General features: G+C 50.4%; 106 protein-coding genes, 4 tRNA genes and 1 riboswitch (1 of these 111 running past the window's edge). Of the genes, 51 read left to right on the top strand and 59 right to left on the bottom strand.

What is annotated here, in order from left to right; genetic code table 11:
• Positions 1 to 413, bottom strand: the 5' portion of a protein-coding gene (gene hpnD, locus GQ52_RS13580) for a presqualene diphosphate synthase HpnD (protein WP_047518398.1). It extends 430 nt beyond the left edge of the window; the window shows 413 of its 843 coding nt (coding positions 1-413); its start codon is at positions 411 to 413; its stop codon lies off the left edge, out of view.
• Positions 410 to 1,279, bottom strand: coding sequence for a squalene synthase HpnC (gene hpnC, locus GQ52_RS13575; RefSeq protein WP_047518396.1), 870 nt, complete (start codon positions 1,277 to 1,279; stop codon positions 410 to 412). Before hpnC ends, hpnD begins: the two co-directional genes overlap by 4 nt.
• An 85-nt stretch (positions 1,280 to 1,364) precedes the next feature.
• On the opposite strand from hpnC, the gene GQ52_RS13570 reads away from it, so the two are divergent.
• From GQ52_RS13570 to pnuC, 7 genes are all read left to right on the top strand, one after another.
• Positions 1,365 to 2,120 carry an S-methyl-5'-thioinosine phosphorylase gene (locus GQ52_RS13570; protein ID WP_019881929.1) on the top strand — a complete coding sequence of 252 codons (756 nt, stop codon included), beginning with the start codon at positions 1,365 to 1,367 and terminating at the stop codon, positions 2,118 to 2,120.
• A 14-nt stretch (positions 2,121 to 2,134) separates the two neighbouring features.
• A complete protein-coding gene (def, locus tag GQ52_RS13565; protein WP_047518394.1) occupies positions 2,135 to 2,668 on the top strand; it encodes a peptide deformylase in 534 nt (177 codons plus the stop codon).
• Between the two features lie 25 nt (positions 2,669 to 2,693).
• Positions 2,694 to 2,783: transfer RNA gene (locus tag GQ52_RS13560), tRNA-Ser, on the top strand.
• Positions 2,784 to 2,853: 70 nt separating this feature from the next.
• On the top strand, positions 2,854 to 3,129 hold the full coding sequence (locus tag GQ52_RS13555; RefSeq protein ID WP_019881932.1) for a cupin domain-containing protein: 276 nt from the start codon (positions 2,854 to 2,856) through the stop codon (positions 3,127 to 3,129).
• Positions 3,130 to 3,316: 187 nt separating this feature from the next.
• Positions 3,317 to 3,420: riboswitch (TPP riboswitch) on the top strand.
• A 98-nt stretch (positions 3,421 to 3,518) separates the two neighbouring features.
• On the top strand, positions 3,519 to 5,609 hold the full coding sequence (locus GQ52_RS13550) for a TonB-dependent receptor (RefSeq protein ID WP_047518391.1): 2,091 nt from the start codon (positions 3,519 to 3,521) through the stop codon (positions 5,607 to 5,609).
• Positions 5,610 to 5,652: 43 nt separating this feature from the next.
• Positions 5,653 to 5,913 (top strand): YkoF family thiamine/hydroxymethylpyrimidine-binding protein, encoded by a 261-nt coding sequence (locus GQ52_RS13545; protein WP_047518390.1) that lies wholly within the window; start codon positions 5,653 to 5,655, stop codon positions 5,911 to 5,913.
• A gap of 34 nt (positions 5,914 to 5,947) precedes the next feature.
• Entirely contained in the window at positions 5,948 to 6,559 is a 612-nt protein-coding gene (gene pnuC / locus GQ52_RS13540) for a nicotinamide riboside transporter PnuC (RefSeq protein ID WP_047518389.1), read from the top strand.
• Between the two features lie 33 nt (positions 6,560 to 6,592).
• Here the strand turns inward: pnuC and GQ52_RS13535 are convergent, their stop codons facing one another.
• A complete protein-coding gene (locus GQ52_RS13535; RefSeq protein WP_047518387.1) occupies positions 6,593 to 7,465 on the bottom strand; it encodes a phosphotransferase in 873 nt (290 codons plus the stop codon).
• 105 nt (positions 7,466 to 7,570) lie between these two features.
• The gene (locus GQ52_RS13530) at positions 7,571 to 10,159 is read right to left on the bottom strand and encodes a bifunctional diguanylate cyclase/phosphodiesterase (RefSeq protein WP_047518384.1); all 2,589 of its coding nucleotides are present in this window, start codon (positions 10,157 to 10,159) and stop codon (positions 7,571 to 7,573) included.
• A gap of 343 nt (positions 10,160 to 10,502) precedes the next feature.
• Between GQ52_RS13530 and GQ52_RS13525 the strand changes: the two genes are divergently transcribed.
• A complete protein-coding gene (locus tag GQ52_RS13525; RefSeq protein WP_047518382.1) occupies positions 10,503 to 10,775 on the top strand; it encodes a cupin domain-containing protein in 273 nt (90 codons plus the stop codon).
• A 9-nt stretch (positions 10,776 to 10,784) separates the two neighbouring features.
• On the opposite strand, the gene GQ52_RS13520 is transcribed toward GQ52_RS13525, so the two are convergent.
• Positions 10,785 to 13,364, bottom strand: coding sequence for a [protein-PII] uridylyltransferase (locus GQ52_RS13520; protein WP_047518380.1), 2,580 nt, complete (start codon positions 13,362 to 13,364; stop codon positions 10,785 to 10,787).
• A 27-nt stretch (positions 13,365 to 13,391) separates the two neighbouring features.
• Complete coding sequence (gene map / locus GQ52_RS13515; protein WP_047518378.1) at positions 13,392 to 14,186, bottom strand: type I methionyl aminopeptidase; 795 nt, start codon at positions 14,184 to 14,186, stop codon at positions 13,392 to 13,394.
• Between the two features lie 252 nt (positions 14,187 to 14,438).
• On the opposite strand from map, the gene GQ52_RS13510 reads away from it, so the two are divergent.
• The gene (locus GQ52_RS13510; RefSeq protein WP_047518377.1) at positions 14,439 to 15,269 is read left to right on the top strand and encodes an HDOD domain-containing protein; all 831 of its coding nucleotides are present in this window, start codon (positions 14,439 to 14,441) and stop codon (positions 15,267 to 15,269) included.
• A 39-nt stretch (positions 15,270 to 15,308) separates the two neighbouring features.
• On the opposite strand, the gene GQ52_RS13505 is transcribed toward GQ52_RS13510, so the two are convergent.
• Complete coding sequence (locus GQ52_RS13505) at positions 15,309 to 17,144, bottom strand: tetratricopeptide repeat protein (RefSeq protein WP_047518375.1); 1,836 nt, start codon at positions 17,142 to 17,144, stop codon at positions 15,309 to 15,311.
• A gap of 149 nt (positions 17,145 to 17,293) precedes the next feature.
• On the opposite strand from GQ52_RS13505, the gene GQ52_RS13500 reads away from it, so the two are divergent.
• Complete coding sequence (locus GQ52_RS13500) at positions 17,294 to 17,833, top strand: peroxiredoxin (protein WP_024929855.1); 540 nt, start codon at positions 17,294 to 17,296, stop codon at positions 17,831 to 17,833.
• 9 nt (positions 17,834 to 17,842) lie between these two features.
• Positions 17,843 to 18,325, top strand: a complete 483-nt coding sequence (locus GQ52_RS13495) for a dihydrofolate reductase (protein ID WP_024929856.1) — start codon at positions 17,843 to 17,845, stop codon at positions 18,323 to 18,325.
• An 807-nt stretch (positions 18,326 to 19,132) separates the two neighbouring features.
• Here GQ52_RS13495 and GQ52_RS13485 read toward each other — a convergent pair.
• From GQ52_RS13485 to gnd, 4 genes are all read right to left on the bottom strand, one after another.
• Positions 19,133 to 21,379, bottom strand: coding sequence for an arginine/lysine/ornithine decarboxylase (locus GQ52_RS13485; protein WP_019881947.1), 2,247 nt, complete (start codon positions 21,377 to 21,379; stop codon positions 19,133 to 19,135).
• Positions 21,380 to 21,499: 120 nt separating this feature from the next.
• Positions 21,500 to 22,069 carry a dCTP deaminase gene (gene dcd / locus GQ52_RS13480; RefSeq protein WP_019881948.1) on the bottom strand — a complete coding sequence of 190 codons (570 nt, stop codon included), beginning with the start codon at positions 22,067 to 22,069 and terminating at the stop codon, positions 21,500 to 21,502.
• A 182-nt stretch (positions 22,070 to 22,251) separates the two neighbouring features.
• Positions 22,252 to 23,727, bottom strand: a complete 1,476-nt coding sequence (gene zwf / locus GQ52_RS13475) for a glucose-6-phosphate dehydrogenase (RefSeq protein WP_019881950.1) — start codon at positions 23,725 to 23,727, stop codon at positions 22,252 to 22,254.
• Between the two features lie 142 nt (positions 23,728 to 23,869).
• Positions 23,870 to 24,778: a phosphogluconate dehydrogenase (NAD(+)-dependent, decarboxylating) gene (gene gnd / locus GQ52_RS13470; RefSeq protein WP_019881951.1), complete on the bottom strand. Its 909-nt coding sequence runs from the start codon at positions 24,776 to 24,778 to the stop codon at positions 23,870 to 23,872.
• A 184-nt stretch (positions 24,779 to 24,962) separates the two neighbouring features.
• Between gnd and pgl the strand changes: the two genes are divergently transcribed.
• Positions 24,963 to 25,649 carry a 6-phosphogluconolactonase gene (gene pgl / locus GQ52_RS13465; protein ID WP_047518371.1) on the top strand — a complete coding sequence of 229 codons (687 nt, stop codon included), beginning with the start codon at positions 24,963 to 24,965 and terminating at the stop codon, positions 25,647 to 25,649.
• 94 nt (positions 25,650 to 25,743) lie between these two features.
• On the opposite strand, the gene GQ52_RS13460 is transcribed toward pgl, so the two are convergent.
• Complete coding sequence (locus GQ52_RS13460; RefSeq protein ID WP_047518366.1) at positions 25,744 to 26,298, bottom strand: DUF1003 domain-containing protein; 555 nt, start codon at positions 26,296 to 26,298, stop codon at positions 25,744 to 25,746.
• Between the two features lie 37 nt (positions 26,299 to 26,335).
• The gene (gene apbC, locus GQ52_RS13455; RefSeq protein WP_047518364.1) at positions 26,336 to 27,424 is read right to left on the bottom strand and encodes an iron-sulfur cluster carrier protein ApbC; all 1,089 of its coding nucleotides are present in this window, start codon (positions 27,422 to 27,424) and stop codon (positions 26,336 to 26,338) included.
• A 247-nt stretch (positions 27,425 to 27,671) separates the two neighbouring features.
• Here apbC and GQ52_RS13450 point away from each other — a divergent pair, with 247 nt between their 5' ends.
• The 10 genes from GQ52_RS13450 to GQ52_RS13405 all read left to right on the top strand — a co-directional run bounded on the left by GQ52_RS13450 (position 27,672) and on the right by GQ52_RS13405 (position 38,113).
• Positions 27,672 to 28,130: a fasciclin domain-containing protein gene (locus GQ52_RS13450; RefSeq protein WP_047518362.1), complete on the top strand. Its 459-nt coding sequence runs from the start codon at positions 27,672 to 27,674 to the stop codon at positions 28,128 to 28,130.
• Between the two features lie 162 nt (positions 28,131 to 28,292).
• Complete coding sequence (gene metG / locus GQ52_RS13445) at positions 28,293 to 30,365, top strand: methionine--tRNA ligase (protein ID WP_047518360.1); 2,073 nt, start codon at positions 28,293 to 28,295, stop codon at positions 30,363 to 30,365.
• Between the two features lie 243 nt (positions 30,366 to 30,608).
• Complete coding sequence (locus GQ52_RS13440) at positions 30,609 to 32,903, top strand: cation-translocating P-type ATPase (RefSeq protein WP_047518359.1); 2,295 nt, start codon at positions 30,609 to 30,611, stop codon at positions 32,901 to 32,903.
• A 4-nt stretch (positions 32,904 to 32,907) separates the two neighbouring features.
• Positions 32,908 to 33,045 carry a cbb3-type cytochrome oxidase assembly protein CcoS gene (gene ccoS / locus GQ52_RS13435; RefSeq protein WP_019881964.1) on the top strand — a complete coding sequence of 46 codons (138 nt, stop codon included), beginning with the start codon at positions 32,908 to 32,910 and terminating at the stop codon, positions 33,043 to 33,045.
• Positions 33,046 to 33,174: 129 nt separating this feature from the next.
• Positions 33,175 to 34,611 carry a cytochrome-c oxidase, cbb3-type subunit I gene (ccoN, locus tag GQ52_RS13430; RefSeq protein WP_019881965.1) on the top strand — a complete coding sequence of 479 codons (1,437 nt, stop codon included), beginning with the start codon at positions 33,175 to 33,177 and terminating at the stop codon, positions 34,609 to 34,611.
• 10 nt (positions 34,612 to 34,621) lie between these two features.
• Positions 34,622 to 35,248 carry a cytochrome-c oxidase, cbb3-type subunit II gene (gene ccoO / locus GQ52_RS13425; RefSeq protein WP_019881967.1) on the top strand — a complete coding sequence of 209 codons (627 nt, stop codon included), beginning with the start codon at positions 34,622 to 34,624 and terminating at the stop codon, positions 35,246 to 35,248.
• Between the two features lie 11 nt (positions 35,249 to 35,259).
• Entirely contained in the window at positions 35,260 to 35,400 is a 141-nt protein-coding gene (locus tag GQ52_RS13420; RefSeq protein ID WP_019881968.1) for a cbb3-type cytochrome c oxidase subunit 3, read from the top strand.
• Positions 35,401 to 35,430: 30 nt separating this feature from the next.
• On the top strand, positions 35,431 to 36,327 hold the full coding sequence (gene ccoP / locus GQ52_RS13415) for a cytochrome-c oxidase, cbb3-type subunit III (protein ID WP_019881969.1): 897 nt from the start codon (positions 35,431 to 35,433) through the stop codon (positions 36,325 to 36,327).
• A gap of 18 nt (positions 36,328 to 36,345) precedes the next feature.
• Entirely contained in the window at positions 36,346 to 37,791 is a 1,446-nt protein-coding gene (gene ccoG / locus GQ52_RS13410) for a cytochrome c oxidase accessory protein CcoG (RefSeq protein WP_047518358.1), read from the top strand.
• A 58-nt stretch (positions 37,792 to 37,849) separates the two neighbouring features.
• Entirely contained in the window at positions 37,850 to 38,113 is a 264-nt protein-coding gene (locus GQ52_RS13405) for a FixH family protein (RefSeq protein ID WP_019881971.1), read from the top strand.
• Between the two features lie 17 nt (positions 38,114 to 38,130).
• Here the strand turns inward: GQ52_RS13405 and GQ52_RS13400 are convergent, their stop codons facing one another.
• The gene (locus GQ52_RS13400; RefSeq protein ID WP_047518356.1) at positions 38,131 to 38,982 is read right to left on the bottom strand and encodes a hypothetical protein; all 852 of its coding nucleotides are present in this window, start codon (positions 38,980 to 38,982) and stop codon (positions 38,131 to 38,133) included.
• 39 nt (positions 38,983 to 39,021) lie between these two features.
• Positions 39,022 to 39,858: a fumarate/nitrate reduction transcriptional regulator Fnr gene (gene fnr / locus GQ52_RS13395; protein WP_047518354.1), complete on the bottom strand. Its 837-nt coding sequence runs from the start codon at positions 39,856 to 39,858 to the stop codon at positions 39,022 to 39,024.
• Between the two features lie 170 nt (positions 39,859 to 40,028).
• On the opposite strand from fnr, the gene hemN reads away from it, so the two are divergent.
• From hemN to GQ52_RS13350, 9 genes are all read left to right on the top strand, one after another.
• Positions 40,029 to 41,414: an oxygen-independent coproporphyrinogen III oxidase gene (gene hemN, locus GQ52_RS13390; RefSeq protein ID WP_047518352.1), complete on the top strand. Its 1,386-nt coding sequence runs from the start codon at positions 40,029 to 40,031 to the stop codon at positions 41,412 to 41,414.
• Between the two features lie 9 nt (positions 41,415 to 41,423).
• The gene (locus tag GQ52_RS13385; RefSeq protein WP_047518350.1) at positions 41,424 to 42,140 is read left to right on the top strand and encodes a sulfite exporter TauE/SafE family protein; all 717 of its coding nucleotides are present in this window, start codon (positions 41,424 to 41,426) and stop codon (positions 42,138 to 42,140) included.
• 67 nt (positions 42,141 to 42,207) lie between these two features.
• Complete coding sequence (locus tag GQ52_RS13380; RefSeq protein ID WP_047518348.1) at positions 42,208 to 43,047, top strand: DNA ligase; 840 nt, start codon at positions 42,208 to 42,210, stop codon at positions 43,045 to 43,047.
• A 14-nt stretch (positions 43,048 to 43,061) separates the two neighbouring features.
• Positions 43,062 to 43,481 carry a hypothetical protein gene (locus GQ52_RS13375; protein WP_047518347.1) on the top strand — a complete coding sequence of 140 codons (420 nt, stop codon included), beginning with the start codon at positions 43,062 to 43,064 and terminating at the stop codon, positions 43,479 to 43,481.
• A gap of 845 nt (positions 43,482 to 44,326) precedes the next feature.
• Positions 44,327 to 48,337 carry an ATP-dependent RNA helicase HrpA gene (hrpA, locus tag GQ52_RS13370; RefSeq protein WP_047518761.1) on the top strand — a complete coding sequence of 1,337 codons (4,011 nt, stop codon included), beginning with the start codon at positions 44,327 to 44,329 and terminating at the stop codon, positions 48,335 to 48,337.
• Positions 48,338 to 48,372: 35 nt separating this feature from the next.
• Positions 48,373 to 49,281, top strand: a complete 909-nt coding sequence (locus GQ52_RS13365) for a hypothetical protein (protein ID WP_047518345.1) — start codon at positions 48,373 to 48,375, stop codon at positions 49,279 to 49,281.
• A gap of 15 nt (positions 49,282 to 49,296) precedes the next feature.
• Entirely contained in the window at positions 49,297 to 50,811 is a 1,515-nt protein-coding gene (locus GQ52_RS13360; protein ID WP_047518342.1) for a DUF4118 domain-containing protein, read from the top strand.
• Positions 50,808 to 51,482, top strand: coding sequence for a winged helix-turn-helix domain-containing protein (locus GQ52_RS13355; protein ID WP_024929877.1), 675 nt, complete (start codon positions 50,808 to 50,810; stop codon positions 51,480 to 51,482). The genes GQ52_RS13360 and GQ52_RS13355 overlap by 4 nt, the downstream gene beginning before the upstream one ends.
• 77 nt (positions 51,483 to 51,559) lie before the next feature.
• Complete coding sequence (locus GQ52_RS13350) at positions 51,560 to 53,440, top strand: potassium transporter Kup (RefSeq protein WP_047518340.1); 1,881 nt, start codon at positions 51,560 to 51,562, stop codon at positions 53,438 to 53,440.
• Positions 53,441 to 53,519: 79 nt separating this feature from the next.
• On the opposite strand, the gene GQ52_RS13345 is transcribed toward GQ52_RS13350, so the two are convergent.
• The 6 genes from GQ52_RS13345 to GQ52_RS13320 all read right to left on the bottom strand — a co-directional run bounded on the left by GQ52_RS13345 (position 53,520) and on the right by GQ52_RS13320 (position 60,091).
• On the bottom strand, positions 53,520 to 56,030 hold the full coding sequence (locus GQ52_RS13345) for a methyl-accepting chemotaxis protein (RefSeq protein WP_047518760.1): 2,511 nt from the start codon (positions 56,028 to 56,030) through the stop codon (positions 53,520 to 53,522).
• Between the two features lie 229 nt (positions 56,031 to 56,259).
• A complete protein-coding gene (locus GQ52_RS13340; RefSeq protein ID WP_024929880.1) occupies positions 56,260 to 56,787 on the bottom strand; it encodes a TIGR00645 family protein in 528 nt (175 codons plus the stop codon).
• A 126-nt stretch (positions 56,788 to 56,913) separates the two neighbouring features.
• Positions 56,914 to 57,951 (bottom strand): GTP-binding protein, encoded by a 1,038-nt coding sequence (locus GQ52_RS13335; RefSeq protein ID WP_047518338.1) that lies wholly within the window; start codon positions 57,949 to 57,951, stop codon positions 56,914 to 56,916.
• Between the two features lie 187 nt (positions 57,952 to 58,138).
• A complete protein-coding gene (locus tag GQ52_RS13330; protein ID WP_047518336.1) occupies positions 58,139 to 59,182 on the bottom strand; it encodes a hypothetical protein in 1,044 nt (347 codons plus the stop codon).
• 112 nt (positions 59,183 to 59,294) lie between these two features.
• The gene (locus GQ52_RS14265; RefSeq protein ID WP_235273474.1) at positions 59,295 to 59,462 is read right to left on the bottom strand and encodes a manganese efflux pump; all 168 of its coding nucleotides are present in this window, start codon (positions 59,460 to 59,462) and stop codon (positions 59,295 to 59,297) included.
• Positions 59,463 to 59,572: 110 nt separating this feature from the next.
• Entirely contained in the window at positions 59,573 to 60,091 is a 519-nt protein-coding gene (locus tag GQ52_RS13320) for a MarR family winged helix-turn-helix transcriptional regulator (protein WP_047518334.1), read from the bottom strand.
• A 106-nt stretch (positions 60,092 to 60,197) separates the two neighbouring features.
• Between GQ52_RS13320 and GQ52_RS13315 the strand changes: the two genes are divergently transcribed.
• The 3 genes from GQ52_RS13315 to GQ52_RS13305 all read left to right on the top strand — a co-directional run bounded on the left by GQ52_RS13315 (position 60,198) and on the right by GQ52_RS13305 (position 62,044).
• Entirely contained in the window at positions 60,198 to 61,367 is a 1,170-nt protein-coding gene (locus GQ52_RS13315) for an MFS transporter (protein WP_235273466.1), read from the top strand.
• A 120-nt stretch (positions 61,368 to 61,487) separates the two neighbouring features.
• Positions 61,488 to 61,748, top strand: coding sequence for a YlcI/YnfO family protein (locus GQ52_RS13310; RefSeq protein ID WP_024929887.1), 261 nt, complete (start codon positions 61,488 to 61,490; stop codon positions 61,746 to 61,748).
• The gene (locus tag GQ52_RS13305) at positions 61,748 to 62,044 is read left to right on the top strand and encodes a type II toxin-antitoxin system RelE/ParE family toxin (RefSeq protein ID WP_242402202.1); all 297 of its coding nucleotides are present in this window, start codon (positions 61,748 to 61,750) and stop codon (positions 62,042 to 62,044) included. The genes GQ52_RS13310 and GQ52_RS13305 overlap by 1 nt, the downstream gene beginning before the upstream one ends.
• On the opposite strand, the gene GQ52_RS13300 is transcribed toward GQ52_RS13305, so the two are convergent.
• From GQ52_RS13300 to GQ52_RS13265, 8 genes are all read right to left on the bottom strand, one after another.
• On the bottom strand, positions 62,041 to 64,290 hold the full coding sequence (locus GQ52_RS13300) for an EAL domain-containing protein (RefSeq protein ID WP_235273385.1): 2,250 nt from the start codon (positions 64,288 to 64,290) through the stop codon (positions 62,041 to 62,043). The genes GQ52_RS13305 and GQ52_RS13300 overlap by 4 nt on opposite strands.
• A gap of 81 nt (positions 64,291 to 64,371) precedes the next feature.
• Positions 64,372 to 65,577: a cation:proton antiporter gene (locus GQ52_RS13295; protein ID WP_019881993.1), complete on the bottom strand. Its 1,206-nt coding sequence runs from the start codon at positions 65,575 to 65,577 to the stop codon at positions 64,372 to 64,374.
• A gap of 196 nt (positions 65,578 to 65,773) precedes the next feature.
• Positions 65,774 to 67,342: a diguanylate cyclase gene (locus GQ52_RS13290; RefSeq protein WP_235273377.1), complete on the bottom strand. Its 1,569-nt coding sequence runs from the start codon at positions 67,340 to 67,342 to the stop codon at positions 65,774 to 65,776.
• Positions 67,343 to 67,507: 165 nt separating this feature from the next.
• Positions 67,508 to 67,756, bottom strand: a complete 249-nt coding sequence (locus GQ52_RS13285; protein ID WP_019881995.1) for a hypothetical protein — start codon at positions 67,754 to 67,756, stop codon at positions 67,508 to 67,510.
• Between the two features lie 49 nt (positions 67,757 to 67,805).
• Positions 67,806 to 68,303, bottom strand: coding sequence for a peptidoglycan-binding protein LysM (gene lysM / locus GQ52_RS13280; protein WP_024929892.1), 498 nt, complete (start codon positions 68,301 to 68,303; stop codon positions 67,806 to 67,808).
• Positions 68,304 to 68,396: 93 nt separating this feature from the next.
• Positions 68,397 to 68,990 carry a membrane integrity-associated transporter subunit PqiC gene (locus GQ52_RS13275; protein WP_047518329.1) on the bottom strand — a complete coding sequence of 198 codons (594 nt, stop codon included), beginning with the start codon at positions 68,988 to 68,990 and terminating at the stop codon, positions 68,397 to 68,399.
• Positions 68,991 to 69,002: 12 nt separating this feature from the next.
• The gene (gene pqiB / locus GQ52_RS13270; RefSeq protein WP_047518328.1) at positions 69,003 to 70,664 is read right to left on the bottom strand and encodes an intermembrane transport protein PqiB; all 1,662 of its coding nucleotides are present in this window, start codon (positions 70,662 to 70,664) and stop codon (positions 69,003 to 69,005) included.
• Positions 70,651 to 72,009: a paraquat-inducible protein A gene (locus GQ52_RS13265; RefSeq protein WP_235273369.1), complete on the bottom strand. Its 1,359-nt coding sequence runs from the start codon at positions 72,007 to 72,009 to the stop codon at positions 70,651 to 70,653. Before GQ52_RS13265 ends, pqiB begins: the two co-directional genes overlap by 14 nt.
• A gap of 192 nt (positions 72,010 to 72,201) precedes the next feature.
• On the opposite strand from GQ52_RS13265, the gene GQ52_RS13260 reads away from it, so the two are divergent.
• Positions 72,202 to 72,786: a hemerythrin domain-containing protein gene (locus GQ52_RS13260; RefSeq protein ID WP_047518326.1), complete on the top strand. Its 585-nt coding sequence runs from the start codon at positions 72,202 to 72,204 to the stop codon at positions 72,784 to 72,786.
• A gap of 51 nt (positions 72,787 to 72,837) precedes the next feature.
• Here the strand turns inward: GQ52_RS13260 and GQ52_RS14045 are convergent, their stop codons facing one another.
• The 3 genes from GQ52_RS14045 to GQ52_RS13250 are packed head-to-tail and all read right to left on the bottom strand — an operon-like array spanning position 72,838 to position 75,416.
• A complete protein-coding gene (locus GQ52_RS14045) occupies positions 72,838 to 72,972 on the bottom strand; it encodes a DUF2474 domain-containing protein (RefSeq protein ID WP_081979362.1) in 135 nt (44 codons plus the stop codon).
• The gene (gene cydB / locus GQ52_RS13255) at positions 72,972 to 73,973 is read right to left on the bottom strand and encodes a cytochrome d ubiquinol oxidase subunit II (RefSeq protein ID WP_047518324.1); all 1,002 of its coding nucleotides are present in this window, start codon (positions 73,971 to 73,973) and stop codon (positions 72,972 to 72,974) included. The genes GQ52_RS14045 and cydB overlap by 1 nt, the downstream gene beginning before the upstream one ends.
• Positions 73,974 to 73,985: 12 nt before the next feature.
• Positions 73,986 to 75,416: a cytochrome ubiquinol oxidase subunit I gene (locus tag GQ52_RS13250; RefSeq protein WP_047518322.1), complete on the bottom strand. Its 1,431-nt coding sequence runs from the start codon at positions 75,414 to 75,416 to the stop codon at positions 73,986 to 73,988.
• Positions 75,417 to 75,687: 271 nt separating this feature from the next.
• Between GQ52_RS13250 and GQ52_RS13245 the strand changes: the two genes are divergently transcribed.
• Positions 75,688 to 76,032, top strand: a complete 345-nt coding sequence (locus tag GQ52_RS13245) for a helix-turn-helix domain-containing protein (RefSeq protein WP_024929897.1) — start codon at positions 75,688 to 75,690, stop codon at positions 76,030 to 76,032.
• Entirely contained in the window at positions 76,022 to 77,263 is a 1,242-nt protein-coding gene (locus GQ52_RS13240) for a type II toxin-antitoxin system HipA family toxin (protein ID WP_047518320.1), read from the top strand. The genes GQ52_RS13245 and GQ52_RS13240 overlap by 11 nt, the downstream gene beginning before the upstream one ends.
• Before the next feature lie 100 nt (positions 77,264 to 77,363).
• Here the strand turns inward: GQ52_RS13240 and GQ52_RS14140 are convergent.
• The 3 genes from GQ52_RS14140 to GQ52_RS13230 form a co-directional block, all read right to left on the bottom strand.
• Positions 77,364 to 77,438 (bottom strand) — tRNA-OTHER (locus GQ52_RS14140).
• 106 nt (positions 77,439 to 77,544) lie between these two features.
• On the bottom strand, positions 77,545 to 78,936 hold the full coding sequence (locus GQ52_RS13235; protein ID WP_161792012.1) for a pentapeptide repeat-containing protein: 1,392 nt from the start codon (positions 78,934 to 78,936) through the stop codon (positions 77,545 to 77,547).
• Between the two features lie 242 nt (positions 78,937 to 79,178).
• Positions 79,179 to 79,254 (bottom strand) — tRNA-Asn (locus tag GQ52_RS13230).
• A 221-nt stretch (positions 79,255 to 79,475) separates the two neighbouring features.
• On the opposite strand from GQ52_RS13230, the gene GQ52_RS13225 reads away from it, so the two are divergent.
• Positions 79,476 to 80,021 (top strand): hypothetical protein, encoded by a 546-nt coding sequence (locus tag GQ52_RS13225; RefSeq protein ID WP_235273361.1) that lies wholly within the window; start codon positions 79,476 to 79,478, stop codon positions 80,019 to 80,021.
• A 60-nt stretch (positions 80,022 to 80,081) separates the two neighbouring features.
• On the opposite strand, the gene GQ52_RS13220 is transcribed toward GQ52_RS13225, so the two are convergent.
• Together GQ52_RS13220 and GQ52_RS13215 are read right to left on the bottom strand one after the other, a co-directional pair.
• Entirely contained in the window at positions 80,082 to 81,293 is a 1,212-nt protein-coding gene (locus tag GQ52_RS13220) for a pyridoxal phosphate-dependent aminotransferase (RefSeq protein WP_047518315.1), read from the bottom strand.
• A 140-nt stretch (positions 81,294 to 81,433) separates the two neighbouring features.
• Positions 81,434 to 82,450 (bottom strand): trypsin-like peptidase domain-containing protein, encoded by a 1,017-nt coding sequence (locus tag GQ52_RS13215; RefSeq protein ID WP_047518310.1) that lies wholly within the window; start codon positions 82,448 to 82,450, stop codon positions 81,434 to 81,436.
• Positions 82,451 to 82,608: 158 nt separating this feature from the next.
• Here GQ52_RS13215 and uvrB point away from each other — a divergent pair, with 158 nt between their 5' ends.
• From uvrB to GQ52_RS13195, 4 genes are read left to right on the top strand one after another with little or no spacing between them, the layout of a single operon-like run.
• A complete protein-coding gene (gene uvrB / locus GQ52_RS13210) occupies positions 82,609 to 84,642 on the top strand; it encodes an excinuclease ABC subunit UvrB (RefSeq protein WP_024929902.1) in 2,034 nt (677 codons plus the stop codon).
• A complete protein-coding gene (locus tag GQ52_RS13205) occupies positions 84,639 to 84,905 on the top strand; it encodes a SemiSWEET transporter (protein ID WP_019882013.1) in 267 nt (88 codons plus the stop codon). Before uvrB ends, GQ52_RS13205 begins: the two co-directional genes overlap by 4 nt.
• 52 nt (positions 84,906 to 84,957) lie before the next feature.
• A complete protein-coding gene (gene galU / locus GQ52_RS13200; protein WP_019882014.1) occupies positions 84,958 to 85,827 on the top strand; it encodes a UTP--glucose-1-phosphate uridylyltransferase GalU in 870 nt (289 codons plus the stop codon).
• A gap of 6 nt (positions 85,828 to 85,833) precedes the next feature.
• Positions 85,834 to 86,382, top strand: coding sequence for a hypoxanthine-guanine phosphoribosyltransferase (locus GQ52_RS13195; protein ID WP_047518308.1), 549 nt, complete (start codon positions 85,834 to 85,836; stop codon positions 86,380 to 86,382).
• A gap of 41 nt (positions 86,383 to 86,423) precedes the next feature.
• Here GQ52_RS13195 and GQ52_RS13190 read toward each other — a convergent pair whose 3' ends face one another.
• From GQ52_RS13190 to guaB, 12 genes are all read right to left on the bottom strand, one after another.
• The gene (locus tag GQ52_RS13190; RefSeq protein ID WP_047518306.1) at positions 86,424 to 88,655 is read right to left on the bottom strand and encodes a TonB-dependent receptor; all 2,232 of its coding nucleotides are present in this window, start codon (positions 88,653 to 88,655) and stop codon (positions 86,424 to 86,426) included.
• Positions 88,656 to 88,751: 96 nt separating this feature from the next.
• The gene (locus GQ52_RS13185) at positions 88,752 to 89,336 is read right to left on the bottom strand and encodes a hypothetical protein (RefSeq protein ID WP_047518304.1); all 585 of its coding nucleotides are present in this window, start codon (positions 89,334 to 89,336) and stop codon (positions 88,752 to 88,754) included.
• Between the two features lie 15 nt (positions 89,337 to 89,351).
• A tRNA-Ser gene (locus GQ52_RS13180) sits at positions 89,352 to 89,442 on the bottom strand.
• Positions 89,443 to 89,547: 105 nt separating this feature from the next.
• Complete coding sequence (locus tag GQ52_RS13175; RefSeq protein WP_047518302.1) at positions 89,548 to 90,927, bottom strand: ATP-binding protein; 1,380 nt, start codon at positions 90,925 to 90,927, stop codon at positions 89,548 to 89,550.
• Positions 90,928 to 90,959: 32 nt separating this feature from the next.
• Positions 90,960 to 91,727, bottom strand: a complete 768-nt coding sequence (locus GQ52_RS13170) for a response regulator (RefSeq protein WP_024929912.1) — start codon at positions 91,725 to 91,727, stop codon at positions 90,960 to 90,962.
• An 87-nt stretch (positions 91,728 to 91,814) separates the two neighbouring features.
• Entirely contained in the window at positions 91,815 to 92,273 is a 459-nt protein-coding gene (locus GQ52_RS13165) for a Spy/CpxP family protein refolding chaperone (protein ID WP_047518300.1), read from the bottom strand.
• Between the two features lie 107 nt (positions 92,274 to 92,380).
• Complete coding sequence (locus GQ52_RS13160; protein WP_019882028.1) at positions 92,381 to 93,976, bottom strand: ABC-F family ATPase; 1,596 nt, start codon at positions 93,974 to 93,976, stop codon at positions 92,381 to 92,383.
• A 91-nt stretch (positions 93,977 to 94,067) separates the two neighbouring features.
• Positions 94,068 to 94,670, bottom strand: a complete 603-nt coding sequence (locus GQ52_RS13155; RefSeq protein WP_047518299.1) for a nitroreductase family protein — start codon at positions 94,668 to 94,670, stop codon at positions 94,068 to 94,070.
• Between the two features lie 9 nt (positions 94,671 to 94,679).
• Complete coding sequence (locus tag GQ52_RS13150; RefSeq protein ID WP_047518298.1) at positions 94,680 to 95,180, bottom strand: GreA/GreB family elongation factor; 501 nt, start codon at positions 95,178 to 95,180, stop codon at positions 94,680 to 94,682.
• Between the two features lie 33 nt (positions 95,181 to 95,213).
• A complete protein-coding gene (trpS, locus tag GQ52_RS13145; RefSeq protein WP_024929915.1) occupies positions 95,214 to 96,233 on the bottom strand; it encodes a tryptophan--tRNA ligase in 1,020 nt (339 codons plus the stop codon).
• A 44-nt stretch (positions 96,234 to 96,277) separates the two neighbouring features.
• A complete protein-coding gene (guaA, locus tag GQ52_RS13140; RefSeq protein WP_047518296.1) occupies positions 96,278 to 97,885 on the bottom strand; it encodes a glutamine-hydrolyzing GMP synthase in 1,608 nt (535 codons plus the stop codon).
• A gap of 100 nt (positions 97,886 to 97,985) precedes the next feature.
• Positions 97,986 to 99,446: an IMP dehydrogenase gene (gene guaB / locus GQ52_RS13135; protein ID WP_047518294.1), complete on the bottom strand. Its 1,461-nt coding sequence runs from the start codon at positions 99,444 to 99,446 to the stop codon at positions 97,986 to 97,988.
• Positions 99,447 to 99,587: 141 nt separating this feature from the next.
• On the opposite strand from guaB, the gene GQ52_RS13130 reads away from it, so the two are divergent.
• Complete coding sequence (locus GQ52_RS13130) at positions 99,588 to 100,070, top strand: DUF4124 domain-containing protein (protein WP_047518293.1); 483 nt, start codon at positions 99,588 to 99,590, stop codon at positions 100,068 to 100,070.
• A gap of 35 nt (positions 100,071 to 100,105) precedes the next feature.
• On the opposite strand, the gene GQ52_RS13125 is transcribed toward GQ52_RS13130, so the two are convergent.
• Both GQ52_RS13125 and GQ52_RS13120 read right to left on the bottom strand, forming a co-directional pair.
• Positions 100,106 to 100,408 (bottom strand): RnfH family protein, encoded by a 303-nt coding sequence (locus tag GQ52_RS13125; protein ID WP_047518291.1) that lies wholly within the window; start codon positions 100,406 to 100,408, stop codon positions 100,106 to 100,108.
• Between the two features lie 5 nt (positions 100,409 to 100,413).
• The gene (locus GQ52_RS13120) at positions 100,414 to 100,848 is read right to left on the bottom strand and encodes a type II toxin-antitoxin system RatA family toxin (RefSeq protein ID WP_019882036.1); all 435 of its coding nucleotides are present in this window, start codon (positions 100,846 to 100,848) and stop codon (positions 100,414 to 100,416) included.
• A 92-nt stretch (positions 100,849 to 100,940) separates the two neighbouring features.
• Between GQ52_RS13120 and smpB the strand changes: the two genes are divergently transcribed.
• The 3 genes from smpB (at position 100,941) to GQ52_RS13105 (ending at position 102,709) form a co-directional block, all read left to right on the top strand.
• Positions 100,941 to 101,396 (top strand): SsrA-binding protein SmpB, encoded by a 456-nt coding sequence (smpB, locus tag GQ52_RS13115; RefSeq protein WP_047518289.1) that lies wholly within the window; start codon positions 100,941 to 100,943, stop codon positions 101,394 to 101,396.
• 313 nt (positions 101,397 to 101,709) lie between these two features.
• On the top strand, positions 101,710 to 101,910 hold the full coding sequence (locus GQ52_RS13110) for a hypothetical protein (protein WP_019882038.1): 201 nt from the start codon (positions 101,710 to 101,712) through the stop codon (positions 101,908 to 101,910).
• Between the two features lie 232 nt (positions 101,911 to 102,142).
• The gene (locus GQ52_RS13105; RefSeq protein ID WP_047518287.1) at positions 102,143 to 102,709 is read left to right on the top strand and encodes a PEP-CTERM sorting domain-containing protein; all 567 of its coding nucleotides are present in this window, start codon (positions 102,143 to 102,145) and stop codon (positions 102,707 to 102,709) included.
• Between the two features lie 67 nt (positions 102,710 to 102,776).
• On the opposite strand, the gene GQ52_RS13100 is transcribed toward GQ52_RS13105, so the two are convergent.
• On the bottom strand, positions 102,777 to 103,631 hold the full coding sequence (locus tag GQ52_RS13100) for an NAD(P)H-hydrate dehydratase (RefSeq protein ID WP_047518285.1): 855 nt from the start codon (positions 103,629 to 103,631) through the stop codon (positions 102,777 to 102,779).
• A gap of 131 nt (positions 103,632 to 103,762) precedes the next feature.
• Here GQ52_RS13100 and GQ52_RS13095 point away from each other — a divergent pair, with 131 nt between their 5' ends.
• Genes GQ52_RS13095 through ftsB form a run of 4 tightly spaced genes read left to right on the top strand, consistent with a single transcriptional unit; the run spans position 103,763 to position 107,988 of the window.
• Positions 103,763 to 105,397 (top strand): CTP synthase, encoded by a 1,635-nt coding sequence (locus GQ52_RS13095; RefSeq protein ID WP_047518284.1) that lies wholly within the window; start codon positions 103,763 to 103,765, stop codon positions 105,395 to 105,397.
• Positions 105,398 to 105,406: 9 nt separating this feature from the next.
• A complete protein-coding gene (gene kdsA, locus GQ52_RS13090; RefSeq protein ID WP_019882042.1) occupies positions 105,407 to 106,246 on the top strand; it encodes a 3-deoxy-8-phosphooctulonate synthase in 840 nt (279 codons plus the stop codon).
• Positions 106,247 to 106,276: 30 nt separating this feature from the next.
• Entirely contained in the window at positions 106,277 to 107,563 is a 1,287-nt protein-coding gene (eno, locus tag GQ52_RS13085) for a phosphopyruvate hydratase (RefSeq protein ID WP_019882043.1), read from the top strand.
• 32 nt (positions 107,564 to 107,595) lie between these two features.
• Positions 107,596 to 107,988 (top strand): cell division protein FtsB, encoded by a 393-nt coding sequence (gene ftsB, locus GQ52_RS13080; RefSeq protein ID WP_047518282.1) that lies wholly within the window; start codon positions 107,596 to 107,598, stop codon positions 107,986 to 107,988.
• Between the two features lie 39 nt (positions 107,989 to 108,027).
• Here ftsB and GQ52_RS13075 read toward each other — a convergent pair whose 3' ends face one another.
• Positions 108,028 to 109,029 (bottom strand): folate-binding protein YgfZ, encoded by a 1,002-nt coding sequence (locus GQ52_RS13075; protein ID WP_047518280.1) that lies wholly within the window; start codon positions 109,027 to 109,029, stop codon positions 108,028 to 108,030.
• Between the two features lie 141 nt (positions 109,030 to 109,170).
• On the opposite strand from GQ52_RS13075, the gene GQ52_RS13070 reads away from it, so the two are divergent.
• Positions 109,171 to 109,584, top strand: a complete 414-nt coding sequence (locus tag GQ52_RS13070; RefSeq protein WP_047518278.1) for a hypothetical protein — start codon at positions 109,171 to 109,173, stop codon at positions 109,582 to 109,584.
• Positions 109,585 to 109,605: 21 nt separating this feature from the next.
• Here the strand turns inward: GQ52_RS13070 and GQ52_RS13065 are convergent, their stop codons facing one another.
• From GQ52_RS13065 to GQ52_RS13040, 6 genes are read right to left on the bottom strand one after another with little or no spacing between them, the layout of a single operon-like run.
• Positions 109,606 to 110,637, bottom strand: a complete 1,032-nt coding sequence (locus tag GQ52_RS13065) for a VWA domain-containing protein (RefSeq protein WP_047518276.1) — start codon at positions 110,635 to 110,637, stop codon at positions 109,606 to 109,608.
• 53 nt (positions 110,638 to 110,690) lie between these two features.
• Positions 110,691 to 111,230 (bottom strand): hypothetical protein, encoded by a 540-nt coding sequence (locus GQ52_RS13060; RefSeq protein WP_047518274.1) that lies wholly within the window; start codon positions 111,228 to 111,230, stop codon positions 110,691 to 110,693.
• Positions 111,215 to 112,201 carry a VWA domain-containing protein gene (locus GQ52_RS13055; RefSeq protein WP_019882053.1) on the bottom strand — a complete coding sequence of 329 codons (987 nt, stop codon included), beginning with the start codon at positions 112,199 to 112,201 and terminating at the stop codon, positions 111,215 to 111,217. The genes GQ52_RS13060 and GQ52_RS13055 overlap by 16 nt, the downstream gene beginning before the upstream one ends.
• A complete protein-coding gene (locus GQ52_RS13050) occupies positions 112,201 to 113,181 on the bottom strand; it encodes a hypothetical protein (protein WP_047518272.1) in 981 nt (326 codons plus the stop codon). Before GQ52_RS13050 ends, GQ52_RS13055 begins: the two co-directional genes overlap by 1 nt.
• 12 nt (positions 113,182 to 113,193) lie before the next feature.
• Positions 113,194 to 114,051, bottom strand: a complete 858-nt coding sequence (locus GQ52_RS13045) for a DUF58 domain-containing protein (protein ID WP_019882056.1) — start codon at positions 114,049 to 114,051, stop codon at positions 113,194 to 113,196.
• Positions 114,052 to 114,071: 20 nt separating this feature from the next.
• Positions 114,072 to 115,088, bottom strand: a complete 1,017-nt coding sequence (locus GQ52_RS13040; RefSeq protein ID WP_019882057.1) for a MoxR family ATPase — start codon at positions 115,086 to 115,088, stop codon at positions 114,072 to 114,074.
• Between the last annotated feature and the right edge of the window lie 255 nt (positions 115,089 to 115,343).

Raw genomic sequence — 115,343 nt, 5'->3', positions numbered from 1 at the left:
AAAATTTGTGCAGAAAGTAGCCCGACCACGCTGGCAACCCGGTAGCAATACAAGGCCAGTTGTTCAAAGTCGGCATAACGGTTGTATTGCGTGTCCATTTGCATGCCATCGATGATTTCAACGAAATGCGCTTCTTGCAAATGAAAAGTATTGACCACCGGTTTTAAGGCCTGGGTGACCGGGTGCTGCGGGGTTTCATGAAACAGTCTATGGATTTCCTGTTTCCACCAGGCGAGTTTTGTTTGGGCGATCTGGTAATCGGTGCATTCATCCACCACATCATCCACTTCGCGACAGAACGCATACAGCGCGGTCATGGCATCGCGCCGGTCTTTCGGTAAAAACATAAAACTCAGCGTGAAACTGGAGCCACTTTCACGGGTTTTTTGTTGGCAATATTGTTGCGGTGTCATTGTTTAAACAGGGCTTTCAGCAAAATCAGCAGCCAGTCATAGGCTTTCAGGGTTGGGCGATGATGATAGATATCGCCACGGCAGGATTTTAATTTATGTAGGATACGTTCGCCACCTGCAATCATCATGCGCAACTCAAAACCGATGCGGCCTGGCAAGGCGCGACCTAGTGGTTTCCCGGCTAGCAGCATGGTTTCTGCGCGCATCACATTGTGCATGAAAAAAGCTTGCCAGGGCGCATCCACACGCTGTTGACGTAAATCCTGCTCACTGATGCCTGCGGCCTGCATCTCGTCCAGACTCAGGTAAATGCGCCCAACCGCACCGTGTTTTTGCAGATCTGGTGCGATGTCCTGATAAAAATTAATCAGTTGCAAGGCGCTGCAAATCTGGTCAGACCACAGCCGGTGTTGAGGCGTATCGCTGCCATATAGTTGCAACATCAAGCGGCCTACCGGGTTGGCCGAGCGGCGGCAGTAGTCCAGCACCTCATCAACATTGGCATAGCGGGTTTTAACCACGTCCTGTTTAAAAGCATCTATCAGGTCTAGCAATAATTGCACGTCCAGTTTGTGGGTGTTAACCACTTGCTGCAAGGCGATAAATAAGGGCTTAGCTGGCTTGATATAGGCCTGGATCAGCAATAACTCGTCTTCATACGCTTGCAATGCTTGCAGCCGTGACGCTTCAGTCGCATCGCCTTCATCAGCAATATCATCTGCTTCACGCGCGAACTGGTAAATCACCGTGACTGCATGACGCAAATGCGCGGGTAACAGCAGGGAGGCAACCGGGAAGTTTTCGTAGTGCGTTTGCGCCAGCGTCAGGCTGGGAGATGGCTCGGCTGGCTTGGAAAAGGCTTGCATGGCTTAAGTATGCCATAAATCCGTGATACGCTTACGCCTTGCAGATGAACAAGTCTAAAGAGAAATCAAAGTTGGGGATGACAGGATGTTAGGCATTATTGGCGGTACCGGATTGACCGCGCTGGATAATTTAAATATTTCGAAACGCTTGATCGTACGTACACCGTATGGCGAACCTTCACAGCCATTGGTGTTTGGCGAGATAAATGGCAAAGAAGTGGTGTTTCTGGCGCGTCATGGTGGCGGTCATACCATTCCACCGCATGCGGTGAATTACCGGGCGAATATCTGGGCGCTGCATTCTGTTGGTGTACGCAACTTGCTGGCGGTCGCTACCGTCGGTGGCATCGCTCGCAACCTGATCCCGGGTGATATCGTGTTGCCGAACCAGATTCTGGATTATACCTATGGCCGCAGTAACACTTATCACGATGGCATTGAGCTGCCTGTGCGCCATATCGACTTTACCCAGCCGTATTCACAGGCCATGCGCGAGCGCTGCCTGCAAGCGGCGGCTGATGTCGGCTATAGCGTGGTGGATGGCGGTGTCTATGCGTGCGTACAGGGGCCACGCCTGGAAACGGCAGCTGAGATCAACCGCTACGAGCACGATGGTGCCACTGTTGTTGGCATGACCGGTATGCCGGAGGCGGTCTTGGCACGCGAACTTGGCTTGGCTTATGCTGCCATTTGTCCGGTGGCAAACTTTGCCGCTGGCCGTGGTGATAGTGCGCAATCTATCCAGTTTGAACAAGTGATGCCGTTGTTGCAGCAAACCATGGATAAAGTACGCACAGTGATTGCGCATTATTTGGCTGATAACGACTGTTCGATAGCGTAGGGGAGGAGACAACGATGGCGGTGAAACCGGTATTGCGTATGGGCGAGCCACTGTTATATCGCGTCGCAGATAAAGTCACCCAGTTTGATACGCCTGAGTTGCATGCGCTGATTCAGGACATGCACGACACCATGGCGCAGATGAATGGGGCAGGCATCGCCGCACCACAAATTGGCGTCAGCATGCAGGTGGTGATGTTTGGCGTCGGCGCGAATCCGCGTTATCCGGATGCGGAAGAGGTCCCGTTCACTATTCTGATTAATCCTGAATTGACCCCGGTCGACCAAACTGAAGAAGAGGGCTGGGAAGGCTGCCTGTCTGTCCCCGGCATGCGCGGTGTGGTACCACGTTACCAGCATCTGCATTATCGCGGTTTTGATCCGCAAGGTAACGTGATTGACCGTACCGTGAGCGGCTTTCATGCGCGTGTCGTCCAGCATGAGTGTGACCACTTGTTTGGCATACTTTACCCCATGCGTATCCGTGATCTGACAAAATTTGGCTTTAATGATGTACTTTTTCCTGGAATAACGCTTCCAGATGACTGATTGTTTGCTATAATGCCGACTTTCCGGAAGAGTGGCAGAGCGGTTTAATGCTACAGTCTTGAAAACTGTCGAGGGTTCACGCCCTCCGTGAGTTCGAATCTCACCTCTTCCGCCAGACATGTCATGCCGCAGTTTTTGCGGCATTTCTATTTGCAGGTTTTAATTACTCAATTTAAGGAATCGTCATGACTCAAATCATCATCGACCATAACCCATCAGAAGAGAAGCTGAAAGAACTGGGCGTAAAAAGCTGGAACACATGGGATTGCGCACCTTCAAAATTCCCTTTGGATTTCACAGCGACTGAAAAAGCCTACGTGTTAGAAGGCGAATTCAAAGTGACTCCACAAGGTGGCGACACTGTAACGATCAAGGCTGGTGACTATGTTGAGTTTCCAAAAGGCTTGAAATCCCAGTGGGAAGTAGTTAAGCAATTGAAAAAACACTACAAACATTTCTAATTGATTTGTTGTAGCTAGTATTCAATAAAAAACCCTGCAATGCAGGGTTTTTTGTTTTTAGAACACTGCGATTTAAAGCTGGAATCATTAAACTTTGCAAATTGTGCTTTAAATTCAAACACCATTCAACATCGCTCTCTAGCCAAGTTGTTGATATTAAAATACAATCTCACCCTGATTGAAAAATCAAAACGCCTTGGGGTGGCTAACGCCTGAGATCTCGCGCAAGTGAGAAACCCAATGAACCTGACCCAGATAATGCTGGCGTAGGGACAGGCAGAGCCTCTACAACGCAAATGTTTTTGGTTTGTTGTTTCATCAACACACCTACTCACGTCCTTGTCACTCTCCCCCTGTCCTTTTTATGTATCTTGATAGAAAGGATTACCTTGAAACCGATTACAAAACCATTACCCCTCATCGGGCTGTTACTGACCATGCCTGCGTTGGGTGTAGAAGATGACAACAAAGCCGTTGAACTCTCGGAAGTTGTGGTCAGCGCAGACTTTCGCCCCAGTACCGCACAAAAAACAGCTGTCAGCCTGACCGAAATTGACAAAGAAACCATAGAGTCACGTGGCGCGCAACACTTGGAAGAAGTGCTTAACTTGGCACCCAACGTTGGTTTTGCCAGTGGCGCTTCTCGGGGGCAGTTTTTTCAAATACGCGGCATGGGTGAAGACAGTCAGTATTCATCTCCAATAAACCCTTCAGTTGGGCTGATTATCGATGGAATAGACTTTAGTCGTATTGGCGGTGCCGCAACGCTGTTTGATATTGATTCGGTAGAGATTTTACGTGGTCCACAGGGCACCAAATTTGGTAATAATGGCTTAGCAGGCACCATTAATTTGCGTAGTAAAGAGCCTACCAAAGACTTTAAGATGCACTTTGAGACTGCCGCTGGTAATTATGATACGCAAAATGTTGGTTTTGCTGTTGGCGGCGCTATAAAAGATGATACCTTGTTGGGAAGACTTGCCGTTTACAACCATCAATCAGATGGTTATGTTAAGAATGTATATTTAGGTCGCGATGATACCCAAGACCAAAACGAGCTGACGCTACGTGGCAAGTTAAAATGGCTAGCTACCGAAAACTTAACTGTAGATTTGACCTATCTGCATTTAAACATTCGCAATGGCTATGATGCTTTTACATTGGATAATAGCGGCAAAACAAGATCTAATCAGCCAGGTTCTGATAATCAAGAAACTAATGCGCTAGCGTTAAAAGCTAATTGGCAAGCGTCTGATGCAGTGATTATTCAATCACAAGTCAATTACCTTCATTCAGACGTACTATACAGCTACGATGCAGATTGGACCGCTGTACCGCCGGATTATTTTGAGAGTTTTAACCGAAAACGTGAGAACTACTCTTTTGATGTTCGTGCGCTCTCTGATAAACCAGGTCGAATCTTTGGCGGGACCACAGATTGGACAGTCGGTTTATTTCATTATAACCAAAAAGAAAACTTTCAAATCAATTCCAATTATTATGCTGACCCCAACTCGGGCGGCCATTATGAAACCAACAATACTGCGCTTTATGGTCAACTAGATACTTATTTGACCGAAAAATTAACGTTGACCAATGGTCTGCGTCTTGAGCATTTCAAAGCCACTTTATCTGATGCAACAGGTTACGATGATGCCTATAACCTAGTGAATATCGATAACACTTCTGTTGCTGAAAATCTATTCGGTGGAAAAATTGGATTGAACTATCAAGCCAATCAAGACCATTTGCTTTACACAACATTGTCGCGTGGCTTTAAAGCTGGTGGTGTTAATAATGATGGCCGACTGAACAGTGAGCAACGCAATATCAAGCAGGAATATAACATCAGTCTCGAGACGGGTATTAAATCCAGTTGGTTTAACAAAACGTTGATTACAACATTATCTGTGTTTCGCACAGAGCGAAATGATGCCCAGATCAAGTCTTCCAAGGCTCTTGGTAGTGGCCCATTCCTAGAATATATTAACAATGCTTCAAATGCGACTCATCAAGGCTTGGAAGCGAGTTTCGATTGGTTTGCAACTGACAAACTACGCATCCTGGGATCATTGGGTCTACTGGATGCCAAGTTTAGAAACCATATCGCAAACGGAGTGAGTTTCGATGGTCGCCAAGTATCAAACGCTCCCAGATACACATTTAACTTGGGTTCTGAGTTCTATGCGAATGAAAACTTGACGTTGCGCGCGAATGTAGAAGGAAAAGACGAGTTTTATTTTTCAGACAGTCATAATGCAAAATCTAATGCTTATGCGCTTGTGAATGCAAGCCTCGATTATAAGCATGACAAACATTGGAAGGTCAGCGGTTGGGTACGGAATTTATTTGACAAAGAGTATGCCGCTCGAGGATTTTACTTTCCTAACAACCCAGCGAATAACTACACGGTTAATGAAAAATATATTCAATACGGTCAACCACGCGTAGCCGGTATTACCGTCAGTTATGATTACTAAAATGTTGCCAGAGCAAGAGCTCGCCTGATGAAAGGAGCGCTAAATGCGTATTTCAGTCGATATTAGTTTGTACCCTTTAACCGAGGGCTATGTAGAACCCATTCTTGAGTTCATAAATAAGCTCGAAGCCAATGAACATCTGGTCGTCAAGCGTAATAGCCTGGCGACGCAGGTGTTTGGCGAGTATCGCGACGTGATGGATTGCCTGGATGCTGAAATGGAGGCGGTGTTTAATGCGTTGCCGCACAGTGTATTTGTGATGAAGTTTATTGGTACAGACAGGGCCGATGTGGTTGATGTATAGACCTTCTCATTAATCTCTTGCGTGTTTATCGATCATGAACCAAGATAATTTCCAGCCCATCCTGACTGCATTTCAACAAATGTCCAATTGGGAAATCGCCGCGGCTTTGATGGGCGTGGCCTATATTTTGCTGGCGGCAAAAGAGTCACAATGGTGTTGGCTGTTTGCCTTCTTCAGTACTCTGGTATACACCATGCTGTTTTGGGAAGGTCAGCTTCCCATGCAAGCGCTGCTGAATTTTTACTATATTGGCATGGCGATTTATGGTTTTTGGGCATGGCATAAACATGGTGCTAAAACTGATACATTACAGATCAGCCGTTGGCCATGGCTTTGGCATGTTGGTTTTATTGCTGTAGGAGTTGTTGTGAGTGCTTTGGTCAGTGCCTATTTGCAAAAAACCGGACAATCGCAAAGCCCGATGTTAGATGCTTATACGACGGTTTTTTCTGTGATGAACACCTGGCTGATTGCCAGGAAGGTATTGGAAAACTGGCTATATTGGGCGGTGATTGATGGTGCTGCCACGCTCTTGTATGTGCAAACAGGCTATTACGCTACGGCGGCTTTATTTGTGCTGAATACGATTCTGGCGATTGTCGGTTTTATCAGCTGGGTGAAGCTTTATCGGCAACAAAAAGCTTAAACACCCATCATGATGGTAAACGGATTGCAGCATTTATATTTGCTGCATCCATTTTGCCAAATCAGTCTCACCTAATATATTCATCAAAAACAACAGCAACTGATAGCAGCATTTGTATGCTCCATGCTCGGGCCAGTTGTGTGTTTGAATATAGTGCCGTTTGAATAAAGCCAACTGCGTGGGTGTTAATGCATATTCAAGCAGCACTAGATCCAGCGCGCGTGGTGCGATGAAAAATGCATCCAGATCAATCAAAGCCAAATCATTGGTGCCTGAACGGAATTGATCCCAACGTAAATCCAGCATCATCGGCACGAATTCGGTTTCGCGGATATTTTCTGCGTTGGCTAATACTTCAGCCAATAACGTTTTATCAATCGGCGTGCCTTGTTGTTTGGCCAGACAAGTAATTGTTTGGTGCAAACGGCCGGACCATTCAATGGCAGGCAACTTTGGCGCATGCAGCTGGCCCCAGCTGGTGTAAGTGCATTGATGCAGTTTTACAATATGCTCGGCTAACTGTATTACCCAATCATCAGCAATAAGTTCAGCATCTAAATCCTTGCCGGCTAAAAAACGGGTAAGCACAAATCGTTGAGCATTGGCGGCGACAAAACCAGGCACTGTCAGTGCACCGTTTTTCTGCAAAAAATGATGCGTTAGATGGATATCGCCCAGGCTGTCAGGGAAGTTGGCTGCAAATAAATGGTTTGCACCTAGCCAGAAGTGAGAGCTTCTAATGGTCGCTTCATGACACACTTTCAGCACCATTTCGCCATCCGTCGTTTGGCAATAAAACAGCTGGTGCGTGCTATCCTCAAACTTGGCTTGGATGGGATTAGGCTCGGCAACCAGTGTAGGCAAACTGGCTTGTTCGGCGGGAGTGAGTAGGGGATAGGTAAACATTTAAGCGAGTCATTTTAAATCATCAGACGGTTTAAATCATCTGATCATCGTGATTCGCCTATCTCCTGAAGGTCGCAGCCGTGACAGGGCAGTAAGGTGAGACCTTTAGCCTAAATCAATCAGTAACTTCTCGAATGCATCCGCTGGCATTGGTTTGGCGAATAAATAGCCCTGACCAAAGTCGCAATGTATTTCTTGCAGCAAATGCAATTGCGCCTCAGTTTCTATGCCTTCCGCAATGACTTTAATCTTCAGTCTATGCGCCATCTCAATAATGGCTTCACAAATCGCCAGTTCGCTGGAGTCTGGCGCCAGGTTGGCCGTGAATGAACGATCAATCTTCAAATAGTCGACGTTGAATTTTTTCAGGTAGGATAAAGAAGAGTAACCGGTGCCAAAGTCATCAATGGCGATATGAATGCCGGCATTGTGAAATCCCATCAGTTTCTCTTCAATATTGCCGACCAGGTCCATCAGCACGCCTTCGGTAATTTCAATCACGACGCACTTGGTCGGGAAGTGAATATGATCCAGCAGACTAATCCAGTTATGCATCATTTCTTCATTCGCTTTGAATTGCACCGGCGATTTATTGACGGCAATTTCAAAGTCGCGCCCCAGCAGTTGTTTAAATCTGGCGCCTTGTTTGACGGCTTCTATAAATACCCAGTTACCAATTTCATGGATAGTGCCGTAGTGTTCGCAAATGGGGATAAAAATATCCGGGCTGATATACCCCAGTTCCGGATGTTTCCAGCGTAGCAAAGCTTCTGCTTTATTAATGCGGCCGCTGGAGAGCTCAATAATGGGCTGGTAGTGCACAGAAAACTGTTTGCGTGACAATGCCTGGCGCAAATCGGTAGACAGGCGAATGCGGAAATCTGACTCCTGCTGCATCAGCTTGGTGAAAAAGCGATAGCAGCCACGTCCGGCATTCTTGGCCACATACATGGCCTGGTCTGCGATTTTGAGCAGTTGTTGCGCATCGGTGGCATCTTCAGGGTAAATAGCAATGCCGACACTCGCCGAGATAAAAGCTTCTTTTTTCACCGTGATAAATGGCTCTGACAAGTGATTGATAATGTTTTGTGCAATATGCGCAATCATCATATTGTCGTGGGTATCACTCAGAATCACGGTGAACTCATCGCCGCCGAGGCGGGCGACGGTATCGGATTTGCGCACACAAGCAACGATGCGGGCAGCGGCTTCAATCAGCAACGTGTCGCCGACATTGTGGCCGTGCGTATCATTAATCTCTTTAAAGCGGTCGAGATCAATGAAGAGCAGGGCGCATTTCTGGTGTTCCCGTTGCGTCATTTTAAGGGTCTGTTCCAGGCGGTCCTGGAATAATTGCCGGTTAGGCAGCTTGGTCAGCTGGTCAAAATTGGCCTGTTTGAGTATTAACGCCTCTGCATCTTTGATGGCAGAAATATCAGAAAACAGGCCGACGCGTCTATGTACTGCGCCGTCAGCCTGGTAAGAGGTGTTGATCGTTAGCCAGGTAGGGAAAATAGCGCCATTCTTACGTTTGCTCCAGACTTCACCTTGCCATTGCCCACAGGCCTGAATGGCCTGGCTTTGCGCGGCATAAAAAGGGGCATCGTGCTGATCGGAGCGCAAGAGGGTGATGGATTGCCCCTTGATTTCCTCCAGCGCATAGCCCGTCATTTTAGTAAATGCGGGGTTGATCGCCAAAACCGCGCCATAGGCATCTGTGATGGCCATCGCCTCACTGCTGTTGTTATAGACCAGGCCCGCCAGCTTCAGCTCTTCTTCTGCCAGTTTTCTTTCGCTGATGTCTTGCACCGCGCTGATGTAATACAGGGGTTGCTGTTGATCATCGCGTAATAAATGCACTGACAGATTCACCCACACCACTTGCCCCATTTTATGCAGGTAGCGTTTCTCTACAATATATTGGTCAATGTCGCCGTTTAACAAATGCGCAATGGTTTCCGCTTCCTTGATCAGGTCATCAGGTAGCGTAATTTGCTGGTAAGTCATGTGTTGCAACAGGATGTCGTCCTGGCTGTAACCGATGATGCGGCAAAATTCGCGGTTGATTTGCAAAAAGCGGCCAGATAAATCCACTTGTGCAATGCCAATCGCAGCGTGTTCAAACACCGCCCGGAATAAGGCCTCGCTATCCCGCAGTGCTTCCCTGGCCTGGTCTCTTTGCTCGGTGGCCAGGCTGGAGTGGTAAATATGGTAGAGGCTGAGCTGGATGCTGTCGCGGAACTGGCCAATCAGCTCTTTCACCACCTGGTCATAATGGTTTTCCTTGGTGTCCAGAATGCAAATGGTGCCAAACACCTCGCCATTCGGCCAGTTAAGCGGTAACCCATAATAAGAAATCATGCCCAGGGCGACATCTGGATTTTGCTCCCAGCCAGGGCTGGTCAGCGCATTCTGGATCAGCAGTGCCTGGTGATTACTGATCACATTTTCACAATAGAGGCCTGTATTTAAACTGGCATGTTCACCTTGATGATAAACATTACCTTCGCTATGGCTGGATACAAACACTTCTATCTCGTGCGCATGCGCGCGCATGATCAGCGCTGCAGGAATATGGGCAATATAAGCGAGCAAGTCTGTGGTGATTTGCCAGCTCTGCAGTACCTTTTCGGGCACATCAATATCGTCCAGGATGGAATATTGGGGCAAGGCCCCGGATACCTGATTGATCATAACTACCCCCAATACTGTTCGTAGTCATTTTTGTATGGCATGACACACGTCTTTATTCTTTTTCGGCAAGAAACAGGAATTTCTTTACGTGTGTTAATCGCATTATGTGCTTTAGAAATCGCATAATCAATGTGGATTAAGATGGGAGAAGTGAAAAGATTTGATAAGAAATAGTCGCTTTCACTGATTTAAATCAGAGGTCAGACATGTGTTAAAAAGATTGAACTGTGACGCATAATCCGCAAAAATAAGAGCTGGCATGATGTTGCCAGCAAGAAGCTGCAGTGCCATGTATTTTTCCCAAGCATCGTCTGCATGTTTATCCCATGACAAAGGAGCCGCTATGAGCCAGATCAAAGTAGAAAAACCGAGTGCCATGACCCTGGCTGCTTTGGGGGTGAAGCAATGGCCAACCTGGTCGAAAGAAGTGTCGACCTTTACCTGGCAATACAGCAGCACTGAAATTGCCTATATTCTCGAAGGCGAAGTGACGGTGACGCCAGCCAATGGCGCACCGGTGAGTTTTGCGGCAGGGGATCTGGTGACGTTTGCCAGTGGCCTGGATTGCGTGTGGGAAGTAAAAAAACAGCTACGCAAACATTATCATTTTGAGTAGCTTGTTTGCTTAGAGCTCACTCAGGGCCTGTGTGAGCGCGGCAGTTTGTGCGTCGTCTATGGTTTGGCCATGGCAGGCAGAAATCAGGAAACTGTCTTCTACACGGTTGCCCAAGGTGTTGATTTTTGCATTGTGTAGTTCGATGCCATGGTTGAGAAACACCAGCGCCATGCTTGCCAGCAAGCCTGGCCTATCGTTAGCAATAACGTCCAGTTGTTGAAATGCCACCTGGCCTGACGCCGGATGCGCCTCTACCGGGCGCAGGTTGACTTGTGTCGGGATGGGCATGTGTTTGACCTGGCGGCTGACACGTCCGCGTATCGGGTCGGGCATAGCCTGATCACTGAGCAGTTGGTCGTTGAGGCCTTGTTCAATATGCTTAAGCAGTCCGTTATAACTGATCTGGCGTGTGTCTGGTTCCAGCACGATAAAGTTATCCAGCGCGTAGCTATGCGCCGTGGTGTAAATCTTGGCCTGCACAATGTTGTATTGCATGCTGTCAAAAAAGTGGCAGATACGGGCAAAAATCTCTTTTTGGTCGCGACTGTAAATCATGACTTGTATACCGTCACCTTTCGGGCTGAGCCGGGCCCGCACAATCGGTTTTTCAGCACGCAGGTGCGGGATCAGCAAGCGGCTTTGCCAGGCGATTTCGTCACTCTCAAAGCGGCTGAAATAGCCGCTGCCAAAGGCTTGCCACAACGGTTGTACTGAAGCTTCTTTCAGGTTGAAACTACTGAGTTTTTGTAGCACTTCCTGCTTGCGCAAACTCAGTTGCGCTTCGGTATTGAGTGATTGCTGCAATACGCGGCGTGTTTGCAAAAACAGGCTTTCCAGTAACTTGGCTTTCCAGGCATTCCACACGTTCGGGCTGGTGCCGCGGATATCGGCCACCGTGAGTAAATACAAGGCGGTCAGGCGATATTCCGAGCCGACCATCTGTGCAAACGCTTCAATCACATCCGGGTCGGACAAATCACTTTTCTGCGCCGTACTCGATAGTTTTAAATGCGCTTCGACCAGCCAGGCCACCAATTCGGTATCGGCTTTGGGTAGCCCCAGCTTTTGGCAGAAGCGTCTGGCATCAATGGTGCCCAATTGTGAGTGATCACCGCCACGGCCTTTGGCAATGTCGTGAAAAATTGCGGCTAAATATAGCAAATGCGGCTGGCTGAATTCATTAAACAGCTGGCTGCATAGCGGAAACTCATGGCGCAGGTCTGGCTTGGCAAAGCGGCGCAAATTACGCAATACATTGAGCGTATGTTCATCAACGGTGTAGACATGAAACAAGTCATGCTGCATTTGCGCAATGACGCGACCAAATACCGGGATATAGCGGCCAAGGATGCCGTAACGGTTCATACGGCGCAGGCTGCGGTGTACGCCTTCACGGCTTTGCAGTATCTGCAGGAACAAGGCTTTATGTGCAGCATTCTGCCGGAAGCTGCGGTCGATCAGTGGTTGCGCATCCTGCAAGGCTCTTACCAGTGTGGCGCTAAAGCCGGTGATGGCCGGGTGTTGCTGTAATAGCTGAAAACAGCGCAAGATGGCTTCAGGCTTGCGCTGGAACAAGTCTGGCATTTGTGCGTTCAACAGGCCTTGTGACAATGTGAAATCCTGGTCTATCACGCTGGGCGCTTCGGTGGGCGGGCTCACACGCGCGTGCATGCGTTTGAGCAGTACTTCATTCTCAATCATGATCGCCCTGGCGCTGCGGTAAAAGCCTTGCATCAGTTGTTCACTGGCGCGTTTTTGTGCCGTGGTTTTATAGCCCATTTGCTCGGCCAGGGTATTTTGAAAATCAAATACCAGGCGGTCTTCGCGGCGTTTGGCCAGTAGATGCAAGCGGATGCGCAGGTTTTGCAGCAAGCGCTCGTGTCGCTTGAGCTGGCTGGCCTGGCTGCGGTTGAGCAGGCCAGCATGTACCAGGTCGTTCCAGTCATTGCCCAGCCCCTGGCTTTGTGCGACCCACAAAATCATATGCAGATCACGCAGTCCGCCCGGACTTTCCTTGATATTGGGTTCTAGGTTGTAAGCTGTATCGTGAAACTTGGCGTGGCGAATTTGTTGTTCACGCAGTTTTTCGGCAAAGAAACGCGCTTGGTCCAATTGCGTGTGCAATGACTGCATCAGGCCGCTGAAGGTTTGGCGCTGACCGGTCAGCCAGCGTGCTTCCAGCAGGTTGGTCATGATGGTCACGTCCAGCTTGGCTTCGTCCAGGCATTCTTGCAAGGTACGCACACTGTGGCCTATATTCAGGCCAATATCCCATAAGGTGCCAATCAGCGATTCGACAGCTGTCTGAAGCTGGCTGTCGCTGTTTTCCGGCATCAGGATCAGCAGGTCAATATCGGATTGGGGAAACATGTCGCCACGGCCATAACCGCCAACGGCAATCAGGCTGACACTGGCCGGTAAGGCATAACTGCGCCAGAGATCTCGCAGCAGTTGGTCCAGCACACGGCTATGTTGTTGCAGTAAGGTTTTTGCTTGCGGATTGGCCTGGTAGGCATCGGCAATCTGCTGGCGCGCCAGTTGGAGCGACTCGCGCCAGTGTTTGAGCTGTTCCTTGCTAATCATTGTCATGTAGCAATGGTCACCATCGTCAGGTGTTTACAGGGCTGGGCGCGGTGGCGTACCGGCAGACACGGTCATGATTTCAAAGCCATCTTCGGTGACCAGTACGGTGTGCTCCCATTGCGCTGACAGACTGCGGTCTTTGGTGACCACCGTCCAGCCATCTGACATGAATTTGATGTCACGGCGTCCGGCATTAATCATGGGCTCTATGGTAAAGATCATGCCTGGTTTGAGTGTCAGGCCAGCCCCAGGTTTGCCGTAGTGCAGTACTTGCGGTTCGCAATGGAATTTTTTACCAATGCCATGACCGCAGAATTCGCGCACGATACTGTAACCATTCTTTTCGGCAAACGATTGAATGGCGTAGCCGATATCACCCAGCGTGTTGCCGGGTTTTACTTTCTCAATGCCGCGCCACATGGCCTGGTAGGTCAGTTCGCACAAGCGTTTGGCTTGTGGCGTCACGCCACCTACCGTAAACATGCGTGAGGTGTCGCCGTGATAACCGTCTTTGATAACGGTAATGTCGAGGTTGACGATATCACCTTGTTTTAGCTCTTTTTCGCTGGGCACACCATGGCAAATTTGCTGGTTAATGGAGGTGCAGATTGATTTGGGATAGGGCGTATGACCATCCGGCGCATAGTTGAGCGGGGCAGGAATCGCCTGTTGCACGTTGACGATGTAATCGTGACACAACTGGTCCAGCTTATTGGTCGTCACGCCAGCCACAACAAACGGCGTAATGTAGTCGAGCACCTCGGAGGCCAGTCGACCGGCGATGCGCATTTTTTCGATTTCTTCGGGGGTGTGCAGAATGATTGCCATATGCTGATGACCTTACAAAACCGGATTTTTCAGGATCCGGCTTGGGAATCAATAACTAAAATGTCATTCTAACATAGGCATTTATCAGTCACGACTAAAGAAACATGCCTTTTGTGGCGTTAAACTTAATGATTGCATTCAAATGGATATGCCCTAAAAACAAACAGGCGCTGATTTGTGCGATTGATTGCAACATCGCATGCGGTGGCAATGTTTTATACTCGGGCGCATGAATCAAGCTGGAGCGAACAGATGGTGACACTCACCGAAGCAAGGCAACACCGGACCGTGAATGGCTGGGTCGCTTTTTTAAAGCAGGCGGATATTCCGGTATTGCGGCAAACCGCCAGGGAACTGACTGCGCTGCAAGAGCGAGGGGACGACACGGGAGCACGTGACATTACACGCGTGGTGATTAATGACCCGCTGATGATGTTTAAAGTGCTGACCTATGCCAACAATCACCGCAGCCGCCACCAGTTGCAAGACCTGGTGCAGGTGGAGCAGGCAATTATCATGATGGGCACCAGCACCTTTTTTGCCGAAATTCCTGCCGTGCCGCATGTCGAGGATGTGTTGAACCAGCATGTGCCTGCCTTGGTGGATTTGCTTAAACTCATGATACGTGCACACCGTGCCGGTTATTTTGCGGCCGAATTTGCCTCACATTTGATGGATTTGCACGCAGAAGAGTTGCGTGTGGCGGCCTCATTATATGACTTTGCCGAAATGCTGATGTGGTGTTTTAATCCAGAAGCCATGGGTGAAATCAGCAAGCGCCAGGCCGCCGATAAAACCTTGCGCAGTCGTGTCGTGCAGCAAGAAGTACTTGGTTTCCGTATCCTGGAGTTGCAGGCGGAACTGGTGCAGGCATTTAACCTGCCATCGCTGTTAAACGATTTAATGGATGAACAGCGTGCGCATCTGCCCAGGGTGCGCAATGTGCAACTGGCCGTCAACCTGGCCAGGCATTCTGCTGATGGTTGGGCCAATGCGGCCCTGCCAGATGACTACAAAGAGATTGCCCAGTTACTACATGTGGATGTGGAGCGGGTAATGCATATTGTGGGCGTGCCGCACTAATATTCCCAGCGCTGTCGCACTAGTATTCCCAAAACTTGATCAGGCATCTGCGGCGCGTTTTGCCAGCAGGTCGGTAATCGCCTGATGCACCTGGTCAATCACATTCTCCCACGGCTCTGCAGCGCTTTGCCTGAATAGACGCATGCCTGGATACCAGGGGCTATCTTCACGCTGTTGCAGCCAGCGGAAATGCGCCTGGTGTGGCAACAATAACCAGACCGGTTTACCCAGTGCCGCTGCCAGATGCGCGACCGCTGTATCCACCGTAATGACCAGATCCATTTGCATGATTAGCCCGGCCGTCTGTGTAAAATCAGTCAGTGCGGGGTGATGGCATTCCAGCATCGGAAAACGCTTGAGCATGATGTGATCTTCACGCCGGAACTCTTTTTGCATACTGTGCCATTCGACTTCCATTTGCAGTAATGGCGCCATCAGGTAGAGCGGAATACTGCGTAGCTTGTCATATTTATTATCCACATCGCCACACCAGTTGAGGCCGATACGCAAACGTCTGGTCGGCCCCAGCAATTGTTGCCACGGCTGGCTATGCCGCTCGTGAATGGCGAGATAGGGCAGGTTGGCAGGCACCGTGTCGATCAGGGTTTTAAAGACCGCTGGCAGGCTGAGCATCGGGCAATACACATCAAAATGCGGTAAAGGACGGCCATCCTGGCGAATCACCAGAATACCGGCATCCTGCGCCCAAAACTCATTTAACAGATCAAACAAGGCCTCGGGCACCGCGATAATCATCTGGTTAGCTTTGAAGACCTTGATCAGCGGGATATAGCGACAGTATTGCAAGGTGTCGCTCAGCGTCATTTCAGCCAGGATAAGGATGGTTTTGCCCACCAGCGAGCCGGTTTCGCGCCATAACAAGTCTGTGTTTGGTCGCTGTTTGTCAGGGAGTACCTCAAAGCGCGAGGCATACATGGGCCAGCCAGTCTCATATTCGCCCCTGGCCAGTTTGAGCATACTCAGGTAATAGCGTGCTTGTGCGTGTTGAGGCGCATGCTGCAAAGCCGTTTCGAGGCAGGTATAGGCTTCGTCCGCATCGCCATTTTCATATAAGGCCAGCCCCAGGTTGCAGTAAGACGAAGCATAGCCTGGGTTCAATTGCAGCGCTTGCCTGAAATCGGCGATGGCCGCTGGATATTGGCCAAGCTGACAAAGCACCACGCCACGGTTGTTATACGGCACCGGCAAATTCGGCTGGTAGGTAATCGCATCGTTAAAGCTATCCAGCGCGGCTTGTGTTTTACCCTGGAGTTGCAGCATCAGGGCGCGCTGATGATAGGCCTCAGCAAAGTCCGGCTGGATATTGATCGCCTGCTGCATGCATTGCAGGGCCTCATCGGTTGCATGCAACTGCTGGCATAACACACCCAGGCGATAGTGAAAGTGTGCGTGTTCAGGATGCGCGGCTACCGCTTGCCTGAGCATATTGGCCGCTGGTTCCAGCTGTTGTGCTTGCAGCATCAAGTCGACACATTCGCTGAATGCCTGTGATTGTTGTGGATCTAACTTGGTTGCAGTACGCAGGCGTAAAATCGCTTCTTGCGTGCGCCCCATATTTTTCAGTGCGCGGGCGTCGAGAGAATACAGTTGTGCCTGTTTTGCATCCAGGGCAATCGCTTGTTTATAACATTCATGCGCCGCTTTAAATTGCTGCGTGCGCATATGCAGATTGGCCAGTTGCACATGCAACTCGAGTATTTTGGGCTGCAGGCTAATCGCTTGCAGTAAATACTGCTCAGCGGCATGAAACTCCTGATTCTTTAACATCAGGCCAGCCAGTTTCTGGTATGCGTCCCAGCGCAGCGGGTCGTCAGCAATTAGTTTGAGCAGTTTTGCAATGGCTTCATTATTCATGGGAGAGACTGCAACACTTCAAACGTTTGCGTATGACCTTAAAATGACAGATGGCGGATTAAGGTACAATAAGCGGCTTAAAGCGTCAACGGCCAAACGGTCATCAGGCTCACTTTTAAGTCATTTACGTCTAAAGGGGAAATCAAGCAATGCTCATCAAACTGATCATGTACGGACTGATATTATGGTTGGCCATCTGGGGTTATCGCCAGTATCAGCAGCCCTCAAACCGCGTCAGTGTCGGCATGAAAGCGCCGGATTTCAAGTTGCCGGATGCGCAAGGTAATACGCGACGGCTGGCTGACTGGCAAGGCAAGTGGTTGATTCTGTACTTTTATCCCAGAGATGATACGCCAGGCTGCACGCGCGAAGCCTGCCATTTTCGTGATGATATCCAGCAAATCCATGCCATGGGGGCGGAAGTCGTTGGCGTGAGCGTAGACACTGTTGCCAGCCATGCCGAGTTTGCACAAAAACACCGTTTATCGTTTCCCTTGCTGGCCGACACCAATGGCCAGGTGGCAGATGCCTATGGCGCGTTGTTTAACCTGGGCATATTGCAGGCCGCCAAACGCATGACCTTTATTATCGATCCGCAAGGCATGGTTGCGCAGACCTATAGCAACGTCAATCCGGATGGACACAGCCAAGCCATTATTGATGACCTCAAACGGTTATCCGCATTTTAAGAGGTTTTTATGCAAGCACTTTCCCTCATCGTCGCCCATGCCGACAACCGGGTGATTGGCCACAATAACCAGTTGCCCTGGCACTTGCCAGAAGACCTCAAACGCTTCAAGCAACTCACCATGGGGCATCATATTATTATGGGCCGTAAAACCTATGAATCGCTGGGACGGCTGCTGCCGGGGCGCACTACCGTGATTGTGACGCGCGATACTGAATATGTGGTTGAAGGCGCGAAAGTCGTTCACTCATTGCCGGAAGCGTTGGCGGCGTGCGCAGGCGATGATGAGCCATTTTTGATTGGCGGGGCAGAGATGTACGTCCAAGGTTTGCCTTATGTCACGCGGCTATACATTACGCGCGTGTATGCGCATGTCGGCGGCGATGCGTTTTTTCCTGAGATGGAGATGCATGATTGGGCGTTGGTGAGCGAAGAGGGGCATACCTCGGTGAATGGCTTGCATTATAGTGATATGGTTTATCAGCGGCGCTGATTTGGATGAGTTGATTAAGGGAGCCTTTGGGAAGGTCATTCTTTCATCGTAAGGTTGGGGGATTGCTTTTCGCCTTTTTGGCGAGTTACTTTTCTTTGCTTGCACAAAGAACAAGTAACCAAAAGAAAGTGCATCCCAACTTCCGCTTGTTTCCTGTGCTACTCGGCTTGCCGGGCGTCCATCGAAACTCGCCCTGACAAGCCACACACATCGTGGCTTGTTGCGGAGCTCAAACAGCCGATGGCCGAAGACTCCCGCCAAGCCTGCGTTGCTCGGCGCGGCAGATGGGGACCCCGAACATCTAATGAGCGCAACGGCAGGTGATTGTAAGAAATGAATTTGGTTTTCTAACTTTCCAAATTGCTACGATGTAAGTTTGGCGAGATAAATCCCATTCCATCACGCTGAGTAGCGGAGACAAAATAAGAGTAGAGGGAGCGACTGTCCGAATCCCGCGGTGGGCTGCGTCGTGTGCAGCCCGCTAGGTTGAGTTTCGTGACCGTCTTATTTTGTTGAGCAACGCAAGGGAGCCTTTAGGCCGTGATGGCTGGGTGTCGTCCTCTTTGGTTACTTTCTGGGGGACAAGCACCAGAAAGTGACTCGCCGAGAGGCGAAAAGCAAGAATGCATGCAACCACAATGCCCACTTTACGTCGGAATGAATATGTGGCGATAAGATTCTTTGTAGAAGTTACACCGATGACAACGAGTTGCGTTAAGCCAGTAATGTCAGCAATGGCCTTAAAAACAAAAAAGGGAAACGCTTTGCTATACAGCCATGCGTTTCCCTTGTACAAGATTACAGAAACTAATCTTCTTGCTTCACACAATCCACGTAATACACCGCTTTACCATCCACAATTTGTTTCACCAAACCATGGTTATCGGTTTCAAAGCCCGGGAATTTCTCGTTAAATTCACGCGCAAACTTGAGGTAATTCACAATCACCTTGTTAAAGCGTTCGCCAGGAATCAGCAATGGGATGCCCGGCGGGTAGGGCGTTAACAATACCGCAGTCACGCGACCTTCCAACTCATCAATCGCAACACGTTCAATCTTACGGTGTGCCATTTTGGAGAAGGCATCGGTTGGCTTCATGGCAGGCACCATGTCTGACAGGTACATTTCAGTGGTCAGGCGCGCCACGTCATTGGCTTTATACACTTCATGGATTTGTGTAGATAAGTCTTTCAGGCCAATGCGTTCATAGCGTGGGTGTTTCTGTACGAACTCAGGCAATACTTTCCATAAGGGCTGGTTCTTGTCGTAGTCGTCTTTAAACTGCTGCAAAGCCGCGACCATGGTGTTCCAGCGGCCTTTGGTAATGCCGATGGTGAACATGATAAAGAACGAATAGAGGCCTGTTTTTTCAACAATCACGCCGTGTTCAGCCAAATACTTGGTCACAATGGCGGCGGGGATGCCGAATTCCTCAGAAAACTCACCATCCACATCCAGCCCTGGTGTGATGATGGTGGCTTTGATTGGGTCCAGCATGTTGAAGCCTTCGGCCAGGTTGCCGAAACCGTGCCAGCGTTCGTTAGCTTTGAGCATCCAGGCATCACGCTCTTCCAGGCCGTCCTCGGAAAGATCTGTCGGCCCCCAAACTTTAAACCACCAGTCGGTGCCCCATTCTTCATCCACTTTGCGCATGGCGCGGCGAAAGTCCAGCGCTTCTTTGAGTGACTCTTCCACCAGTGCCGTGCCGCCAGGGGCTTCCATCATGGCTGCAGCTACGTCGCAGCTGGCAATAATCGAGTATTGCGGGCTGGTGGAGGTATGCATCAGGTAGGCTTCGTTAAACAAGTCTCTATCCAGATGGTTATCTTGTGCGTCTTGCACCAGGATCTGTGAGGCCTGGCTCAAACCAGCCAGCAGTTTATGTGTAGACTGGGTAGAGAACACCATGGATTCTTTACAACGCGGACGATCCGCACCAATGGCGTGATAGTCGCCGTAGAAGTCATGGAAGGTGGCATGTGGCAACCAGGCTTCGTCAAAGTGCAGGGTGTCAATTTTGCCATCCAGCATTTCCTTGATTTCTTCGACGTTATACAGCACGCCGTCATAAGTGGACTGCGTGATGGTCAAGACACGTGGCTTGGCATTTTTGTCGCTGGCAAACGGGTTGCGTTCAATTTTCTTCTGGATGTTTTCCCAGGCAAATTCGCTCTTCGGGATTGGTCCGATAATGCCGAAGTGGTTACGTGTCGGCATCAGGAAAACAGGAATCGCACCGGTCATGATGATCGAGTGCAACACGGACTTGTGGCAGTTACGGTCAACGACGACGATGTCACCGGGCGCCACTGTGGAGTTCCAGACAATTTTGTTGGACGTCGAGGTGCCGTTGGTGACAAAGTATAAGTGGTCGCAGTTGTAAATACGGGCTGCGTTGCGCTCGGAGGCAGCGACCGGGCCGGTATGGTCTAGCAGCTGGCCTAATTCGTCGACCGCGTTACAGACGTCGGCACGTAACATATTCTCGCCAAAAAACTGGTGGAACATTTGGCCCACTGGCGATTTCAGGAAAGCGACGCCGCCGGAGTGGCCAGGGCAGTGCCAGGAGTAGGAGCCGTCAGCTGCGTAGTGGGTCAGTGCTTTAAAGAACGGCGGTGGCAGGCTATCCAGGTAAGCTTTCGCTTCACGGATAATCAGGCGCGCGACAAATTCTGGCGTGTCTTCGTTCATGTGAATGAAGCCGTGTAATTCGCGCAGCACATCATTCGGGATATGGCGGCTAGTACGCGTTTCACCGTGCAGGAAAATAGGAATTTCCTCATTGCGGTAGCGGATTTCGGCCACAAAGTTGCGCAATTGCTCAATTGCTTCAGGTTTTTCCTCGACGATTTCTTCATCGTCAATAGATAAGATAAACGCCGAAGCGCGGCTTTGTTGTTGTGCGAACGACGTCAGGTCACCATAACTGGTCACGCCCAGCACTTCAACGCCTTCATCCTCGATGGCCTTGGCTAATACGCGGATGCCGAGGCCAGAAGAGTTCTCGGAGCGGAAGTCTTCGTCAATAATGACGACGGGAAATCTAAATTTCATTCAATGAATCCTTAACTTGTCACTGAAACGTGTAACTCAAAGTGCAAAGGCACTGAGAAAGCCATGCTTTTACTCGGTGCCTTTGTGGTGAAATGGGTCGTTTTTCAATTCTGGGTGAGGCTATATTTTTGGCAAAGTCACGCCAACCTGGCCCTGGTATTTGCCACCGCGGTCTTTATAGCTGGTTTCGCAAACTTCATCAGATTCAAAAAACAGTACTTGGGCACAGCCTTCGCCGGCGTAAATCTTGGCAGGCAAGGGCGTTGTGTTACTGAACTCCAGTGTGACATAACCTTCCCACTCTGGTTCAAACGGCGTGACGTTGACGATGATGCCGCAGCGTGCGTAGGTGGACTTACCTAAACAGATGGTCAGCACTGAGCGCGGAATGCGGAAATATTCAACCGTACGGGCTAATGCAAACGAGTTGGGCGGAATCACGCAATAGCCTTTGCCTGAGACTTCAACGAAAGATTGCGGGTCGAACTGTTTAGGGTCAACAATGGTGCTGTTGATATTGGTAAACACGCGGAATTCGTCAGCACAGCGGATATCGTAACCGTAAGAGGACGTACCATAAGACACGATTTTTTCGCCATTGGTTTCACGCACCAGCGTCGGTGAAAACGGCTCAATCATGCCGTGTTGTTCAGCCATTCTGCGTATCCATTTGTCCGACTTAATGCTCATTGCCTTATCCAGTCTTAGCGTTGCTTATCTGTGCAAGATTGCTTGCAATAAAGAGAAAAAAGCGGAGTTTAAACTCCGCTTTTAATGAGTGCAAATAATAACAACAAATGTCGTCAGTTTCGCAAACTTTTTATGAATTTTTGGCGATTTATTTCACCAGCGGCATTTGCAGCCGCCAGCTATTATTTGTCGCCGCCTAATTCAATGCTGTAACGCCAGAACTGATCTTCAGCTTCAAAAATAACTTTTGAGGCTTCAGGGTCACGGCTGCCAGCTGGGTACTGGTGTACCGGCTTCTTGTCTTCAGCCCAGGCTTTGACCACTGGATCCACTAGGCGCCATTGTGCTTCGGCTTCAGAAATGTGCAGGTAGTTGGAGTTGTCACCTTGCATCAGGTTCAGCAACAGGGCTTCGTATGCATCTACGGAGTCGTCGCTATCCCAACGGTTGGCCGCATCCAGCTGAATGGTACGGGTTTGTACATCCAGGCCTGGAATCTTGGATTGCACTTCCAGCTTAATACACTCGCGTGGCTGGATACCAATGATGAGCCAGTTTTGGTCCTGGTCATTGATCTGCAGCGGTGCTTTTTTGAAGCGGATAGAAATACGGGTATCGGCTTCGTGCAGGCGCTTGGCGGTGCGGATGTAAAACGGCACACCTTTCCAGCGTGGATTGTCGATAAACAATTTCAGTGCGGCATAGGTTTCAACCACGCTGTCATTGTTGCCCAGCTCTTCCAGGTAACCAGGCACTTTTTCGCCATTGATTTCACCGGCAGCATATTGCGCACGGAAAGCATGTTTTTCCAGCTCGCTCACCGGGATCGGGCGAATTTCTTCCAGCAGTTTGATTTTTGCATCGCGCACGCCTTCGGGGGACAGGTCTTTCGGCTGTTCCATGGCGGTCAGTGCCAATGTTTGCAGAATGTGGCTTTGCAACATGTCGCGCAATGCGCCAGTGCTGTCGTAGAACTGCGTACGGTCGCCTACCCCCAGCATTTCGGTGTTGGTGATTTGTACGTGATCAATGTACTGGTTGTTCCAGATTGGCTCTAACACGGTATTGGTAAAGCGTTGCAGCAAAATGTTTTGCAGTGCAGACTTGCCCAGGTAGTGGTCGATACGGTAGATCTGGCTTTCTTTAAGATGCTTGGTGATTGCAGCTTGCAGTTCTTTCGCAGATGGCAGATCGGTACCAAATGGTTTCTCGATCACCACACGGCGCCAGTATTTGTCTTCTTGTGTCAGGCCAACATTGGCCAATGATTCCACCACTGGGGCGAAGTCAACTGGACGCACGGACAGGAAGTAAGCCAGGTTTTGCGGGAAAACGCTTTCGTCGCTGAGGGTGGCTTTCAGTTTGCTAAATGCATCCGGGTCAGTCGGTGGGTTGGCGTGGTAGAAGTTACGCGCGATAAAGCGCTCAAACACAGCCTGGTCATAGCCTTTTTTAAATTTGGCATCCAGCATGCTTTTGATGTCTGCACGCCAGGCTTCCAGGTCAACCACTTGGCGGCCAACGCCTACAATTTTCAGGTCTGCTGGCAAGCGGCCCAGTGAGTCCAGTCTGAACAGGCCAGGATAAAGTTTTACGCGGGCCAGGTTGCCACTAGCGCCAAACAGCACCAGTGTGCATGGATCAATTTTATTCGTCATTTCTAACCTTAAGATAAAAATGTAAACGGGAAAGGGCAAGCCTTTCCCATATATTTGCTACCGTAAGTTCTCACTCTATGAGTGCTCACAGTCGCTCTAAATAATAAGCAAAAAGCCTCTCGTTACGAGAGGCTCATATTGATTACTTAGATGATTTTACTGCGTGACCGCCAAATGCATTACGCATCAGGGACAACAGCTTGTAGCTATAACCATCTGCATCCTGGCTGCGGAAGCGCGCTTGCAGTGCGACTGTCAGCACTGGTGCTGCAACGCCTTGCTCAACGGCTTCAACTACTGTCCAACGACCTTCGCCGGAGTCAGCAACATAAGGTGCGATGCCTTCCAGTGTCTGATCACCTTTCAATGCTTCGGCTGTCAGGTCCAGCAACCAGCTACGTACCACGGAACCATGGCGCCACAATTCAGTGATTTGTGCCAGATCCAGGTTGAAGTCTTCTTTACCTTTGATCAGGTCCAAACCTTCGGCAAATGCTTGCATCATGCCGTATTCGATACCGTTATGGATCATTTTGGTGAAGTGACCGGAACCTACTGGACCCACGTGCGCCCAACCGCGGTCAGCGTGTGTCAGTGCTTGTGCATAAGGTGCCAATACGTCTGCGTATTGCTTGTCGCCGCCGTACATCAGGCAGTAACCGTTGTCCAGGCCCCAAACGCCACCGGAAGTACCACAGTCAATAAAGCCGATACCATGTTCAGCTAACATTGCGCCACGGCGCTGACTGTGTTTGTAGTTTGAGTTGCCGCCGTCGACGATGATGTCGCCTTTGTTCAGCAGAGGGATCAAATCTTTGATTTGATTTTCGGTGATTTCACCAGCTGGTAACATCAACCAGACAATTTTTTGGCCTTCGAGTTTGCTGACTGCATCAGCGACTGAGGTTGCTGCTTCCAGACCTTCTTCTTTTACGAGTCTGTTAACGAATTCGGTATTGAAGTCAAAACCAACCACGTTAATTTTGTGACGCAGCAAGCGTGCAGCCATGTTGCCGCCCATTTTGCCCAAGCCAATCATTGCTAATTTCATTCGGATTTTCCTATGGTGTGAGGATAGTTTTAAGAGACACCCATCTTTTGGATGGCATGAACTCGATCAGTGCTTCGGATAATTTTGCAGAATTATCATGTCGAGTCAGATATAATTATAGCAAATGCAGTCACGCACTAAAAGGCTGCGCACGCTTTTTTGTATTGTTTTTTACAGGTTTTCTATGTCTTTGAATTCTCAAACTCGTTGGCACTCGTTTCAATCTCAGGAAGAAATTAACCAGGCAGCACTCAATAGAGTGCTGGCAGCAGCGGATGCAGCCATCGCCAAACATGGTAGTTTTCTGGTTGTACTGGCGGGTGGCAGCACCCCCAAAGCTGTTTATCAATTATTAGCCAAGGCAAATGCCGACTGGGCTAACTGGCATGTGTATCATAATGATGACCGCTGCCTGCCAGCCGATCATGTCGAGCGTAACAGCAAGATGGCGCGCGATGCCTGGTTAAGTCATGTGGCGATTCCCGAAAGCCAGATTCACGATATTCCGGCTGAATTGGGTAATATTGAAGGCGCCAAGGCGTATGCGGAAACGCTTAAAGGTGTGCGTACGTTTGACCTGGTGATTTTAGGCCTGGGTGAAGATGGCCATACTGCCAGCCTGTTCCCGGGTCAGGTGGTGAATAACACCGCCGATGCCGTGCCGGTATTCAACTCTCCCAAGCCACCGGCAGACCGCATTACAATTAGCCAGGACCGCCTGAATAATACGCATGAAGTCATGTTCCTGGTGACGGGTGCGGGTAAGCAAGAGGCTGTCGACAACTGGCGTAATGGTGTGGCTATTCCGGCGACCTTGATTCAATCGCCGAACGGTGTCGATGTCTATTGCTTTGGTGTGGCGTTGAGTTAGTATTTTTTAAGCCACAGAGCACACAGAGGCCACAGAGAAAAATCTTTGTGGCTTTTTTATTCACTCTGTGAACTCTGTGGCTGATGATATTTTTTTAATTTTTTTCGGCTAATAGCTTTTCAAGCAAGCTGATTTGCTGTTGTTGCAACTGAATCAGTTCCTGCCACTGTTGCTCACGCAAACCGTCCAGTTTTTCATGGAGCAGCAAAATCTCTAATTCTGCTTTTAAATTCACTTCGTAGTCGTGCTCGGCCTGGCGTCTGTCAACTTCTGACTGCCGGTTTTGCGACATTAGGATAATGGGTGCCTGAATGGACGCCAGCATGGATAAAAACAGGTTGAGCAGAATATAGGGATAGGGGTCGAATGCGCGGTCGTAGTGCAGCAGAATGACCGAATTCAGAATCACCCAGCTCACCAGAATCAGCATAAAAATGAAAATAAATGACCAGGAGCCGCCAAAGCGCGCCATGGCATCAGCCGCACGTTGGCCACGACTGGGCGTTTCGTGGGTGTGATGCACGGCCAGGTTGCGCGAAACCGGATGGCGCTCGGTCATATGCCGGGCGACACGTTGCATATGTTCATCCATGGCCTCGTACTGCGCGCCCATCAGGCCTTCTGCAATATGGTGCTTGCGGGTTGTCATACGCAACGTCCTTCGGTGGTTAGGCTTAATTAGGTGATCAGGTTTTTTGAATGACGATATTAGGGAATTTTGCGCTGTGGTCGAGACTGGCGATGGCAATTTTACTCGCGGCTTTGCGCGCGATTTCTTTATAGCTTTGCGCAACGGCACTGTCAGGTGAGGCGACGACAGTGGGCTGGCCACCATCGGCCTGCATGCGGATATTAATATCCAGCGGCAGGCTGCCCAGTAAATCTATATTGTAATCACTGGCCATCAGAGCGCCGCCGCCCGTGCCAAAGATATGTTCTTCGTGGCCGCAGTTGGAGCAGATATGCGTGCTCATATTTTCGACGATGCCTAAAATCGGGATGCCGACTTTCTCAAACATTTTCAGGCCTTTGCGCGCATCAAGCAGGGCAATATCTTGCGGGGTGGTGACGATAATGGCGCCGGTCACCGGGATTTTTTGTGCCAGAGTCAGCTGGATATCGCCAGTGCCCGGTGGCAGGTCAATCACCAGGTAGTCCAGGTCTTGCCAGCGTGTGTCGCGTAATAATTGCTCTAACGCACCAGTGACCATCGGGCCGCGCCATACCATAGGGGTATCGGTGTCGACCAGAAAGCCTATGCTCATGGCCTGGATGCCATGCGCACGCATAGGTTCTATGCTTTTGCCATCGGCACTGTCCGGGCGGCCGGAAATGCCCAGCATCTGTGGCTGGCTAGGGCCGTAAATATCCGCATCCAGCAAACCCACGGTCGCTCCTTCTGCGGCCAGTGCCAGCGCCAGGTTTACTGAGGTAGTGGATTTGCCGACGCCACCTTTGCCCGAGGCCACGGCAATTACATTTTTCACGTTCGGTAATAAATTGACGCCACGTTGTACGCCATGCGCCACGATGCGGCTGCCAACATTGATAGCGATTTTTCCGATGCCATCAATGCTTTTCAGTGCGTCTGTCACTTGCTGGCGAATCGGCTCCAGCTGGCTCTTTGCCGGATAGCCCAGCACCACATCCAGGCTGACATCGTTGCCATTGATCTGAATGTTCTTGATCGACTTCGTGCTGACGAAGTCTTTGCCGGTATTGGGGTCTATGCACAGTTTTAAGGTGCTTTGAATGATTAATTCGCTAATGGCCATGCTTGAGGTTCCTGCAGAAATGCCTGACTAAATGAATCAGGAATTCTACTCCAACAGACCCTCTTCGTCATGTTATCTGCGGGGGATTTGTCGCTGGGCGGTATCCATCATGCGATTGGTAAGTTGGCTGTAAGCTGCGGGCGCGCTTGGGTAAGCTAGGCGTAAGCCTGAGCAGATAGTGTAAGCAGGTCGGTAGTCGTGGTTTTAAACCGGACATTTAGTTTTTACATTTATCAGGAGACATCATATGAAGAAAATTCTCGCATTTACGCTGTTAGCCATCAGTTTTTCTGGTGCGGCTAGTGCAGATACTTTGCTACAAACAGTACAGCAAGATGGTAGCTTTCAGACCTTTGCCAAAGCGGTTAAAGTGGCCGGCCTTGAAGGCGCACTCAATGGCAGCGGCCCGATTACCTTGTTCGCGCCCAATGATGCTGCGTTTGCCAAGTTGCCCAAAGCCAAGCTGAATGCACTCATGTCCAATAGCGAGGCGCTCAAGAAAGTACTTTCCTATCATGTTTATCCTGGCAAAATTACCCAGGCAGATGTGAGCGCGGGTAAGGTGAAGTCATTGGAGGGCGCTGATTTGCAGCTATCCGTCACCGATGGCGTCAAAGTGAATAATGTGAAAGTGGTTGGCGATGAAATTAATGCCGATAACGGTGTGATTCATACGGTGAGTGCCGTGCTGATGCCTAAAAGTTAATCAGGAAAGTGCTGGTGAGGCCGGGCAACAAATTGCATCGGTCTCACAGTGTTTTCAGAATGTAGGACCTGTTCACACGTTTTACCAATGATTAAAGATAAAGATTCGTTGAAACTGCAAGGGGTTTGCTAAAATAGCGGTTTTTATCTTGGTCTTGTTTTCATGACACGCAAACTTCTGGTGACGTCCGCCTTGCCATATGCCAACGGCAGCATTCATTTGGGGCATCTGGTTGAGTATATTCAAACCGATATCTGGGTGCGTTTTCAGAAAATGCAGGGCCATACTGTGCACTATGTCTGCGCGGACGACACCCACGGTACGCCTATCATGCTGCGTGCAGAAAAAGAGGGCATCACGCCTGAAGCATTGATTGAAAAAGTGCATGCCGAGCACAGCCAGGACTTTGCCGAATTTTTAGTGCAGTTCGATAACTACTATTCGACCAACTCGGAAGAAAATCGCCAGTTGTCCGGCAATATTTATCGTGCGCTCAAGGCCAACGGCAAAATCGCGACCAAAACCATAGAGCAATATTTTGACCCGGTCAAAAACATGTTCTTGCCGGATCGTTTTATCAAGGGCGAATGCCCGAAATGCCATGCCAAAGACCAGTACGGCGATAACTGCGAAGTCTGTGGCACGACTTATAGCCCGACGGAGTTGATTAGCCCGTTCTCGGCCGTGTCTGGCGCGACGCCGGTGCGTAAGGAAACCGAGCACTACTTCTTTAAACTCAGTGAGTGTGCAGACTTCTTGCGTGACTGGACCCGTTCAGGCACCTTGCAGGCCGAAGCTGCCAATAAAATGAGTGAGTGGGTTGGCGAAGCAGGCGAGAATAAACTCTCTGACTGGGATATTTCGCGCGATGCGCCTTATTTCGGTTTCGAAATTCCGGATGCGCCAGGTAAGTACTTCTATGTCTGGCTGGATGCGCCGATTGGTTATATGGCCAGCTTTAAGAACTTGTGTGCCAAAGCGGACATAGACTTTGATGAATACTGGAAAAAGGATTCGACGACAGAGTTGTATCACTTTATCGGCAAGGATATCCTGTATTTCCATGCCTTGTTCTGGCCTGCGACACTGGAATATTCCGGTCACCGTACGCCAACACAAGTGTTTGCACATGGCTTTTTGACCGTGAATGGCGAGAAAATGTCCAAGTCGCGTGGCACGTTTATCACCGCGCGTAGCTATCTGGAACATGTGAAGAATCCGGAATATTTACGTTATTACTATGCGGCCAAATTGAATGGCAGTATGGAAGACATTGACCTCAACCTCGAAGATTTTGTCGCCCGCGTCAACAGTGATCTGGTCGGTAAATACATTAATATTGCCAGTCGCACGGCCGGTTTCGTGACTAAAAAGTTTGATAACAAGCTGATTGATGCCCAGCATGCGGTGATTGATGAGATGCGCGCTGCAGCCCCTGCAATTGCCGAGGCATATGCCGCCCGTGACTTCGCGCGTGCGTTGCGTGAGATCATGAAGCTGACGGATGCTGCCAATGCTTATGTAGCCGAAGCTGCGCCCTGGGTAGTTGCCAAAGATGACAGTAAAGCGGCTGAGTTGCATACTATTTGCAGCAATGCATTGGAGATGTTCCGTTTGCTGACGATTTACCTGAAACCAGTGTTGCCAAATATTGCCGTGGCCGTGGAAGCGTTCCTGAATGTACAGCCATTGCAGTGGTCCGATGTTGGCCAGGGCTTGGGCGCGCAAACGATACAACCTTATAATCATATGGTGACGCGCCTAGAAGGCAAGCAGATCGAAGCCATGGTGGAAGCGAATAAAGATAGCTTTCAAGCGGCGTCTACGCAGGCTAAAACGGAATCGGCTGCGAAAACATTGGCCAAGAGTGAGGCGAAAGCAGATACGCCAGCGGTAGAAGAGGGCGCGTATATTTCGATTGATGATTTTACCAAGGTCGATTTACGTATTGCCAAGATCGTCAGCGCCGAACATGTGGAAGGGGCTGAAAAATTACTTAAATTGCTGCTGGATATCGGCGAAGAAAAACCGCGTCAGGTATTTGCCGGTATTAAGTCTGCCTATGACCCGGCCACGCTGGTAGGGCGTTTAACTGTCATGGTGGCTAACCTGGCGCCGCGCAAGATGAAGTTTGGCATGAGCGAAGGCATGGTGCTGGCGGCCAGCGATGAGCGTGGCGGTCCTTATATTCTGTCGCCAGACAGTGGGGCGCAAGCAGGCATGCGCGTGAAGTAAGGCGAATATAAAAGTAAGTGGTGCTGGCGCGAGTTTGTGCTGGCACTTCTCTTCTTTTTGCGCGTCGTTTATTGTGCTATATCAAAGCTTCATCGGCAGTTGGCTGTTCTAATCATATTTGAGCAAAGTGTGGCACCTTGAAAGAGCGGGGCGCTTTTCACAAAACGGCTAACACATTGATTTATATTATATTCAATCATATAATATAAAGTTATATATTGTTGACGGACGGTCCATCACCCAATGGCAAAACCTTTAGCAGCAAGCAGTGCGAATCCCTGGCAAGGGCTGGATATCCAGTCTGAGTGGGAGCGATTTAGTCAGCGCGATGCATCCTCTGCTGAGGTATGGACCTCTCATGTATGGGTCGATAATATGCATTGCGCCGCTTGCAGTGGGCGTATTGAGCAAACCATCAAACAACAGCGCGGTGTGCTTGCCGTACAAGCCAGCGCCGCTTCCAAACGCGTCCGCGTGGTCTGGGATGCGAAACAAACTTCCCCTTCTCACTGGTTTGCCAATTTAAACGAGATTGGTTACCCGGCATTACCCCTTAACGAATACAGCGCGATTTCGGATCGTACTGTCCAGCAACGCAAGATGCTATGGCGCCTGGTCGTGGCCGTGTTCTGCATGATGCAGGTCATGATGTATGCCTATCCGACTTATTGGTCTGATAGCAATGATATGGCGCCAGATATGGTGCAGCTCATGAAATGGGCCTCCTGGGTGCTGACCCTGCCGGTCATGCTGTTTTCAGCCACACCGTTTTTGTCCCAGGCCTGGGCAAGCATCAAGCAACGCCAGTTGGGTATGGATGTACCGGTGTCGCTGGGTATTCTGGCAGCGTTTGTGATGAGCACACTGGCCACGTTTGCGCCAGGCGGCTGGTGGGGTGACGTGGTTTATTATGACTCGCTGACCATGTTTGTCAGCTTTCTGCTGATTGGTCGCTGGCTGGATGTCAAATTGCGCAACCGCACGGCTGGTGCCCTGGAAAACATGATGCGCCGCTTGCCACATGCGGTGCTTAAGAAAAATGCCGCCGGTGAGTGGGTGCAAATCGCCGCGACTAATATCAATGTCGGAGATGTGCTTTATGTGCGTCCCGGCGAAGTGTTTGCGGCCGATGGCCTGATCTTGGGTGGCAGCACAAGTGCTGATGAGTCCATGTTGACTGGTGAGTCCGAGCCAGTGATGAAACCCGCAGGCGCAAAGGTCATTGCTGGCTCCGGCAATTTAACGTCTGCCATTGAAATGCAGGTGGAGCAGGTAGGCGAGGGCACGCAATACCATGCGCTGGTCAACCTCATGGCTTCGGCCTCCACTGAAAAGCCCGGCATTGCTTTGCTGGCAGATAAAGTCGCGCAACCATTCTTGTGGGCCGTATTATTAGCGGCCATTTATGCCGTTTTTTACTGGTGGAACACCGATCCTGCCAAGGCGATTATGTCGGCCGTGGCTGTACTTGTCGTGACTTGTCCATGTGCATTATCCCTGGCAACGCCCGCGGCCATGCTGGCCAGTGCTGGTACTTTTGCCAAAGGCGGTGTGCTGATCCGCCGTTTGCAAGCGATACAGGCAATCAGTGAAGTGGACACCGTTGTGTTTGATAAAACCGGCACCCTGACTGAGAATGTGCAGCAAGTGACATTGGCAGACAGTCACGCCGATTGGGATTCGCAATGGCTACTTGATGTGATTGCCAGTATGAGCCGGGATTCCTTGCATCCGGTGGCTCAGGCCTTGCATGGCTTTGCCTTGCAGCATGATGCGCAAGATCAACTGCCTATGCAGGATTGGCAAGAGATTGTCGGTGGCGGCATGTCTGCTACATTTCATGCACCAAACGGCACATTACTGCCGGTGAAACTAGGCAATGCAGAATTTTGTGGTGTAAGGGATGAGGCGGAGGGCGAAGCGCTGCGTCAGGTGTATGTCACCATAGGCGAAATCACGCTGGTGCGACTGACGTTGTCTGAGCAGGTAAAACCACATGCCAAGGCAGCGATTTCACAATTAATTGCAAATGGGCTTGATATTCAACTGTTATCTGGTGATAGAATAGCGCCCGTTAAAAACCTCGCAGCGCAACTGGGAATCCAGCGCGCATTCGGGTTACAAAAAGCAGCAGATAAGCTGCAGCATGTAAAGTTGTTGCAACAACAGGGGCGGAAAGTATTAATGGTTGGTGATGGTTTGAATGACGGCCCTGTCATTGCAGCAGCGCATACTTCTATTGCAATGGGTTCCGGCGTCCCTTTGACGCAGGCACAGGCCGATATGGTGGTGTTGGGTAATGATATCGGTGTGCTGGTTTCGCTCATTTCGCATTGTCAAAAAACCATTCTCATCGTAAAACAGAATTTGTTGTGGGCTGCGTTGTATAACGCAGCTGGTGTGCCATTGGCGATTATGGGCTTATTGCCTGCCTGGTTAGCCGGGTTGGGCATGGCGGCCAGTTCGCTCTTGGTATTGCTGAATGCATTACGTTTGACCGACTGGAATAAGTCGGACTGGCAGAAAGGTCAGGCATAGCGTTATGGAAATTGCATTTTTGTTGATCCCGCTGGCAGTGTTGCTGGTGTTTGTGATTCTGGGTGGCCTCTGGTGGGCAATCCAGACCGGGCAGTTTGAAGACCTGGAAGAAGAAGGTTCCCGAATTCTTGAGCAGGATTAAGAATTTTTGAACAGGATTGATATGTGTCAAATCAGATGTGTGACGAGTCTGAGATGATCGGGTTGAACAACTAAATTTTTTAGAATTTTTTTAGTGTTGGGTGTTTGTTTTAATCATTGGGAGAAATCCATGCAAAATGCAACCGTGAAGGCTGCGACCTATAACGATACCGTGGTCCGCCAGTTTGCCATCATGGCAGTGGTCTGGGGTGTTGTTGGTACATTGATGGGCGTGATTATCGCGTCTCAGCTGGTGTGGCCAGAGCTTAACCTGGGCTTGCCGTATACCTCTTTTGGCCGTTTACGACCACTGCATACCAATGCAGTGATTTTCGCATTTGGTGGCTGTGCTTTATTTGCTACCTCATACTATGTCGTGCAACGTACCTGCCAGACCCGTTTGTTTAGCGACAAACTGGCCAGTTTTACTTTCTGGGGCTGGCAAGCCGTGATTGTCGCCGCAGCGATCTCCTTGCCATTGGGTTATACCCAGGGTAAAGAGTACGGCGAACTGGAGTGGCCAATTGATATCCTGATTGCGATCGTATGGATTTCTTACGCGGTTGTGTTCTTCGGTACGATCGGTATCCGCAAGGTCAAGCATATCTACGTAGCTAACTGGTTCTACGGTGCCTTTATTCTGGCCGTGGCCTTGTTGCACATCGTTGAGAGTGCTGCAATCCCGGCTGGCTGGTTCAAGTCTTACTCTGCTTACGCAGGTGTGCAAGATGCGATGGTGCAGTGGTGGTATGGTCACAACGCAGTAGGTTTCTTCCTGACAGCAGGCTTCCTCGGCATGATGTACTACTTTGTGCCTAAACAAGCTGAGCGTCCTGTGTACTCTTACAGCTTGTCTATCGTGCACTTCTGGGCACTGATTTTCACTTACATGTGGGCGGGTCCTCACCATCTGCATTACACCGCTTTGCCTGACTGGACACAGTCCTTGGGTATGGTGTTGTCTTTAATTCTGTTTGCACCAAGCTGGGGCGGTATGATCAACGGTATCATGACCTTGTCCGGCGCATGGCACAAACTGCGCACTGACCCTATCTTGCGCTTCCTGATCGTTTCCCTGTCTTTCTACGGTATGAGTACCTTTGAAGGCCCGATGATGGCGATCAAGACTGTGAACGCTTTGTCTCACTACACTGACTGGACCGTAGGTCACGTGCACTCTGGTGCTCTGGGCTGGGTTGGTTTTATTTCTATCGGTTCCCTGTACTTCCTGATTCCACGTTTGTTCGGTCAGAAGACCATGTACAGCGTGAAAGCGATTGAAGTGCACTTCTGGATGGCAACCATTGGCGTGGTGTTGTACATCGCTGCGTTGTGGATCTCTGGCGTGATGGAAGGCTTGATGTGGCGTGCAATGAACGCTGACGGTACATTGGCTTATACCTTCGTTGAGAGTGTGAAAGCCAAGTTCCCATACTATTTCACACGTGCATTGGGTGGTTTCCTGTATATGAGCGGTTTGGTGATCATGTTGTGGAACACATATAAAACAGCAACTAATGGCAAACCAGCAACGGTAGAAGTACCAGCTGTTGTTGCACACGCTTAAGGAGCTCACTATGGCAACGCATCAAAATAATAGTGGCAATCTGCACGAAAAGATTGAAACCAATAACTTCCTGTTGATCGTACTGACCTTTATTACGATCTCCTTTGGTGGTTTGGTTGAAATCGTGCCTTTGTTTTTCCAAAAATCCCTGACTGAACCTATCCGTGGGTTGGAGCCATACACTGCGCTGCAATTGGCTGGTCGTGACATTTACCTGCGTGAAGGTTGCTACAACTGCCACTCACAGATGATCCGTCCGTTCCATGCTGAAACATTACGTTATGGCCACTACTCTGTAGCGGGTGAGTACGTGTATGACCACCCGTTCCAGTGGGGCAGCAAGCGTACCGGTCCTGACTTGCACCGTGTCGGTGGCAAATACAGTGACGACTGGCATCGTGTGCACTTGAACCAGCCGCGTGACGTTGTACCAGAGTCCATCATGCCAGCGTACCCATGGTTGAATGAAAACCTGGTGAACGATGAAACGATTGGTGACCATATGGTTGCGCTGCGTAAAGTGGGCGTGCCTTACACCGATGAGCAGATCAAGGCTGCTGGCGCAGATATCAAGGGTAAAACCGAGATGGATGCACTGGTTTCATACCTGCAAGTACTGGGTACACACCTGAAATAAGGAGACGCGCCATGGATATCATCAACCTGTTACGCATATTGTTTACAGTACTGAGTTTTGTCCTGTTTATCGCAATCCTGGTTTGGGCATGGCGCAATCGTCACTCCGCACAATTCAAGGACGCGCAGAACCTGCCGTTCGATCAAGACTAATATTTGTGCGGACATGTTAAGGAAAACATCATGAATGATTTTGTAAATGGATTTTGGCCGATCTGGATTTCGACCATTACCTTGGGTGGGATCGCTTTTTGTGTCGGTTTGCTGATTTTCGCAAGCCGCGTCAAAGTGCCTCTGGATAGTGACAATACCAATGGTCACGAGTGGGACGGCATTAAAGAAATGAACAATCCGCTGCCAATGTGGTGGGTAGGTTTGTTTATCATCACCGTTATTTTTGGCCTGACTTATTTGTACCTGTTCCCTGGCTTGGGTACTTACAATGGTAAATTCGGCTGGACAGGCGTCAAGCAGTACGAAGTTGAAGTAGCCAAAAACAACGAAAAAATTGCACCGCTGTATGCCAAATATGCGGCGATGCCGGTTGAAGACGTGGCCAAAATCCCGGAAGCCCGTGATATTGGCAAGCGTATTTTCCTCAACAACTGTGCCGCTTGCCATGGTTCAGATGCCAAGGGTAGCCGTGGTTTCCCTAACCTGACGGATACCGACTGGTTGTATGGCGGTAGCCCAGAGCGTATTAAAGAAACCATTACGGGTGGCCGTATCGGCATGATGCCGCCGATGGCAGCCGCTGTCGGTAATGAAGAAGACGTGAAAAACGTGGCTAACTATGTGTTAAGTCTGTCTGGCAGTATTCATGACTCTGGTCGTGCCAATGCCGGTAAAGACAAATTTGTCGTGTGTGCAGCTTGCCACGGCCCTGAAGGCAAAGGTAACCAGATGATTGGTGCACCTAACCTGTCAGACAACACCTGGTTGCATGGCCAGGGTGAAGCGGCGATTATCAAGCGTATTCACGAAGGTAAAACCAACCAGATGCCAGCCTGGCAAGAGAAATTCAGCCCGGAGCAAATTCATTTGCTGACCGCTTATGTTTGGGGCCTCTCCAACAAGTAAGCGAATGCAGATAAATACATGAGCGATACTAAACAAAGCGCTGTGAACAAAACCACCATCCGTGAACAGGAGGTGGTTTTGTCACTTTATAAGTCCGAAGATAAGATTTATGCCCGCCATGTCTCTGGTTTATTTAATAACTGGCGATGGGTCATGGTGTGGGCAACGCAGCTGTTCTTCTACGGTGTGCCGTGGTTGCAATGGGATGGTCGACAGGCCATGCTGTTTGACCTGGAAGGCATGCGGTTTTATGTGTTTGGCCTGATCTTCCATCCGCAGGACCTGATTTACCTGGCATTCCTGTTGATTGTCTCTGCACTTTCCCTGTTCCTGTTTACGGCGATTGCCGGGCGCTTGTGGTGTGGTTACACCTGTCCGCAAACGGTATATACCGAAATCTATATGTGGATGGAGCAGAAGATAGAAGGTGATCGTATCGCTCGCATGCGTCTTGATGACAGCAAGTGGAACCTGAACAAAGTCACACGTAAATCCCTGAAACAGTTGGCCTGGATCGGATTTGGTTTATGGACCGGTGTGACGTTTGTCGGCTACTTTACACCCATGCGCGAACTGGTTCCTAGCTTGCTGCAATTTCAGGCCGGTGGCTGGGAAACCTTCTGGGTATGTTTTTATGGCTTTGCGACCTATGGCAACGCAGGTTACATGCGTGAGCAGGTCTGTAAATACATGTGCCCGTATGCACGCTTCCAGAGCGCCATGTTTGACGGCGACACCATGACTGTGACTTACGACGAAGCACGTGGCGAACCACGCGGTTCCCGCTCTAAAAAAGCGGGTGAGAATGCCAATGGATTGGGCAGTTGCATTGATTGCAGCATTTGCGTACAAGTATGCCCGACCGGCATCGATATCCGTGATGGCTTGCAATACGAGTGCATCGGCTGTGGTGCCTGTATTGATGCCTGTGACGATGTGATGGATAAGATGGGCTATGCCAAAGGCCTGATTAAATATACAACGCAAAATGGCATGGAAAATCGCTGGACCCGTCAGCAGATGCTTGCGCGTTTGCTCAGGCCACGCGTGCTGATTTATTCGACCATTTTGGTGATCATGGTGGTCGGTATGGTGGTCGGTATCTACTTTAAGCCTGACTTCAGGCTCGATGTGTTGCGTGATCGCTCGGTGATGGCGCGTTACACCAACGATGGCAATATTGAGAATGTTTACAATCTCAAGCTGGAAAATGAGACCGAATCTGTGCGCGATTATGATTTGCAAGTCACGGGTTTACCCGCGCTCGCCGTCCATTTTTCAGACAATAACAGTCAGCAGCTCAAAGCACTCAAACCTTTTGAAAAGCGTAATGTCATAGTCGAGATACAGGTGCCTGAAGCTGAAACGCGTGCCGGATCGCACAAGATTTTCTTTGAGTTGACTGACATTGAGGCCAAAGAAACAATTAAGGAAAAATCTGTCTTTATTGTCCCCAGTAATTAGCGGTTAAGGCATGGCCTAGCGCAAGGTGGCACAAAGCAGCATAGATAAAGGAACACAGATGGTTGAAACACAAAAATGGTACCAGAATGCGTATGTCTGGCTGATTATTGGCGGTCCGTCCCTGGTCGTGGTGGCGTCTTTTATCACCTTGTACCTGGCCATTACGCATCCGGATCCGGCCATTGATGACTATTACCGCAAGGGCATAGAAATCAATAAAACACTGGATGCGCAGGGCCATGATGTACAGGACGAAGCCATGGCGCCTGCCATTCAGGCGCGTAACCATGCACAAACCGGCCTTAAACCAGCTGAAGAATAGCCGCTTAACGTTACCGCCTAGACGAACATGCGCACGCGAAATCCCTGCGTGCGCAATGTGCTGGCATATTTCTCTAATATTTTCTCTGAAGTGGCCTGAATGCAGCCGCGTAGGTCTTGCTGGCTGGGTCTGGCAATGCCGTATAGCAGGATGCCGCTGATGCGCTGTTTCAATGGCAATAAAGCTTCCATATAGCCTGGCAGCGTTGGCGTGGTCACGGTCTCCCCGTGTAGTGATCTACTGAAAATCGCCGTCTGTACCCAGGTTGGGCAAAGCGTGCAGCAGGTTTGCAGGCGCTGCAAATGTAACGCCAGAGGCAAATGCGTATCGTTGACAGCCAGCATCTCGCCATCATTACCTGCATCCAGTTTGAACCATACCTCTCCGCCCATCTCGTGTAAGCGTTTGAGTGCATGCTGTATATGCGCATGCTGCAACTGGCTGCCATTGGTGATGAGCCGCAGGCAAGCCGGGCGGTCATGTGGTTTGCGTTGCTGCATCAGGTTGGCAACCATATCGAGGATGTCTGCAAACTGCGGAGATGTGGTGGGTTCGCCATCACCCGCAAAGGCAATATCCTGTACGCAGTCATGCAGGCTGTAAATGGTGTCGTGGATATGGTGCGTGAGCCAGCCCAGGCAGTCTGTCAGCTCTTGTTGCAGAAGCTGGCTATCAATGACGGGCGAAGGGCCGCGTTGTAAACCGGGCACCTGGCAGTACACACAGCGCCAGTTACAGCAATGATTGGGGTGCAGGTTGATGCCGATGGAAATGCCTTGCGCGCGACGTGACCACACCGGGTAAATATAGCGCCATGCGCGAGTGGCCGCAAATTCGCTTAAGGCCTCAAAGAGGGCAGAGGTCTGCATTTGTACGCCGCCGTGATAAGCGTTAACGGTGGGCTTGGACTAGCAAGTGCTGGCGTTAAAAATGGTCTTCAGTTTATCGTGATCAAGAATGCGGATATTCTTTTGTTTTACTTCAATAATGCCTTCGTCGCTAAATTTAGAGAAGGTACGGCTCACGGTTTCCAGTTTCATGCCCAGATAGCTGCCGATTTCTTCGCGGGTCATGCGTAAAATTAATTCACTTTTCGAGTAACCGCGTGCGTGCAAACGTTGCAGCAGATTGAGCAGGAAAGCCGCCAGGCGTTCTTCGGCGCGCATATTGGCCAGCAACATCATGACGCCATTTTCGCGCACAATTTCGCGGCTCATGATTTTGTGCACATGGCGTTGCAGCATGGGGATTTGACGTGACAGGTCTTCGACGTGGTTAAATGGCATCACGCAGACTTCGGCATCTTCCAGAGCGATGGCATTGCAATTGTGCTTGTCACTGACGATGCCATCCAGACCCATGATTTCACCCGCCATTTGAAAGCCGGTGACTTGTTCGCGGCCATCCTCAGATACCACACAGGTTTTAAAAAAACCGGTACGAATCGCATACAAAGTGGTGAATGGGTCGCCGCTGCTAAACAGGTGCCCCCCTTGTTTGACTTTCTTTCTGGTGGCGACCATGCCATCCAACTGGCTCATCTCGTCCGTGCTTAAACCTATGGGCAGACACAGCTCACGCAGGTTGCAGTTAGAGCAGGCCACCTTGAAACTGGATTCGGCTTGCATGGGAGATGTCCTTGGCAGTCGTTGATCTTGCGACTGATTATACGCCTCCTGCGCCTTGATTTCATGGGTGGTGATTTCATCCGTGGCGACTTCATGTGCTGCAATGGCATTTAACATGATGCTTTTACTCTTCCCTATTATAGTGCGTTGCATTATGCACGCGTAGCTGACCGGACTATTTGATATGCATCAAGAAGTCATGGTTTGCTTTATGGCAAAGTAGCCGTCAATGACTCCCGGGACGAGATGTCTCACATGTGCAGACAGGAAAGCATTTGCTAGATACCATGAAACAACCGTTGACGATTACTCAAGAGCACATCGAGCGCTATGATGTTTCGGGGCCGCGGTATACCTCTTACCCCACTGCTGACCGCTTTGTCGAGGCGTTTGATGCGGCGGCCTATGTCAAGGCTGCAGAGCAGCGCAATATCAGCAACTGGACACAACCGTTGTCGGTGTATGTACATATCCCGTTTTGCGCGTCGCTGTGTTTTTATTGTGCCTGCAACAAAATCGTCACCAAGCGTTATGAGCAGAGCGCCATTTACCTCAACTATCTGCAACGCGAACTCAATCTGCATCTGGACAAGTTTTCGCAAGCGCAGGCCGTGAACCAGCTGCATTTAGGCGGCGGCACACCGACCTTTCTCAACGATGAAGAGTTAACCCGCCTGGTGGAGATGCTGAAAAAAGCCTTTGTGTTTAACCAGGAGGGTGAATACTCGATTGAGATTGATCCGCGTACGGTGAACCAGCAACGCTTGCAGCATTTGCGCGACCTGGGCTTTAACCGCCTGAGTTTTGGTGTGCAAGACTTTGATGCCGATGTGCAGCAAGCAGTGCATCGAGTGCAGTCTTATACGCAAGTGGAAACGCTGATGCAACAAGCGCGCGAGATGGGCTACCAGTCTATCAATGCCGACCTGATTTATGGCCTGCCCAAGCAAACTCCGGCAACCTTCCGCGAAACAATCGCTAAAATTACCACATTGCGCCCAGACCGCATTGCCCTGTATGGCTATGCACATTTGCCATCACGCTTCAAGCCGCAGCGCCGTATTCTGCAAGATGAGTTGCCCAATGCCGTAGACAAAATCCAGATGCTGTCAGAGGCTATTCAGCAATTGATGCAGGCGGGATATGTGTATATCGGCATGGACCATTTTGCTTTGCCAAACGATGCGCTGGCGATTGCCAAACAGCAGGGCAGGTTGCACCGCAACTTTCAGGGTTACAGTACCATGGCTGACCAGGATATTCTGGCGCTGGGCGTCTCTGCTATTGGCAAAATGGGCGCGACCTATAGCCAGAATGCCAAAACGCTGGAAGAGTATTACGACTTTCTGGACCAGGGCCAGTTGCCGATTGTGCGCGGGCTAGCGCTTAGCCGTGATGACCTGATCCGCCGCGCAGTGATTATGGCCATCATGTGCCACGGTGAGCTTAGCTATGAGTCAATAGAGCTCTCTTACATGGTGAATTTCAGGGATTACTTTAAATCAGAGATTCAACAACTTGCAGATAAAGAAAAGCAAGGCCTGGTGGTGCTGGAAGAAGACGGCCTGAAAGTGACTGAAATGGGCTGGTATTTTGTGCGTGCTATCGCCATGGTGTTTGACCGTTATTTGCAGCACGATGCCAATCGTGCAAGGTTTTCCAAAATCCTTTAAACTCTCGGCATGTTAGCCAGCTTACTCCTGACCGCTTTTGTCATGGGGCTGGCAGGCGGCCCGCATTGCATTGCCATGTGTGGTGCAGCTTGCGGCGCCATGCAGTCTCCCCCTCACACCACCAGCCAATTTCGTTCGATTCCGCTACGTGTCATCAAAACTATTCCCTGGAGTTTTTACCTCGGGCGCATGCTGGGTTACGGCATATTGGGCGCGGTTGCGGCAGAAACCCTGCGTGGCCTGGCCTGGTTGTCCAACCAGAGTCATGTGTTCCAGCCATTGTGGACGTTCTCTCATACGCTGATCTTTGCCTGGGGCGTGCTATTAGTGGTCACCGGCCAACAACCACAATGGGCCGTGCAGCGGGCACAACAAGTCTGGGCCTGGATTAAACAGCGTACCGAACACGCCAAATTCGGCTATTTACTCACGGGCATGATCTGGGCTTTGTTGCCGTGTGGTTTGCTCTATTCAGCGGTGATGCTGGCCTCGTTGCAATCGCAATGGTTACAAGGGGCGTTGGTCATGATGGCCTTTGCCTGTGGTTCAGCTACCGTGCTGGCGCTGGCACCTGTCCTATGGCGCGCCAGCCAGCAATCCATGCCCGGCTGGTTTAAAGAGTCGACGGGGATGCGCCTGAGTGGCGTATTGCTCATCGCTCTCAGCGTGGTCGCTTTATGGATGGACGTCATGCATCACGACAAATTGTGGTGCCAACTCCTCTAAACATTGCTTTTATCCCAGGCATTCGGTAACTTTCAATTGTTAATTTAATTTAACAATTGGGGGCGTCATGCTTGGGCCAACGCGGTATCTACTGTTTGTTTTCTTGTCGTTGCTGATTGCGCATAGCTACGCTCAAGCGCCTGACATTTTGCTGGCGCAGATTTACCATGACGATATCCTGGTGCAAGAGTATCTGGTCAGCGAAAAACTGGATGGTATCCGTGCCATCTGGGATGGCCAGCAATTCACCAGCCGCCAGGGTCATCCTATTCATGCGCCAGCCTGGTTTACTAAAGACTTTCCGCCACGGCCACTGGATGGGGAGTTATGGATAAGCCGCGGCCAATTCGAAAAGCTTTCATCCACTGTCAGACAAGTACACCCGGATGATGCTGCCTGGCGGCAAGTCGCCTATTATGTGTTTGAGTTGCCAAACGCCAACGGTGATTTCGCCCAGAGAGCGCAGCAAATCGTGCACATCGCCCGGCAAGCGCATAGCCCTTATCTCAAAAGTCTGCCGCAATTCCGTGTTAAAGACAGGCAAGTGCTTAAAAAAACGCTGGGTCACATTGTGGCTCAGCGTGGTGAAGGCCTGATGCTGCACCGCGCTGACGCGCCATATCTCACAGGCCGTAGCCATGTCTTGCTCAAGCTCAAGCCACAGCTGGATGCCGAAGCGAAAGTGATCGCCCATGTGCCCGGCAAAGGCAAATACCAAGGTAAAATGGGCGCGCTGTTAGTGGAAACCCCGGAAGGTATCCAATTTAAACTGGGCACCGGATTCAGCGACGCGGAGCGCGCGCATCCACCGCCGATAGGCTGCCAGGTCACTTATACTTACCGTGATGTGACCAAAACAGGTAAACCCAAGTTTGCCAGTTTTTTACGCATACGTTCGCCTGAATAGTGAAAGGAAATCATATGAAGTGGTTCGCAGGATTGTTAAGTTGCTGGATGGCTGCAAACGCCTATGCGCTTGATTTAAGCGGCGTTTATGCTTGCACAGGTAATGATGCGCATGAAGGCAAATATACCGGCACAGTGACCATGAAATTACGTCCGGAACATAGCAAAGGCGCAGATGCCAGTTATGACTTCCAGCTTGAAGTGCCGGATTATGGCGTTTATAAAGGCCACGCAGCGGCGCATGGTATGCATGCTGCCATGCATTTTGCCTTACCAACAGAGAATGGCGAATATGGTGGCAAGACGCATGATTTTGGCACTGGCATTGCCGAGTTTAAGAAAAATGCCAAAGGGCAGTTGAGCTTCAGGAAGTTTTATTTTGAACCTGGGTTTAAGGATGGGAATACAGGGGTGGAGGAGTGTGTAAGAAAGTAATTCTTTTGTTTTCTCAGCGTTGACTAGGATGTGAGAGATTGCTTTTCGCTTTTTCAGCGAGTTACTTTTCTTTGCTTGCCCAAAGCGAAGACTATTCTATGATCGATCTATTTCGCCTCTCGGCGACCATTCTTTCTTATGCTTGTCCATAAGAAAGAAGGCAAAGAACAAGACACCCCAACCTCCGCTTCTTCCTGGCGCTACTCGGTTTGCCGGGCGTCCATCGAAACTCGCCCTGACAAGCCACACAGAACGTGGCTTGTTGCGGAGCTCAGACAGCCGATGGCCGAAGACTCCCGTCAACCCTGCGTTGCTCGGCGCGGCAGATGGGGGCCCCGAACACCATGCGAGCGCCAACGTTAGTAGTTGTTATCAATAAACCAGAAGAATTATGCTTCCGTTAAATCTTCACTAATGGTTGTTTGGCGAGATAAATCCCCATCCCATCACGCTGGGTAACGGAGACAAAATAAGATTAGAGGGAGCGACTGTCCGAATCCCAAGGTGGGCTGCATAGTGTGCAGCCCGCTAGGTTGAGTTTCGTGACTGGCTTATGCTTAAGTCCGGCAAAGCAACGGACGAAAGTCCTAATTTGAGCAACGCAAGGAAGCCTTTAGGCCGTGATGGCTGCGTGTCTTCCTCTTTGGTTACTTTCTGGGGGACAAGCACCAGAAAGTGACTCGCCAACAAGGCGAAAAACAACGTATCAAGCAAGACAAACTTAAGCTATATGTAAGCTGCGAGAGTGCATGTCATTTCGCCTGCCATGTTAAAATCTCCTCCCTATGACTGCCGCCTCTCCTGTACAACTCATTGCCCAGCTTGAAAAACAACTTGCCCAGTGCATGCTGGCAGATCGCTTTCCGCTTAAACGCCGTTTGCAGCAGTTACGCGATGCCTTGAAACAAAATAAGCCGGTTGATAAAGCGCTGGTTGATATTGCCCATAAAGTCCAAGCATCCCAGCAGCGTTTGCAAGCCAGATTAGCCGCATTACCCAAGCCGCAATATCCCGAAGAGTTACCCGTTAGTGGTAAAAAAGACGAGATCGCAGCGGCGATTGCCAAGCATCAGGTGGTGATTGTCTGTGGTGAAACGGGTTCTGGTAAAACCACGCAGTTGCCCAAGATTTGCCTGGAGCTGGGGCGCGGTGTTTCCGGCTTGATTGGCCACACACAGCCTCGCCGGATTGCGGCGCGTTCGGTGGCTTCGCGGATTGCGCAGGAGCTGCAGAGCCCGCTGGGTGAGGTGGTGGGTTACAAGGTGCGTTTTAATGACAAATTGTCGGAGCGCACTTATGTCAAATTAATGACCGACGGTATTTTACTGGCGGAGACGCAGAGTGATAAATTCCTCAACGGTTATGACACCATCATTATCGATGAGGCGCACGAGCGCAGCCTGAATATTGATTTCTTGTTGGGCTACCTCAAGCAGTTATTGCCGAAACGGCCAGATTTAAAAATCATTGTCACGTCGGCGACGATTGATGCTGATCGCTTCTCCAATCACTTTAACGGTGCGCCGGTGATTGAGGTGAGTGGCCGTACTTATCCGGTTGAGATTCGTTACCGCCCACTGGGTAATAAAACCACCATGGTGGCGGTTGAGGTGCCGGTGGATGATGGTCTGGACGATATTGACCGTTTTGCGCAGGACTTGATGGGCATCAAACGCAAGCCACCGCGCACCGAGACACGTTGGCTGGAAGAGGATGACGAAGAGGAGGTGATGGAAGATGCCATCCTCGATACGGCTGAGGATTTGCTGCGTTTAGGCGATGGCGATATTCTGGTGTTTTTGCCTGGTGAGCGTGAAATCCGCGATACAGCAGATCATTTGCGTAAATACCAGGGACGTTCGCCCAAACTCAAATCGATAGAGATACTGCCGCTGTTTGCGCGACTGAGCATTGAAGACCAGCAGAAAATCTTCCGCCCAGGCGGCCAACGCCGCATTGTGCTGGCGACCAACGTCGCAGAGACTTCATTGACGGTGCCTGGCATTAAATATGTGATCGATGCCGGCCTGGCACGCGTTAACCGCTACAGCCCTCGTGCCAAGGTAGAGCAGTTACAGATAGAGAAAATCTCGCAGGCGGCTGCCAAGCAGCGGGCAGGGCGTTGCGGCCGCGTGTCTAACGGTATCTGTGTACGCTTGTATTCCGAAGAAGATTTTAACCAGCGTCCGGCCTTTACCGATCCTGAAATCCTGCGTAGTTCACTGGCCAGCGTGATTTTGCGTATGGCCGATTTGCGCCTGGGCGATGTCGCCGAGTTCCCGTTTATTGAAGCGCCTTCATCACGGCTGATCAGCGATGGTTATCAGTTGTTGCAAGAGCTGGGCGCTGTGACCGAGCGCCGAGAAATCACCGAGCTGGGCCGTCAGATGGCGCGCTTGCCGTTGGATCCGCGTGTGGCACGCATGATTCTGGCTGCGAAAAAAGAAAGCTGTTTACGTGAAATCCTGATTATTGCCAGTGTCTTGAGCATGCAGGATCCACGCGAGCGCCCCATGGACAAGCGCGAAGCGGCAGATAGCGCACATGCCAAGTTCAAAGCGGATGATTCCGACTTTATGAGCTATCTCAAGTTGTGGGACTGGTATGAGCAGGCATTAAAGACTAAAAAGTCCAATCGCGACTTGCTGAATCAATGCCACCAGAATTTCCTGTCTTTCTTGCGCTTGAAAGAGTGGCGTGAGTTGCATCAGCAACTGCTGGAGATGGTGGAGGAGATGGACTTCAAGCGCAGCGATAAGGAAGCCAGCTATGAGCAGGTACATCGCGCATTGCTATCTGGTTTGCTGGGGAATATCGGCTTTAAGGATGGTGACAGCGAGACCTATGCTGGCGCGCGCGGTATCCGCTTTACCATTGCGCCGGGCTCGGCGCTGAAGAAAAATCGGCCGAAATGGGTGATTGCTGCTGAACTGGTAGACACGACCAAGCTGTATGCGCGCGTTGTCGCAAAAATTGATCCGGACTGGATAGAACCGATTGCGAATGAGGGTGGCAGCCGCGACCTGACGCAAAGTGACTATACCGACCCGCGCTGGGATAGAAAAACCGCGCAAGTAGTGGCCTGGGAGCGCGTGAGCTTATATGGCCTGACCATTGTGCCCAAGCGGCGCGTGCATTACGGGCCAATTAACCCGGCGGAGTCACGTGAGATTTTTATCCGTGAAGCCCTGGCAAATATGGAATTTGACACGCGGGCGCCATTTTTTGAGGCTAATCGCCGCCTAATCGCCGAAGTTGAAGCGCTGGAGCACAAGGCGCGCCGCCAGGATGTACTGGTCGATGAATACCAGTTATTTGTGTTCTACGACAAGGTTGTGCCACAGATTACGGAGCCTGGTCATCAAGAGCCTTATCGCATTTATAACGGTGCCGCGTTTGAAAAATGGCGGCAGGATGCGGAGAAAGTGAATCCCAAAGTGCTGCACCTGACGCGTGAGTCACTTATGCGCCATGGTGCCAGTGCGATTACCGAGGTGCAGTTCCCGGAGCATATGGTGATAGACGGTGAAACAGTACCGCTCAAATACCGTTTTGAGCCTGGGCATGTGCTGGATGGCGTGACAGCGACGATCCCCCTGGCCTTGCTAAACCAGCTGGACGCCACAGTGACCGAATGGCTGGTGCCAGGCATGGTGCGTGACAAGGTCACCGCGCTGATTAAAGCCTTGCCCAAGACCCTGCGTCGTGTTTGTGTGCCAGTGCCGGAGTTTGTGACCGGGTTTCTGGAAGCAAAAAATGCGCAGCAGTCATTGTTGCCCGCACTGGCTGAGTTTATTCAGCACAAGACCGGACTCAAGTTGAAGCCGGAAGAGTTTGACCTGGCTGGCCTGGATCCGCATCATTTAATGAATTTTAGCGTCGTCGACGAAAAAGGCCGTGAATTGGGCATGGGCCGGGACTGGCACCTGCTTAAAAAACAACTGGGCTCGGCGGCACAACTGACATTCCGGACAGGTTCGCCCGGTATTGAAAAATCTGGCCTCAAGCAATGGGATTTTGGCGATTTGCCGCAAACGCTCACCTTTAGCAAAGATGGCCGCCAATTGACGGGTTATCCGGGTCTTGAAGATAATAGCGATAGCGTCGCCATCAAGCTATTTGATACACCGGAAGCGGCAGCGGTTTCGCACCGCAAAGGCGTGTGTCGCCTGATGCGTTTTGAGCTGAAAGAGCAAATCAAGCAACTGGAGAAAGGCCTGCCGGGCTTTAACCAGTATGCCTTGTTGTTGCGCGCGGTGATGAACCCCGATCAACTGCGCGAAGATATGCTGCAATGTATTGCCGACCGTGCCTTTATTGCCGAGGATGAATTGCCGCGTACCAATGCCGCGTTTATGCAGTTGAAAGCGCGTGCGCGTACGCGCCTGCCAGCCGTGACCGAGGCCTTAACGCGGCAAGCGCAATTGATCGCCAATGAATACCAGGTATTGGCGGCGCTACTGCAAAAAATGACGCCGGTCACGCAAAAAATCAAACGTGAGTGCGAGCAGCAGTTGCAAGGCATGCTTTACCATGGCTTTTTCAGCCAGACGCCGTGGGAGCAATTGCCGCATCTGCCGCGTTACCTCAAGGCGATTAAAATGCGTGTGGATAAATACCCAACCAGCATCGAACGTGATGGCCGACATGCGCAGGCATTGCTCCAACTGGAGCAGCGCTGGCAGCAGAAAGTTGAGCAGTTACGCAAGGCGCATTTGCCTGTAACAAGCCAGTTACAAGACTTTACGTGGCAGTTGCAAGAGTTACGTGTATCATTATTTGCGCAGGAATTAAGGACACCTTATCCTGTCTCAATCAAACGTCTTGAAAAACTCTGGCTCGAAATACAATCGTGATGCGTGACGTCCGCTATTTTTAATTCATTCAGTTGATGCAGCCTTCTCCTTTTGAACCCTTTAGTACGCCAAACTGGCTAAAGCCAAAGCAGCGCGATCGCGTGTTGCGTATCCCGGCTCGCCTGATGTGGGCCGTATTGCTGTCGCTGGTATTTCACGCGATTTTGTTCTGGGGATTTTTACTCGACTTGCTCAATCCACTCGAAGAACCTGCGCAAGAGCCCTTGAATATTGTGCTGGATCTTGGGGTGCCTGCGCCTAAAACACCTAAAGTGTCGCCGCCGCCAGAAATGCCACCGGAGCCACCGCCTCAGCCAAGGCCTAAACCACAGCCCAAGGCTGAGCCAAAATTACCGAAAAAAGTCATTCAATCACAACGGCCAGATAGCCCGTTCAAATTGCCTGAGCCCAAGCCGCAGAACCGGCCTGAGCCAACACCGCCTGTGCCACCGCCGCCGGTGGAGGACTTCTCGAGCATGATCAAACGCAGGCAGTCAGACCGTAATTCGGACGAAATGGCGGCCAAGCAGATCAATGATGCCGCTGCGGCTGCCGAGCGTGGGCCCTCAGAAGATGAGCGCCGTACCAAAAATATCATGAATAACCTCAAGTTCGGCACCAATGGTTTATTCCAGATCCGGCGCATGGACCCGTATAACGCGACCTTCAGCTTTAAAGGCTGGGTCAACGATTACACCTCGGCCAATACACAGTATTACGAAGTCGAGGCGCGCAATGGTGAGGATATCCGGCTGGTCATGATGCGGCGCATGATTGCGATTATCCGTGAGCACTACAATGGTGATTTCGACTGGATATCCAACCGCCTGGGGCGCACGATCTCACTGTCGGCAAGACCAGCAGATAATGCTTTCCTCGAAGATTTTATGATGAAGGAATTCTTCGGGCCCAATTATAAAAACCTGGATATTTACGGACGCTAGTCATTTTCAGTGATCATGCCAGGCAACTTCGATCATCCTGTTTTATCGAAACCGTCACACTGGCAAAGCTATGCCGCCTTGATTGCAGGGTTGGCACTGGTCTCAGGCATAGGCTTGTATTATTTTTCCGCACTGGGGGTGGCAGTCATCACGCTGCTGTATTTATTGTGCGTGCTGTGGGCGGCTTATTTTCTGCACTTTTTTCATGCCTTGCTGACGGCGGTTATCGCCGTACTGCTGATCAATTACCTTTTTATCGACCCCCGTTACACCTTTGGTATCGCTAGCCTGCAATCCTGGCTGATGTTGTCAGTATTTGCGGCGCTGGCGCTGATGGTGAGTCGCGCCATGCAGCAACTCAAGCAGCAAAGGCAACAGGCGCAACAGGCAGCCTTACAGTCGCGGTTTTTCCAGTCATTGGCCGAGTTGCTAGCCATGCAGTCCAGTGTTGAGGACTTGTTGCAAGCCGCCTGCCAGCATGTGCAAGATGTGTTTGGTTGGCAAGTCAGTGTGGTTCAAGTGTCTGATGCCGGTGCATTAACATATTTGGCGGGTGCACCGGTGGCGACCCTTGAAGCCTCAAGTCTGCAATGGGCCTTGGATTACCAGCGCGCGATTGGTGCGGGCACCGCAGACTGGCCAAATCTGGGCGTCTGCCTGTTGCCGTTTGGCGTTCCGCAACGCGAAGTGCTGGTGGTGGCAAGCCATGCGGCATCTGACCTGCATTTTTTACGCTTGCTGACCCATCAATGCGCACAAGCGACGATGAAGTTACACCAACAAATGGCCCTGGCACACGCTGCGCGCGATGCCAGTGAGGCAAATTTCAAAAAGACGCTGCTGACCGCCTTGTCGCATGATATGCGCACACCACTGACCGCCATCCTCGGTGCCGTCAATGTGTTGGCGGATCGCCAGATTGTATTGGCGCCGGCGCAGTCTGCGCAGTTACTACATAGCATACAGGCTGAAGCCAGCTATTTAACGCAGGCCACGGAAAACATCCTGACACTGGTGAAGCTGGATGCAGGTAGCAGCAGCTTGCACCTGGACTGGGCGTCGCCCCAGGAAATTATTCAGCATGTCGTGCAACGCTATTTGCAACGTACGCCTGCGGTGTTGTTGCAAGTGACATTGCCTGAGGCCGATTCGCAGCAAGAAATACTGTTTAAAGCAGATGCGGTATTGGTGGCGCATGCATTAGCCAATTTGATCGATAACGCCTTGCAATGGCGAGAGGCTGCTAGCGCCATTGAAATTGCCATGTACATAGAATCCTCGTCGCTGGTATTGTCGGTGCTCAATCAGGGGCTGGGTTTTCCACCAGGCTTTGTGATCTCCGCTTTTGATGCGCACACACCAGCGATGGCAGGTGTGCGTGGCTTTGGGCTGGGTTTATCGATTGTGGATACCGTGATGCAACTGCATGGCGGGCAAGTACAGCTGGGCACTAGTGCTGACCATCGCACGGAGGTGCGCCTGTTGTTCCCGTTTGTATACGCGGCAGACTTAATCAAGGCCGACATATGAGCCAGCAGGCAACCTTGTTATTGGTGGAGGACGACCCTGGCGTGTACCAGTTTCTGTTACCTGCATTGTCTGCGCACGGCTATCGCGTACAACATGCGCGGGACCTCGCACAAGCGCGCGAAGCCAGCGGGTTTGCCATGGTCATTCTCGACCTGGGTTTGCCTGATGGGCAGGGCGAGCAATTTATCCCGCAGCTGCGTGCTTATTCGGATGTGCCGATCCTGGTACTGTCTGCCCGCCAGGATGAACTGGATAAAGTGCATTGCCTGAACCTGGGCGCAGATGATTACCTGATGAAGCCATTTGGTTTACAGGAGTTGCTGGCGAGGATACAGGTGGCACTGCGGCGCACAGCCATCATGCAGATGCGTGACCACGTTTATCAACATCAGTCATTAGTGATTAACCGTGCCAGCGGCCTGGTGACCAAACATGGCGAGCAGTTGCATTTGAGCCCGATTGAGCATGCCTTGCTGATGTTGCTGGCCAGCAAACCCGGCACCATTTTTACCCATAGCCAGCTATTGGCGCAGGTGTGGGGGCCGGATTATATCGACGACACGCATTACCTGCGTATCCATATTGGCCGTTTACGCGCCAAACTCGAAGACCATCCCTCTGCACCGCAAACCGTTCTGACTGAGCTCGGCATCGGCTATCGACTTGCCTGAGTCAGCCATTCTTGTTTATGCGATTGATATACCGTTAGCCTCACACTGCCTCCATCAATCAACCATAAGGGGATGTGATGGACAATCTTTCCATACAAAAAAGCAGTTTGGCTGCGCTGGCGCTGGGGGCGATAGGCGTCGTCTACGGCGATATCGGCACCAGCCCGCTCTATACCGTACAAGTTATTTTTAGCGAGAGCACCGGCGTGCCGCTCAATCAGGCCAATATTCTGGGCGCGATCTCGTCTATTTTCTGGTTGCTGATGTTCGTGGTGACTTTTAAATATGTGCTACTGGTGTTACGCGCACACAACAAAGGCGAGGGTGGTGTGATGGCCTTGCTGTCACTGGCGGTGTCCAGTTTGCGGCCGCAAGATAAGCGCACCGGTGGTTTGCTATTACTGGGCGTGCTCGGCGCGGCCTTGTTTTATGGTGACAGCGTGCTCACGCCAGCCATTTCCGTACTGTCCGCGGTCGAAGGCCTGCAAGTGGCTTCTCCTGCGCTGGCCGCGCAGATTCTGCCGATTACGATAGGCATACTTATCGGCCTGTTCTGGTTTCAGCGACATGGCACGCATGCCGTTGGCCGGTTTTTTGGCCCGATTGTGATCGTCTGGTTTCTGGCGCTGGCGGCGATAGGCGTGTGGCAAATTGCACAAGCACCGCAAGTGTTGCAGGCACTGCATCCGCAGTACGCCTGGCAGTTCTTGCAAGCGCGAGGTGCCGGTGTGTTTATCGCTATCGGCGCGATATTGCTGGCAGTGACTGGCGCCGAGGCGCTGTATGCCGATATGGGCCACTTTGGCCGCCGCGCGATACAACTGGCCTGGCTGGGTCTGGTGTTCCCCTGTCTGGCGTTAAATTACCTGGGGCAGGGCGCGTTGCTGCTGCAACATCCTGACGCGGTTAGCAATCCGTTCTATTTATCGTTTCCACAACCCTTGCTGATTCCAGCCGTGATTCTGGCCACACTGGCGACCATTATTGCGTCGCAAGCGGTGATTTCCGGCGCATTCTCCATGACACGCCAGGCGATTCAATTAGGTTTTTTGCCGCGTATGCGCATTATCCATACCTCTGCCAGTGAATCCGGGCAGATTTATATTCCCGCAGTGAACTGGGCATTGCTGCTGGCCGTCATTATCGTCTGCCTGGCGTTCCAAAGCTCGTCGGCGCTGGCGTCTGCCTATGGTATCGCCGTCACCGGCACCATGTTCATTACTACTATTTTGTTGTTTGTTGTTATGCGTCATCGCTGGCAGTTTCCGGCTTGGTTGGCTTGGCTATTGACCGGTGCCTTGGGCGTGGTGGATGCCGTATTGTTTAGCTCAGCCTCCATGAAGTTTTTGCAGGGTGGCTGGTTCCCGATTGCGTTGAGCATACTGTTGATTGTGCTGATGACCACCTGGAAAAAGGGCCGCTATACACTGCTGAATAGCATGGCTGAGACGGACCCTAAACTGGAGCCATTACTCGCCACCCTCGCCAGCAGCACACTGCCGCAAGTGCAGAGAACGGCGGTATATATGGTGTCTAACCTCGACACAGTGCCACAGGCTTTGATGCATAACCTCAAGCATAACCAGGTGCTGCATCAGCGTAACCTGTTTGTGAATGTGTCGTTTGAAGACGTACCGTTTATGAATACCGCTGAGCGCATCACCACCAAGCGCTTGGCCGATGGTTTCTGGCAAGTGCAATTGCGTTATGGTTTTATGCAGCATGCCGATATTCCGCAAGCCTTATTGCAACTGGATTTGGATGGGAAAACACTGGACCCGTTTACCAACTCCTACTTCCTGAGTCGCGATATTATCGTGCCAGACGTGGGTGGTGCCATGCCACGCTGGCGTGACCAACTGTTTTCCGTAATGTCACGCAATGCCAGCAGTGCAGTCGAGTATTTTAATATTCCGGCCAATAGCGTCATTGAATTGGGTAGCCGCGTGCAGATATAAATACGCATGCCAATGGCGTGCGTTTAAGCATCAAAAGAAAACCCGCCAGTTGGCGGGTTTTTTTATTAACAGGCTGCGTTTAGTAATTATCCGTGCCAGTTCTACCCAGGCTGACGCGCTGTTGCGGTGCCCGGCTGATAGTGTCAGTCTCCAGTAACTGGTATTGGTTGACGGTGTCTTGCAGCTTCTCCGCCTGTGTCACTAGAGACATGGCCGCTGCAGCCGCTTCTTCCACCAGTGCCGCATTTTGCTGGGTGACTTCATCCATTTGCGACACCGCCAGGTTGATCTGCTCGATACCACTGCTTTGTTCAACGGATGCGACGGTAATTTCACCGATCAGCTGTGAAAATTTGCTGATGACGCTGACAAGTTCTTCCATCGTGCCACTTGCCTGTTCTACGTACTGTGAACCGTTGGCGACTTTTTCAGCCGAATCATTAATCAATACCTTGATTTCCTTGGCGGCGCTGGCGGAGCGTTGTGCCAGGTTGCGCACCTCGCTGGCGACCACAGCAAAGCCACGGCCTTGCTCACCCGCGCGGGCAGCTTCTACGGCGGCATTCAACGCCAGAATATTGGTCTGGAAGGCAATGCCGTCAATCACCGAAATAATTTCTTCAATGCGTGAGGAGCTTTCAGTGATTTCGGTCATGGTGGCCACCACTTTGCCAAACACTTCGCCGCCTTTGGTGGCAATGTCGTTGGCCTGGTCTGTCATGCCATGCGCCAGTTTGGCATTCTCGGCATTATTTTTCACATTGGTGGCAATTTCCTCCATGCTGGAGGCGGTTTCTTCCAGCGAGCTGGCTTGCTCTTCGGTGCGCTGTGACAAATCATTATTACCAAGTGAGATTTCTGACGCTGCCGAGTTGATGGTTTCGCCAGCCGCTTTAATGGTCGACAAGATGTTGCTCATGGTGTCGACAATCTCGTTGACGCCTTCACAGAGCAGCTTGATTTCGCCTTGCTTGTTAGCGGTCGCAATACGTTGGGTCAGGTCATGTGCCTTGGTCGCTGCGACCACTTCGGCCGTTTCGTGTACCGCTTGTGACATCGCCTGGGCTTCAGCCACTTTGGCGCTAATGTCGGTGGCATATTTCACCACTTTGAATGGTTTGCCTTCGTCATTAAAAATCGGGTTATAACTGGCTTGCAGCCAGATTTCCTTGCCGCCTTTACCTACGCGTTTATATTGGCCATCGTCGGCTTCGCCGCGGCCCAGTTGATCCCAAAACTGTTTGTATTCCGGGCTGCCTTTATAAGCAGCTTCAACAAACATCTGGTGATGCTGGCCAATGATGTCCTGTTTGCTGTAGCCGGTGACAGCGGCAAAGTTATCGTTCACGGCAGTGATCTTGCCTGTGAGGTCAAACTCAATCACGCCCATGACTTTACTGATAGCACTGATCTGCCCGGCAAAGTCTGCATTTCTCAGTTTTTCGACAGTAATGTCAGTCGCATATTTGACCACTTTGAATGGCTTGCCTTCGGCATCAAAAATCGGGTTATAACTGGCTTGCAGCCAGATTTCCTTGCTGCCTTTGCCTACACGTTTATATTGGCCTTCATCTGCTTCACCGCGACCCAGCTTGTCCCAGAACTTTCTGTATTCAGGGTTGTTTCTATAGGCCGCTTCAACAAACATCTGGTGATGCTGGCCAATGATTTCCTGTTTGCTGTAACCAGTCACAGCGGCAAAGTTGTCATTCACGTCAGTGATTTTGCCCGTGAGGTCAAATTCAATCACGCCCATGACTTTGCTAATGGCACTGATTTGCCCGGCAAAGTCCGCATTCCGGCGTTTCTCGGCAGTAATGTCAGTGGCATATTTGACCACTTTGAATGGCTTGCCTTCGGCATCAAAAATAGGGTTATAGCTGGCTTGCAGCCAGATTTCATTGCCGCCTTTGCCTATGCGTTTATATTGGCCTTCGTCGGCTTTGCCGCTGCCCAGTTTTTCCCAAAACAGTTTGTATGACTGGCTGTTTTTGTCAGCGGCTTCGACAAACATACTATGATGCTGGCCGATGATTTCCTGTGTGCTATAACCAGTGACAGCGGCAAAGTTATCATTGACGTCAGTGATCTTGCCTGTGAGGTCAAATTCAATCACGCCCATGACTTTGCTAATAGCGTCAATTTGCCCGGAAAAGTTGGCATTTCTGCGTTTGTCAGCCGTGATGTCAGTCGCATATTTGACGACTTTAAATGGCTTGCCTTCGGCATCAAAAATCGGGTTATAGCTGGCTTGTAACCAGACTTCTTTACCGCCTTTACCCAGACGCTTATATTGGCCTTCGTTAGGTTCGCCACGGCCTAAATTGTCCCAGAACTGTTTGTACTCCTGGCTGCTTTTATCAGCCGCGGTGACAAACATACTGTGATGCTGGCCAATGATCTCTTGTTTGCTGTAGCCAGTGGCGGCAGCAAAATTATCGTTAACGGCAGTGATGTTGCCTTTGAGGTCAAACTCAATCACGCCCATGACTTTGCTAATGGCTTCAATTTGCCCACGTAGGTCACTCGTTGGCTGTCGTTGCTCGGTCGATGAGGTGCTCTTCAGTTTATTCAGTATGGCCAGGCGCATGGTTTTTTTCTCCGGGTACTGCAACAATTAAATAGGTATCGTGACAATTATCTTCCTGCATTAAATCAAGATTGTCGGCAATATAATTGATGAAAGAAAACAGTGTTTTAGGGCCATTTCTTGAATAAGCAGCCGAGATTTACCTTTTATTGCGAAGTTGGTTGTAATCAACCAATGCAATAGGCAATAAAAAACCCGCCAGTGGCGGGTTCTGCGATAAAAAATAGCATTAGTGGTCGCTACTGCCATGTCCGGCAATTCTATCCATCCAGGCAAACAACACGCCGGTGATGATAAAGGTCAGGTGGATGCCAACCAGCCATGCCATTTGTTCGGTGGTGAAACTGGCCGTGCCTGAGCTCTGGTGCACAAAGGCTTTCAGCAAGTCGATGGCGGAAATCGCAACGATAGAGCCGATCAACTTCAGTTTCAGGCCGGAGTAATCAACTTTACCCATCCACTCCGGGCGGTCTTCGCTATCCGCAGTATCAATGCGCGAGACAAAGTTTTCGTAACCGCTGAAAATCACCATAATCAGCAAGTTGCCCACTAGGGTGATATCTACTAATGCCAGCAGGGAAAGCACGGTTTCCTGTTCGGAGAAGCTAGCCAAGTGTACGGCGATATGAAAGAACTCCTGGCCAAATTTCACCAGCAAAATAAACAAGCCACCCACCAGGCCCAGATACATCGGCGCCATTAACCAGCGGCTTTGGAAAATCCAGCCCTCTAAAATCTTTTCTAAATAACGTCCCATACAAACTCCAAATTAAAACACTGCGCTAATGCACATATCACTATTTTCCAGCATCAGTATGCTGACCTACTATGACGCCGCCATGATTGCAGCGTTCATTTCAAGCGCAACGATGATTGATGTGCACTAGAATTGCGTGAGCATCTCGCGCACAGCTTCCTCATCAATCCGCTTGCCAATAATCACAATCCGGCTAATCGGTTCTTCTTCGTCCCAACCTTCAAGCAGCGTAGGCGGGTAGGGCGTGAAATGCACCGCGTGTATTGCTAATGGCGCAGGAGCGTCTTCCACGTGCAAAATGCCTTTTAAACGCAGCAATTTTTCACCGTGCGTCTGGCACAGTTTAAGAATCACACCTTTAAAGTCAGACCACGTCATCGGCTTGGGTAAGTAGACGGTAAATGTGTTCACATCATCATGTGCAGGCGCTTTAGGTAGTGTGCCTTTCTTACCCGCGCTAAAACCGCTGGCGGGTGCGCGTAACCAGCGTTGCGGATTCGCCTGCTTGCTGGCGAAGTCAAACAACCCGACGTCAATAATCTGCATTGGGTCGATTTCGCCATGCAACACAAACTGCTGCGTCGCATTCGGGTTGATCTCGCTCAGCTTGGCTTGCAATGCGCTGATCTGTTCAGGCGTCGCCGTGTCAGACTTGGTAATCAGCAACACATCTGCGACGGCAGCTTGCTTAAGTGCTTCTTTCTGCTCTGCAATCTGATGTAAGCCGTAAGCCGCATCAATCGTCACTACCACCGCATCCAGGCGATACACCGACTCAATCACCGGCTCATTCATCAGGTTGGCTAAAATCGGGCCAGGGTCAGCCATGCCCGTGGTTTCAATCACCAGGCGGTTAAATTCCGGCACTGCTTGTAATGAGCGCTTAAAAAACAAATCGCGCATGGTGTCGGCCAGCTCGTTTTTGAGTGAGCAGCACAAACAGCCAGAACTCAACAACACCGTGTTATCGGCAATATGCTCGCTCTCAATGGTTTGCGAAATCTGGCTATTGGCAAAAATCTGGTCCAGGCCTGCTTCACCGAGCTCATTAATGATCACGGCCGTGTCTTTCATCGCCGGGTTATGCAGCAGCTTGTTGAGTAGGGTGGTTTTGCCACTGCCCAAAAAACCAGTGAGCAGCGTGACGGGGATACGTTTATCCATATAAATTCTAATAAAACGAGTGTGGCGTTATTTTAACGCGGATGGTTATTGGGATTGCTAAGTGTTTCGAGTTATATGGAGGTTATAGAATTAATCACAAGTGGATAGAAAGTAAAATGGATTTTAATCAAAACGAATCTCAAATTTCTATTTAATATGGTAGTTAAATAAAAACCTTAAGTTGAGTTTACTTCTTACCTAAATGACTTTCAATAGAATAGCGCTCCTTAAGAAGGTTGTTTTGCTTTAGAAAGTTCTCTTTGTCTTCATATTCTCGCTGAGTTACAGATTTCATTTTAGTGAGAGCTTCTAAACTAGTTTTATTAAGAATAATACTTTCGATATGTGGATCGCTTAAAAGCGGATTTATCATGTGCCTGTATGAGACTAAGTCCGAGTCTTTGAAGTTGAAGTGATTCAATAATTCATAAGCCTTTTGACTTTTATCAGAACATACATAGCAACGAATCAGCAGCATTTCATAAAAGGGAGATTCAGCTTTAAATATCTTAATTCCTTTTTTGCATTCTTTGATGCAAGCCGTGTAATTTTCGGAGTGAAACAATTGCAAAATTTTAGCGACTAAGAAATCTTTATCCTTTAATTTATTGGCGAAAATAATACCTCTTAATTTCTTAAAGTCTTCCTGTAAGTCTTTTGCAGAGTGTGCTAAGAATGAAACGGTTGGATCTGCTGGGTAGTATTTCCCGCGTGTGAAACTACTTTCAATATAAGGCATATATTTATGCAAGTTTGCATAAATACTTCTAATCAAAGTAACTTCGTTCGGGCTTAAAAAGTAATTAAATGAGTACAAACGATTAATAACAATATCAATTTCACTTACTTTTCTAACTAGTTCTTCACCAACTAATAAAAAGTTGTCTGCAACAGCAGAGTCATATAAATAGTCGCTGCTAATTACCTTATTTTTTAGGCCAACGGTTAATTCATCATAGGTGAGTGAACAGGCTTGAATTTTGTCTTGAAAATAAGATGGAGAATTATCTCTATGACGTAATAGGTAGTCAAAATAGTGAAATATGTGCATGTTCAACGTACGAAGATCATTCAAAACCCCTAATCCAAAGCTTTGCTTTCGTTTTCTTTCTGGTAGATATGAAAAAATTAGCCAGAAGATAAAGCCTGAAAAAATTGAACTGATGATTGGATATCCATACAGGTAGAAATTACCTGTTGGATTCAAAAAATCTGAAATCTGAATATTCATATTTCGATTAGTTTTTTATTTAATTTTTCTAACTTCAGTAAGTTAAGCTATTGGATTATTTTGCTAACACAATAAAAGCAGGGATTTATATGTGTCAGAATACTCTTTTAAATCATAAAGCATATACGAACCAATCGTATATCAGCACTAATCCACCAACAATCTCTGAACACTTCCCAAACATTAACCCCAACAACCGCCCAAGCATCACCCCAATTGTCACCATCGTAAAAGTAGCAAAACCAATCGCTGCAGCAGTAATCAATATATTCACATCCATAAACGCCAGGCTGGCTGACATCTATGCTGGTGGCGTCTGCAGTGAGGAGTCGGAGGTAGAAGGAGTGCTTGGTGAGTTTTTCTTCTTCGGGTTCTGCCGGTTGAAAGCGTTTATGTTGCTGGCTCATCCATCGACGCTTCCAGTACCGATAGCATCGTAACCAAATGCTTGTCCAATTGCTTACGAGATTCAGCGGGTAATAAGTAGAGTATGGCTTGCTCATTGGCAATATGGGCTTCAACAGCTTGATTGATCAGTTTTAGTCCAGCTTCGGTCAGTTGCACAAGCATGCTGCGCAGGTCTTCACTGCTTTTCACGCGCTCCACCAGCCCGACTTTTTCCAGCCGTTGTAGCCTATGCGTCATGGTGCCTGAGGTGACCATGAGTGAGGAGTAGAGGGCAGTTGGGGCCAGGCTGTAAGGGTGCCCCGCGCGCCTTAAGGTCGCGAGAACATCAAACTCCCAACTGGTCATGCCAAAGCTTTCAAAGGTCTCATCTAGCTTGCGCCTGAGTAGCATTTCGCAGCGTGCGAGGCGGCCAATCAAACCCATGGGACTTGGGTCTAGGTCGGGGCGTTCGCGTCGCCATTGGTTCATGATGTGGTCGACAGCATCTTCTTTTTTGCTCATGTTTGCTCCTGCATTTATCTTGACTTCAAGATAAATTAACCGTAGTCTGAATATATCTTGAACTCAAGATATGTGTGATATTAACCTACTGTGGGAGACGTGTGTGATGAAAGCAGGGCGCTGGTGGCTGATGGTTGCAATTCTGTTAGTCGCCGTCAATTTACGCCCGGCGATGGCGGCATTTGGCCCGTTGCTGGATTTGATTCAACACAGCACTGGCCTGGATGCGACAGGGGCAGGTTTGCTGACCACATTGCCTGTATTTTTAATGGGCCTGGGCGCCTTACTGTCGCAGTCTTTACGTCAAAAACTGGGTGAGGTGAACGGTGTTACCTTAGGGGTGGTATTGATTATGCTGGCTTGTGCCGCCCGCGGTTATTGGGGTTCAGCGTTGGCGATGTTAACCAGTGCTGCGGTGGTGGGGGTAGGGGTTGCGTTGGTACAAGCATTATTGCCCGGCTTGATCAAAGAACACTTTGGGGCGGCCACGGGCCGCATGATGGGTTTGTATACCACCGGCATTATGGGTGGCGCTGCCGTGGCTGCTGCAAGTGCTGCCCGGCTGAATGAAACACTGGGTTGGCAGCACACATTGGCCTTGTGGGCGTTGCCAGCATTATTGGCATTGATTGTCTGGATAACCGCCTCTGCGCAACGTCAACAACCAGCAGTGATTCAAACGCAACAAGCGCCCCAGTTTTGGCGCTATAGCAGGGCCTGGTCACTGATGCTGTTTTTCGGTATTGGCACCGGCGTATATACGCTGATTCTTGCCTGGTTGCCGCCGTTCTATGTCGAGCTTGGTCAAAGCCGCCAATTGGCCGGAGATTTACTGGCGGGTTTGACATTGACCGAAGTCATGGCGGGAATGATTGTGTCGGGCGTGGTGGGCAAATATCATGATCGCCGCCCATTGCTTTTTACCGCTTTGGGTTGCACGCTGGCCGGGCTGGCGGTGATGATTGTGGCCCCCATCAGCCTTGCATTCGTGGCCATGGTGTTGCTAGGGCTGGGGGTTGGGGCGTTATTCCCACTGTCACTGATTTTGGCGATGGATCATTGGGATGATCCCAGGTTCTCTGGTGACCTGGCGGCTTTTGTGCAAGGTGGCGGTTATATGATCGCCAGTTTAATGCCATTTCTGGCGGGTTGGGTGAAGCGCGAATTTACGCACTTGTCATGGGCATGGATAGGCGTGTTTGTGGCAGTCTTCTTCATCACCTTGCTTACCGCACGATTCTCACCGGCAAGTTATCGCAAGGCATTTTCTGGCTAATGGGTCATTACTATTGTTTTTGTTCGCATACCTGATAGCCGTGGCTTTTAGATATGCGTTGCAATCATTATCGGGTTTCATTAAGATTGTATTACAAATGAATTACATGTGAGGTGCTTGATGAAAACTGCGACCATTCCGGCTTTACGGGTAGAGCCGCAATTACGTGATGCGGTGGAGGGCGTATTGGCTGAAGGAGAAACGCTCTCAAGTTTCATGGAGGAGGCGCTTAAGGCGAATATCACGCGCAGGCAGCACCAGCAGGCATTTATTGCACGTGGCTTAGAGTCTGCAGCTATCGCCAGGCAAAATCAGGAATATTACAGTGCGGAGAGTGTGCTGGATGAGTTGCAGGCGATGCTGGATACGGCAAAACCTTGATGTACCGCATACGCTTTACTAAAGAGGCGCGTGAAGATTTAAAGCGCTTGTATGCTTTTTTATTAAATAAAGACCGGCAGGCTGCCAGGCAAGCGTTAAAAGCCATTCATCAGGCCATTGAGGCCGTCAAGTTTTTCCCCTATACCTGCCGCAAAGCCTTAGGTGATAATCCATTTTTAAGAGAGCTTGTCATTCATTTTGGCGCTTATGGTTATGTCGCTTTGTTTGAGATTGAGGACAACCAAACAATCACCATTGTTGCTGTAAGGCACCAGCGCGAAGAGGATTTTTTCTAGTCATGTTGGATAAGCTTTGCGAAATCTGCCGCTGGCAGCGGCTTCGAGAACAGATACCCTTGCACTTCATCGCAGCCAGATTCACGTAAATGCTTGAGCATGGCTTCGTCTTCCACGCCTTCGGCAATCACATCCAGATTCAAGGTGTGCGCCATTTGCACAATGGCGCGGACGATGGCGGCGTCATTGGGGTCAGTGTTGATATCGCGCACAAAAGATTGATCGATTTTGAGGCGGTCGATATTAAATTTTTTGAGGTAGGCGAGGCTGGAGTAGCCAGTGCCGAAGTCGTCGATGGCGAGTTTGACGCCTAGCTGTTTGAGGGTGTCGAGCTGGGCGAGCAGGTGGTCTATGTCTTCGAGCAGGATGGATTCGGTGAGCTCTAGTTCCAGCAGGCGCGGCTCGAGGCCGGTTTTTTCGAGCGCTTTAATAATTACCTTGTCTAAATTGCCGCGACGGAATTGCACGGCAGAGACGTTAACAGCAATCCTGAGTGGCGGCAGATCATTTTTTTGCCATTCCATCGCCTGGCGGCAGGCTTCTTCTATCACCCATTCGCCGATATCGACAATAAGGCCGGTTTGCTCGGCAATGGCGATAAATTGCGCTGGGGGTTGCAGGCCATTTTGCGGATGATGCCAGCGTATAAGTGCTTCGGCGCCGATCACTTGCGCGCTGCTAAGGTTGATTTGCGGCTGGTAGTGCAGTTCAAACTGGCGATGCGCTAGGGCTTCGCGCAGGCCATAGGCGATATTCAAATAGTGCAGGCTATCGTTGTTGAGCTTTTCGGTAAAGAAACGGGCCGTGTTACGGCCTTCTTCTTTGGCTTGCGACATGGCTTTGCGCGCGCGGCCAAACAGTTTTTCAAAGTCGTTGCCATCGGTGGGGTAAACGGCGACGCCGACTGAGCAGGAGGTGGAAATATTGTTACCGGCAAAGGCAAATGGTGATGAGATTTCGTTGAGCAGGGTATCGACGATATAGCTGATGGATTCATCATCGTGCATATTGTTGAGCAGGATAATGAACTCATCCCCGCCATGGCGGCAGATGCTGTCTGTTTCACGCAAACAGGCTTTGAGGCGCTCGGCAAATAGCCGCAGCAGCTTGTCGCCCGAGGCATAGCCTAATGAATCATTGAGGAACTTGAAGTTATCCAGGTTGAGCGCAAGCAGGCCGATTTTGCTGTTAGCCGCTGCGGCAATAGAGACTGCATTTTCCAGCCGGTCTCTAAACAATGTAATATCCGGCAGGCCAGTGAGGGCGTCGTGCGAGGAGAGGTACTGGATCTCTTTTTGCGCCGACTTCAGGTCACTGAGATCACTGAAGGTGCCAACATAGTGCGTGACTTCGCCGACGGTATTTTTGACTTCAGTGATAGACAGCCATTCGGGGAACACTTCTCCGTTTTTACGCCGGTTCCAGATTTCACCGCGCCAATGGCCAAAGTTGGTGACACTTTCCCACAGGTTGCGATAAAAGCCTGCATCGTGCAGGCCAGAGGAGAGGACTTTAGGCGTTTTGCCTTTAATGTCGTCGATGGTAAAGCCTTGCATCTTGGTGAATGCCGGATTCACAGACAAAATCACATGGTGAACATCGGTCACCATAATGCCTTGTTCGCTGCCTTCGAACACTTTTTCAAACTGGCGCAGGCTTTCCTGGTATTTATTGCGGTTGAGCGCGATGCCGATAATGGCTGAGCCGATTTCAAGCAGCATGCGGTGAAACTGGCTGGACTCGCGGTGCTCAAAGCTGGAGAGGGCAAAGGTGCCGATCACCCTGTTTTCGGCAGAAAAAATCGGGATAGACCAGCAGGATTTGACGTTGAATTCATAGGCCAGATGGCGAATGTCATGCCAGCGCTCGTCGGTAAAGGTATTGCTGACATATTGGACTTTTTGCTGGTAGATGACATTGCCGCAGGAACCGCCCCCCGGGCTGGGCCGCAAACCGTTGATTTTCTGGATTTGTACGGGAGTCAGGCTGGGCGCAGCATAGACATTGAGCAGTTCGTTGTTCTCGTCCATCAGCATGACGGAACTGAAGGCGTTGGTGAGCAGGTTTTCTGCCAGGCGGCAGATCTGGTTGATCACTTCCATGTGATCGGCACCACGCGCCACTGACTCCAGAATGGCACGTTGCAGGGTGAGCAACTGGTTTTGTTCTTCAATAGACAGCGGCCCGCTGTCTATGCGGGGGGGCGTTAGAACCGATGACGCTGAAACAGTAGGGTGTGCGCTCAAGGGGGTGTCCAGTCTTTTAGAGAATGGTTCGTTTGCTAATCAGTGTTCCTCTTTTGTCAATTGATGTCAATAGTCCTTAAACTAGCTGGCCTGCTTTTCCAGCTGCGGCATCACCCATTTGCGGAACATCAGTGGCGTAATCATGGTGGTCACTACCCCCATCAGCACCAGTACCGAGAACAAGTCCTGGCCAATAAAGCCGCGGTCATAGGCAATGCTGGCAATCACCAGCTCCATCACGCCGCGACCATTAAGAATAAAGCCGATGCCCAGTGAATCACTTTTGGAGAGACCGATAAGCCGTCCGCCCACCCACCCGGCGAGGATCTTGGTCAGGATAGACACCACCAGTACCACGGCAACAAACCAGAAGGAGTCGATGACTTGAACTTTGAATTCCAAGCCGAGGTAGGCAAAAAATACCGGTGCCAGAAAGCCGCCGGTAATCGAACTCAAGGTGAGCTCGAGTTCTTTGTAGCGTGAGGGCAGAAAAAACTTGCGGTCTATGAGCAAGGCGCCAAAAAATGCGCCGATGACAAAATGAAAACCAAGTGCTGCGCTGACTGAGCCAAAGATGAGTACCAGCAATAGCAGCAGGCCGAACAGGGCTTCATTGCCAATCAAATCAACCAGTTTCTCTGACCACTGGTCTATGCTGATGCCTTTTTCAATCACTTTTTTGATGATCAGGCTAACGCTGACGATCAATACAATCAGCAAAATCAGTTTCCAGCTGGCATGAAAAATAGCGCTCCCGACGGCCTGGTAGGATTTTTGTTCTGGCAGGTTAAGAATCACGCCCAAGACCAGCAGGGCCGCGATATCGTTAAAAATGGCAGTCGCGACTGAATAGCGTGCAATGTTGGAGTCCAGCAGCTTAAAGCTTTGCAGGATGCTGACGGTGACGGGCAATGCGGTAATCGATACGCACAGGCCAAGGAAAATCGTGCGGCTGACATCGAGGCCAAAACCTACGCCGACCAGAATGCCGCCGGTGAGCGGTAACAAAAAGCCCAGCAGCGCGATGACGACGCCCTTGCCACGCATGGAGTCGATCACCTCTTTGAAGTTCATCTCCAAACCGGCAGACAATACGATCAGAAATACAGCGAACTCTGAAATGCCCGACAGCGCAGGCGTCGGTGAAATCAGGTTGAAAATACTTGGGCCTAAAATCACCCCTGCCAGCATTTCACCAATAATAGCGGGTTGGTTAAAACGGCTGAATACTTGGCCTAGCAGGCGGGCGGTGACGATGAGGATAAGCAAGGTAGTCAGTAACGGCATGATGTTCTCTTGGTTTTTTTCACATGACAGCTGCCTGCGTCAGATGGATCTATCGGTCAAACTTAACATACAGTAAAAATACATTCTTGTATGTATGATTATTTGCAGTGTAATGCATTTGTGCCAATAGTGACATGCTTGCTTGCAAATTAGCTTGGTACTGTTGTGCTGAGGAGGGGGAGCCGTCTGCCCGCCATTAATTGGCAAGCACTTGCATCATTTCTTTGCGATTTTTACGGCTGCGTTTGTTGGCATACATGCGTTTATCGGCAATGCGCATGAGTTCTTCTGTCTCACTGGCCTCATGCGCAAAGACGATGCCTACACTGGCACCCGTGCTGACGGAGCCTTCTTTTTCCATCTGCAAATGCGTATATTCCAGCTGGTGCTGGCACCACTCTACATCATCTTCATGACACAGAATGGCAAATTCATCACCACCCAGCCGGTAAAGCTGGCCACTGGTATCCAGTTTTTTGGACAGAATCTGACTGAAGCTTTTTAACAGGTGATCGCCTGCGTCATGACCAAAGTGGTCGTTGACGTATTTCAGGTTGTCCATATCAAGAAACATCATGCAACCATGCTCGGGGAACTGCACCATTTGATTTTCGAGCGCATGGCGGTTAGGCACGCCGGTCAGCCGGTCTGTCATGGCAATGGAACGCGTGCTTTGCAGCTCGACCAGCATATGCTCTTTTTCTTTATGCAGGCGGTTCATTTGATAGGCAACCAGCAGCGAAAGCAAGATGGCCTCTACCGCCACCGCGATCAAACCGAATTGCTCGATGGTCCAGGCATTAGAGGTCAAGCGCTCAGCCGTGATAGATAAGCCGCCCAGGATACCAAATACCGAGATCGCAAACAGGTAAAGCTGGGCGATACGATTTTTTTGCAGGCTGAGGCGGATGCCGCAGGCCAGGCCGAACATGAGGAAAACGGCGACGCCAAACCTGTCCATTTCCAGCATCCAGTTGGGGAAGATCATGGCAAACACCAGCAATGCCACCAGGACCGTGCGTGCCACCATAGACAAGTAATAGAGCTTGGCATGATGTAACGGGTTGATGCCCAGCAAGTGGCAGACAAAGCTAATATAGGCCAGGTTGGAGAGCAGGATGGGCAAGCTGGTCAGGTAAAACCAGTGCCATGCAAATAATTGTTTAAATACCCCTAGCGCAGCGCTCTGGAAAATCAGGTTGCCCAAAATAAATAACGCATACATGCGTTCGGTGGTGTGTCCAGGCGTCATGCCAATGGCAGCGTAATAGGTGAATATGCCGAACAAGACGCCCAGTAACAGCAAGCTGGCAGCCGTGGTGCGGTTGGTTTGCTGCTGGTAGGTGCTTAGCTCGGAGACGAAAATCTCAGGTTGCGCCAGGTAGTAGGGCGATTGCAACCAGGTGGCCAATCGATAAGTGCCAGGTTCCAGGTGGATAATACGGCCGTGCCTCAGTAGCAAGGGATCATTCTCCTGGCTGCTTAAGCCACCTTTGATAATGCTGGTTTGCTGCTTGCTATCTGTGATTTCGTGCTGAAAATGCGCAATGGTCGATGTGTTTTTGAAGTCGATCACATACTGGTCTGCATGCGAGATTTTGAGCACGCTCTGGCAGACGAATTTGCCGCCTTGCAACGGGATGCTGGCAATTACCACACCCTTGCTGTTCATGCAGGTGGTGCCGAGCAAAGTCGGGGTCGCTGAGGCCTGCGGCATCAGTGCAACCCATAACGAGATCAGCATCCAGAAGAAGAAACGTTGCAAGCCTAATTATCCAGTGAAAATGTCGAATCTCGACGCAGTTTACATGAAACATTCCGTGGAACGCTTAGGCTAACGCATTAAAGAAGGCAAAGAATTACTAATAAAGTGTAGAAAATAGCCGATAAAAAACCCGCATAAATGCGGGTTTTTGTGTTAGGAAAACAATTATTTGTTTTCAACCGCGGCTTTAGCGGCGTCGGCGGTTTCTGCTGCCTGTTGCTCAGCGGTTGCTGCAGCTTCTTTTGCGGCTTGCACTGCATCAGCGGCAGCATCTTTGGCTTCGCTGGCAGCGGCTTCGGCATGTTCTTGTGCAGATTCGACCGCTTGTTCAATCTGCGGCTCTTTTTCACCACAAGCGACAAGCAGGGTGCTGCTCAAGGTGGCGATCAGTAATAAACGAATGAATGATGACATAGTCGTGTCCTTTGTTAGATGAGTGGTTGGCTATTATTGTGTGTAACGCTTATTCCGGAATGCGCAGTACCTGGCCTGGGTAGATTTTGTCAGGATGGCTCAGCATGGGACGATTTGCCTCAAAGATCTTCATATAGCTATTGGCATTGCCGTACATTTCTTTGGCTACTTTAGACAAGGTATCGCCTTTGACTACGGTATAAAACTTTGCTTCAGGCTCAGGGCTAGGGACGTGCAACTGGTCTTGCACCGCTTCAACGCCCGCCACATTGCCACAGCACAGCAGAATTTTTTCTTTGTTCTCTTGCGTGTCGATATTGCCTTGCACGATGACGGTACCGCTGGCGCCATCAAATTTCACGTCATAACCGGTCGTCGGTAAGTTGTTTTTAGCGATATAGGTTTGAATGGCCTTGGCTGCCGCCGCGTTTGCTGCGTCTACATTGACCGGGGTCGGGGCTTTGCTTGCTGTTTCTTGCGCGGCTTTGGCTTCTCCGGCACCAAACAGTTTTTCACCTGCTTCTTTAATAAAAGAAAATAATCCCATCGCTTGCTCCTGACTTGTTATTTTATGAAAAGAAATTTCATCATAGCAAATTGGCGACGCGGTCACTACCTATTGGCATTAAAAATGTGGCCGTTATGGCAAAGTTTGTAATTGGCTGGCAATTTGGTCACTGAGCAAGTCAAGATTCAGGCCCAAGGCTCGCACCAGCGCGGGGTAGCCATTTTCAGCCAAAGGTGTGCTGAACTTGAATGACTGGCTGGCGCCTGCCACATGGTTCGCGCCAATCAGTTGCCATTGACCACTCAGCACGGCATAACCACGCATCTGGCCGTGAAATTGTTCTATGGTCAGGTGCAGGGTGTTGGCAGCAGGTAATCCAGGCTGCGGGTCGACCACGATTGTATTGTTGAGCCGACTGGCCAGGCGTGCGCGCAGGCCGCGCCGCAACTCCTGCGCCAGATTGTCTACCCAAAGATGGTCACGCGCTGCTTGCATGGTGATGTCGTCGGTCTGGATGACGATGCGGTCTGTATCCAGGTAATCCGCCAACTGGATACGGTTTAAGATTAGTGTGCGTGTCTGCGCCGTTGAAGGCGATGATGTCGTCACTTCCGGCAGGCTGTAACGCTCAGTTTTGACTGGCGGGTTCGATTTGAAGCAGCCGGTCAGGCTGAGCCCCAGCAATAAAGCCAGACCAACCCTTAATTGTTTTTTCTCGATCATCATGCGTCAGGTTCCTTACGGGTTGGCCGGTGCCATCGGTATCGGGTCATTGCCAGGCTTGCGGTCAAACAGGATGGCATTGGGTTGCTCATTTAAGGTACGCGCCAATGGCTGGATATCGCGCAAGGCTTTATCCAGGCGTTGCAAGGTCGTTGTCAGCTCCTGATAAGCTGGCGACTCGGGTGATAGACCTTTTAATGTCGTACGCAACTCCTGCATGGTTTGGTTGATATTGGCAGGCATCTGTTGCAGGTCAGGCTGGCTGAGTAACTGATTCACTTGCTGGCTCAAGGCGCGGATTTCCTGCATGGTTTTTTCTGACTGCTGCAGGTTTTTATCCAGGCCGGACAACACAGGCTCCACTTTCAAACCATTGAGTTTATCCAGCAGGTCAGACAGTTTCTGTTCAATCTGCGCCAGGTTAGTCGCGGTGGTCGGCATCACTGGTAAACCTTCAAAACGCTCGCGTTGATAGGTTTTGTGCGCATGCTGGTCCATATTCAGGTCGACAAACACGGAGCCTGTGATCAGGTTGCCGGATTTAAGCGTCGCGTGCAGGCCGCGTTGCAACATCTGCGCAATGCGGCTTTTCCACTCTTCCAGGTCAGCCTTGCCATTATCTGCCAGGCGGCCGGGTTCCAAATGAATCAATACCGGGATGGCGTAACGGAAATCTTTTTTGCGTTCCGGCGAGTTGAATTTCCATGGCACATTGATCACCGTACCCACGCGCAAACCACGGAATTCTACCGGCGCGCCTTTGGACAAGCCACGCACGGTATCATCCACCAGTAGCACATATTCCAGGTATTGATCGTAGGTTTGCTGGCGTGCGGCATCTTCATTGGCAAACAGTTCAAAGGTAGCTTCGGAGCGTACCGGTTGCCCCATCGGCCTGTCATCGACATGGCCAAAGCTGACGCCGCCTGCGATCAGGGATTCGACGGTGGGAATATTGGCCTTGAATCCTTCCGAGTCCAGTTTGACATCAATGCCTACGGTCGTCCAAAAACGCGTGTTCTCAGTGACCAGTACGTCATAAGGGTGTTCAACAAATAACTCATGCTGCATCTGGCGTTGTTTGGGGTCGAATACGGCGCTGACGACCCTGCCCACGCGTAGGCCCTGGTAGCTGACCGGATCCCCCACACGCAAAGAATTACCGACTTTACCGATGAGGTTCACATGCACACCCTGGGCGCCATTGAGTGAGATGGGCGCTTGATCCAGCACGGTGAACTGGTCCGATTCTTCCAGGCTTTTGCCTGGTTGTAATTGAATATAGGCGCCGGAAATCACCGTATTCAGGCCGCTGATGCCTTCCAGCCCGATACGTGGTTTGACCACCCATAATTGCGTATCCTGCACCAGCATGGGTTGCGCTTTGGGGGTGATGCGCGCCAATACTTCAATATGCGTCAGGTCTTCAGACAGCGTGACTTGCTCCACCAGGCCGATATCCACGCTATGCACCTTGATTTTGGTTTTACCGGCCTCTATGCCTTCGGCATTGGTGAGGGAGAGGGTGATTTGCTTGCCCGCTTTGGTGTAGTTGTCATAAATCAGCCACAGCCCAATCAGCAGAGCGACAATAGGCACGATCCAGATCGGCGACAGCCGGGCTTGCTTGCTGACTTTGGCCAGCAATTGATTGTTGTCTTGATTATTCTCTGTCATGCGTGTTTCCTTGGGTATCCCATAGCAGGCGCGGGTCAAAGGCCATGGCGGCCAGCATGGTGGTAATCACCACAGCACAGAATGCCAGCGCTGCCGGGCCGGGCAATACTGACATCAGGTTGCCCGATTGTATCAGCGCGACCATGATGGCGACGACAAACACATCGACCATGGACCAGCGGCCAATCAACTCTGTGAGCCGATACAGCCTGGTTTTTTGCTGTGCCGTTAACGGGCCAGGGTATTTTGCCAGCAATGAAAGCACCACCAGTATCAGCATCTTGATAATAGGTACCAGTACGCTGGCGACAAAAATGACCACCGCAATCGGTTCTGAGCCATGCTGCCATAACTCGAGCATGCCGCCAATAATGGTAGAGGCGTGTGTTTGACCCAATGAGGTGGTAATCATCATCGGGTAAGCATTGGCCGGAATATAAAGCACGGCTGCGGTGATTAACAAGGCCCAGGTAAATTCCAGGCTGTTGGGTTTACGCATATGCAAGGCGCTACCGCAACGGCCACATTCATGGCTGGCCACAGCGGCCGAAATGGTGTTGACCAGGCCGCAGGTGGCGCAGCCCGTGGCATGTTGATCTGCTGCATTGATGCCGCAACGGATGCTGGTATCGGGTGGCGGCTCGCCAGCTAACCTGTACCATAACCAGTCGATATCGACTGAGCGCGTGGTCATGAGCAGCAGGACGGCAAACACGCAATAGGCCCAGAACGAAGCACCCAACTGCACCTCGCCAATTTCGGTGAGTTTCACCAGGCTCACCAGCGCTGCAATCATGAACACATCGGCCATCATCCAGGGGTGCAGGCGTGAGAACAGGCGTGCAATCACATCGCTATAGGCACGCGGCACCCGGCGTAAGACATTGGCCTGCATCAGGATCACACCGACCAGGTATAAAGCGGGCAATACGAACGCCGTACAGCTGACGATGAGTGCCACCAATGGTTGATGCACATCGACCAGCGTCACCGCCGTCTGCGGCAATTCAATCTGCGTATCCAGGCCATTGGTATCCATGCTAATAAACGGGAAAGCGACCGCAATGAGCAAGGTCAGCAATGCACTGATAGCCAGCGCAATACTGCGTTGAACCGGATGCAAATGGCGCCTGGCCAATACATGCCCGCAGCGCGGGCAACTGGCGTGTTCACCTGGGCGCAGCACCGGGATTGCACTGACCATGTCGCAAGCACGACAGGCACGCAATCTTCGCCATTTTGTATTTTGCTGGGTCGTCATGCGGATGGATAAAGAATGGATTGACCTGACTGTTTGGGTGGGCTTTTCATAAGCATGGTAAACGGGTTGGATTTGAACGCGCAAGAAAAATTCCATGATGGCCTGGGCGCAGTTGATCTAAACCATGCGTCGATCATCACTTTAGCGCGAGTACGTTACTGCGATGAATAAGCAAATACGTAAAGCGAATCTGACAAAATTATCAGTCAATCCTGCCTATATGCATCATGCATTTCGAGACATTATCATGCTTTCTATCCATTGTTGGAGAAGGTTATGAGAACCGAGACTCACTTGAAATCAAACAAACAGGCAACGACCAAGCGAGCCAATGCAAGCACGGCGAAACATGACGTGATCGTGCTGCTTAAGCAAGACCATGCGGCGGTGAAGAAAATGTTTAGCCAATATGAAAAGCTGGCGAAACAAGAGGATATTCAAGGCAAAGTTAAGATCGCCAATCAAATCTGTGCCGAGTTGATTGCGCACACGACGGCGGAGGAGGAAGTCTTTTATCCGGCTGCCCGCGAGGCCACGCATGATGACGATATGCTCAATGAAGCCAATGTCGAGCATGATAGTGCGAGAGACCTGATTGGGCAGATTCAGAGTATGGATCCTAAAGATGAGATGTACGATGCCAAGGTCAAGGTGTTGGGCGAATATATTGCCCACCATGTGGAGGAAGAGGAAACCGAAATGTTTCCCATGGTACGCGAGTCGAAAAAGCTCAACTTGAAAGAGATGGGTGTCACATTAAGTCGACGCAAACAGGTGTTGATGAAGGAGTTGTGTAATTCTGCCGGGGAGGTTGTGCCGCAGCAGTTACGGGCCAAATTAGGGTTGGCTGGGCGGCATTAACGGCGTTTAGTTAAAAAGGGGCCTCGAGGCTCCTTTTTTTATGGCGTGCGTTTAAGTATGCCAGCCTGCTGCCATCATCAATCCCTTGAGTAACATGCTGACGATCGCCAGGGCTGCAATACTGGCTAGCCAGATCAGGAAAAACCAGCCCAGACGTTTCAGGGTGTTTTTGGGCGTATGTGTCATTAATGGTAAGCCTCGTCCTTGTTCACTTTGCCGCGAAACACATAATAGCCCCAGGCGGTATAAATCAGAATAATCGGAATAATAATTACGGCGCCGATCAGGGCGAATTGTTGGCTTTGTGGTGGGGCCGCGGCAGCATCTATGCTCATTTCCGGCGGGATGATATTAGGCCAGATGCTGATGCCTAGGCCTGCATAGCCAAGTAATACCAGGCCCAGCGTATAAAGAAACGGGCTGGTTTCGACCTTGGCCTTGAGTGCGCGTTGCAATTTGTAAAAGAAAAATATCACCAGCAAGGGCACAGGCGATAACCACAGCAGGTTGGGCAAGCTGAACCAGCGTTCGGCGATGCGGCTGTCCATCCATGGCGTCCACAGGCTGATGACTGCAATAATCACTAGCAATGCGATAGAAATACCTTGTGACAGCTTGTAACAGGTGGTTTGCAGTTCGCTTGTGGTTTTGAAAATCAGCCAGGTGCTGCCTAGCAAGGCATACGTGACTAATAAACCTAGCCCGGTAAAGAGCGAGAACGGTGAAATCCAGTCCAGTGGCCCGCCTGCGTAGGCTTGGTTTACCATTTTAATGCCTTGCAAATAGGCGCCCAGCGTCACGCCCTGAAAAAAGGTGGCGGCGATAGAGCCGCATAAAAAGGCTTTGTCCCAAAAGTGGCGTTCTGCATCATGCGCCCTGAAGCGGAATTCAAACGCCACACCGCGAAAAATTAAGGCCATCAGCATAAACAGCAAGGGCAGGGAGAGGGCGCTTAGAATCACCGAATAAGCGAGAGGGAATGCCGCCAGCAAGCCAGCGCCACCTAATACCAGCCAGGTTTCGTTACCGTCCCATACCGGGGCGACCGTATTCATCATCAGGTCTCGGTCCTCTTTCTCTTTAAAGAACAGGTAGAGTATGCCTATGCCAAGGTCAAAGCCATCCATGATGATGTACATCATGATACCGAACAGGATAATGATGGCCCACACCAGTGATAAGTCCATTGCGTCGCCCCTTTATTGATCTTTGGTGTTAGCCGGTGACTTGGCATCCGGATGAAACTCGGGTGCCAGTGCAAATGCATCCACGTCGCCCGGGTTCACCGAGATGGCATCCCCTTGCAGCGCTTCATCCGTTTTTGGCCCGATATTCACCAGCCGCAAGACATACAGCGTGCCCATGCCAAATACAGCCAGGTAGATAATGACAAACAATGCCAACGTCAGGCCAACTTCGCTGGCGGTATGCGGTGTCACGGCATCCGCGGTGCGTAACACACCATACACCACCCACGGCTGGCGCCCGATTTCTGTGGTAAACCAGCCCGCCAGAATGGCAATCACCCCGGCAGGGCCCATGGTGGTGGCAAATGTGAGGAAAGGATTATGTTGGTATAGCTGTTTTTTGTAACGTAACCACAATGAGGTGGCGGCCAGCAATATCATCAGCATGCCCAAACCAACCATGATGCGGAAGGTCCAGAAAATAATAGTGGCATTGGGGCGGTCTTGTGGCGGGAAGTCTTTCAGTGCCGGAATCTGCTCAGTGAAAGAGTGACGCAAAATCAAACTGCCCAGCACGGGGATCTCTAAAGCAAAGTGATTCTTTTCTTGCGCCATGTCCGGCCAGGCTAATAGTATTAACGGTGTGGCTTCATCGCCTTTATTCTCCCAGTGCGCTTCAATGGCGGCAATTTTTGCTGGCTGGTATTTCAGGGTGTTTAAGCCATGCATGTCGCCCACCACCACTTGCAATGGCGCCAGCAACAATATCAACCACAGTCCCATAGACAGCATTTTGCGTACGCTGGCATTGTCTTTTCCTTGCAGCAACTGCCATGCCCCCGATGCGACCACAAATAGCGCAGTCGCCAGATAGGCGCCTATCACCATATGGACTAAGCGGTATGGAAACGACGGGTTAAATATAATCTTGAACCAGTCTACCGGAATCACTTTGCCGTCAATCAGTTCAAAGCCCTGCGGCGTGTGCATCCAGCTATTCGACGCCAATATCCAGGTTGCCGACACCAGTGTGCCGATGGCCACCATGACGGTGGCCGCAAAGTGTAGCGTGGGCCCGACCTTGTTCCAGCCAAACAACATCACGCCCAAAAAACCCGCCTCAAGAAAAAAGGCCGTTAGCACCTCATAAGCCAGCAGTGGCCCGGTGACGCTGCCCGCAACGCTGGAGAAACCAGACCAGTTGGTGCCGAATTGATAGGCCATGACCAGGCCAGACACCACGCCCATGCCAAAACAGAGTGAAAATAACTTGACCCAAAAATGATATAAGTCGAGGTAGACGGTATTTCTGGTTTTTAACCAGCTCGCCTCCAGCACGGCCAGGTAACTGGCCAGGCCGATGGTAATCGCCGGAAACACGATATGAAAAGAAATGGTGAACCCGAACTGGATTCTTGCCAAGGTCAATGCCAAATCAGACATGCTTATCCTTTTACATCACTGGCAATATTCGCATAGGCGTGACGTCACGTGCTTGCGCTCACTTGCGTGGAAATTACTCGCCAGGAAATATTAACTCGCCGAGGAATATTATCAGCGTTGACTCGTATTGCTGGCAATAAGTTTTACGGGCGAGCTGGCTATTCCTGTGAATGATGCAAAATGCGGCCTAATCACGCTGCTTAAAAATGAATTGATTTCGTATTAAAACGCAATATAATGAACTTTAAGTCTATTAAATATTAATTTATTGATGTCTAAAAAAACAAATTCACTAGCGAGTGCTAACCCGGATGTGCTAAAGGCATTAGAAACGCTAGGCTTGCGCCTGCGTGCCAACCGCGTGGCTTTGGGCTGGACAGTGAAGGAGATGTCAACCCGCTTGCTCTGTTCACAGAATACTTACCGGGCGATTGAGGCTGGCAAGCCTAGCGCGAGTGTGGGCATTATTGCCAATGCACTGTGGCTGTTTGGCCAATTGGACAATCTGGAGGCTGTTGCGCCTGTCTCCGTGAGTGCTAGTGCGTCTATTCGCGCCAGAAAAAAACCTGGCGTAACCGATGCCGCATTCATTTCAGAGGACGAGCGTGATTTCTAATCGCACCATTTATATAGGCCTGGCTGCCAGGTTCGATACCGATGTCAGGCCCGCGGCGATTTTGAAACTTGCGCGCAGAGGCGTGATTGAGTCCAGCCAATTGGCTTATGGCACCGGATTTTTGGCGGCGCCTGATGCCTTTGCACTAAATCCGCTACATCTACCGCTTAAAAATGAAGTCGTCAGCGTGGCCGAGCGTCGCGTGCGTGACGGCGGCGCGTTACCTTTGACTTTGTGTGACGCGTTGCCGGATGCCTGGGGGCGCAAAGTGCTGGAGTCCCAGCAGGGCCGTACCCTGGATAATATTGATGTATTGCTACTCACCAACGCCAATCGCGTTGGCGCAATGACTTTCGCCGAGACCTTGCCGATTCAACTGCAAGCAGCCGACAGTGAACTGTTTTCACTTGATGAAATGGCTGAGGCGGTCAAGCGACTAGAGGTCGCCATGGAGATACCGTTGCACCTGCGTCGACTGCTCAATAAAGGTGGCAGCCTAGGTGGGGCCAGGCCCAAAGCGGATTTCATCCACGATAATAAAAGGTGGATTGCGAAATTCCCGGCAAGCAGCGATGACCACGATGTAGAGTTGCTTGAGGCCGCCGTGCTAGCGTTAGCCGGACTGTGTGGCATAGACGTCTCCCCGCACACACTTGCGCCCATACATCGCGGGCATGCCTTGTTAGTGCAGCGTTTTGACCGGGCTGGCACTGTGGATGACGAAACGCGCATACATTACCTCTCGGCATCTGCGTTACTTAATGTCTCCTACAACTCAAATGGCGGCAGTTATATTGAATTCGCGCAGGTGATCAGAAAGATTTCAGCCCAACCCGAGCACGATTTAAAGCAGTTATACCGCAGAATGGTATTTAACCTCATCATCGACAATACCGATGACCATGTCAAAAACCATGGCATGCTGCATGTCAAAGGCAATCAATATCAGCTTTCTCCCGCGTTTGACGTCGTCATGCAACTGACGAACGTGCATTACCAGGCGCTGGCTATTTTCCCCGGCAACAATCTTTCCAAGCTCAGCTTGGCCATACGTGCGGCTTCACATTTCGGTATTAACGAAAATATTGCCAAAGCAATCATTGACGATATTGAAGATAAAACGCGTCAACAGTTATTGCCTACTGTTGAAAGGTTAGGCGGCAGTGATGTGCTGATGAAAAGAGTGCAGCAGTGTTTGGATCGGCAGATGGCTTTTATTCACGCGGAGTAGGTTGCGTGAAGCTGGGGTAAAGGTGGTCTTTTTAGAAAACCATTATTCAGTACGGCGAATAAAGCAAAAGGCCTTGCATTTCTGCAAGGCCTTTTTTATTTGGCTCCTCAACCTGGGCTCGAACCAGGGACCTACGGATTAACAGTCCGTGCCCGCTATCTATATTCTATGAGGGTTTGAGTCGGTTTTTTGCTTCGCAATTAGATCTAATAAAGGCATTTTAGACCCAATAAACATGCGGAGTGCGAAGCGAATTGCGAAGCGGAATTAGTTAATAAAGTTTATTTGATTTTGAATAGATTTCTAATAGCCAAGCCTACTAAAAACCATCCAATTAATGCCAGTATTTTTTGAAGCAAAACTAATGTGATAAAAGAATATTGGCTTTTTGAGACTGGGAAATATTCATTCATTAAAGATTCGCTTGTTTTATCTACGCCTAATGGCAGGCTTTGAAGGATTGAGAATTTCAATGAGTTTGTGAATAAGACTAGATCAATAGAACAGCTTTCATTCCAAAGTAAGCAGTTTTCTTTACTACTATCGATCAACCCATAAATTATGGCTGCTATGAATACGGGGGTTAAAATTAGAAATAGAAATGGTTTCCAAAATGAATAACCATAATTCGAAACAAATTTGTAAATTGTAAAAAAACAATAGTCATTGCCACTAGCCAGCACTCTCTCTGATTCCAACACATATCTTGAGAAAGCTTTTTCGGCTAACAAATGCTGGTTTTTACTCATCGCTAGCCGTAGAGTGTTATAAGCTCTTACGTCGGTCTCATCTTTTCCGCTTGGCTCAGGGAATTTAGCAGATTCAAAAGTGGTATCTTGATGCAGCTCGCAGTTATGAAACAGCGGAACAATATGAAACTCCGTAGATAGACCATTTTGCTTTCCAAAATTTGTAGCCCCCTCAAAAACTCTATTACTAAAATCTGCCTTTCCGTTAAATACGGAACCAGCGAACGACATGGGTCCAAATCTATTGTTAGTTGTGTTTCCTGAAAAGTCTGCATTTCCAATAAATGTAGCGTTATCAAAACTTGCCCAATTGAAATGGGTCCCTTGGAATAATGCAAAAGACGAGAACTGAACGCGCTTGAAACTCGCTACAGCGTTAAAACGGGCATAGGTACTAAAATTACTACCAAAAATTGAATCGTCGAAAAGCGCTCCTTTATGAAAAGTGGCACCCGTAAAAACACCTGACGTAATTGTCGTGGCTATGAAATATGCATCTTCGTGAAAGACTGTATTATCAAATGAGGCTAAAGCTTTGAACTTTGAGCCGCTGAACATGACGCCATAATAAAAAACATAACCAGCAAGAAATAAATCCGAATCAAACTCTTGGTTAGTTAAATCAATTATGAAGTTGGAATTTTGCCCACTCCAACCTAATCTTATGCTTTGACTACTGTCCTCATTATTAATAACTGATATATCAAAGTTTACGGGCGGGAGTTTATGACTGTCTGGATGTGGAAATGTCTGTTGCCAGCTATTAAATACTGACTTACCCGCAAGGAACATCTCAAGACATAGCTGTCGCCACTCGCGACGAGTAAGTGAGCCATCCAAGCCAAAGCCTCGATCATCTAAGTTTGTAATTTCAACTGTAATTTTATTTACTGGGTTGAAGTTATGAGGCAGGAATACATTCACGAACATACCTTAGTTATCAATGAAGTTTGAATAGTTTACTACTCTAGCTTCACATATTTAATAAGGGAGGATACTTAGATATATCAGTAATGATCGAAAAACTAGTTGCGAAGCGAAAATCCGGCAGTCAATCCTTATTCTAAAAGGATTTTTTGACATATTGAACCAAGCATTGCGAAGCGCTTCGCAATAATTTTAGGACGCAAAAAAGGCCTTGCATCTCTGCAAAGCCTTATTCTATTTGGCTCCTCAACCTGGGCTCGAACCAGGGACCTACGGATTAACAGTCCGGCGCTCTACCGACTGAGCTATTGAGGAATCGGTACGTCGTTTGAAGGCGCTATATTACTGAGGCCTCGCCCCTTGGTCAACTACTTTTTGCGAAATATTTTATATTTTTTGTGGCGGGTGAATGACCTAAACAAAATGCGTGATCCGTGGCTATTTTTACGCAAATTTTTGTAATATTCGCGCCACTGATCCTTGACAGCGGCGGGTTTGTCAGGGTGCTGACTTATAATATGTGTCAGGAGAATACGATGCGAACCATGGTTGGAAAAATTGCGAGTGTGGATGGCGTGGCAGAAGTGATTGATGCCCGTGGGCAGCACCGCGCGCTGGTCGCGGGTGATTTGTTGCGAGAAGGCGATCAGGTAGTGACGGCTTCAGGTGCAACATTGGCACTGGAGGCAATGACGGGTGAGCTGATTCAGTTTAATGGGCAGCAAACCATTACCATGACAACGCAACTTACCGCTCAATACGTTGCAGATGCGAGTGATGACGCGATACACCCGTGGTTGTTGCAGCATGTGCTGGCTTCAGTGCAGTCCGGCGAGGACGTGCTGGATATCGCTGGGTTATTGGCGGAGTTGCCTGTAGAAAACACATTTTCTGCATTTGCAGCGACAGTATTGCCTGATGAAGTGACCGCCGCTCTTCATATTGATGACCTGATTCAGGATCATGCAGCCAGCCAGCCGTCTGGTTTAGGTGCTGGTGCGGTGGATTTGATGGCAAGTACCAGTTTGCCGAGTGAGGTGGCTTTGCAGCAGAGCCTACTCAAGGATTTCATCAAGGATTAACCTTGAATGCAGAAAAGAAAAAGCGCCCTTGGGCGCTTTTTCTTTTCAGGCGAATGCTATTTAGTTGAGCGCTTTTTCAATGCGATCCAGTGCTTCGCGCAGGTTTTCCATGCTGGTGGCGAACGAGATACGGAAGTAGCCTTCGGCACCAAAGGCAGAGCCTGGCACCACAGCCACATTGTGCTCTTCCAGCAAGTATTCAGCCAGCGCCATATCTGACGCGTCTTTGATTTTGCCAGCCTGGTGCAGGCTTGCGATAGCCTGGCGTGCATCCGGGAAAGCATAGAATGCGCCGCCTGCCATTAAACAGCTCAGGCCTGGCATGGCGTTGAAACGGTCAACCACATATTTGTGACGCTCGCGGAACGCGGCCACCATCGGCTTGATACAGTCTTGTGAACCACTCAAGGCTGCTTCGGCGGCATATTGTGAAATCGAGGTTGGGTTGCTGGTGGATTGGCTTTGCAGGATTTCCATGGCTTTGATGATATAAGCCGGGCCTGCGGCGTAACCAATACGCCAGCCGGTCATGGAGTAGGCTTTGGATACGCCATTCAATACGATGCAGCGGTCTTTAAGGCCTGGCGCTGCATTGAGGATGTTATGGAATTTGTCGCCCGTCAGGTTGACGTGTTCATACATATCATCGGTGGCGATTAATACATGTGGATGCTTCAGCAATACTTCACCCAATGCTTTTAACTCGTCCAGCGTGTAGACCGCGCCGGTTGGGTTGGAAGGAGAGTTGAACATCACCAGTTTGGTTTTGGCGTTAATGGCCGCTTCCAGTTGTGCTGGCAGCAGCTTAAAGCCTTGCTCGATACCGCATTCGAGAATCACTGGCTTGGCCTCGGCCACCATGGCGATGTCGGCGTAGCTGACCCAGTAAGGGGCTGGAATAATCACTTCATCGTGCGGGTTTAACACGGCCAGGCACAGGTTGAAAATGGTTTGCTTGCCGCCAACACCGACGATGACTTCGTTTAAGGCGTAGTCAAAACCGTTTTCATTTTTGAATTTATTCACGATGGCTTTTTTCAGCGCTGGAATGCCGCTGACCGGCGTGTATTTGGTGTAACCGGCATCAATCGCTGCCTTGGCTGCATCTTTAATATGCTGCGGCGTATCAAAGTCTGGTTCACCGGCGGCCAGGCCAATAATCGGGCGACCTTCGGATTTATATTTGGCAGCTTTGGCAGTAATGGCCAAAGTTGGAGATTCTTTAATGGATAACACGCGTGCAGACAGCACGTTGGCGGCAGCTTGGCTCAAGATTGCTTCCTTGTTGGGTCGACTATGCTCAAACAGGCCGCCGGGTGCGACCTGCAAAAAATTGAAAAACGCAATATTTTACGCAAAAAACCACGGCTGTGGAAGCTTGCGCGAGCGGTTTTTCTAAAAAAATCAAGCCGTTATTTCTGGCAGTGTTGTTCGCAGCCGAGATAAGCCTGGTAGACGGAAACCAATAAGGGGTCAATTTGCTGCAATTGGGTCTCGATCTGGTGCACGGTTTGCTGGTCGCCGAGTTGTTGCGCGACTTCTCCACGTCTGAACCAGGCTTCGACGAATTGTTTATCCAGACTGACGGCTTGATCAAACGCGCTGGCGGCCAATGCGAATTGTTTTAACGAGAGGTTAGCCAGGCCGAGGCTAAACCAGGCATCTGCGCTGGTGGGCTCTTGCTGCGTCCATAAGCTGCTCACTTTTTGCAGGGCTGCCCAGTCTTGACGGGACTCAGGCACTGCTGCGCGCATATAAAAAGGCTTTTTATCTTCGTCTTCTTCCCACAGGGCTTTGCCATGCACCGGGAATTCGGTGGTGGCGGGCATTTTCTCCAGTGTATCCAGCCATTCGACCGGCAGTGCAAAGTGGATGCTGCCGCCATTGCCTGCGGTTTTGAAGGTATTGATGCCGACCAGCCTGCCTTCCATGTCAAACAGGCCGCTACCGCTGGCGCCCATTAAAAACTTGGCACTGCTGCGTATCATATTGCCAGGTTGCGTGGGGTAGAGGCCCTGAATTTCACCCACAGAGGTGATGGGTGCCGGTACGCCATTGGAGTGGCCGATGGCGGTGATTTCCTGGCCGCGTACCAGATCGTGGCTATTGCCGCGAAGGACGGGCTTGAAGGGCATATTGTGGGTGGTGACCAGGCAGAGGTCGTGCCAGGCATCGGCGCGTACGCTGGTGATCGGGTAACTGTCTTCGCCGCGTGACACCCAAGGCTGTTTGGTGGCGCGTAATACATGGCAGTTGGTGACGACGCTATTATCAGCAACCACCACGCCGGAACCATAGGCCATGCCACCATCCAGGTTGTAGCCGCGGATCATGACGACACCAAAATAGGCCTCCATCAATGCTTGCTGGTTATAAGCATTGGCAACGGATGTGCCGAGTAATAGGCATGCTAAAAACAAGTGTTTCACGGAATCCCCCTGGTGCCTGTTTTGATGTGTTTGAAGTGACTGATTCTTGCGATAAAAGTTCGGGCGAAAGGCATCTCTGAAAATTGTAAATCCTGCGCCTGTGGCCGCAAAAACAGTTAAAATATGATTTATACCATTCTTGTCTCCAGATTGTTCTTGTGATCGTCACTTTCCCTGGCAGTAAATACGAATTGCACCAGCCGTTTCCACCTGCTGGCGATCAGCCACAGGCGATTGAAAAGCTGACGCAAGGCATTGATGATGGCCTGAAATTTCAGACCTTGCTCGGTGTGACGGGCTCTGGCAAAACCTATACCATGGCCAATGTGATTGCCCGCACTGGCAAACCGGCCATTGTTATGGCACCGAACAAGACACTGGCTGCGCAACTCTATAGCGAATTCAGGGAATTTTTTCCGAATAATGCCGTGGAGTATTTCGTCAGCTATTACGACTATTACCAGCCAGAAGCCTACGTGCCTTCGCGCGATTTGTTTATCGAAAAAGATTCCAGCATTAACGAGCATATTGAGCAAATGCGCTTGTCGGCGACTAAAGCCATTCTGGAGCGTGAAGATACGATCATTGTGGCGACTGTGTCGGCCATTTACGGTATTGGCGACCCCGGTGAGTACCATGGCATGGTGCTGCATATCCATCAGGGTAAAAAGGTTGCGCAAAAAGACATCGTGACGCAACTGATCAATATGCAGTATGACCGTAACGACTTTGATTTTAGCCGCGGTTGCTTTCGCGTGCGTGGCGATATTATCGATGTGTTCCCGGCGGAAAACAGTGAAACAGCGGTACGCATCAGTCTGTTTGATGATGAGATTGATAGTATCCAGTTGTTTGACCCGCTCACCGGGCAGGTATTTAACAAGATCCATAACTTCCGTATTTTTCCATCCAGCCATTATGTGACCGCGCGTGAAGCCACGGTGCGGGCGATGGATACGATTAAAGAAGAGTTACGCCAGCGCGTGAGCTTTTTTCTCAGCGAAAACAAATTGGTTGAAGCGCAGCGTATTGAACAACGTACGCGGTTTGACCTCGAAATGCTGAATGAAATTGGCTTTTGCAAAGGCATTGAAAACTATAGCCGCCATTTAACACGGCGCAATCCAGGTGATCCGCCGCCAACATTGATTGATTATCTGCCTGAGCAGGCGTTGATGATTATTGATGAAAGCCACGTCACCGTGCCGCAGGTCGGCGGCATGTATTTGGGCGACCGTTCGCGTAAATCTAACCTGGTGGATTATGGCTGGCGCCTGCCATCGGCCATGGATAACCGGCCACTCAAGTTTGAAGAGTTTGAGCGCATTATGCGCCAGTGTGTATTTGTGTCGGCGACCCCGGCGGATTACGAAAAAAATCACCAGCAGCAAGTGGTGGAAATGATTGCGCGTCCGACAGGTCTGGTCGATCCTGAAATTACGGTGAAACCGGCCGATACGCAGGTCGATGATTTGCTGGGTGAAATTAAACTACGCGTGGCCGTGGGCGAGCGCGTGCTGGCGACGACGTTGACCAAGCGCATGTCGGAAGATTTGACCGATTACCTCAGCGAGCATGGCGTCAAAGTACGCTACTTGCACAGTGATATTGATACGGTAGAACGCGTCGAAATTATCCGTGACTTGCGCCTGGGCGAGTTTGATGTGCTGGTGGGCATTAACCTGCTGCGCGAAGGCCTGGATATTCCTGAAGTGTCATTGGTCGCCGTACTGGATGCTGATAAAGAAGGCTTCTTGCGTTCTGAACGCTCATTGATTCAAACCGCGGGCCGTGCAGCGCGTAACCTCAATGGTACGGTGATTTTTTACGGCAACAAAATTACCCGCAGCATGAAGCTGGCGATGGACGAAGCCGATCGCAGACGCAAAATCCAACTGGCGTTTAATGCCGAACATGGCATCACGCCTAGGGGTGTGACCAAGCGCATTAAAGATATTATTGACGGCGTTTATGATAAAGACGAAGCACAACGTGAACGCAAAGCCGCCCAAGAGCAGGCCAGCTATGAAAACATGAGCGAGAAAACCTTGACCAAAGAGCTCAAGCGGGTTGAAAAAGCCATGCATGATGCGGCCAAGAACCTGGAATTTGAAAAAGCGGCCCAATATCGTGACCAGTTGAAGAAGCTTAAGTTACAGGCGTTTGGTGCCGAAGTAGAAGATTTGAAATGACCACGTTAAATCTGTGTATTGGTTCGATTGCCGCTGTGTGCACTACGATAGCATTTGTGCCGCAGGTGATTAAATCATGGCGTACCAGGGATTTAAGCGGGATATCACTGCCAATGTATACGATATTTACGACCGGCGTATTGTTATGGATGATCTACGGCATATTGAGACAGGATTGGCCTGTGATCATTGCCAATGCGATCACCGCGATACTGGCTGGCGTCGTTCTTTGGTTAAAATTAAAATCTGTATTAAGCCGTTAAATTAAGATTGATTGTTGATTATTTTTATAATTATTTTGTTTAGGATACGACCATGAAAAAAATTACAAAAGCCGTTTTTCCGGTGGCGGGGTTAGGCACCCGCTTCTTGCCGGCGACCAAGGCCAGCCCAAAAGAAATGCTGCCTGTTGTTGATAAACCGCTGATTCAGTATGCGGCCGAAGAAGCCATCGCCGCTGGTGCGACTGAGCTGATTTTTATTACGGGCCGTAACAAGCGTTCGATTGCCGACCATTTTGACAAGGCCTATGAACTGGAAGCCGAGCTGGAAGCTGCGGGCAAACAAAAACTACTCGATATCGTGCACAGCATTTTGCCAAAAGGCGTGAGCTGCGTGTTTATCCGTCAATCACAAGCACTGGGTCTTGGCCATGCGGTATTGTGTGCTAAGCCGGTAGTGGGTAACGAGCCATTTGCCGTATTGCTGGCAGATGATTTGCTGGTGGGTGATGTCTCTATCACCAAGCAAATGGTAGATGTCTATGCCGAGCAACAATGCTCAGTACTGGGCATTGAAACCGTGGCGCCGGAAGAAACCAGCAGCTATGGCGTGGTCGATGCGATTGCTAAAACAGATGATTTGCTCGAAGTAAAAGGCATGGTGGAGAAACCTAAACCAGAAGAAGCGCCTTCTAACCTGGCAGTGGTTGGCCGTTATGTGTTGAGCCCACGTATTTTTGATTGCCTGGAGCATGTCAAACCTGGCAAAGGCGGCGAAATTCAACTCACGGACGGTATTTCTGCATTGATGGAATACGAAAAAGTGATGGCTTATCGCTACAAAGGTAAGCGCTATGATTGCGGTAGCAAACTGGGCTTTATGCAGGCTAACGTTGAGCTGGGGTTAAAGCATCCTGAAATCGCCGATAGCTTCAGAAGCTATTTGAAATCACTGGCAATCTAATCAGGCATGCTCGCGGCACAAGCTCAGTCGCCAGATTTCTGGATCGCCCATTCGGATGTCGTATTTACAGCGGCAGAAGTCAGCCTTGCCATTGATCGCATGGCTGAGCAGTTGCGTGATCAGTTATCCGGCCAGCCTGCGATCTTGCTGTGTGTGATGCGTGGCGGTTTGTATCTGGCAGGCCAGTTAATGAGCCGTTTGCCATTGCCAGCCCGGCTGGATTACCTGCAAGCCAATCGCTATCACGGCACTGCCGGGCAAGAAATCGTCTGGAGCAAGCAGCCAGAACTGGATTTGGCCGGGCAAACCGTGGTGGTGGTGGATGATATTCTGGATGAGGGCATTACGCTGGCTGCGGTGGTGGCGTATTGCCAACAAGCGGGCGCTAGCCGCGTACTGACAGCAGTGCTCACCGAAAAAGACAACGGCCTGCAAAAACCACTGCAGGCCGATATTGTCGGACTCACCGTGCCTAACCGCTATGTGTTTGGCTGTGGCATGGATGTGTATAGCTGGTGGCGGAATCTGCCAGAAATCCGCGCGTTGCAATCCTAGGGTTGACATGCCAGTGCTGGCGTTATTCAGGCACTTCAACCTCAAAATCGATATTCGCCACTGACACCCCATAGCCGGGGTTCGTTATAAATCGCGATCTGATTACCTAAAAAGTCTTTTCCCTTGGCCACGGCAAATTGCTGGTTGGTCAGGTTTCTTACCCACAAGCTCCACAGCCAGTGCTGGTCATCCGTAGTGTAGTTGAGGCAACTGTTGAGCAAATTTCTCCTGGCAAGCTGGCTGGTTTCTGGCTCATTACTGATACCGCTATAAGTGGCTGATTGATAATAGTGCTGCAGGCTGGCTTCGAGCTTGCCTTTTAGCATGCCTGAGTGAAAACCATAATTTAGCGTGTTGGCCATGCTCCAGCGTGGCGCGTCGGGTAGCGCCTGGCCAGAGGCATCGGTGCCATTGGCACCACCACTGGGAAAACGCAGGTAGCTGGCATCCAGGTAAGCCAGTGTTGAGTTGATGTGCCATGTCTGGCTAATCGGGACTAGCGCGCTGAACTCCAGCCCTTGTGTTCGCACACTGGCGGCATTGCGCAACTGCAATACTTGCGTGTTTGCGCCTAGCCGGGAAAACTGGAACACCTGGTAGTTGTCGTAATGATTCACAAACAGTGCCGTGTTGAAATCAAACACCCTGTGCTGGTAATGCCAGCCCAGCTCCAGACTATCTACAGACTCAGGTGCGAACGCATAGCCATCCTGCACTTGTGCCCGATTCAGAAAATCTACATTCCAGCCCCCATTTTTATAGGTTCGTGCAAATTTGGCTAACAAGGTATTTCTTTGATTGGGATGAAGGCTCACCGCTAGCAGTGGGGAGAAAAAGTGGTTAGCCATGGCTTGCTTTTGCTGGTTCAAGGTGCCGATACGAAAAGCGCCACTTTGTGAACCATCCAGGCTGAAATCCAGCTGCTTTTGCTCCCACTGGTAGCGGCCACCTATGTGCAGCGTGAAAGGATCCAGATCGTAACTGGCATTGGCATATAAGGCTTGGGTTTGTGTGTTTACCTTGGCCTGCAGCGGCACCACAGCGCCTGCCGTCACGCCAAAAGTGGCACCAAATGGGGTGAGTACAGTGGCTGATGGCCGTTTCACCAGCGTTGCCATATCGTTGCCAAAAACCGCCCGTCTGTCATTTGATTGCTCTTCCTGCGAGAAATACAGGCCAGCTACGTAGCGTAGCGTCGCCTGTGCATCCGAGCTGTAACGAAACTCTTGGCTGGTCAATTGCTGGCGGTCTTTATAGTAGGTTGCCAATACATCATTGCCGCTATAGTCATTATCCGTTTGCCGGTCATGTCTGTGGTCCCTGGCCGCCACGATCACCTCCAGTTGCACGAGGTTGGCCAACTGCCGCTCACTCTGGATGCTGAATCCTTGCGCCAAGGTGTGTGAAACGGGCTGCGTATTTACAAACACGCGTGAGAATGAATTGCCACTTTGCGCTGGTTGACCAAACATACCGGTGAGTGGCTGGGCCAGAAAGTTCTGGTTGTTGAGGTCTGCATAGTCTGCATACAACTTCAAGCGATGTTGCTCACTGGTTTGTATCTGCAACTGGGCCCGGGCGGATGTATTGTCCTGATCTTTCAGCGATTGACTGGTATGGCCATTCTCGACATAGCCGTCACGCGTTTCTTTTCTGATCGCGATACGGCTGTTGATATGCTCTGCGAGAGGCATATTCAAGACCGCTGTGGTTTCGCGATAATCCAGATGACCAACCCCAAACTTGATCTGTGCCTGGGGTGTGGCTGTGGCTTCTTGTGTTGTGATGCGGATCGCCCCGGTATCGGATTGATTGCCATGTGTATACCCCTGAGGGCCTTTGGCAATCTCCACTGCATCAATATCAAACAGCAGGCTTTCCAGCGACATTGTAGGGCCAACATTCACGCCATCCACATATATCGCAGTACGTGCATCAAAACCGGCATTTCTGCCACCACCACCCACGCCGCGAATATACGCACTTTTATAGACGCCATATTGCTGTATGGAAAAGTTGGGCAGCAAGGTGTTCAGCTGAGATAGCTGGCTCACATGTGCATTTTGCAAGCTGTCGTCTGCAATTACCTCCGCCATTAATGGCGTGAGATGCGCCGCGGCATTTCTTTTGACGGCAGTGACTTCAACATCGGGTAATTCGATCTCGTACACATCCTCTTCTGCAATTGCCGTTTTGCTAATGGCGATGGCTAATAGAAAAAGAATGCGTTGATTGAGACCGCGTGGAACAGGAGAGACTGCTTGCATGGACATGATAGATTTTTATATTTTTTAAAAATCTATCATGTTTAGGCCTGCTTGTGAAAACTAAAGCCAGAACGCTGGCGGCAGAGGGGGAGCTGGGATAGGTTAATCTTGAATACAGGTTTTTGTATGTTGTACCATTTTTCCATCCATGAGTTGTGTCGTTTCTTCTCCCAAGCGACACTTCTTGTCGGCATCCAACACCCATACATTGTGATAAATTTCTGTATAACTAGAGATATTCCATGCCCAGATGGTTTCATGCCCTTGACCATCAAGCGCACTCACTTCTCTTAGTTTGCTATAGCCATTCAACTTCTTATCCATGATCTCTAACAAACTGGTTGCCGTATCCCATATCAGCTTTGCCGTCGTTTTGTTCACTTTAAATAGCCACATAGGGCAGTCATGTGCACTACATAAACAGGCGTGCGCAGGTTTCACCAAATACGCCTTTGTGGATTTGCTCAAACCCACTAACTGTGCTTCAAATAAGTCATTGGGCTTAGTATCTTGGCAAGCGTTTATGCCGTCTGTAGCAATTTTTTTGCTTAGCTGAGCAATGATGGAGGAGGGAATCTTAGCTGGGCTCTTCACTCTTTGCTCAGCACCAAACTCTTCAGCACTTTGAGCGCATAGAGCGATGAGTAACAGGGCGAATAAAGCGGTGATCGATGCTGATAATTTCATAGGGTTAAGGCTTGTTGGCGGAGAAGGAGGGATTCGAACCCTCGATACGCTTTCACGTATGCCTGATTTCGAGTCAGGTACATTCAACCAGCTCTGCCACTTCTCCGGGATGTTTTGCAACCTTTTGACACTCCAAAAGGTTGCTGGGCGATTAGTCTACACTGTGGCGCGCGTGCTGTTCAACAAAAATCTAATAACTCTTATTGGTCGATTATTGCAGCGGCAGCACGATTTGGATTACCAGGCCAGAAGCGGGTACTGGTTTGTTACTGATGGATAGTTTGCCGCCATGTTTTTCAACAATCATGCGGGCGATGGCAAGGCCGAGGCCGGTGCCGCCTGTTTGGCGTGAGCGGGAATCTTCCAATCTGCGGAATGGTTCCAGTACATTGCTCAGTTCTTGGGGCGGGATACCGGGACCGTCGTCAGAGATCACGAAAATGACCTGTTTGCCTTCTGCGTGCAGTGATAAGGCCGGGGTTTGCGCATAGGCAATTGCGTTATTCAGCAAGTTGGTCAGGCAACGTGTTAACAAGTGTGCCGAGCCGAGGATGGTAATGGACTGTGTGGGCAGGCTGCTGGCGATGGCATGGCCAGTATCTTCAAAGTCATCGCATACGGCGGTTGCCAGCGCGGTCAGGTCGACTTTGCTTTTATGGATGTTTTCACCGCACAGGCGGGCAAAGTCCAGGCCTTCGCGCACCATGGCCTGGGTGGCGGTGAGGTCTTTGATCAAGCCTTGTTTTAACTCCTGGTCTTTGACTTTTTCCAGGCGCAAACGCAAGCGCGTGAGAGGGGTTTGCAGATCGTGTGCAATCGCACCCAGAATAAAGCCACGCTCCTGAATATGCTTGAGGATGCTGCGCTGCATTTCGTTAAAGGCTTTGGCAGCATGGCGCACCTCGGTGGAGCCTTCATTTTCAGGCAAAGGTGCGTGCTCAATATTGTGTGCCAGTTGTAAGGCGGCGTTTGCCAGTTTGCGCAATGGCTGAGTGGCAACAGAAGCGACAGACCAGATAATACTGATCAAGCCAAAGAGTGCCAGCACAATGGTGAGCGGGTTGCGTTCATGCGGTGGCCCGGCTGGTGGGCGACGACCGCCGTAGTGCAATTCGATCAACACAGATGTATTGTCTTCAAGGTGCGTGTAAACCGCCAGGCATTGACCATGAGGATGCGGCGGTGGTGCACCAAAGCCGGGCGGTGGTGGCGGAGGGCGGCGCGGCGCGCAATGGCTGGGCTTGGACAGGCTGATAAAGTCTGCCACTTCAGGCACCAGCAAGTTGTTGAGGTTAGCTAATTCTGCAGGCAACAGCGGCGCATTTTGCGGCGGTTCTACGCCCAGCGTGACATGGCTGCCCATGCGTTTAAACACGTCCTGAATCTCGGAGCGTTTTTCGGGCACGGTCGCTTCGAGGATGCGGATCATGCTTTCAATGCGGTCAAATGCGAACTGGTCGCGCAGGCGCGTTTCATTTTCGCGTGAGTCGCGTTGCCCCAGCATGCTCACTACCGTCGCGGTGAGCAGAATACCAATGACGGTAATCAGGAAGATACGGACCGACATGGTGCCCAGCAATTTCTTTATCATCACTCTTGTGCTCTTTATAGTCAGGTGCTTTTTTATTTAAGATAACGGACGTCTGCGGTGAGCAGATAGCCTTCATTACGTAGCGTTTTGATCATGGATGGACTCTTAGTATCCACTTCAAGTTTCTGTCTTAATCTACTGATTTGTAAGTCTATTGATCTATCAAATGGGCCTGCTTCTCGGCCATGCATTTCTTCCATCAACTGATCGCGGCTCAAGGTGCGGTTGGCGTGCAGCAGCATAAAACGCAAGAACTTGAACTCGGCATTGGACAGCGGAATGCTGGTGTTGCTTTGGTCGATCAAGGTACGGTTCTGGATATCCAGTGTCCATTCGTTAAAGCCAATAAAGCGCAAAATACCGCTGTCAGCAGGTTCTTCATGATGCGCCTTGCCAGGGTTTTCTGCATGCATGCGCGAACGGCGGATGACGCTGCGGATACGTGATAACAGCTCCAGCGGTTCGAACGGTTTGGCCACGTAATCGTCAGCACCGGTTTCCAGGCCCATAATCGTATCCAGCGAACTGGTGCGCGCCGTCAGCATAATAATAGGTAGCAAGCGATATTTGGGCGATTCACGCAACTCACGACACAGCTCGATCCCGCTGCGTTGCGGCATATTGATATCGAGGATAATGACGTCTGGTAGTTGCCGCTCTAGCGCTTGCCACATTTGTGCGTGATTGGCTGCCTGATGGGTGATCAGTTGATTGTCTTGCAGAAAATCACACAGCAAATCACGAATCGCATCATCGTCATCTACTACCAGTACATGTGTGTCGGGATGGCCGTCAGTCATAAACAAAGTCTCGGGCTTACAAGATTGAATATTTGAGCACAAAAACCGGCCATTGTGGCCGGTTTTGCACATTAAATCAGGATGGTTTTATTTTTCATGACGTGGACCACCGTGATGTGGTCCTTCATGTTGAGGAAAGGCATTTTCATCAAATGCTTTCTTCTGCGCATCGTTCAATTGCGCATAAAAAGTACGCACTGCTTTAGCACGTTCAGCCTGACGCGTATCACGCTCTTTGTCCCAGGCTTCCATTTTATCCAGACGTTGCAGCGTATTGAGTTTGCTTAACTCGGCCACATCCGGATGCTCAGATTTGTCTTGTGGCTTGATTTGCGCCTGATAGTTTTTCCAGGCGTTTTCCTGGACACTGGTCAGTTGCAAAATGGTGTGCAATTTTTCCTGGTGCTTTTCAAAATGCTCCAGGCGGTGTTCCTGCCAGTTGGTTTTGTCAAATTTACCTTTGTCGCAACCATGGCCGGGTTCGGCAAAGGCGGTGCCGCACACCAAAACCAGAAGACCTGCGAATGCCAGTTTTTTCAGTTTCATGATGTATCCTTTAATCATTATTGCGAAATTGCAATGTTGACATTAAAACACCCGAATGTATCGGGTGTTTGTCTGATGAAACTGGCTATGTAACAGAGTGTATCTGCTTATTCGATGCCCTGGCTGGCGAGGTAATCCTCATAGTTGCCAGTAAAGTCGACAATGCCGTTAGCTTTGATTTCGATAATACGGGTGGCAATCGAGCTGACGAATTCACGGTCATGGCTGACAAAGAATAAGGTACCTTTGTATTTATCCAGCGCAGTGTTCAGCGCTTCGATCGATTCCATGTCCATGTGGTTGGTTGGCTCATCCATGAGTAACACATTGGTTTTTGCCAGCATCAGTTTGCCATACAGCATGCGGCCTTTTTCACCACCTGAGAGCACTTTGACTGATTTTCTGGTCGCTTCGGTCGGGAACAGTAAACGGCCGAGCATACTACGTACGGTGTTGTCATCATCGCCTTGTTGGCGCTGCGCGGTCATCCATTCAAACAGGTCTTCGCCTTTTTCGAATTCGTATTCATGGTCTTGCGCAAAGTAGCCCAGCTTGGCTTTTTCTGCCCATTTGACTTCACCGTGTTTAGGTGCGAGATCACCGGCCAGGCAGCGCAGGAACGTGGTTTTACCGATACCGTTTTCACCAATAATGGCAACTTTTTCACCGGCTTCAAACATCAGTTCTATATCGTTGAATAAGGTCTTGTCAAAGCCATGGCTGAGTTTTTTGAGTTCCACGGCATTGCGGTGCAATTTTTCTCTATCGTCAAATTCAAAGCGGATAAACGGATATTGGCGACTGGAAGGCTTGAATTCTTCCACCTTGATTTTATCAATCTGCTTGGCACGGCTGGTCGCTTGTTTGGCTTTAGAAGCGTTAGCCGAGAAGCGGCGCACAAAGTCCTGCAAGTCGGCAATTTGCTGTTTGGCTTTGGCGTTGTCTTTGGCTTGCTGGTTACGTGCGGCAATGCTGGCTTCCATGTAATCATCGTAGTTGCCAGGATAAGAGGTGATCTTGCCGTAGTCCATATCACAAGTATGCGTACATACCTGGTTTAAGAAATGGCGGTCATGCGAAATGATGACCATGGTGCAGTCACGATTATTGACCACGTCTTCCAGCCAGCGGATGGTGTTGATATCCAGGTTGTTGGTCGGTTCATCCAGCAGTAATACGTCTGGATTGGCAAACAGGGCTTGTACCAGCAATACACGTAGCTTCCAGCCTGGTGCAACTGCACTCATCGGACCGGTATGTTGTTCCAGCGGAATACCTACACCCAGCAGCAATTCGCCCGCACGCGCTTCGGCGGTATAACCGTCATACTCGGCAAATACGCCTTCCAGCTCAGCCGCACGCATATAGTCGTCTTCCGTGGCTTCGAGGTTGGCATAAATGGCGTCACGTTCCTGCATGGCCTTCCACATTTGTTCGTGGCCCATCATCACTACGTCCAGCACGCGCTGATCTTCGTAGGCAAACTGGTCCTGTTTCAAGAACGCCATGCGCTCATTGGGGTCCAGGCTGACGTTGCCGCTGGTTGGCTCCAGCACGCCGGCCAGAATTTTCATGAAGGTAGATTTACCGCAGCCGTTGGCGCCAATCAGGCCATAACGATTACCGTCGCCAAATTTGACAGAGACATTTTCAAACAGCGGCTTGGAGCCAAACTGCATGGTGATATTGTTTGCAATTAACATGAACAACTTTCAAAAAGTTTTGCCGCGGTTGAATGCGGATAAATAAATGCTTCAAAAATACAGGGCACGCAAACTGCGGCGTGCCGGTGGTTTAAAAGGTGTTGTAGATGACGACTTCATCCATAGGCAACTGGCCACCACGTGCTTTGGCTTCTTCCATCGCTTTGCCGACGACGACAAACATCACTGGCACATGGTCGGCAGGCAGATTGATGAGCTTTGCCACAGCGTCAAAATCGAAGCCATCCATGGGGCAGGTGTCATAGCCCATTTCCTTGGCTGCCAGCATCAGCGTCATGGCGGCCATACCGCCTGAGCGCATGCCTTCATCACGTTCTGCCTGCGTGTGATCGGTGTAATAGTCGTGAATCGCCTTCACCAGGTAGTCGCTCACTTGTTGCGGCGCATTGACCCAATAGCGCGCCGGGTCTTTCGCCCAGGCTTTGAGGTCTGCCGTCAGGACAACCAGCAACGAGGCATCAGTCACTTGTGCCTGGTTCCAGCTCACCGCGCGGATTTGATGACGTAACACCGGATCAGTCACCACCACAAACCGCCAGTGCTGAATGTTGAAAGCAGTCGGCGACAGCATGGCCAGCGAGAACAGTTGCTGGATTTCAGCGTCTGTCATGCGATGGGTAGGATCATAAGCTTTGATCGAGCGACGTTCCTGGATGGCTTGTGATACGTTCATGATGTGTGTTTATTCATACTCAATAGTTAAAATATCCAGCTGCAAAGGGCCGGCCGGACGTTGCCAAACGGTGCTGTCACCAGCTTTACGACCCAGCAGTGCTTTGGATACTGGCGACACGTAACTGACTTTTTGCCGCGCAATATCTGCCTCATCTTCGCCGACGATCTGGAAAACGGATTGTTCGCCGGTTTCATCTTCTACCAGCACTTTGGCACCAAATAATACGGTGTGCCGTGGTTGCTGCGCGGGATCTACCAATTGCGCAGATTCCAGTCTGGCGACAAAGTAGCGCAGATCGCGGTCAATTTCAGCCAGCTTTTGCTGGGCGCTTGGGTCTTCTTTGCGGGCAACATATTGGTTGCGTGCTGTTTCCAGTGTTTTGACGGTGTGCTGTAATGTTTGCAAACCTTCTGGCGTGACATAGTTAGCATGCGGACTCAGCGGACGCTCCGGTAAATCCGTCCCCGCCAGTTCCAGATCATCTTCTTTGACAAAACCGCGACTCATGCTGTGTGTTGTATCGCCTAAAAGTTGCAACGCTTAGAAGTACGTCAGCCCCAGCGCAGCCCGCACTTCACTCATGGTGTTTGCCGCGACTTCGCGTGCCTGTTCTGTGCCTTCACGCAGCAATTGCAAAATATAGCCCTTGTCGTTTGCCAGTTCGGCGCGACGGCTGCGAATCGGTTCCAGCATTTCCTGCAACACGGCTTCGAGGCGTTTTTTAACGATGCTGTCCGCTAGGCCGCCACGTGTATAGTGTGCTTTGAGCTCAGCGACGGCGGCTTTGTCAGTATCAAACGCATCCAGGTAGGTGAAAGCGATATTGCCTTCAACGTGGCCTGGGTCTTCAATCTTCAAATGCAGCGGGTCCGTGTAAACGCGCTTGACGGCCTTGGTCACTTCGTCAGCCGTTGCGCCGAGGTTAATCACGTTACCCAGTGATTTGCTCATTTTGGCTTTGCCATCAATGCCAGGCAAGCGGCCCAGTTCTGGCACCAGCGCTTTGGTTTCAACCAGAATTTCCTGTTTGGTACTGGCGTTTTTATAGGTGCGGTTAAAGCGGCGCACGATTTCGTTGGTTTGCTCAATCATCGGAATCTGGTCTTCACCCACCGGCACCAGCGTGGCTTTAAATGCGGTAATGTCCGCGGCCTGGCTGACAGGGTAGGTGAGGAAACCCGCCGGAATATCACGTTCAAAATCACGCAGGCGAATTTCTTCTTTCACAGTCGGGTTACGTTCCAGGCGCGCTACTGTGACTAAGTTCAGGTAATAAAACGCCAGCTCAGTCAGTTCAGGCACCTGTGACTGGATAAAAATGGTCGACAGCTTAGGATCTATGCCGACGGCCAGGTAATCCAGCGCCACTTCCACCACATTGCGGTGCACTTTATCGATATCATCCATATTGTCGGTCAGCGCTTGCGCGTCGGCCAGCATCACATATTGCTTGTATTCATGCTGGTATTTGACGCGGTTACGCAAGCTGCCAACAAAATGCCCCAGGTGCAACGGGCCAGTCGGGCGATCGCCAGTCAGGATAATGGATTGTGTGCTCATCGTATTGTGCTCTAATCGGTCTGAGATTGGTTAGTGAATGAAGGTTATTCCCACTCGATGGTGGCAGGCGGTTTGCCGGAAATGTCGTACACCACGCGGTTAATGCCGCGCACTTCGTTAATGATGCGGTTGGAGACTTTGCCCAGCAAGCTATACGGCAACTCTGCCCAGTGCGCGGTCATAAAGTCGCTGGTGACGACAGCACGCAATGCAACCACATAGTCATAGGTGCGGCCATCGCCCATCACGCCGACTGACTTCACCGGCAAAAACACGGTAAATGCCTGGCTGGTGAGGTCGTACCAGGTTTTACCTGTGGCAGCGTCTACGGTGTTGCGCAGCTCTTCAATAAAGATAGCATCTGCGCGTTGCAGCAATAAGGCAAACTCACTTTTCACTTCACCTAAAATACGTACACCCAGGCCCGGGCCTGGGAACGGGTGGCGATAGACCATGTCGCGCGGCAAGCCGAGTGCGACGCCGAGTTCGCGTACTTCGTCCTTAAACAGATCGCGCAATGGCTCCAGCAGTTTCAGGCCCAATTGTTCAGGCAAGCCACCGACGTTGTGGTGGCTCTTGATGGTGACCGCTTTTTTAGACTTAGCGCCACCGGATTCAATCACATCCGGGTAAATCGTGCCTTGCGCCAGGAAAGTCGCGCCTTTGTGGCCAGCGCCGCTGGCTTTCAGCTTGGCCGCTTCAGCTTTAAATACTTCCACAAACTCGGCACCGATGATTTTACGTTTGGCTTCCGGGTCACTGACGCCAGCCAGTTTGCCCATAAATTGCTCAGTGGCGTCCACGCGGATCACATTGGCATGCAGGCGGCCAGCGAACATTTCCATCACCATATCGCCTTCATTCAGGCGTAACAGGCCGTGGTCAACAAACACGCAGGTCAGCTGGTCACCAATCGCGCGATGAATCAAGGCGGCCGCGACGGATGAATCGACGCCGCCGGACAAGCCTAAAATGACTTCTTCGTCGCCAACCTGGGCTTTGATCTTGGCCACTGCTTCGCTGATGTAGTCACCCATGATCCAGTCTGGCTTCGCCGCACAGATATCCAATACAAAGCGTTCCAGCATGGCCTGGCCTTGCTTGGTGTGCGTGACTTCAGGGTGGAACTGTACGGCGTAGAATCTGCGATCTTCATCGGCCATGGCGGCAATCGGCGTCGTGTCGTTGCTGGCGATGACTTTAAAGCCTGTTGGCAGCTCGGTGACTTTGTCACCGTGGCTCATCCAGACGTCAATCAGGCCATGACCTTCAGCGTTGGTGGCGTCCTGGATATCGCGGAACAGGGCAGAGTGGCCGCGTGCGCGCACCTGCGCATAGCCAAACTCACGCTTGGTGCCTGCTTCTACCTTGCCACCCAGTTGTTGTGCCATGGTTTGCATGCCGTAGCAAATGCCCATCACCGGCACGCCCAGTTCAAATACCGCTTGCGGTGCCTTGTCGGTTTCTTCTTCATACACGCTGGCATGGCTGCCGCTGAGGATAATGCCGTCGGCATCGAAGTTTTTGACAAACTCGTCAGACACATCGCAAGGGTGGATTTCGCAATACACATGCGCTTCACGCACGCGGCGGGCGATGAGCTGGGTAACTTGTGAACCGAAGTCTAGAATGAGGATTTTTGAGTGAGACATTTTTTTAGCCACAGAGTGCACAGAGGACACAGAGGGTTGAGAGATGAATCTCTGCGTCCTCTGTGTCCTCTGTGGCTGGTTTAATAATGGTCAGTGAGACTTAATCTACGCGATAGTTAGGTGCTTCTTTAGTAATCTGTACATCATGCACATGCGATTCACGCATACCGGCACTGGTGATTTGTACAAACTCGGCTTTATTGCGCATGTCTTCAATGGTGGCACAACCGACATAACCCATGGAGGCACGCAAACCACCCATCAACTGGTGTACCACGGCCAACACGCTGCCTTTATAAGGTACACGGCCTTCAATACCTTCTGGCACCAGTTTGTCTGCGTTCGCGGTGTTGTCCTGGAAGTAGCGGTCAGAAGAGCCTTTTTGCATGGCGCCGATAGAACCCATACCGCGGTAAGACTTGTAAGAACGGCCCTGGAACAGTTCGACTTCACCCGGCGCTTCTTCGGTACCGGCAAACATGCCGCCCAGCATGACGCTGTATGCGCCGGCTGCGATGGCTTTTGAAATATCACCAGAGAAACGAATGCCGCCGTCAGCGATAAATGGCACGCCGGATTTTTCCAGTGCTTTAGCCACGTTGCTGATGGCCGTAATTTGTGGCACACCGACACCAGCGACAATACGGGTAGTACAGATAGAGCCTGGGCCAATGCCGACTTTCACGCAGTCAGCACCGTGGTCTACCAAAGCCAGTGCGGCTTCAGCGGTGGCAATGTTGCCACCAATGACTTGTAGTTTTGGATATTTGGTTTTCGCCCATTGCACGCGGTCCAGCACGCCTTGCGAGTGGCCATGTGCGGTGTCGACGACAATGGCGTCTACGCCAGCTTCAACCAACGCATCAATCCGCTCGTCAGTGCCTTCGCCCACGCCCACCGCTGCGGCGACGCGCAAACGGCCTTTTTCATCTTTACAAGCTAAGGGGTGATCGTGCGATTTTTGAATATCCTTGACGGTGATCAGGCCTTTGAGTTCGTAGTTTTGACCGACGACCAGCAGGCGCTCCAGGCGGTGCTTGTGCAGCAGGCCCATGATTTCTTCACGGCTGGCGCCTTCTGGCACCGTGACCAAACGGTCTTGCGGTGTCATGACATTGCTGACGGCTTGATCCAGGTTGGTTTCAAAGCGCAGGTCACGGTTGGTGACAATGCCGACGACTTTGCCATCTTGCAAGACTGGCAGGCCGGAGATTTTTTGTTGTTTGGTGATGTCCATCACTTCACGCACGCTCATGGCGGGGTGGATGGTCACCGGGTCAATCACGACCCCAGATTCGAAACGTTTTACGCGGGAGACACGGGAAGCCTGCATCTCAATCGTCATGTTTTTGTGAATGATGCCCATGCCGCCCAGTTGTGCCAGCGCAATTGCCATGCGTGCTTCGGTAACAGTATCCATCGCAGCAGATAACAGCGGGATATTTAAAGTGATGCTTTTGGTCAGCTTGGTACTTAGGTTGACCTCGCGAGGCATGACATTCGAATGGGCTGGAACGAGTAAAACGTCATCAAAGGTCAGGGCTTGTTGCAACAAACGCATGTGAATTCCTTATCTCCAAAATATAATTATACCGATTTCGTTTTGCCTTGACAAAGCGTTTTGCATTTTTTGCCGGGATGCTGGTAGTGTTTGGCATGGTTTGTGCATGGATGTTTTTTAATTAAGAGCAGGGCGTGAGTGATGAAGATGATCTTGAAACTGATTTTGGCGGGATGTCTGCTGTGCAGCTTGCAAGCAGGGGCTGAAATCTATAAATGGCGCGATGAAAAAGGCGTGATGAATTATTCTGATGTGCCACCACAGGCAGGGGCCAATAGTACGCAAAAAATCAAGGCCGCCACGGTGCCTAATGATATTCCGCTGACGCGCTCGGATGCTTATCAGCGCGAAGAAGGCGCGTCCAACAGCAAAAGATCACCTGATAACCGTGAGGCTGCCGGAAATGGGCAGTCAGCCGAAGCTGAGGCGCTTAAAGCCATGCAAGAGCGCTTGAAGGCACAGAACTGTGCTGCCGCAAGGTCTAACTACCGTAACTATGCCGTTGGCGGCCGCATGCAAAATGTCAATGAAAATGGCCAGAAAGAGTATCTGACGGATGATCAAATCAGAGAAGGCCAGGCCAGGGCGCAGCAGGAAATTGACGAAAATTGTCCAGTTGAGTAACCAAAAGCGTTCGCTTTTATTCAAAGCTGGCGTTTTTACTTCCCATTTTTGGCAGCTGCGCGTTGCCTGCGCGCTTCTTTAGGATTCGCCAGCAATGGCCGGTAAATCTCTACCCGGTCCATGGCTTTCAGTATCGTCCCGTGTTTCGTCTTCTTGCCAAAAATCCCCAGCACTAAGTGATCCAGCGAAATATCAGGGTATTGTTGTGCAATGCCTGATTGGATGACGGCTTCCAGTGCAGTCGTGCCCGGGCTCACTGTCAATGCAATAATCGTTTGCGCCTGTGGTAAGGCGTAGGCAACTTCCACAGTCATCATCTCGGCTTGCGTGTTTGGCATTCGTGCTATTTCAAATGCAGTTTGTCGGCCTGTTTGACAAAGCTATCCACAAAGGTATTGGCAATGTGGCTAAATACCGGCGCGATAATGCGTTCGACCAGGCTGTTGGCAAACACATATTCCAGTTTGAATTCAATTTTGCAGGCATCTTCCCGCAGGGCGATAAAGTGCCAGTGGCCGGTGAGGTGCTTGAACGGGCCATCGACCAGGGTGATATCCATATGATGCGGCGCTTGTTTGTGGTTGCGCGTAGTGAAGTGTTGCTGAATGCCATGGTAGCGAATATGAATCGTCGCTTGCGTCACCAGCTCTGTGCGCTCTATGAGTTCACTGCCGCCACACCAGGGCAAAAATTGCGGATAATCCTCCACCGCATCCACCAATTGAAACATGGCGGCACAAGAGTGCATGACTAAAACGGTTTTTTCTACTTGCGCCATTGAGTTAAGCCATTTCAGCGATGGTTCCAGAACGGAATTGGGTTTTGAGTTAAAATGCTATTTTAAGTGATTTAAGTCTGCACACCAGCGTTATGAGCATCGCGCAAAACAAAAAAGCGTTTTTTGATTACTTTATCGAAGAAAAATACGAAGCCGGCCTTGTGCTTGAAGGCTGGGAAGTCAAAGCTATACGCGATAACCGTACCAACCTCAAAGAGGCTTACGTGGTGGTCATGCGCGGCGAATTATATCTGATTGGCTGCCATGTGACGCCGCTGGGTGCTGCCTCCACCCATATCCGTCCTGATGCTATCCGTACACGTAAATTGTTGTTGCACCGCGAAGAAATTGACAAGCTGATTGGTAAAGTCGAGCGCGCCGGTTACACCATTGTGCCGCTGGACATGCACTTTACACGTGGCCGCATCAAGATCCAGATTGGCCTGGCCAAGGGTAAAAAGCAACACGACAAGCGCGATACTGAAAAAGAACGTGACTGGAAGCGTGAGCAGAATCAGCTGTTAAAAAACAAGCAACGCAATCGTTAAATCCAGGTCAGTCTCTGTTACTCGCACCATCATTCATGGTGCGTTTTCATTTTATTCTCTACGGACTTTTCCCTGCACTTGTCCGTTCGTGCTGATGCGTGCGTTTTCAACTTTTTTGTATTTGCTCTCCATCCATTTTCAATGAATGGAATTTTTCACTTGCAAACTTAAATGTTAATTTTTATTAATAAAAGTTGTTTTAATGTAATTAAATTGTGTTAATCTAAATTGGTTGGTGCCGCTTTGAGTGGAGGAGATTCACTTGTTTTAAGGCCCAACTATTTTCATTAACAATTTAAATAAGGAAGAAGTTATGCGTGAATTAACAATGACTGAAGTTGAAGTGGTTTCTGGTGGTTTTTCCATTATTCCTGAGTATCCAACATCCTTGGGTCTGGTAGGCGGTATCGCTACTATCCTGACTGGCGCTGGTTACATCATTGCCGTTGCCGGTACTAACCTGGCACTGGGCTTGAACGAAGCATTGGGCATTGCGACACCACGTCCATTCTAAATTTAAGCTGTAAAAGAGAGCGCCATTGCATCTGATGTAATGGCGCTTTTTTTATTGCTGTGAGTGTGCTTCAGAATTGCTGGTAAATGCGTTGCGTTTGTGCGCTGCGGTAGGGTTTTTGCGATAGTGCTTTAGGGCCATTGCCCTTTAAATATCCTCCACTATAATTCGCAAATCGTTATCACGGTAACGATTAATTCAAATAAAAAACTTGCATGAGAGGAACGCTCACGTGGCTATCAATAAAACAATCAAAACGCTTTTTCTAGGCTTGAGCCTCAGCCTGGCCAGCCTCGGTACGCAGGCCGCAGTGATGACCGTCAACTTTAACTACACTGGTTCGACCTTGTTTAACCTGGCAGGTAACTTTAGCTACGATGCGGCTACGGCCGGTACCATGGTGGATAAGACTGAGTTACTCAGTTTTAAGTATGATGTGTTTGCCAAAGCGGATCCTGCGACGCCGCTTTTCGGTTATGTGCTGTCTGATTTGCAATCGAGGGTCGACTTCATTTTTAACTTTGATACCGTCAATCAACAGTTGACCAATACCCGTGCAGCACCTCAGCGCTGGCAGATCGGTTCTTTTGGCTTTGCGACAAACGCGGGGCGGGACAACAGCCTGGTCGGGCAGGCGACTATTAGGGATGGTACCGACATAGATACGGTAGTTGCTGCAAATTTTGCATCTGCGATGAAATATCATGTGACTACCGTGCCCGAGCCTGAAAGTAGTGGCCTGATACTGGTGGGCCTGGGCTTGATGGGTGCCGTGCTGCGCCGTCGCCAGCTGGTTTAATCACCCGGCGTGACGGCAATCTAAAAAACCTCACCGCGGTGAGGTTTTTTGTTGGCAACATTAAAGACTAATTGGCTGCAGGCGTGGCCATGGCACTGCGTAGTGCAGCCGGAATGAGATCCGGCAGATCATCAGCAATTAAGCCTACACCAAACAGGCTGGCTGCTGCGCCATGTAGCCAGGTGGCAGCGGCACAGGCTTCAAAGGCGGGCATGCTTTGCGCCAGCAGGCTCGTGATCATGCCTGCCAGCACATCCCCTGCGCCAGCGGTGGCCAGGGTGGCTGGGGCGTTGTCATTGACGATTAGCCTGCCATCCGGGTTGGCAATAATCGTGTGGGCGCCTTTGAGGAGCACGATGGCCTGGCTGAGTCGGGCGGCTTCGTGTGCTTGTTTGAGGCGGGTGAGTAGTGATTCATCTGGCCGTTGGCCAAATAGTCGCGCGAATTCACCATCATGCGGAGTCAGCACGCAAGTAGATTGGATGTTATTTTTGAGTAGATCAACCTGGCCATTGAGGCCGCTAATAGCATCTGCATCTATCACTACCGGTTTGCCACTGGCCAGCATGTTGAGGGTTGTTGCCAGTGTTTGTTCGCTTACGCCAGCACCGGGGCCAATCAGGCAGGCGCTGACGCGCTGGTCTGCAATCAGCGCGTAGAGTTCATCTGGCTGGGTGTAGGGTTTCACCATAATGCTAAGGCATTGGCTGGCATATATAGGCAAGGCGCTGTCGGGCACGGCAATGGCGGTCATACCTGCGCCTGCGCGTGCTGCAGCCAGTGCGGCCAGCCTGGCTGCACCCGTGACTGGATAACCGCCTTGAATCAGGACATAGCCGCGATTGTATTTGTGGCTACGGGCATCCGGCTGGGGGAGTAAGTGTTGCCAATGTGCTGGCGTGTTGAGTAGAGGGTCGGGCATGGATGAATTGTATGCTTGTGATGTCAGATTGGCGAGCCCACGCAAGATTTTATCCCTCGTGTTCATTGTCGGCGAAGGGGCTTTACGGTAAAATGTTCTCCCGTCTGTAACAATCTCTAAGTACCTTATCCATGACCAAATATGTATTCGTAACCGGCGGTGTTGTTTCTTCTCTTGGAAAAGGTATCGCAGCCGCCAGTCTTGGCGCGATTCTCGAGTCCCGTGGCATTAAAGTCACCATGTTGAAACTCGACCCCTATATTAACGTCGACCCCGGCACCATGTCACCGTTCCAGCACGGTGAAGTGTTTGTCACCGACGATGGCGCCGAAACCGACCTTGACCTTGGCCATTACGAGCGCTTTATCAGCAGCAAGATGTCCAAGCGCAATAACTTCACGACCGGCCAGATTTACGAAACCGTGATCAAAAAAGAGCGTCGCGGTGAATATCTGGGTAAAACCGTGCAGGTGATCCCGCATATTACCGATGAAATCAAGGCACACGTCAAACGTGGTGCCGAAGGCGCAGATGTAGCGATTGTTGAAGTCGGCGGCACGGTAGGTGATATTGAGTCATTACCGTTTCTGGAAGCCATCCGCCAGATGGGCTTTGAAGAAGGCCGAAATAACGCCTGCTATGTACATCTCACCCTGTTACCATGGATTCCGACCGCTGGCGAGTTGAAAACCAAGCCGACGCAGCACTCGGTCAAAGAGTTGCGCGAGATTGGTATCCAGCCAGACATCCTGTTGTGTCGTGCCGAGCGTGAAATCCCGGAAGATGAAAAACGCAAGATTGCCTTATTCACCAACGTGCCTTTTGAGGCTGTGATTAGCGCCATCGATAGCGATTCTATTTACAAGATTCCAGGCTTGCTGCATGAGCAAATGATGGATGAAATCGTCTGCCATAAACTGAATATTCTGGCCAAAGCGGCCGATTTGTCTGCCTGGCAAAAAATTACCCACGCGCAGGCCAATCCAAAAGAAATCGTTGATATTGCCTTTGTTGGTAAATATGTTGACCTGACCGAGTCTTACAAGTCACTGACTGAAGCCCTGATCCATGCCGGTATCCATACCGAGTCCAAAGTCAAAATTCATTATATTGATAGTGAAGATATTGAAAAGAATGGTACCAATGGCCTGAATGGTATGGATGCGATTCTGATTCCTGGTGGCTTTGGCGTGCGCGGGACCGAAGGCAAGATTGCTGCGATTCGTTATGCACGTGAAAGCAAAGTGCCTTACCTGGGGATTTGCCTGGGCATGCAACTGGCTGTGATTGAATATGCGCGCAATGTGGCTGGGCTGAAAGATGCTAACAGTACCGAGTTCAACCCGAAAACTGAGCACAAGCTCATTGGCCTGATTGATGAGTGGCAAGATGCTTCCGGCAAGATCGAGAAACGTGACGAGCATTCTGACCTCGGCGGCACCATGCGTTTAGGCGCTCAAAGCTGTCCTATCGTGCCCAATACCCTGGCAGCCAGCATTTATGGCAATGAAGTGAATGAGCGTCATCGTCACCGTTATGAAGTCAATAACCATTATGTGGAGCAATTGAAAGCCGCTGGTTTGGTGATTTCTGCACGTACGCCGCGTGAAGAACTGTGTGAAATGATTGAGCTGCCGCAAACAGAACATCCATGGTTTGTGGCTTGCCAGTTCCACCCGGAATTTACCTCTAACCCACGTAGCGGCCATCCATTATTTAAAGCCTATGTGCAGGCAGCCCTGGCGCAAAAAGCGACTAAAAAGTAAGGAATTCTCATGAAGTTATGTGGTTTTGACGTTGGCATTGAACATCCGCTATTTTTAATCGCGGGTCCTTGCGTCATTGAGTCTAAACAAATGGCGATTGATACCGCTGGCCAGTTAAAAGAAATGGCCGCGCGTATTGGCGTGCCGTTTATTTACAAATCGTCTTACGATAAAGCCAACCGTAGCTCCACCAAAACCTTTAGAGGGTTTGGCTTGGAAGAGGGCCTGAAGATTCTGGACGAAGTGCGTGCCCAGATCGGCGTGCCGATTTTGACCGATGTGCATACTGAAGAACAGGTGCCGCATGTGGCAGCAGTGGTCGATGTGTTACAAACACCGGCTTTTCTGTGCCGCCAGACCGACTTTATCGTGGCTTGTGCCCAGTCCGGCAAACCGGTGAATATCAAAAAAGGCCAGTTTTTGGCGCCTGGTGATATGAAACAGGTGGTTAACAAGGCGAAAGAAGCCAACGGCGGTATCGACAATATTATGGTCTGCGAGCGCGGCGCTTCTTTTGGCTATAACACGCTGGTGTCTGATATGCGCGGTCTGGCCATTATGCGTGAAACCCATTGCCCGGTGGTGTTTGATGCCACACACTCGGTACAGCAACCTGGTGGGCAAGGCGATAAGAGCGGCGGTCAACGTGAGTTTGTGCCGGTGCTGGCACGCGCGGCGGTGGCTAGCGGGATCGCCGGTGTGTTTATGGAAACGCATCCCGATCCAAGCAAAGCCTTGTCAGACGGCCCGAACGCCTGGCCTTTGGGCAAAATGGAAGATTTGTTGCATCTGCTGGTCGATCTCGACAGACTGGTGAAAAAAGCCGGTTTCGCAGAACAAACCCTATAATTTTTTGACATCTTAAGATAAGGATAAATCATGAGCGCTATTGTAGATATTATCGCCCGCGAAATTATGGATTCACGTGGCAACCCGACCGTTGAAGTCGATGTCTTGCTGGAAAGTGGTGTCATTGGCCGTGCTGCAGTACCTTCAGGTGCTTCTACTGGGGCCAAGGAAGCCATGGAGCTGCGTGATGGTGACAAGAGCCGTTACCTGGGCAAAGGCGTGTTGAATGCGATTGAAAACGTTAACACCGAAATCACTGAAGCGATTATCGGCCTGGACGCTGAAGAGCAAAGCTTTATCGACAAAACCCTGATTGAGCTGGATGGTACTGACAACAAGGACCGCTTGGGCGCGAATGCTATTTTGGGCGTGTCTATGGCCTGTGCACGTGCGGCGGCTGAAGAAAGCGGTTTGCCTTTGTATCGCTACCTGGGCGGCTCAGCATTCATGCAATTGCCAACCCCAATGATGAACATCATTAATGGTGGTGCGCATGCAGATAACTCCGTGGATATTCAAGAGTTCATGATTGTGCCAGCCGGTTTGCCAACCTTCCGCGAGGCTTTGCGCGCGGGTGCGGAAGTGTTCCATGCCCTGAAGAAAACATTGCATGCCAAAGGTCTGGCAACCACAGTAGGTGACGAAGGTGGTTTTGCACCTAACCTGCCATCCAACGAATCTGCCTTACAATTGATCATGGAATCAATCGAGGCAGCAGGTTACGAGCCAGGTAAAGACATCTACCTGGGCCTGGATTGCGCCAGTACCGAGTTTTACAAAGATGGTAAATATCATCTGGAGTCAGAAGGTGCTGCACTGACTTCTGCGCAATTCTGCGACTACCTGGCGACCTTGGCAGGCAAATATCCTATCATCACCATTGAAGATGGTATGGACGAGTTTGACTGGGATGGCTGGGATCTGCTGACGCAGCGCCTGGGTAAAACCACGCAGCTGGTGGGCGACGACCTGTTCGTCACCAACCCGAAAATCTTGCGTGAAGGCATCCAGAAAGGCGTGGCCAACTCTGTGCTGATCAAAGTGAACCAGATTGGTACTTTGACCGAGACTTTCCAGACTATCGAGATGGCTAAACGTGCCAACTACACGGCGGTGGTTTCACACCGCTCCGGTGAAACTGAAGATACCACCATTGCGGATATCTCTGTGGCTACCAATGCGTTGCAGATCAAAACCGGTTCCCTGTGCCGCTCAGAGCGCGTGGCCAAGTACAACCAGTTGCTGCGTATTGAAGAAGAATTGGGCGATGCCACTAGCTACGCAGGTTTGTCTGCGTTCTACCAGTTGTTCAAGTAAGCTGAGTGAAGTCAGGTCACTGATAGGTCAACGTGCGTAAACTGACGGTCGTATTGGTGGTCCTGATTGTCCTGCTGCAATATCCATTGTGGCTGGGCAAAGGCAGCTGGTTGCGTGTCTGGCAGTATTCGCAGCAGATTGAGGCGCATGAAAAACGCAACGAATATTATCGGCAGCGTAACGACACTTTGCGTGAAGAAGTACGCGACCTGAAGCAAGGTCAATCAGCGATTGAAGAGCGTGCGCGTAGCGAGCTGGGACTGGTCAAGCAGGATGAAGTATTTTTCCAGGTGATCCAGAATAAGCAGCCCGTGACGAACAAACCAAGCTCACCACTGGAAGCGAAGCCAACGGCGGAAAAGCAACTAGAGGCTAAACCGCTGGATGTGAAGCCAGTAGATGCCGATGTAAAACCTGACCAATAAAAAAGGCGCCTAGGGCGCCTTTTTTATTGCTGAAACTTGTTACGGCAGGACATAAGGTAATGCTTTAAAGTCTAGCGTCTGGCCTTGCCAGTTGATGGCACCAGCTTCTTTGGCTTCCAGTCGGCATTCGGCCAATACCCACCAGCCATTGTTGGCCGTTGGTGCTACGCGTACCAGTTGCCCGGCTTCCTGCTGCTGGGCATCATGTAATACATCACCAGCGTGTGGCACTTGCCCGCCAGTGAGTTGTGCCAGTAGTGTGCGACGTTTGACCTTGCCCAGATAGTGCGTGCGCGCTACGATTTCCTGGCCGGTATAGCAGCCCTTTTTAAAGTTGATGCCATTGAGCGCATCCAGATTCACCATTTGCGGCACAAATTGCTCTTTGGTTGCTGCATACACTTGTGGAATACCTGCCTGGATTTCCAGCGCTTCCCACTGCGAGGTGCTGCTTGGTGTGAAGGTGGCAGACAGTGATTGCCAACTGGTTGGTGCCTGCTCGCCAGCAACGACTAATAAAGCACGTTGTTGCGCGCCTGCATCGGCCAGACGTATCAGCGTGCCGTGAGGCGTCTGCGCTTGTTGGTATGGCGTGACAGGTAACGTTTCAATGGTTGCCGCCAGTGTGTCACTGGCCAGTCCTAAAGCCACGAGTCGCTCACTGGCATCCTCCACCAGCACTTTGCTACGCAGCACGTACATGCGCAAGCGTTTGACCAAATCAGGGATCAAGTCACGCGGGCATTGCAGGTAAATGACGTCATCTATCGTGAAACTGAAGAACAGTGCCAGTAAACGGCCTTTAGGCGTGCAGTAACCATTGAATTGCGCGCCTTGGGCGAGCAGTTTAATATCGTTAGTCACTTGCCCTTGCAAAAAGGTCTGACTGTCTGCGCCACTGATGGCAATCAGCCCATGGCTGGAAAGGTCAAACAATTGTGCATTGGCTGCCGTGGCTGGGAATGTGGCTTCACCCAGTGCATTGAATTGTGCGCCTTGTGAGGTCAAAAAAGATTGCCAGGCGTTTGCTGGGCTGGACATAAAAAGCGGTTCCTTCCGGGGCGGGACAAGCTTGTATGGGCTGCCCGTATGATTGCGATGAAAAAAGCTATTCTATCAAGTGAAATCGGTCTGCGTCTCAGACCCTCTAAATTTTTATGGGGGTGGGGATGGCTTTTTTCAATGCTGGTGGTGTTTAGCCTTGTCTATAGCCTGCCATTGCTATGGGCTGCGCTGGCTATATTGGCCTATATATTGGTATGTGTTTGGCAATGGACACAATTACCCGCCACGCGTTGGCCATGGAGCGTGCAGTCATTAAGAGTCGATGTGTTTGGACAGATGACTTTAACTGATAAGCGCGGCCAGACCTGGTCGTTTGCCGTGTTGCCTGACTCGGTGGTACATCCGGCTTGTATCGTTTTACATCTCACAGCCTTAGTGCCACAAGAGGACGAGCTTAACTTGGTTAAAACACCTTCAGCGCTGATGACGCGCTTGCTTAGGCCTAATCGTTTGTTAATCCTGCCCGATCAGGCAGACACGCAAGCTTTGCAGGCCTTGCGTGTCTGGTTAAAGTGGGGTTTACGCGAATAATCGCTAGGTTAATTGAGCGAATTATTGAAAGTGATTGTCGTGCGCCACAGATTCTGCGCGTACCGAGAATTTTGAGCGAATCTGGTTGTGGTATAGATGCAGGTTCTGTTTGATTTGACGCCATGGGTGGCGACTGGCATAGGTGCCCAATATACATAGCCCTGCCAGTATGGCAAACAGCCAGCTGAGCGGTAGCGGGGCAATATCGTGGCGGGCAGGTTTCTGCGCCTTCATGGCTTGTAGCACGTTGTATGTGCTGTCGCCTTTGATATATTTTGCCCCAATCTCTTTGGTCAGGCTTTCCAGATATTCTGTCGACAATTTCGAAATGAATCTGTCGTTATCCCCATAGGCAATATTGTCATCGCGCACACCCAAGGTGCTTTCTGAAATCTGGGCAATGCCGGGCTGCATGGCAAAGCTCTCGTTAGACCAGTAACCAATCACCTGATTCTCCGGGCTGAGTTTTGGAATGGCCACGCCTTCTTCTGAGCCAATGCCGACAAACAACCACTCATCACCGCCCTGAAACTCTTCCAGGTTTTTGGTATTAAACGCGTGCAATTTTGGCGCTTCTTCGCCGTCAGTAAAATACAGCACTTGCGCGGGCTCAGGCATAGCGCGTACCACTTTGGCCGTCACAAACAGGCTCTCGCGTACGCGGCTATTGCCCGACCAGGCCATACGCCAGTCCAGGTGTGCAATCGTATCCTGAATGGCGGCAAAGTTACTGCATACCTCAATCGGTGAGTACATGGCGGCTACCGAGTTGCCGGCGAACATGCCGATACTGACTTTGGTGCCACAGGGCAGGGAGGCGACGACTTCATGCATCATATTCTGCATATAGGCCATGCGCGTGACCTTTTTGCCGTTGAGTGTCATGTCTTCAGCATTCATGCTTTGCGAAATATCTGCGATCAAAAAGTAAGCGTAGATATTATGCTTGAACGGGATACTGGGCCGCAGAATGGCGCCCAGCAAGCATAGCAGGGCCAGTCCGAGCAGGGCGGTGTCACGGTGCTTGATAAAGTGTCTTAGCCAGATCTTCATGGAGTGCCAGTCAATAATATTCAGTCAAATGATTCACGTATTACACACACTTGTTATGGCAAGCCGTTAGGGATATTGCCCATGATCAGCCCCGGGTTGTCTGATTCGCCGACGCCCGGTGTTGGTTTTTCAGGTAGCAGGCCCAGTACGCGATCAAAGTTACGGCGCGTCCCCCAATTGCTGTTATCTGCCTTGAGGGCCGTTTTGTAAGAGGTAGCTGCTTGCGACAGCAGGTATTCGAGTTCGTCACGCGTGCTGTTGTCGTTACCGCCCGTCAGCTGGATCGCGCGCAAAAAGAACATATTGCCTACATTGTGCAAAATGGCCGCGCGCTGGCTGGCATTGGCCTGGTCTATCAGCTTGGTAAACAGCAAGGTAGACTCTTTATAGCGCTCGTTTTTGCCCAGCCAATAGGCCACGGCAAATTTTGCCTCAAAACTTTGTTGGTCGGTTTGTGGGCTTTTGGCGGATGCCACTGCTTCATTAAAGGCTTCTACTTGCTGTATGCGTTGCCAGCTATAAGCCATAGTGGCGAGAGATGCGACTGCCACGACCAGCAGGCCGGTTACCAGTTTATTTACGCTGAGCGCCATGTGTGTATCTCCAGATATTTAACAGCCAGCAGGAAGGCAATCATGACAAATGCAATCCAGTAACACACATTGGTGTAATCATGGCCAGGGATCTTTTCCAGGTATTGAATCGGTTTTTTCTCTTTGCTGTTAATGTCGGCAATGGCGGCTTCGAGTGATTTTGGATCCGCCGCTTCATAAGCACTAAACGGGGTGCGCAACGTCTGAAAAAACTGATATAGCAACACTTCACTCGGCATAGGGCCGGCGTAGCTACTTTCAGCGTATTTGGGGTCAAAGATGGTGACGCCGCCAGGCTGGCGCAGCACAATCCAGTACAGGCCGATGTTGTAGCGTTGCAGCCAGTCACGCAGTTTTTGCTGCACCATATCGCTGACACGGCCAGCACCATCCGAAATCAGGATAATCACACGTGAACCGGAGTCCGGCACATCTTTAAATAATTCAACCGCGCTGGTTAAGCCGCCACCAATATTGGTTTGAAACAGGGAGTTGCCAGCCGTGGCCTGAATGGCGGATAGCATGGCTTCTTTGTTTTCGGTCAATGGCAACACGTACATGGCTGAGTTGCTGAATGTAATCAGCCCCATCATGTCGTTGTTACGGTGTTGTAAAAACTGGGTCATGATGCGCGCCGCGGCCACAGACTTGGTTTCGCCGACATGGCCATCTTTGTCGCCCGCAAACGGGTCGTCCATACTGGCGCTGCGGTCCAGTACCAGGCCGATCTGTGCACCGATACCGGTACGCTCGATTTGCTGTTCCAGGCTATGTGGTCCGGCCAGGCCCAAAATGATAAAGACGATACTGAGCACCGCAAGCACTTTGAGCAAAAAACCGATCATGCTGGACAGCGGATCCGGTGGCAGCAAACCTATCCATGAATAATGCTTGCTGTGCGCACGCTCCAGCAATAGCGGCAGCAGCGCCAATGGCAGCGCCCATAACAGCCAGGGATGTGTGAATGCCATTATGTTTGCACCTCTGGGCGTAAGCCGCGCTCGCAGTCACGCATGTGGCGACAGAATTTTTTCAGCCATTGTTTGGGCGGCATGCCTAAGTCCAGCGGCGTTTTGGCATCGAAAAACACCTGGCGCGACAGAGCAAAAAAGCGTTCGATTTCTGGTTTAGCGACAGCGAAAGCAGGTTTTTCTTGCAGCAGTCGCTCAACGCCATTCCCAAACACGCTATGGCCTGCCACTTGATGCAAGGCTTCATGCACAGTTGAAATGGCCTGCTGTAAACCTTGTGCATCTTCAGGCAGCTTGCCGATTTTGCGGTAAGCCTTGGCAAAAGCACCTCCCATATAGGGCAACCAGGTGCGCGCACCCAATATATATAGCAAGGCCAATAGGCTGGCCGCCAACACGCCTGTGGCGATTTTCAGGGCTAATTGCTCTTTGTCTGCATGCAGTTTCAGCGGTGCGACATAGGGGCTCATTTCATTTTTGAGGTTCACTTCGCCATACACCGAAAGCGGTGAGGTGCGGAAGTTAAACGACGGCATGCGGAATTGTTTGATGTCTTTGCTGCCTTGCTGACGCAGTTTGACAATCTCGCCTCTTAAAATGGCGGGTTTGGCGACGCGGCCGCTTTTAAACACCTGGTATTCAAGGTGGATGGTATACACGGATTGCTTGCTTTCATGCCGCTCTTTTACGTCAATCGCGGTTAACTCAATGCCCGATACCTGGCCGCGGTATCTGTGTTCGTAACCGACAATCGGCAACGACTCCTTAATCAACTCATAAGGTTGTTTAACGCTGAGTATCATGGTGCGCTGCAGTTTGTCGCCCACCACATAACCGGCATCACGGCTGGGGTTGATTTCCTTGACGCTGACAAACTTGCTGTCTACCGAAGGCAGAACCACATCGGCGGAGGTGCTCAAGTTAGTGCAGAGCAAGGTCGATGCGAGAAATAATGACAATAAATGGTTGCGCGCTTTCATCGGTCGCTTTCCTTAGGCAGGCACATATTGGTGAAAGTAATCGGTGAGCAGGTCTGCATCAAACGTGTCTTCCACAAAAAATGGCTGCATATCAAATCTCATAAAAATATCTTCAATCGCCCGGCGTCTCGCAGCAAATGCTTCCAGTATGCGTTCACGATAGGAAGCACGCAGAAACAAGGTGCGGCGCTCGCCGGTTTCCGGGTCGTTGATACTGGTAATGCCAAATTCCGGCAACTGTTTGTATTCAGTGCTATTCCACAGAATGACAGGCACAATATGGTGGCGCAGCATCAGTAATAGCGCCTCTTCCAGTTGCTCCAGTGGCATATGAAAGTCGGATACCAGGAAGATCAACGCTCGCTCGCGTGGCAGCAGGCGTACGCTTTCAAGCAAGGCACCGGCACCGACTTCATTCGGCAGATGGTTTTCCAGGCGGTCCGCCAGGTCGAACATGGTATGAGGACGCAACGAGAGCGTGCTCAGCCATTCGTCATGTACATCATCATCAAAGCCGATAAATCCAACCGGATCCGTATTGCGGCTGGCGGATTGTGCCACCGAACGCGTGATATGGGCGGCGGTGACCAACTTTGTGTGCGGTGTACCATATTGCATAGAGCCTGACATATCGCACATCACAAACACCGGCGTGGCACTTTTCTGGTTGAAAATACGCACATAGACCTGTTCCATCGGGTCACGGATGGTCTGGCGAATATCGATCCGGCGCGGGTCAGGGTATGACAGCAACGTGGTGTGACCACGAAACTCCATGCCCATGCCGCGCTGATTGCTTTTATGGCGGCCTGGACGACGCGAGCGGGAACGCCAGCCAATGTGGTAGCTGAATTCCTTAATGGTTTCCATAACGTTCCAGCAACAAAAACTTAAGGCGCGGCGACGGCATTGGTAATGCCAGTCAGCAATTCGCGTGCGATTTCGGTACGACGCATTTCGTAGACCGGACTAAATACCAGGCGGTGTGCGATTGTTTCGTGGAACACGGCGTGAATGTCTTCTGGCACCACGGCCTGGCGATTATTGAGCCAGGCGTTGACACGGGCGGCGCGCAGCAACATGCCCATGCCACGCGGGCTGGCGCCACTCAGTACCAGGCGTTTCATATCGACATTGGATACTTTGACGCCATAAGCCACCGGGTCTTTAGTCGCCAGCCACAAGTCCAGCGCATATTTACGCAGGGCAGGGCTGGCCTGGATATTTTCCTGGATGACCTTGGCAAAGCTATTCAATTGGTCAAATTTGAGGACATCGGCGGGCACATTGGAAATCAACTGGTCCACATCATGAAAGCGCGTATCAAAAATCAATGATTCCATAATGTCATGCGCAGGCGGCACCACAATCGGAATTTCCATCATGAAGCGGTCACGCGCTGCAGACGGGATATCAAAGGTTTCTTCACGCTCCACCTGATTGCGGTCAGCAAATACCAGCATGTGCGGGAAGTAGTGTTCTTTATTAAAGGCAGTCAACGTGCGCTCTGCCATCACGCGCAGCATCAGCGAGTGTACCTGCGGGCGGGCACGGTTGATTTCGTTAAAAAAGAAAATCGATAAATCCTGGCCAGACATTAATAATGGGCCCGGACTCACATGCGGTTTGCCATCTTCCCCGAGATAGGTGTGATACACCAGGTCATTCGGCATCAGGTCAATCGTACCTTCAATCCGCTGGTAACCGCCGCCAATGCCGCGCGTAAAGGCGCGCAGCAAAGTGGTTTTACCCACGCCGACATCGCCTTCAAGCAACACATGGCCGCGTGCAAATACGGCAGTGGTGATCAGGCGTACTGGATTTTCCTGACCGACGACGACTTTGTTAACTTCCGACTCTAATGTGAGCGCATGGGTACGCCAATCGTTTAGTTGTTGATCTTGCATGCCTGATTTCCTGATAAGGTTGAATGTATAGATTGCGCTGAATTGTAACTAATTTGTAATTGAAAACGGCTTGATGATGCGAAATTATCCTTTAAAGCCTGACAGGCTGGTCATTATCAAGTTGTAAAATTCAGTAACAATTTAGTGAATACTACCTATATTCTTCTAAAAAGTATACAGGTCGGTATAGTTATTGGATGACAAAAAGCTTTCACTAAACGCAATTTCCGGCGAAAATATTGTTTTATACTAAAA

Origin of the sequence: Methylophilus sp. Q8, assembly GCF_000800115.1 — a bacterium.
In the GTDB taxonomy this organism is placed as follows: Bacteria; Pseudomonadota; Gammaproteobacteria; order Burkholderiales; family Methylophilaceae; genus Methylophilus.
The sequence above is the reverse complement of the archived record's forward strand: the minus strand, read 5'-3'. Positions and strand labels throughout refer to the sequence as shown.

Coding starts and splice junctions, on each gene's coding strand:
- hpnC (WP_047518396.1), bottom strand. CDS start 1,279: ATGCAAGCCTTTTCCAAGCCAGCCGAGCCATCTCCCAGCCTGACGCTG.
- GQ52_RS13570 (WP_019881929.1), top strand. CDS start 1,365: ATGTTAGGCATTATTGGCGGTACCGGATTGACCGCGCTGGATAATTTA.
- def (WP_047518394.1), top strand. CDS start 2,135: ATGGCGGTGAAACCGGTATTGCGTATGGGCGAGCCACTGTTATATCGC.
- GQ52_RS13555 (WP_019881932.1), top strand. CDS start 2,854: ATGACTCAAATCATCATCGACCATAACCCATCAGAAGAGAAGCTGAAA.
- GQ52_RS13545 (WP_047518390.1), top strand. CDS start 5,653: ATGCGTATTTCAGTCGATATTAGTTTGTACCCTTTAACCGAGGGCTAT.
- pnuC (WP_047518389.1), top strand. CDS start 5,948: ATGAACCAAGATAATTTCCAGCCCATCCTGACTGCATTTCAACAAATG.
- GQ52_RS13535 (WP_047518387.1), bottom strand. CDS start 7,465: ATGTTTACCTATCCCCTACTCACTCCCGCCGAACAAGCCAGTTTGCCT.
- GQ52_RS13530 (WP_047518384.1), bottom strand. CDS start 10,159: ATGATCAATCAGGTATCCGGGGCCTTGCCCCAATATTCCATCCTGGAC.
- GQ52_RS13525 (WP_047518382.1), top strand. CDS start 10,503: ATGAGCCAGATCAAAGTAGAAAAACCGAGTGCCATGACCCTGGCTGCT.
- GQ52_RS13520 (WP_047518380.1), bottom strand. CDS start 13,364: ATGACAATGATTAGCAAGGAACAGCTCAAACACTGGCGCGAGTCGCTC.
- map (WP_047518378.1), bottom strand. CDS start 14,186: ATGGCAATCATTCTGCACACCCCCGAAGAAATCGAAAAAATGCGCATC.
- GQ52_RS13510 (WP_047518377.1), top strand. CDS start 14,439: ATGGTGACACTCACCGAAGCAAGGCAACACCGGACCGTGAATGGCTGG.
- GQ52_RS13505 (WP_047518375.1), bottom strand. CDS start 17,144: ATGAATAATGAAGCCATTGCAAAACTGCTCAAACTAATTGCTGACGAC.
- GQ52_RS13500 (WP_024929855.1), top strand. CDS start 17,294: ATGCTCATCAAACTGATCATGTACGGACTGATATTATGGTTGGCCATC.
- GQ52_RS13495 (WP_024929856.1), top strand. CDS start 17,843: ATGCAAGCACTTTCCCTCATCGTCGCCCATGCCGACAACCGGGTGATT.
- GQ52_RS13485 (WP_019881947.1), bottom strand. CDS start 21,379: ATGAAATTTAGATTTCCCGTCGTCATTATTGACGAAGACTTCCGCTCC.
- dcd (WP_019881948.1), bottom strand. CDS start 22,069: ATGAGCATTAAGTCGGACAAATGGATACGCAGAATGGCTGAACAACAC.
- zwf (WP_019881950.1), bottom strand. CDS start 23,727: ATGACGAATAAAATTGATCCATGCACACTGGTGCTGTTTGGCGCTAGT.
- gnd (WP_019881951.1), bottom strand. CDS start 24,778: ATGAAATTAGCAATGATTGGCTTGGGCAAAATGGGCGGCAACATGGCT.
- pgl (WP_047518371.1), top strand. CDS start 24,963: ATGTCTTTGAATTCTCAAACTCGTTGGCACTCGTTTCAATCTCAGGAA.
- GQ52_RS13460 (WP_047518366.1), bottom strand. CDS start 26,298: ATGACAACCCGCAAGCACCATATTGCAGAAGGCCTGATGGGCGCGCAG.
- apbC (WP_047518364.1), bottom strand. CDS start 27,424: ATGGCCATTAGCGAATTAATCATTCAAAGCACCTTAAAACTGTGCATA.
- GQ52_RS13450 (WP_047518362.1), top strand. CDS start 27,672: ATGAAGAAAATTCTCGCATTTACGCTGTTAGCCATCAGTTTTTCTGGT.
- metG (WP_047518360.1), top strand. CDS start 28,293: ATGACACGCAAACTTCTGGTGACGTCCGCCTTGCCATATGCCAACGGC.
- GQ52_RS13440 (WP_047518359.1), top strand. CDS start 30,609: ATGGCAAAACCTTTAGCAGCAAGCAGTGCGAATCCCTGGCAAGGGCTG.
- ccoS (WP_019881964.1), top strand. CDS start 32,908: ATGGAAATTGCATTTTTGTTGATCCCGCTGGCAGTGTTGCTGGTGTTT.
- ccoN (WP_019881965.1), top strand. CDS start 33,175: ATGCAAAATGCAACCGTGAAGGCTGCGACCTATAACGATACCGTGGTC.
- ccoO (WP_019881967.1), top strand. CDS start 34,622: ATGGCAACGCATCAAAATAATAGTGGCAATCTGCACGAAAAGATTGAA.
- GQ52_RS13420 (WP_019881968.1), top strand. CDS start 35,260: ATGGATATCATCAACCTGTTACGCATATTGTTTACAGTACTGAGTTTT.
- ccoP (WP_019881969.1), top strand. CDS start 35,431: ATGAATGATTTTGTAAATGGATTTTGGCCGATCTGGATTTCGACCATT.
- ccoG (WP_047518358.1), top strand. CDS start 36,346: ATGAGCGATACTAAACAAAGCGCTGTGAACAAAACCACCATCCGTGAA.
- GQ52_RS13405 (WP_019881971.1), top strand. CDS start 37,850: ATGGTTGAAACACAAAAATGGTACCAGAATGCGTATGTCTGGCTGATT.
- GQ52_RS13400 (WP_047518356.1), bottom strand. CDS start 38,982: ATGCAGACCTCTGCCCTCTTTGAGGCCTTAAGCGAATTTGCGGCCACT.
- fnr (WP_047518354.1), bottom strand. CDS start 39,858: ATGTTAAATGCCATTGCAGCACATGAAGTCGCCACGGATGAAATCACC.
- hemN (WP_047518352.1), top strand. CDS start 40,029: ATGAAACAACCGTTGACGATTACTCAAGAGCACATCGAGCGCTATGAT.
- GQ52_RS13385 (WP_047518350.1), top strand. CDS start 41,424: ATGTTAGCCAGCTTACTCCTGACCGCTTTTGTCATGGGGCTGGCAGGC.
- GQ52_RS13380 (WP_047518348.1), top strand. CDS start 42,208: ATGCTTGGGCCAACGCGGTATCTACTGTTTGTTTTCTTGTCGTTGCTG.
- GQ52_RS13375 (WP_047518347.1), top strand. CDS start 43,062: ATGAAGTGGTTCGCAGGATTGTTAAGTTGCTGGATGGCTGCAAACGCC.
- hrpA (WP_047518761.1), top strand. CDS start 44,327: ATGCTGGCAGATCGCTTTCCGCTTAAACGCCGTTTGCAGCAGTTACGC.
- GQ52_RS13365 (WP_047518345.1), top strand. CDS start 48,373: ATGCAGCCTTCTCCTTTTGAACCCTTTAGTACGCCAAACTGGCTAAAG.
- GQ52_RS13360 (WP_047518342.1), top strand. CDS start 49,297: ATGCCAGGCAACTTCGATCATCCTGTTTTATCGAAACCGTCACACTGG.
- GQ52_RS13355 (WP_024929877.1), top strand. CDS start 50,808: ATGAGCCAGCAGGCAACCTTGTTATTGGTGGAGGACGACCCTGGCGTG.
- GQ52_RS13350 (WP_047518340.1), top strand. CDS start 51,560: ATGGACAATCTTTCCATACAAAAAAGCAGTTTGGCTGCGCTGGCGCTG.
- GQ52_RS13345 (WP_047518760.1), bottom strand. CDS start 56,030: ATGCGCCTGGCCATACTGAATAAACTGAAGAGCACCTCATCGACCGAG.
- GQ52_RS13340 (WP_024929880.1), bottom strand. CDS start 56,787: ATGGGACGTTATTTAGAAAAGATTTTAGAGGGCTGGATTTTCCAAAGC.
- GQ52_RS13335 (WP_047518338.1), bottom strand. CDS start 57,951: ATGGATAAACGTATCCCCGTCACGCTGCTCACTGGTTTTTTGGGCAGT.
- GQ52_RS13330 (WP_047518336.1), bottom strand. CDS start 59,182: ATGAATATTCAGATTTCAGATTTTTTGAATCCAACAGGTAATTTCTAC.
- GQ52_RS14265 (WP_235273474.1), bottom strand. CDS start 59,462: ATGGATGTGAATATATTGATTACTGCTGCAGCGATTGGTTTTGCTACT.
- GQ52_RS13320 (WP_047518334.1), bottom strand. CDS start 60,091: ATGAGCAAAAAAGAAGATGCTGTCGACCACATCATGAACCAATGGCGA.
- GQ52_RS13315 (WP_235273466.1), top strand. CDS start 60,198: ATGAAAGCAGGGCGCTGGTGGCTGATGGTTGCAATTCTGTTAGTCGCC.
- GQ52_RS13310 (WP_024929887.1), top strand. CDS start 61,488: ATGAAAACTGCGACCATTCCGGCTTTACGGGTAGAGCCGCAATTACGT.
- GQ52_RS13305 (WP_242402202.1), top strand. CDS start 61,748: ATGTACCGCATACGCTTTACTAAAGAGGCGCGTGAAGATTTAAAGCGC.
- GQ52_RS13295 (WP_019881993.1), bottom strand. CDS start 65,577: ATGCCGTTACTGACTACCTTGCTTATCCTCATCGTCACCGCCCGCCTG.
- GQ52_RS13285 (WP_019881995.1), bottom strand. CDS start 67,756: ATGTCATCATTCATTCGTTTATTACTGATCGCCACCTTGAGCAGCACC.
- lysM (WP_024929892.1), bottom strand. CDS start 68,303: ATGGGATTATTTTCTTTTATTAAAGAAGCAGGTGAAAAACTGTTTGGT.
- GQ52_RS13275 (WP_047518329.1), bottom strand. CDS start 68,990: ATGATGATCGAGAAAAAACAATTAAGGGTTGGTCTGGCTTTATTGCTG.
- pqiB (WP_047518328.1), bottom strand. CDS start 70,664: ATGACAGAGAATAATCAAGACAACAATCAATTGCTGGCCAAAGTCAGC.
- GQ52_RS13260 (WP_047518326.1), top strand. CDS start 72,202: ATGAGAACCGAGACTCACTTGAAATCAAACAAACAGGCAACGACCAAG.
- GQ52_RS14045 (WP_081979362.1), bottom strand. CDS start 72,972: ATGACACATACGCCCAAAAACACCCTGAAACGTCTGGGCTGGTTTTTC.
- cydB (WP_047518324.1), bottom strand. CDS start 73,973: ATGGACTTATCACTGGTGTGGGCCATCATTATCCTGTTCGGTATCATG.
- GQ52_RS13250 (WP_047518322.1), bottom strand. CDS start 75,416: ATGTCTGATTTGGCATTGACCTTGGCAAGAATCCAGTTCGGGTTCACC.
- GQ52_RS13245 (WP_024929897.1), top strand. CDS start 75,688: ATGTCTAAAAAAACAAATTCACTAGCGAGTGCTAACCCGGATGTGCTA.
- GQ52_RS13225 (WP_235273361.1), top strand. CDS start 79,476: ATGCGAACCATGGTTGGAAAAATTGCGAGTGTGGATGGCGTGGCAGAA.
- GQ52_RS13205 (WP_019882013.1), top strand. CDS start 84,639: ATGACCACGTTAAATCTGTGTATTGGTTCGATTGCCGCTGTGTGCACT.
- galU (WP_019882014.1), top strand. CDS start 84,958: ATGAAAAAAATTACAAAAGCCGTTTTTCCGGTGGCGGGGTTAGGCACC.
- GQ52_RS13195 (WP_047518308.1), top strand. CDS start 85,834: ATGCTCGCGGCACAAGCTCAGTCGCCAGATTTCTGGATCGCCCATTCG.
- GQ52_RS13190 (WP_047518306.1), bottom strand. CDS start 88,655: ATGTCCATGCAAGCAGTCTCTCCTGTTCCACGCGGTCTCAATCAACGC.
- GQ52_RS13185 (WP_047518304.1), bottom strand. CDS start 89,336: ATGAAATTATCAGCATCGATCACCGCTTTATTCGCCCTGTTACTCATC.
- GQ52_RS13175 (WP_047518302.1), bottom strand. CDS start 90,927: ATGATAAAGAAATTGCTGGGCACCATGTCGGTCCGTATCTTCCTGATT.
- GQ52_RS13170 (WP_024929912.1), bottom strand. CDS start 91,727: ATGACTGACGGCCATCCCGACACACATGTACTGGTAGTAGATGACGAT.
- GQ52_RS13165 (WP_047518300.1), bottom strand. CDS start 92,273: ATGAAACTGAAAAAACTGGCATTCGCAGGTCTTCTGGTTTTGGTGTGC.
- GQ52_RS13160 (WP_019882028.1), bottom strand. CDS start 93,976: ATGTTAATTGCAAACAATATCACCATGCAGTTTGGCTCCAAGCCGCTG.
- GQ52_RS13155 (WP_047518299.1), bottom strand. CDS start 94,670: ATGAACGTATCACAAGCCATCCAGGAACGTCGCTCGATCAAAGCTTAT.
- GQ52_RS13150 (WP_047518298.1), bottom strand. CDS start 95,180: ATGAGTCGCGGTTTTGTCAAAGAAGATGATCTGGAACTGGCGGGGACG.
- trpS (WP_024929915.1), bottom strand. CDS start 96,233: ATGAGCACACAATCCATTATCCTGACTGGCGATCGCCCGACTGGCCCG.
- guaA (WP_047518296.1), bottom strand. CDS start 97,885: ATGTCTCACTCAAAAATCCTCATTCTAGACTTCGGTTCACAAGTTACC.
- guaB (WP_047518294.1), bottom strand. CDS start 99,446: ATGCGTTTGTTGCAACAAGCCCTGACCTTTGATGACGTTTTACTCGTT.
- GQ52_RS13130 (WP_047518293.1), top strand. CDS start 99,588: ATGAAGATGATCTTGAAACTGATTTTGGCGGGATGTCTGCTGTGCAGC.
- GQ52_RS13125 (WP_047518291.1), bottom strand. CDS start 100,408: ATGCCAAACACGCAAGCCGAGATGATGACTGTGGAAGTTGCCTACGCC.
- GQ52_RS13120 (WP_019882036.1), bottom strand. CDS start 100,848: ATGGCGCAAGTAGAAAAAACCGTTTTAGTCATGCACTCTTGTGCCGCC.
- smpB (WP_047518289.1), top strand. CDS start 100,941: ATGAGCATCGCGCAAAACAAAAAAGCGTTTTTTGATTACTTTATCGAA.
- GQ52_RS13110 (WP_019882038.1), top strand. CDS start 101,710: ATGCGTGAATTAACAATGACTGAAGTTGAAGTGGTTTCTGGTGGTTTT.
- GQ52_RS13100 (WP_047518285.1), bottom strand. CDS start 103,631: ATGCCCGACCCTCTACTCAACACGCCAGCACATTGGCAACACTTACTC.
- GQ52_RS13095 (WP_047518284.1), top strand. CDS start 103,763: ATGACCAAATATGTATTCGTAACCGGCGGTGTTGTTTCTTCTCTTGGA.
- kdsA (WP_019882042.1), top strand. CDS start 105,407: ATGAAGTTATGTGGTTTTGACGTTGGCATTGAACATCCGCTATTTTTA.
- eno (WP_019882043.1), top strand. CDS start 106,277: ATGAGCGCTATTGTAGATATTATCGCCCGCGAAATTATGGATTCACGT.
- GQ52_RS13075 (WP_047518280.1), bottom strand. CDS start 109,029: ATGTCCAGCCCAGCAAACGCCTGGCAATCTTTTTTGACCTCACAAGGC.
- GQ52_RS13070 (WP_047518278.1), top strand. CDS start 109,171: ATGCTGGTGGTGTTTAGCCTTGTCTATAGCCTGCCATTGCTATGGGCT.
- GQ52_RS13065 (WP_047518276.1), bottom strand. CDS start 110,637: ATGAAGATCTGGCTAAGACACTTTATCAAGCACCGTGACACCGCCCTG.
- GQ52_RS13060 (WP_047518274.1), bottom strand. CDS start 111,230: ATGGCGCTCAGCGTAAATAAACTGGTAACCGGCCTGCTGGTCGTGGCA.
- GQ52_RS13055 (WP_019882053.1), bottom strand. CDS start 112,201: ATGGCATTCACACATCCCTGGCTGTTATGGGCGCTGCCATTGGCGCTG.
- GQ52_RS13050 (WP_047518272.1), bottom strand. CDS start 113,181: ATGAAAGCGCGCAACCATTTATTGTCATTATTTCTCGCATCGACCTTG.
- GQ52_RS13045 (WP_019882056.1), bottom strand. CDS start 114,051: ATGGAAACCATTAAGGAATTCAGCTACCACATTGGCTGGCGTTCCCGC.
- GQ52_RS13040 (WP_019882057.1), bottom strand. CDS start 115,088: ATGCAAGATCAACAACTAAACGATTGGCGTACCCATGCGCTCACATTA.